Below are 106,591 nucleotides of genomic sequence, written 5' to 3'. Positions count from 1 at the left end.
AGCGTAATAGCTCACTAGTCGAGTCGGCCTGCGCGGAAGATTTAACGGGGCTCAAACCATACACCGAAGCTACGGGTATCACTTAGGTGATGCGGTAGAGGAGCGTTCTGTAAGCCTGTGAAGGTGAGTTGAGAAGCTTGCTGGAGGTATCAGAAGTGCGAATGCTGACATGAGTAACGATAATGGGTGTGAAAAACACCCACGCCGAAAGACCAAGGTTTCCTGCGCAACGTTAATCGACGCAGGGTTAGTCGGTCCCTAAGGCGAGGCTGAAAAGCGTAGTCGATGGAAAACAGGTTAATATTCCTGTACTTCTGGTTATTGCGATGGAGGGACGGAGAAGGCTAGGCCAGCTTGGCGTTGGTTGTCCAAGTTTAAGGTGGTAGGCTGGAATCTTAGGTAAATCCGGGATTCTAAGGCCGAGAGCTGATGACGAGTGTTCTTTTAGAACACGAAGTGGTTGATGCCATGCTTCCAAGAAAAGCTTCTAAGCTTCAGGTAACCAGGAACCGTACCCCAAACCGACACAGGTGGTTGGGTAGAGAATACCAAGGCGCTTGAGAGAACTCGGGTGAAGGAACTAGGCAAAATGGCACCGTAACTTCGGGAGAAGGTGCGCCGATGGAGGTGAAGCATTTACTGCGTAAGCCCCTGTCGGTCGAAGATACCAGGCCGCTGCGACTGTTTATTAAAAACACAGCACTCTGCAAACACGAAAGTGGACGTATAGGGTGTGACGCCTGCCCGGTGCCGGAAGGTTAATTGATGGGGTTAGCTAACGCGAAGCTCTTGATCGAAGCCCCGGTAAACGGCGGCCGTAACTATAACGGTCCTAAGGTAGCGAAATTCCTTGTCGGGTAAGTTCCGACCTGCACGAATGGCGTAACGATGGCGGCGCTGTCTCCACCCGAGACTCAGTGAAATTGAAATCGCTGTGAAGATGCAGTGTATCCGCGGCTAGACGGAAAGACCCCGTGAACCTTTACTATAGCTTTGCACTGGACTTTGAATTTGCTTGTGTAGGATAGGTGGGAGGCTTTGAAGCGTGAACGCCAGTTTGCGTGGAGCCAACCTTGAAATACCACCCTGGCAACTTTGAGGTTCTAACTCAGGTCCGTTATCCGGATCGAGGACAGTGTATGGTGGGTAGTTTGACTGGGGCGGTCTCCTCCTAAAGAGTAACGGAGGAGTACGAAGGTGCGCTCAGACCGGTCGGAAATCGGTCGTAGAGTATAAAGGCAAAAGCGCGCTTGACTGCGAGACAGACACGTCGAGCAGGTACGAAAGTAGGTCTTAGTGATCCGGTGGTTCTGTATGGAAGGGCCATCGCTCAACGGATAAAAGGTACTCCGGGGATAACAGGCTGATACCGCCCAAGAGTTCATATCGACGGCGGTGTTTGGCACCTCGATGTCGGCTCATCACATCCTGGGGCTGAAGCCGGTCCCAAGGGTATGGCTGTTCGCCATTTAAAGTGGTACGCGAGCTGGGTTTAGAACGTCGTGAGACAGTTCGGTCCCTATCTGCCGTGGACGTTTGAGATTTGAGAGGGGCTGCTCCTAGTACGAGAGGACCGGAGTGGACGAACCTCTGGTGTTCCGGTTGTCACGCCAGTGGCATTGCCGGGTAGCTATGTTCGGGAAAGATAACCGCTGAAAGCATCTAAGCGGGAAACTTGCCTCAAGATGAGATCTCACTGGAACCTTGAGTTCCCTAAAGGGCCGTCGAAGACTACGACGTTGATAGGTTGGGTGTGTAAGCGCTGTGAGGCGTTGAGCTAACCAATACTAATTGCCCGTGAGGCTTGACCATATAACACCCAAGCAATTTGCTTAGAAGCGAATTGCGGTGTGTGAAGACGATACAAACCGAAAGTTTGCGGTTCACAAAACACCAAATCTATTACATACCCATTCGCTGGAGCGTGCGCCGCAAGGCAAACGACCTGGCTACCGAATTTCTTGACGACCATAGAGCATTGGAACCACCTGATCCCATCCCGAACTCAGTAGTGAAACGATGCATCGCCGATGGTAGTGTGGGGTTTCCCCATGTGAGAGTAGGTCATCGTCAAGATTAAATTCCAAACCCCCTGTCTGCTCACGCAGACAGGGGGTTTGTTTTTGTGCCGAGAAAACTCATGACTGGCCTGTGCGTATCGTTCTTCAGATCGCCTGCAGCTAAAGTCCTGCAAATAGGCACAGTTATTTTGTAGCCCGCGCACTAGAATAGGCCCAGTCATTTTCTGAGCCTGAGACTCCCTATATGCCAGATCCGGTTGACCCCCGCAGGGTGTCAGAATTACCGCTGGACGAGTTGGTGGCCTGTCATGAGTGTGATCTGTTGATGCGCAAGCCGCATCTCGCTCTCGGTGAGAAAGCCCAATGCCCGCGCTGCGGTTACGAACTCTACGCCCATAGGTACAAGGTGGTTGAACGCAGCCTTGCGCTTGTGATCGCAGCGTTGCTGCTCTATATACCTGCGAACTTTTTACCCATCATGCAACTCAATCTACTGGGCCAGGCGTCGCAAGACACGGTCTGGAGTGGTGTGCTTGGCTTGTTCAATACCGGCATGCAGGGCATCGCTGTCGTGGTGTTCCTGTGCAGCATGGGCATACCGCTGCTCAAGTTGCTCTGCCAGCTTGCCGTGTTGCTGAGTATTCGCTGGAATATCGGGCGCAGCTACGGCTTGTTGATCTACCGCATTTATCACCATCTGCGTGATTGGGGCATGCTTGAGGTGTACTTCATGGGCGTGCTGGTGGCCATCGTAAAACTGTCCGATCTGGCTGAACTGAGCCTGGGTCTGGGCCTGGTCTGCTTTGTCAGTTTGTTGCTGGTACAAGTTTGGCTGGAAGTGGTGATGTCACCTCACCAGATCTGGCAGGCGCTGTCCGGGGAGGATATTCATGCGGGCGATTGATGCGGGTATCTTGATCTGTGGCGAGTGCCACGAACTGAACAGGCAAGACCCCGACACCGACGAGCAAACCTGTACCCGTTGCGGCGCAGTGGTTCATGCGCGGCGGCCCGACAGCCTGATGCGCACCTGGGCCTTGTTGCTGACGTCGGCCATTCTCTATATCCCGGCCAACCTGCTGCCGATCATGACCGTCAACTCGCTGGGCCAGGGCTCACCGAGCACGATCATGGCGGGTGTCATCGAACTGGTGCAGCACGGCATGATCCCGATTGCCGCCGTGGTGTTTGTGGCCAGTATTCTGGTGCCCACCTTCAAGCTGGTCGGTATCGCCTTGCTGTTGTTTTCGGTACAGCGCCATCAGCCTCTGTCTGCCCGGCAACGTATCATCATGTACCGCTTTATCGAGTTCATTGGCCGGTGGTCAATGTTGGATATTTTCGTCATTGCCATTTTGGTGGCCGTGGTGAATTTTGGACGCATAGCCAGCATCGAAGCCAATCTTGGCGCTGTGGCCTTTGCCAGTGTGGTGGTGATAACGATGCTTGCAGCTGTAACTTTTGATCCCCGACTGATTTGGGACAACACGGAGTCGGACGACGACCATGAGTGACTTGCCTACTGCTAAAACCCGCCCGGCTTCCAACTGGTCGGCGATCTGGATCCTCCCGCTGATTGCCCTGGTCATTGGTGGCTGGCTGGGATGGCGTGCCTACAGCGAAACCGGCATCGATATCCAGGTGCGATTCGAGAGCGGCGAAGGCATCGTCGCCAACAAGACCGAGGTGGTCTACAAGGGCATGCCCGTGGGCAAGGTGAAAACCCTGGCCCTCGACGAGTCTGGCCCCAGCAAAGGGGTGATTGCCACCGTCGAAATGGACAAGGACGTTGAGCAATACCTGAAAACCAATACCCGTTTCTGGCTGGTCAAGCCCAGCGTCACCCTGGCCGGTATCACCGGGCTCGAAACGCTGGTGTCGGGCAACTACATTGCGGTCAGCCCCGCCGATGGCGAGCCGGCGCGCAAGTTCAAGGCGCTGTCACAAGAACCGCCCCTGTCTGACACCAAACCCGGCCTGCACCTGACGCTCAAGGCTGAACGCCTGGGTTCGTTGAACCGTGGCAGCCCGGTGTTCTACAAGCAGATCCAGGTCGGGCAGATCAAAAGCTATGTGCTTTCCGAAGACCAAAGCACCGTTGAGATCAAAGTCTTTATCGAGCCGACCTATGCCAATCTGGTGCGCAAACATACGCGTTTCTGGAATGCCAGCGGCATCAGCATCGACGCCAACCTGTCGGGTGTGAAACTGCGCAGCGAATCTCTGGCCAGTATTGTGGCCGGCGGCATTGCCTTTGCCACCCCGGAGAACCGCAAGGACAGCCCGCCCACCGATTCGAACCTGCCGTTCCGTCTTTATGAAGACTTCGATGCCGCGCAGGCGGGGATCAAGGTCAAAGTCAAACTCAGCGATTTTGAAGGCCTGCAGGCTGGCCGTACGCCGGTGATGTACAAAGGTATCCAGGTCGGTAGCCTCAAGGGCCTCAAAGTCGACCCGGACCTGACCAGCGCCAGTGCCGAGCTGACCCTGGACCCGCTGGCCGAAGATTATCTGGTGCAGGGCACCCAGTTCTGGGTGGTCAAGCCATCCATCTCGCTGGCCGGCATTACCGGGCTGGAGGCGCTGGTCAAAGGCAACTACATTGCCATTCGCCCGGGTGACAAGGGCAGCACCCCCGAGCGCGAATTCGTCGCACGGCCCAAGGCGCCACCGCTGGATCTGCGCTCGCCGGGCCTGCATATGGTGCTCTTCACCGAGAACCTGGGCTCGCTGGATGTCGGCAGCCCGATTCTCTACAAGCAGGTTAAAGTCGGTTCGGTTCAGAGTTATCAGTTCTCGCGCACCAAAAAGCAGTTGGTGATCGGTGTCCATATCGAGAAGGAATACGAAAACCTGGTCAACGCCTCGACCCGTTTCTGGAATGCCAGCGGCATCACTCTGACCGGTGGCTTGACCGGCGGAATCCAGGTTAAAAGCGAATCGCTGCAAAGCTTGATGGCCGGCGGCATTGCCTTTGAAACGCCGGAAGCGAAAGCGCCGCTGCAAAAACGTATTCCGCGTTTCCGTCTGTTCACTGACCGTGATGCGGCCATGCAGCAAGGCGTACCCGTGACGATCAAGGTCGCGCGTGCCGATGGCCTGCGTGCCGGTACGCCGATTCGTTTCAAGGGCCTGGACGTTGGCAAGATCGAAAGCGTCGACCTGAGTGACGATCTGCAATCGGTGATGCTGCAGGCGCGTATTACCGAAGTCCCGGATCGCATCGCACGGGTGGGCAGCCAGTTCTGGGTGGTCAAACCAGAACTTGGTTTGATGAAAACGGCCAATCTCGAAACCCTGGTCACCGGCCAGTACCTCGAAGTGCAACCGGCGAGCAAACAACTGGGGCGCCAGACCAGCTTTGTTGCATTGGAGCAGGCACCGGATGCCGCCGTACCACAAGCCGGCTTGAGCCTGGTATTGAGTGCTGCACGTCGTGGCTCGCTCAAAGAAGGCGTGCCGGTGACCTACCGTGAAGTGACTGTGGGCAAGGTCACGGGCTACGAGTTGGGCAGCACCGCTGATCGTGTACTGGTGCATATCCTGATCGAGCCGCGTTACGCACCGCTGGTGCGCAGCGGCAGCCGCTTCTGGAACACCAGCGGTTTCGGTGTCGACTTCGGCCTGTTCAAGGGCGCGACGATTCGCACGGAATCCCTGGAAACCCTGGTTCAGGGTGGTATCGCCTTCGCCACACCGGACGGCGACAAGCTGGGTACCCAGGCCCGCCCTGAGCAAACCTTCGCGCTCTTCGACAAGTTCGAAGACGAATGGCTGCAATGGGCGCCGAAGATCCCGCTAGGTAAATAAGCTGCATAAAAAAACCGCGATCACTGATCGCGGTTTTTTTATGCCCGGGAATCAGCCTCAGGCTTCATCCAGTTCAGGTTCTTCAACAGCCGTCAGCGCATCCGGTTTCACCTCGTCATGACGACGAATGTACTTCCAGTCGTCTTCATCGATGTAAATCCCGTTGGGGCCGCTACCGCCCTCCAGGTCGATGGCCACATGGGCGCAGACCTGCGGTTTGACACTGGCCAGGATCGGCACAAAGCCCAGCTGCAAACTGGTTTCCAGCAGCGCGGTCTGGTTTTTCTCGTCGATGTCCGCGGCTTCGTCCAGGTAGTACGGCAAGCGGATCCGCCCGGCCTGATCACGGTCCATCAAGTGCAGCAACAAATACATGTTGGTCAGCGCCTTGATGGTCATGGTCGTACCGTTGGACGCGGCACCGTCGATATCGGTATGGATCACCGGCTGACCATTGAGCTTGGTGATCTCGAACGCCAGTTCGAACAGGTCCTTAAGGCCCAGCTGGTTATGGTTGGCTGCCACCAGCCGTGCCAGATATTCCTTGGCCTCTTCGTTCTTGTTGTCTTGCTCGGCGCTCTGGCTGAGGTCGAACACCGACAGGGTTTCGCCTTCTTCGTACTGGCCGGCGCTGTGGATAATCTGGTCGATATGCTTGAGCGCCTCCTTGTTCGGCGCCAATACGATACGGAAGCTCTTGAGGTTGGATACCTGGCGCTTGTTGATCTCGCGGTTGAACAGCGCCAGTTGATGCTCAAGGCTGTCGTAGTCGCTGCGGATATTGCGCAGCGTACGGGCGATATCGGTGACTGCCGCGCGGCGCGCCTTGCCCAGGGTCAGGGCTTCTTCGGTGCGGTGGGCGTAGGCGTTGATCAACAGCTGCAGGCGCCGCTCCATATCGTCTTCACTGTCGAACTTGGCCACGCCCTTGAGGCGCACCTGCGCGTACAGTGCCTCGATCTGGCCGTCGCAGCGCAACAGGCCTTGCCAGCTATCTTGATAGTCGTTGAGCAATGGCAACAGGTTGTCCATCGAGTCGTCGACCGGGTCCATAAAGGGCGTGCCAAAGGGCAGGTCGGCTGGCAGCAACTGGCGTCGGCGCAAGCTGTCATCCAGGGTGCGCTGCTTGGCTTCCATGTCGCCCAGCTGACGGGCGACCAGTTGCAACTTGGCCGACAACTGCTGGACGCGCTCGGTAAAGGCATCGCTGGAGCGCTTCAACTCGTCCTGCGCAGCTTCGGCCTGGGCCAGTTGTTCAAGTTTTTCGCCTTCTTCGGCACTGAGCGTCTGGCTACGGCGGAAATCTTCCAGGGCCTTTTGCGCATCCAGTACCTGTTGATACAGGGCCTCGGCTTCGCTCTTGCTCGCGGCGCGATCAGAGCTCACAGCTTGCTGGGTTTTCAGTTGCTTGAGTTCTTTTTCCAGACGCTCCTTCTGCTCACGCAAGGCCGCGCGGTCGGCCAGTGCCTGCAGGGCAGGGGGCTCGATATGGCTGAGGTCGATGGACAGTCCCGGCGCCTCAAAACGTTCGCCTTTAAAGCCGTCCAGGATCACTTCCAGCGATTTGACCCAGGCGTCGCTGTCATCCAGCGCAATCCCGTGCTCACCCAGCGGCAGGCTGAACAGGGCGCTGTTGAACAGGCGCATCAGGCGTTCCACATCCTGCTGCGAAAACTCTTCACGCAGGCGGGCATAGCTGTTGTTGTCGGCGTGATCGAGCTGCTGCTTGACCGACTTGAGGCGTTTTTCCAGGTCGCGCAAACGCTCGTCCAGATCCTCGGCACTGAACTGCCGCGATTGCGCCAGGGCGCCCGCCAGTTCGTCGTGGGCGTCTTTGGCGCTCAGCAATTGTTGCTCCAGCACTTTGACATCGTCGACCAGGGCGAAGCGATGCTTGAGCACCGACAACTCGCCGAGCCAGCGCTGGATACCGGAAATTTCCCGTTCCAGACGCATCAACTCCTGGGTGCTGCTGCGCTGGTCGTTTTGCAGGGCGTCCTGTTGGTTGCGGTAGTGCTCGGTCTGGACCAACAGCTCTTCCTTGCGGGCGCCGGCGTAGTCCTGCCAGGTACCGAGCAAGGAGTCGAGCAGCGGTGACAGGCGGTGCAGCTTGCCGCGCAGCAGGTCGCGCTGGCGTACTACTGCAGCCAATGCCTCGACCAACGGCCCGGCGCCGACCAGTGCGTTGTAGTCCTGCTCCATGCGTCTTACATCGCGGAAGGCTTCTTCACATGCCGCAATGTAATCCACGCTACCCGAGCGCAGGCTGTGTTCGAAGGCATCCAGGAACAGTTGCTTGAGCTTGGCCGCGGTGATTTCGCGCATATGCAGCAGGTTGATAAACAGTGCGCGGAAGGTCTTGAGGCTTTGTTCGCTGGTGGAGCGCAGCGGGATCAGGGTCAGGTCCAGCGGGATCGACGTATGCCCGCCCACCAGCAAGCGGCGCAGTTCATCAGGCTTTAGCTCGTAGGCTTTGAGACCATTGCGCTCAAGGTTGTTGAACAGTTCTTTCTGGCGCAGGCAGGTGTCGTCTTTCTGGTAGTGGGCCAGGTCCAGCTTGCCGGCGTAGGCAAAGAACTGGTGGCCGAAACCGCCGCCGGGGCCGCGGCCCACCACGCCGATGACATGGGGGCCGTGGGGCAGGGACACTTCGACCAGGATATAGCTGGTGTCCGAGGCAAAGTAGAAGCGTCGCGACTGCTCAAGGCTGTATTTGCCGAAGCTCATGTCTGACATGCGCGCCAGAATCGGGAACTGCAGGGCGTTGATCGATGCCGACTTGCCGAGGTTGTTTGCCCCGTAGACCGACAGCGGATGTTCCAGCGGAAACAGCCCCAGGCTGTAACCGGCGGTGTTCAACAGGGCAAAGCGGCGAATGCCGTAGCGTTCCTGGCTCATGCGTCCATCTCCTGTTGTTCGTCGGCAATGGCGCGGGCCAGTGCATCGTCTTCGTCATCAATGTCGTCATCGGCCAGCACCGGTGCAGGCAGCGGCAGGATGCTGTGCAGGCTGGCAGCCAGATCGCGGTCTTGCTGTACCGACAGGCATACATCAAGAAAACGGTGCATCGGTGGCAGAAAACGGTAGATACCGGGTTCTTCGCTGGCAAAGCCGAGCTGGGTCATGCGGCGCATGATTTTTTCTTCCAGCTCGTCCTGGCTGGTGACTTCAGCCTGTACAAACAGGTCGCGGTATTTTTCCAGCAGCGCGGGCAACTCGTCGCGGCCCAGGCTGCCACCGTCGAGTACGGCAATCGGGTCGCGGCCCTGATCGGCCAGGTGCTCGACGATGATGAACGTGAACAGCGCCAGGCGCTGTGCGGTCTTGTTTACCTGGGCGGTGGCAGTGTCGGGCACAAAATAATAAAAACCGCGGGTATCACACACCAGCTCAAAGCCCAGGGCTTTGAACAGGGCGCGGTATTGGTCCTGGAAATTGGACAGCTGCGCGTACAGCTCCGGGTCGCGGCGGCTGATGTGATAGCCCTTGAACAGCTCGCGAAAAATCGGTGCCAGTTGGGACAGTTCGGAAAGATCAAGATGCATGCAGAGGGCTCGCAGTAGTCTGGGTTGCATCTTCGCTGTGGGAAAGCAGAGCGAAGGAGCGCAGGCTGACCAAATGTTCGTGGGTGTGGTAATCGCGGCGCTCAAGGCGTTCGCGCACGAAGCGTTTTTCCCGGGACAGGCGCGAGAACCAATACAGCAATTCGTCGGTGCCGCCGTCGGGCTCCTGGGCCAGGAGCCAGGCCATCAAGTCCGGCATCGGCAGCGCCTCGCTGCAGCGATCGAGCATTTCCTTGACCGTGCGCGGTGCCTTGGGTGTTTCGCCCCGATGGACCTTGTGTGCTTTAGGAAATTTCGCCGGCTTGGGCTCGAAGCGGGCCAGGGCATACACATAGGCCTCAACCTGGCTGGCGCTGCCCAAAAAGGTGCTTTGCGGGCGGGTGAACATTGGCATCGAGGCTTGTGGCACGGCGTCCAGGCCTTTACGGCGGATGGCGGCCAGGGCCAGCGCCGCGCCGCGGGTCACGGCGTTGTGCCGGCGGGCTTCCTCACGCAGCGGCAGCAGTAGTTCTCGGGCATGGCGCAGGGTCATCTGGGCGCTGGTTTGCATTTCAAGGATGCGCGCATGGGTGCGCAACAGCATGTCGTCGTCCACCAGGTGGCCGAGGCGTTGCTGTTCGCTGAGCATGCGCAGCAGCACCACTTCGACCTTGCGTACGCCTTGTTCGAAAGCACCGTCGGCGTTGACCAGCTGGATCATGGGTTCGACGTATTCGTCCCACGTTGCCAATACCTCGGCGTACCGCTGGCGCAACGGAATTTGCCGGTCGCTGGTCTTGGCCCGCTCGGCCACGGCCACCAGCGCCTGTTCATCGTTGGCGAGTTTTTTCAATACATCGCGCACGCGCATGTCGAGCAAGCGCAGCTGGCGTGCCAGATCGTGGCCGTCACGGATGTCGAAGGCATCCTGGATATAACCCGCCAGCCGCTCCAGATGGCGCAGGTAGGCTTCGATTTCCAGGCACAGGCCAAGGCGGTGTTCGTGGCGCAGATAGGCGAGGAAGTCGTGGATCTGGGCGTTGAGTTCGAAACGGTTGGGGCTTTTGGCGACCGGCACCAGAATATCCAGACGAATCCAGGCATCGAGCACGGCGGTGATGTCCTGCGGCGTGCTGTCCACCTGATGGGCGGCCAGTTGCAGGCGCAATTCGTTGAGGCTCAAGGTGCCCTGGTCGAAGTGTTCACACAACGGCTCAAGGAGTGCCCAGTGCTCGGCGAGGGCACGTAATACGCGCTTGGGTTCGATCATGGGAGGGCCGGTCAATTGGCTATGAAAGGTCGCGATTGTACTGCAACGTGCGGTCGAGTCATCACTTGGCGGATCAACTGCGGGCGGGAAGGGCAGAAGGGCGGTAGAATCCCCTCTCTTTAGTTATCCACAGATGGCCGACCTTTGTTGAACGAGTCCCGCCGCCGCGCTTTCTTGACTGCCATGCAAGTGGTCAGCTGGTTGCCGCGCACTGAGTTGCCGTTTGCCGCGCCTTCGCGGCCAGAACTGCTGGTGCTCCCTGAGCCGCCCGCCGAGCCTGTGATCGCCAGGCCTGCGGTCAAGGCGGCGGTTGCGCCGGGCAAACCTGCCGAGCGACCAAAAATCGAAGTGCCCAGGCCTTCGGTCAGTCGCCCTGTCAGCAAACCGGTGGTCGCAGCGGGGCCGGCACCTGTCACGGCCAAGGCAGTACCGTTGCCACCACCGCGTTTTGCCTTGCAGTTACTGCGGGCCGGGCGTTGCCTGTTGCTGGTGGAGTTACCCACAGGTGGCGCCTTCCAGAGTCGCGATCCGGCCTATTTATTGTTAAAGGATATGTTGCGTGCTGCCGGCTTGCCCGACAGCCCGCAAATCATCGGCGAGCCGGTGCGCTGGCCGTTGTTGCGCCGTGGCAATGTTGATCAGGGGCCCGAGGCGGCGCGTGAATTTGTGCAGGGCTTTCTTATGGCCCGCCTGGAAGAGGCCGAATGTGCCTGCTTATGGCTGATCGGGCTGCCCGCCGTGCGCTTTGCCGGTGAAGCCGATGCCGAAGCGTTCAACACTGAACTGCAAATCGAAGGGCTGGGCAGCGCATGGGCGCTGCCGGGCCTGGAACTCTTGATGGATGAGCCACAGCGCAAAGCGCAGGTGTGGCAAGCCATGCGCCGGCTGATGGCGCGCTGGAAACACAATGATGAGTGATGCGGTAACTTTTCGCCCGATGACCGAGGCGGACCTTGATGCAGTCTTGAAAATTGAATACGCCGCTTTCAGCCACCCGTGGACGCGGGGGATTTTCCTCGACGGCCTGGGCAAATACCATATCTGGCTGATGTTTGAAGGCGAGCAGCAGGTGGGGCATGGTGTGGTGCAAATCATTCTCGACGAAGCGCATCTGCTCAATATCACCGTCAAACCCGAGAGCCAGGGCCGCGGCCTGGGGCTCAAGCTGCTTGAGCACCTGATGTCGATTGCTTACCAGCATGAAGCCCGTGAGTGCTTCCTGGAGCTGCGCGACAGCAACACCGCGGCGTTCAAGTTGTATGAGCGTTACGGCTTCAATGAAATCGGCCGCCGTCGCGATTATTACCCGGCTGTGGGTGGGCGTGAAGATGCGGTGGTAATGGCCTGTACGCTGGTCGACTGACGGCTATAAATGGTTGTTGTGGGAGCAGTGGTGTTTCAGTGACACACCGTGTCGATCGCTATCGCGAGCAAGCCCGCTCCCACAGGTCCTGCCTTTAGCGCTTGCGCCCCACCGGGTCGATCTCCGCCAGTTCGGCTTCATCCAGTCCCTTGCCAGCGCCGATGTCGTCTTCGTCGACCAGGCTCAGATCCCAGTCGGCCGCACCATCCGGGCTCTGGGCCGCCTCCTTGGCATCGCGGGCGCCGTCTTCGCGGATCAGCATCTCCTGTTCAAGGTCGTCATCGTTGAGGCCCAGGTCCAGTTCGTCATCCAGCGCTGCCCTGTGCTTGACGCCAACGTCGTCGACAAATAGATCACTGATAGGCTCATAGCTATCGTCTTCGTCAAAATCCAGTGGCTCAACCGAGCCCATTGCGTCTTCAATATCGTCTATGGGCGCGGGTTGCGGTGCCCCGTAGGGGCGACGTGAATCGGTCATGGCAAATCCTCTAAGTCCGGGGGTCTTGATAGGATGACTGTAGCCATTGCTGAAGATTCCACCCAACTGACCGCCGGAATGTCATGGCGCAAGTGACCCCGACCGCTGGTCGGCTGTCAAAACAGCGCATCAACTCTTGAGGCCTCACAGCATGAACGAACTACAAGATCTGATTGATAACAACGAGCGTTGGGCCGATGCGATCAAGCAGGAAGATCCCGACTTCTTCGCCAAGCTGGCCCGCCAGCAAACGCCGGAATACCTATGGATTGGTTGTTCGGATGCCCGCGTACCGGCCAATGAAATTGTCGGCATGTTGCCCGGCGATCTGTTTGTACACCGCAACGTGGCCAATGTGGTGCTGCACACGGACTTGAATTGCCTGTCGGTGATTCAGTACGCGGTGGATGTGTTGAAGGTCAAACATATCCTGGTTACCGGCCACTATGGCTGTGGCGGCGTGCGCGCCTCCATGACGGATCAGCAGATGGGCCTGATTGATGGCTGGCTGCGCTCGATCCGCGACCTGTACTACGAAAACCGCGAAGTGCTGGCGCTGCTGCCCACCGAGGAAGAGCGCGTCGACCGTTTGTGCGAGTTGAACGTGATCCAGCAGGTGGCGAACGTCGGTCACACCAATATTGTGCAAAATGCCTGGCATCGCGGGCAGAAGCTGTCGGTGCATGGCTGCATCTACGGCATCAAGGACGGCCGCTGGAAGAGCCTGAACACCACCATCAGCGGTCTTGACCAGTTGCCGCCGCAGTATCGCTTGCGGCCGGCGGGTTCGGTCTGAGTTTGCAGGCCTGACCTGTGGGAGCGGGCTTGCTCGCGATTCAGGCGGCGCGGTAATGCAGGAAAACCGCGTCGATACCATCGCGAGCAAGCCCGCTCCCACATTGGGTTATGAGTTCGCTTATGGCATCACTGGCGCCGTATACACCAGCGTTGTCCCCAATGCCCACAGCAAAAACAGCACCAGGGGCGTGTGTACCAGCAGCTGCACAAACGAGAAGCCGATCAAGTCCCGCGCCTTCAACCCCAGTACGCCCAGCAGCGGCAGCATGTAAAACGGGTTGATCAGATTGGGCAACGCCTCGGCGGCGTTGTAGATCTGCACGGCCCAGCCCAGGTGATAGCCCAGATCATTGGCCACCTGCATCACATACGGTGCTTCGATAATCCACTTGCCGCCGCCCGACGGAATAAAAAAGCCCAGAATCGCCGAATACACACCCATTAGTAACGCATAGGTGTCATGGGACGCGATCTGTACGAAAAACGTCGAAATATGATGGGCCAGGGTTTGCCCGTCAGTCCCTTTGACCACTGTCATCAGCGCTGCAATCGAGCCATACAGCGGGAACTGGATCATCACCCCGGTGGTGGTCGGCACGGCGCTGGCCACGGCATTCAGAAAGCTGCGCGGACGCCAGTGCAGCAGGGCGCCGAGCATCAGGAACAGAAAATTGTAGGTGTTGAGCCCCGAGATGGCGCTGATCGCCGGTTTGGTCGAAAACTCATGGAACAGCCAGCCCGCGGCCAGCAATACCAGTAACAGGGTCAGCAGCGGACTGTACTCCAGCCACTCGCCGGGCCGTGTACGCGGTGGCAGCTCGGGTGAGCTGAAGCTGGGATCGATACCGCAGGCCGCCGCGTCGCGGGCCGATTCAGCGCCGGGGGCGGTGGCATAAGCCACGATCAGCGATACCACCACCAGTGCCGCCAGCAACACGCCGGACTGCCAGAGAAAGATGGTTTCAGTGAAGGGAATAACCCCGGTGATCGCCAGAATCGACGGCGGCAAACTGGCAGGGTTGGCTTGCAACTGCGCCGCCGAAGACGACAACCCCAGCGCCCACACTGCGCCAAGGCCCAGATACGCAGCAGCGCCAGCGGCGCGATAGTCCATGCGCAGGTTGGTGCGCCGGGCCAGCGCCCGTACCAGCAACCCGCCAAAAACCAGCGACAGCCCCCAGTTGAGCAATGACGCGACCATTGAAATCAGCGCTACCCAGCACACGGCCTGGCGCCCGTTTTTCGGCACCCGGGCCAGTTTATCGATCAATTTGACGGCGGGTGGCGAACTGGCCACCACATAGCCGCCAATGACCACGAAGGCCATTTGCATGGTGAACGGGATCAGGCTCCAGAAGCCGTCACCAAACGCCATTGCGGCATCGGTGGGTTTGGCGCCCATCAGCATCGTGGCCAGTGCCACGGTGATCACCGCCACAGCGGCGAACACCCATGAATCAGGAAACCAGCGTTCGGCAAAGTTCGAACAGCGCAGGGCAAAGCGGGCAGAGCGGCTGTCTGTAATCTCAGCGGCCATGGGGAGTACCTCGGATTTCTTATGGTTATGGGATGGCCTGAGCACAGTAAATCAATCCGTCAGCAATTCCGATGGCCTGCTGTGGCGTGGCAATGAATTTGCAGGGTTATAGAGTGGCTTGAGTTTTGGATGAACGGTCGTTTTTGCCGCTCCAGAAAAGCCGTTCAAAGCCGATTCTGTTGCACGCATTCTTTCATTGCCCCAGGTACCTCATGTTCAACACACGCTTGAAGCAAGAGCTGTCGGCTCTTCGCGAAGAAATATCCAGTCTTCAGCAAGTCCGGGAGAGCCTTGACAGCGAAATGCTGGTGCTGTCCCTGGGCGCGGATGGACGCATCGAGACGGCCAACCCCAATTTCATCCAGCAGATGCACTACAGCAGTAGCGCGTTGCTGGGCCTGCATATTGATGAACTGGTGCCGGCCTACCTGAAAAACGACGAGCACACCCTGCGTTTCAAAACCGCCATGAACCGCAAGGAACATTACAGCGGCACCGTGCGCTTGCTGCGCGGCAACGGTCAGGAAGCGTGGTTGCGTTCGATCATGCAACCGATCCTGGACTCCGCAGGCCGCGTGTTACGCATCTCGATTTTCTCCAGCGACCTGACGCGCACCATTGAGGCCTCCCGCGATCATGAAAACCTGATGAGCGCGCTTATGCGCTCCACTGCGGTGATCGAGTTCAACCTCAAGGGTGAAGTGCTGACTGCCAATGAGCGGTTTCTCGCAGGCATGGGGTACACCCTGGCGCAGATCCAGGGCAAACATCACCGGATGTTCTGTACCCCGCAAGAACAGAACAGTGCCGAGTACCAGGCCTTTTGGCAGCGATTGAATGCGGGTGAGTTTGTCGCGGCACGTTTTCAGCGCATCGACAGCCACGGCCGTGATGTCTGGCTGGAGGCCACCTACAACCCGGTGCGGGACGCCAACAACACCCTGTACAAAGTGGTGAAATTCGCCACGGTGATCACTGACCAGATCCATCGAGAGCAAGCCGTTTCTGACGCGGCCGGCATCGCTTACAGCACTTCTCTGCAAACCGACAACAGCGCCCAGCGCGGCACCAAAGTGGTGACCGAGGCGGTGGAAGTCATGCGCGACCTGGCCCGGCATATGCAGCAGGCGGGTGATGGTATTGAAGCCCTGAGCGATCAGTCGCAAGTGATTGGCAGCATCGTCAAGACCATCAGCTCGATTGCCGACCAGACCAACCTGCTGGCGCTCAACGCCGCCATCGAGGCCGCGCGGGCCGGGGAGCAGGGCCGTGGCTTTGCCGTCGTGGCTGATGAAGTGCGGCAATTGGCCTCGCGCACCAGCAGGGCCACTGAAGAAATCATCGGTGTGGTGCGGCAAAACCAGGACATGGCCCGTGATGCCGTGGCCCTGATGGCCGATGGCAAACTCCAGGCCGAAGCAGGGCTGGCGCTGGCCGCCGAAGCGGGCACGGTGATTGTCGAGATTCAGGATGGCGCGCAGAAAGTGGTCAACGCCGTAGGGCAGTTTGCCAACCAGCTGTCGTCCTGAGCCTTGATTTGCAGGGGTTGAACTTAAGAAAAATCCGCGTGAAGTGACGGAAAAAGTACTGGTAGGAGTAAACTCGGACCTTTCCAAAGGAGTTTCTATGAGTCACTACCAGTCGAGCATTCTTGCCAAACCGATACCTTCGCAAGCGCGTTACATGTTTTTCGCCCTCAAGTCAGTAGAAGCTTTGCCGGCTGCACTGGACACCTTGTCGCAGTGGGTGGATGGCAAAAGCGTGGTGGCCGGTTTTGGTTCGCCGCTGGTACTGGCACTGGGCGCGAAAGTCCCGGGCCTGCGGGTGTTTCCTGCTATCAATGCGATGGTTGAAAACCCGTCGACCCAGCACGCCCTGTGGTTGTGGTTGCTGGGCGAAGACCGTGGCGAGCTGCTGCACCGCAGCCAGGCCATCGAGACTGCGCTGGCGCCTGCGTTCAACCTGCTGCAAGTGACCGAAGGCTTCCGTTACGGCACTGACCGTGACCTGACCGGCTACGAAGACGGCACTGAAAACCCGGTGGACGAAGCGGCTGTGGACGCCGCCCTCGTGGCCAATGCGGGCGCCGGACTGGACGGCGGCAGCTTTGTGGCCATCCAGCAGTGGCAACATGACCTGAACGGTTTTGCTGCATTGCCGTCCGAGGAGCAGGACAACATCATGGGCCGTCGCAAGAGCGACAACGAAGAGCTGGACGATGCGCCAGAGTCGGCCCACGTCAAACGCACCGCCCAGGAGAGCTTCACGCCGGAAGCCTTTATCGTGCGCCGCTCGATGCCGTGGACAGAAAACGGCAAGTCCGGGCTGATGTTTGTTGCCTTTGGCCGCACGCTGAATGCCTTTGAAGTGCAACTGCGGCGCATGAGCGGCCTGGAAGACGGCATTATTGATGGCCTGTATCGCTACAGTCGCCCGCTTAATGGTGGCTACTACTGGTGCCCGCCGATGAAAGACGGGCGCATGGATTTGAGTGCGGTGCGGCCGTAACAAGCTTCACTTCCCCCCGTAGCAGCTGACGAGCGGAGCGAGGCTGCGATCGGCTGCAAAGCAGTCGCAAACCCAGACGACCGGGTTTAACTGATACACCGCAGTCACAGGATTGGCGACTGCTACGCAGCCGATCGCAGCCTCGCTCCGCTCGTCAGCTGCTACGCAGAGCGTAGTCAGCGACGACTGGTTTCAGGAATTGTCTGATTATTTTTTTCCTGCCGCGGCCTCAGGCTTGCGGCATGAAATCGACCCCTCAAGCCGCCCGAAAACTTCTGCACTTATTTGCCAGCGGTTTGATCGTCGCGGCCATCGCCAGTTCGTTCATTTATTTGCGCTCGGTCTTTAACCAGGAAGTGTCCCTGCGCCGCAGTTTTATGAACGAGGCGGTATTCAATGCCCAGGATTTTTTCGTCAGTCGCCAGACGCTGCTCAAGAGCCTGGTGCTGGCGACTGTGCCTGACAAGAAAGGTAATGAAGCATTTGTCAGCGTTGATCCAGAAGAAGAGCTCAACATCAATCTGGGCAGCGAAGCCGGCCACTGGAGCCTGTGGCTGACCCGGCGGATGACGGACTATCTGCACGAAAGCAAAGTCAATCTGCTGTACGTGCCACAAACAGACAAGCCCAAGGTGGTGCGTTTGTTTGACGCTTCAGGCAGCCTGGAACCGTTGCCCCAGGTAGTGCTGCAACGTCTGGTCGATGAGGGCGCCAAGGCCTATTCATTTGGTGATGATCTGTGGCTCACGGATAACCGGGTCCTGGATTCGCCCTTTTATTTATTCTCCCGTCTCGATAACCGTAACCTGTCTTCCGGCTGGCTGGGCATTGAGGTCGAAGTGCCGGATCTGGTGGAGGCCTTGCGCAGTGAAAGTGCCGGTGACTTCATGCTGCTCAACGGTCAAGGCCAGATTCTGTTCACCAACGCCGCACAATCCACGCTGGTCGGTTCATTGCAGACGCTGGAGCCCAAGAACTCGTTTGGCTTTATCGGGAGTGGCTGGTTGCCCGACAGCCTGGCAATCAGGAAGAAGCTGGGCTATTCGGGCTGGCAAATTGTGTATGCCGTAGATATCAAATCGTTATTGCCTGTATTGGCCGGGCCTTTGCTGGGCTGTGTGTTGTTGTTTATTGCTATTTGCATCGGCTTGCGATTACTGATTGTGCGCATTGATCGGCGCCTGATCACCCCGGGTGAGAAACGCATTCAGGCGCTGGTTGAAAGTGAGGCGTTCAGTCGTGCCGTCTTGCAAGTCGCACCGATGGCCCTGTGTGTGATTCGGCGCACAGACGGCACGGTGGTGCTGGAAAACTCCTTGTCACAACAGTGGTTGGGTAACGGCACTGAGCGCAGCAAGTTATGTCATGGCTGGATTTCACGCGCGTTCGATGAATATGACCTGCGCAACAGCGATGAGATCGAAATGGAGGATGGCCGCCTTCTGTACCTGGCGTTTGCGCCCACGCGCTACAAAGGTCAGGACGTACTGATTTGCGCGTTCAGTGATATCAGCGCACGCAAACAGATTGAAGTCACCCTCGAACGTGCCCGGCAGCTGGCGGACCGGGCCAATGAGGCCAAGACCCTGTTTCTGGCAACCATGAGCCATGAAATCCGTACGCCCCTGTACGGTGTGCTGGGCACCCTGGAACTGCTGGCGCGTACCGATCTCAACGATCAGCAGAACAACTATCTCAAGGCCATCGAACGCTCATCCGGCAACTTGTTGCAGCTGATTTGCGACGTGCTGGATGTGTCACGGATCGAGGCGGGTCAACTGCAACTGGAACTCAATACCTTCAGCCCTCTGGAGCTGATAGAAGAGGTGGTCCAGGGCTACAGTGGCGCGGCTCAGGCCAAGGGCCTGCAGTTGTTTGCATTGATTGATTCGACGGTGCCCGAATGGCTCAGCGGCGATGTCACCCGCATCCGCCAGATCCTGAACAACCTGCTCAACAACGCCCTGAAATTCACCGACTACGGGAAAATCGTCCTGCGCCTGAAAATGGACAGCCGTGACGATGAGCGCGTCATGCTGCATTGGCAGGTCTCCGATACTGGCAAAGGTATTGCCCATGAAGAGCAGGCCCATCTGTTCGAGCCTTTTTATCAAGTGGAATCGGCCAAAAACGTGGTCGCCGGCACCGGGCTGGGCCTGTCCATCTGCAAGCGTCTTATGCACTTGATGAACGGCACCATGCGCCTGGTCAGCGAGCCGGGGCTGGGCAGCAGTTTTACCCTGCACCTGCCCCTGGTGCAGGTTAACGAACCGGCGCGTTTGAGCCCTTTCGGCGAATTGGCTGCCAGCGTTGTTTATGTGGTTTCACCCGTGCGCGAGCTGGCCGAGTGTTATTGCGCCTGGTTGCGCCGTTGGGGCGCGCGGGCTCATCTGGGCGCGCCGAAACCAGGGGATGCACCCGATGCTGCTGTTTTACTGGAGCTGCATCCTGGTGCTGCCCGGCAATTGCTTGAACCTGGGTGGACGGGACCGCTGGTGGTAGCCGCCAGTGACATATCGGTATCGCCCGCCGTTGACAACCCTTGCTGGCAAGCGGACCTGAGCAGTTTGCAGGACGTCTATCGCGCCCTGTGCAAGGCTCAGGGCATGGGAATGGGGGCCGATCTTGAGCCGGGTACGGCGAAGACGGAACTCAAACTGGATTTGCGCATTCTGGTTGCCGAAGACAACGTGATCAATCAACTGATTCTGCGCGATCAGCTTGAAGAGTTGGGTTGCACTGTGACATTGGTCAGCGATGGCCTGGAAGCACTGGAGCGTTGGCGGGATGAGGATTTTGATCTGCTGCTGACCGACGTCAACATGCCGAAAATGAATGGCTATGAGCTGGCGGCCCGGTTGCGGGCCATGAACATCACGCTGCCGATCATTGGGGCAACGGCCAATGCCATGCGCGAGGAGAGCGAGCGCTGCCTGAACGCCGGGATGAATCATTGCCTGATCAAGCCTTTTACGCTGCACACCCTATACAACTGTCTTCAGCACTTCTAAAGGAGGATCCAGTGAAGCCCTATCGTGTACTGGTCGTTGAGGATCACCCTTTTCAGCATGAGTATTTGCTCAACGTTTTTAATGAGGTGGGTGGCTTTACAGTTGACACCGTTTGGGATGGCGATGGCGCGCTGGAGTGTCTGGCGCGCAATGACTATGACCTGCTGCTCAGTGATTTACTGATGCCGGTCATGGATGGCGTGCAACTGATTCAGAAAGTTGCCGCCCTGAGAAGAAAACCGGCGTTGGCACTGATGAGTGCCTCGTCGCGGCGCATGTTGATCAGTGCGGGGCTGGCAGCCAAGAACCTGGGTATTTCAGTGATTGGCCTGATCTCCAAACCAGTCGAGTTCAATTCTGTCATGCGCTTGAAAGAGCGGCTGGAGCTTTTTCGCCTTAACGGCGAGACGGACCCCGCCCTGGCCATTGAGGTTGACCCGCTGAGTATCGAATGGGCGATGGGCAACGGGCAGATTCAAGCGTGGTTCCAGCCCAAAAAGTCCCTGAGCAATGGCAATATTCTCAGTGCAGAAGCGCTGGTGCGCTGGGTACACCCTGAGGCCGGCTTGTTATTGCCCAAGGACTTTCTGAGTGTGCTGATCAGCCACGGCCTGGAAGAGCGACTGTTGTGGCTGATGCTGCAACAAACCCTGCAGGCGCAAAGACAATGGCGTGAGCAGGGCTGGGACATTCCGGTGTCGATCAACCTGCCCACGCATCTGCTGGATAACCATGCGCTTGCCGACCGCCTGCGCGACGCTGTGATTGCCGATGGTGGCGAGCCGCGCAGCATCGTGTTTGAACTGATGGAAAGCTCCACCACCGAGGAACTCAGCAATTACTACGCGGGTGCCTGTCGCCTGCGCATGATGGGTTTCGGTTTGGCCCAGGATGATTTTGGCAAGGGGTTCAGCTCTTACTTCAATCTGGTTTCTACCCCGTTCAGTGAGCTGAAGATCGATCGTTCGCTGGTACATGGCTGTGTTGAAAACGAGAATCTGGCCTCAGCCTTGCGCAGCCTTGTTGAGCTGAGCCGCAAGCTGGGCCTGACCGTTGTCGCTGAAGGGGTCGAGACTCAGGCCGAGCTCGAATTTCTGCGCAGCATCAAGTGTGATCAAGTGCAAGGTTTCCTGATTTGCGGCGCTATATCGTGCGCCGATTTTGAAACTCTTTTACTGGACGATAGCTCTAAGCCATCACCGGGGTAGCTGAGTGCGGCGCCACGGGTCTTGTTCTGCGCTCGATCTGTAGAAACCCGGGGGCGCCGGACTTGCCATGTCATCAAAGTGGAGCCAGGCAATGCGCGAATTAAAGGTAGTGATTGCCGACGATCATCCGGTGGTATTGCTGGGGCTTCGGGAGATGATCCAGCGTGATGAGTATTTCACCCTGGCAGGCGAGGCGCTGAGTTCGTCGCAGTTGGTCGAGCAATTGCAGTTGCATCAACCTGAACTGCTGATTACTGATTTCAATATGCCCGGCGATGACATCTATGGCGACGGGCTGCAACTGATCGAGTACATCATTGAGCATTTTCCCGGGGTCAAGATCCTGGTGCTGACCGTCATGAGCAATCATCTGATCATCTCGCGCTTGCTGGAGTTGGGCGTGGCAGGCGTGATTGCCAAAAGCCATATTCGCGAAGAAATAGGCAAGGCCCTGAGTGCGCTGGCCAACGATCGGGGCTATGCGCCGCCGGCTGCTGCAGCCATTTCGGTGGTGACCAACCCCAAGGTCATTGATGAACGTTTCTCCACGCTGTCACCTCGTGAAGTCGAAGTGCTCAGGCTGTTTGTGGCCGGCAACAGTGTGGGCGACATTGCCCGTCAATTGAACCGCAGCGTCAAAACCGTGAGCACCCAAAAAGTAGCCGCCATGCAGAAGCTGGAAGTGCTTAACGACCACGCCTTGCTGACCTATTGCATCAAAGCGGACCCCTTCGAATAGTTGTAGCGCTCTTCCCGTGCAGGAGTCATGTTTGCCATGCCGCAAATGAAAGTCTTATTGGCCGACGACCATCCGATTGTGTTGATGGGCGTGCGTGAAATCATTGAGCGTGACCCACGCTTCAAGGTTGTGGGCGAAGCAATGAGTTCGTCCGAGTTGATCGACAAGATTTCGTTGCTCAAGCCTGACGTGATTATTACCGACTACAACATGCCAGGTGACGATCAATACGGTGATGGCACCCGCCTGGTGGAATACCTGCGCCGGCATTTTCCCGAACCCAAGGTGTTGATCCTGACCGTTATAACCAATGCCCAAGTGCTGACCTGGCTGTATGAGCTGGGTATCAGCGGTGTCATTTCAAAGAGCGCTGGGCTTGAGCAGATCCTGGTGGCGCTGGACGCGTTCTATCGTCAGGGGCACTACCCGCAGGACAAGCTGCAAGGAGGGGTGAGTGACGACGCCGATGACCTTTCGCAAAGGCTCAGCCAGTTGACGGTCAAGGAATTTGAGGTCCTGCGCCTGTTCTCTACGGGGGTGAGTGTGGGCGATGTGGCGCAGAGCCTGAACCGCAGCATTAAAACCATCAGCACCCTGAAGGTTTCGGCGATGCGCAAACTCAATGTCGACAATGATCAGGCGCTGCTGATCTTGTGCGTCAAGGCCAATCTGTTTGCCTGACGCAGCGGTTTACAGATAGATCATTTCCATCAACAGCGTCGAGCTGTAGCTGCCGATTGCGGGCAGTTCTTCCCCGGTCTTGACCGGTCGCACAGAGAGCTGGAGCTTGAGCCGCGTTTCTTCAACCGGGAAGATCAATTGCTCGCCCAGCTTCAAGTCAATCACTTTCAACGTACTGGTCATGTCGCTCAGACGGGTTCTCAGCCCCAGCCTGTCGAGTGTGGTGCGCAGTGTGCTGCTGTCAACAGCGCCATTGCCGGCGCTGAAGCGCAGGTGTACCTGGCTGCCCTTGATGCATTGGAAGTCCAGGCTGACATCGGTCCAGCCAGTGATGTCCGAGTTCAGCGAATTGAGGTTTGTCTTGGGGATATCCACGCTTTGCGAGGCCGGGAAATTAGCCGTGCAGGGCGGTTTTATCAGGGTGCCGACCACCTCTATCTGGGCCGCCTCCTCTGCGCAGCTAGCCGGGCTGAGCAGCAGTGCGGCGGTGGACAGCAGCGCCACCCATAGGCTCACTCTGGCGAGCATGGACACCTCACAGGTACTCGATACTGATAACGGCCGAGGTGCTGAATGCACCCTCGGTCAGTGCGCCCTGGGCAATCAACTTTGCTTTCATGCTCAGGTCGACCGTACCGCTCTGGTTGGTCAGGTTGCGTTTGACTCCGGTGACGTTGGCGGCCGTGCTGTCGCTGTTCCACAGCAATGAATAACCCAGATTGGCTTTGCCCGTTGAGGCCTGTGTGGTTGAGCCCTGAATCGTGCGGGCTGCCAGAATGCTCACCGCCAGCACCGAGTTGGCCGGGCAGGTCATGGTGAGGGGGATGTCGATCAACGGGGCATCGGCCACTTGGTCGTAGCGCAGGCTGCCGAAGTTGGCGGTCAGCGTCTTGCTGCTGGTCAGGGTGCAGGGCGGTCGGGTCAGGGTTCCGCTCAGGTTGATGGTCACGGTGTCTGTTGCGGCGTTGGCGGTTGCGCTGAGCAGGCCTGCGAACAGTGTTGCGGCCAGCGTTACGGATAATTTCATGGTCGAGTTCCTGTGCCTGATCAGAGATAGGTGATGTTGAGGGTGTACTGACTGGAAAAATTTCCGGTCGGCGAAACGCTGGTATTCAGGCGCGGGCGAAAACCAAGGCGGATGTTGTTGCTGCCATTGGTCAGCGCCAGCGTGCGTGGACTGTTGAAGGTCACTGCCGTGTTGGTGTCAGCCCAGGTGGCGGCCATCGACAGACCGGCCAGGGTTGTGGCTGAAACCCCCGGGCTGCCGCTGATGGCCGCCTGGGTGGGTACCAGCGTGGCGGTCGCTTGCGTACCGCGGGTGCAATTCATGGTGATATTGGCAATTTGCTGCGAACTGGCGAAGTCATTGCTGCTGAGTGTGCCAAAAGGCAGGTTGAGGGTTTTTGCCGAGCCCATCGAGCAGGCGGGCTGGATGACCCGGAAGCTGAGAATGACGGTCTGCAAGTAGTCGCCGTAAGCCTCATAACCTCGAATAGAGGTGTCTGTGAGCGAAACACTGACCATGTAGTTGCCGGGCGTGACGGGCGCCGTTCCATAAAGCAGAACGTTGTAGGAAAAGGTATTGCCCACGAACAGCTGCACACAGCTTGAGGGCATGCATGTACTGCTCGCCGTCCCGATGGGCAGCTCGGGAACCATCAGCCCGGAGTTGGTGTGAAACACCTGGACCTTGCTGCCTGTGCCCTGGTTGTAGAACTGGCTGTGCTGCAGTGACGAGCCATAGGGATACCAGCGGGTCACCCGGCAGTTGGCTGTCATGTTGGCGGTGTAGCTGGTGGATGGCGCAAGGTCGCCCAGCTGAATGATGCCGGTGGTGCCCGTAGCGGTGCATGCGAGGTTGTTTTGAATCAGGGCAAACGCTTGCTGACTGACAAGACCCAGCAACAGGCAAAGCAGCAGCATGCTGACTTTGCCCCGGCCCGAACGAGATGATTTGACGGTTGATTCATGCATCGGGAGTACCTTGAGTGTCTGGCGATAGGGCATCGCAACGAATGTGCAGTTGCCCGATGCCGGTCTCTGACAGGTTGTAGGTGTTCAGGTCCAGGTCCTTGGCGCACCAAGGCTGGCCGTTGACGTTGATCAGCAGCCGCGCCTTGTCCGGCACGCCAGTCATAAATACCCGGCCCTTGTCGGCTACCATCGCGCTGCTCAGCAGCGTGCCCTTGAGGTCATACAGCTGCGCTTCGGCGGCGAAAGGGGCGGGCTTGCCAGTGCTTGAGCTGACGCTGACCAGCAGGCGGCGGCCGTTATGGGTTTCGAAGTTGGCCAGGACAAAGGCACCGCGATTGGGGGTGACTTCCTGTACCAGGTTGGCAATGTCGGTGGTGTCCGACAGTGAGTCGGTGTTGAGCGATACCTTGTTTTTGCGGTACGGCTGCGCCGAGGGAATGATCGTGTAGCCACTGCCGTTGGTCTTGATCCCGCTTTTGGTCAGCACGCCCACATCGGCGGCGCCGGGGGTGGCGACAATGATGTTGGTCTCGCCCAATGGTTGGGTGAACATCACGGTATTGCGGATGGCAACCACACCGCCTTCCACGCCATAGTCCATCTGCCGGGTGTTCTGATCCTTGTTATAGGAACCGTGCCAAATGGCATTGGCCGCGTTGTAGCGGGCCGCCACCGAGCCACCGAGCACGCGGTCATCGTCACTGATCTGCTGATTGATGCCCAGGTTGTACGACAGGGCATCGTCCTGCAGTTGCGAGCCGCTGAAGGTGGCATTGCGGCTGGCATTGCCGGCGGAGTCCTGGTTGGTGCTCAGGCCGATCCGGCTGCTGCTGCCCGGGCTGCCCAGCGGCAGGCTGACGCTCAGCGACACGCTGCGGATGTCGTCGCCCATGCCGCTGTTCTGTGACAGCCCCAGGTTGTAGGAGGCGCTGGCGACACTGAAGCTGTAGCCCAATTGAATGGAGGTATTGCTCTTGGCCCGGTTCCAGTAATCGGTTTTGGTCAGGTTGGCGTACATGCCGCCCCAGGTACCGAATTGTTGCGATACGTTGGCGGTAAAGCTGCTTTTCATATGGCCGGTCAAATAGGGTGAAAACGCCGCACTGTTGCTCAGGGTTTCATCGACATAGGGCACGAGCGAGTTGTTGGAGCGTGCGTTGATCGCCTCGTTGAAGCTGTAGTAGCCGCTGGTGGAGTAGCGGTAGCCAATCAGGCTGAAGCTGGTATCGGTCAGGTCGATGGATTTGGAGTACCGGAAGCGATATGACTGGCCCGACAGCGTTTTGGCGTCTGTGCCCATGTCTTCGCTGATGGCATGGGTCACGTCCAGGGAAATGGCACCAAAACCGGCAAAGTCGTGGGCAAAGCCCAGCAGCGCCGATGTGTATTGTTCGCTGACGATGCTGCCGCCGAACAGCGTGGTGCCCTCGGTCAGGCCGCGACGATAGGTGCCTTGTACAAAACTGGGCTTGGGCGAATTCTGCGCGCCTTCTGCCGGGCGATACTGGCCTGCGGTCACGGCGTAGCTTTGCTGGCCTTCACGCAACATGTAAGGCACAGAGGCAAATGACTGGATGTAGACCTGGCGCTCGCCATTGGGGCCTTCGATGGTGACTTCGATATCGCCGTTGCCTGCGGTCGAGTACAGGTTCTTGAGGGCGAACGGGCCTGATGGCACCCATTGTTCACTGATGACATAACCGCGCTGGCGTAATGTCACCAGCGAGCGGCCGTTGGCAACCCCGCGCACCACGGGGGCAAAGTTGCGCGCGTCATCGGGCAGCATGTCCAGATCGGACGCGATCCCCACGCCGCGGTAAGAGATGGTGTCGAACAGATCGCTGTCGGTGGCGCTTTCACCCACCGTGGCAATGGCCATCAGGTTGCCCAGGTCGCGCTGGACATAGGTGTCCACCGATTTCCAGCTGCCGTCGACGTTAGTGCCTTTTTGCCAGGTCGAGAAATTGCGAAAGCGCCAGGCACCGCTATTGAACCCGCTATGAACACTGCCGAACTGGGATTGGCGGCTGCCGAACGGGTTCTCGTAGTTGCTGCCGGAAAAGCTGTAGTTGGCGAAGGCCACCTGTTCGCCATCGCTCCAGGTCTTGCGCCGGGTTTCAAACGGCACGCTGCCGATATACGCCTGGGGAACCTGCAGGCTCAAATGCTGCTTGTTGAAGTCGTAATCGTAGGTGACGCCAGTAAGGTCACGGTTGAAGTACACGCAGTTGTCAGTGCTGATGTCGGCGTTTTTCAGGCGTGTGGGGTCAACCCCCAAATCCGTCAGGGCCTGAAGACTGAAGCAGGGGAACAGACCATTGGGAGTCGAGACCTGGCTCGCGGTTTCTCGCACAAAGTGCAGGTCGCGCTGCTCCACAAGCCGGTCGTCCACTGACAGGTCAACCCGGTAGATCCCCGGCAGTTGACCCTGGCTCATGGCTTTTACCTGCTCGGCCACTTCGCTCGAAGCGTTGCCGCCGCCAATTTCCAGAAAGGAAGAATCGAAGCTGTAGTCAGCATGCACGGCGGTGGTTGCAAGGCCCGCAGCAGCAGCGGTGAACGTGCTCCAGCACTTTATTCGGCGCGCGAAGGCGCACATGCGCAATCGCAGCATGAGTGAGTCCTTCCAGTCGACTGATCGGCAGTGTTCAGTGAGGGGTAACGGGTTTTGCCTTGACCGTACTGCCGTACTCGTTGATGTAGCTGAGTTCGAGGCTGTCGCTGTTTTTCAGCGCAATCGGGGTGGTGACGGTGCTGGCGGGCTTGATGACCTCAGGCATGCCTTTGCTGGCGCTGTTGTTGATCAGCAATTCGCTGACCACCACGTTGTAACCCGACGGGTTATGCACCGTGAGTTTTCCGCCTTCTGCCCGCCACTGCAGTTTCTCCACCGCTTCGGGCAAAGTGCCCTTGAGGTTGGCGGGGCGATAAAACAGTTTGATCGTGGTCTTGAGTGCTATTTGCAGCACGTTCTGGTTGCGCTGTTCCTCACTCTTGGCCGGGATAGCTTTGACGTTAAGCAAAAACAGGCTTTCTTTGTCGTCGGGCAGGTTCTGTGCGTTGGTGGCGATGATCCGCAGAATGTTCTGGCTCTTGGCATCCAGGCGGAACAGGGGCGGCGTGACAATAAACTCATCGGCACTCGCGTCGCGGTCATCGAACGGGCTGACCCACGACTGCACCAGATATGGCACACCGTCATCACCCGAGTTTGAAAGTGCCAGGTTGGCTTCCTTCTCCTTGCTTTGATACACAACGCGCGTGGAACCCACGTTGACGCCTGCCTGAACCTGGGGCAGCCAGAAGCTTGCTGCCAGTGCCAAAAAGGCTGCAACTTTTAAACGCATCAAGGTGTCCTCTTGTTAACGCCAGAGCTCGCGATAGACCGCGAGCTCCCTCGTCAAGCTCATGAATTACTTGTAGGTAACGTCGAAGCTGGCCAGTGCATTGACTTTACCGGTGCCGATACCACGTACACCCGGGGTGTCGCCCGAGGCTTCGGTGTCGGCAACCAGGCGTACATAGGACGCGGTGAAGTCAAACGTGTTGGACTGCGGGCGCAGAACGTAGTCGTTGCTGGCCGTGTTGAGCGGCAACTTGTTACCAGTGCGGGCATCGTTGATCTGGATACCGACGCCGGAAACCTGGTTGTCACCGGTCATGCCCAGCACGGTGGCATCAGTGCCGGACTGCTGGCCGCTGAATTTGATGGAAGCGTTTTTCAGGGTCGAGCCGCTGCAGTTTTCCAGCGAGATCGAGAAAGGGGTGGCGCCAGCAGTGGCAACAGCCCCAACGGTGTTAGGGAAGTCGGCAATGCGAACCTGGCCCATATCGACTGCTTTCTTCACGCTTTCGCTGTTGATGGTGCATGCGTTGTCGTTGATAGTGCCGGTGAATTCAACCTGGCCATCAGCCGCTTGAGCGGTAGCAGCAGCCATCACGATCAGCAGCGAAGAACCACAGAGCGCGGTGTATTTGCCCATTTTTTGAAACATGAGAGAAGCCCTCTACAAACAAGTGATGTGTGATTTCCATTTTTTAATGCCCCCCCTGTCAACGGCTCGCCGCGGCAGGTGATGCACAGGATGCAATTGCCAGCGGACAATCCCCATCAGACGATTCCTGTTCGTCTTGCTCAGAGCGTTTAGGGGGCGTGGAGACGGGGCCGGCGTTCGGCTGGTTGCGACCGCTGACGGGGTGCTGGCGCATGGAGCAATGTGTAACCCTTTGGCTGGCAACAGGCTTGCCAATCTCCTCCCAGGTAAACAACGGCGCTAAATCATGAAGCAAGCTAAGGTACGTCTCGGTGCGCTGGCACTGAGCTCACTCAGACTGAACAAGCTGTTGCTGCTGCTGACAGGGCTTGCCCTGCTGCTGGTGAGCATGAGTTATTGGGCGGTTAACCGGGTGCTGAAGGAGGAGGGCGAGAAGACGGACTTTCATTTCGCGCGGCTGATGGAAAGCATCCATGAGCATGAGGCCTTTTTGCGCATTGCCGTTCAGAGCTACAGCCAGGCCAACGACAACCTGCTGATAGATAACCAGCCGCACTCGCATCAGGCGCTGATTCGTCAGGGGGATGAGCGTTTGTTCCAGAACCGTGACACGGCCAAGTCATTGCCTTTTACGGTGAGCCAGCGGGACAAGTTCAGCCATGCTGACATGCAGGGGGTTTACTCGTTCGGTGTGCAGCTGACTGACCTGTTCACGGCTTACTGGTCCGATTCCCACTATGTGGCGCCGCAGGTGTTTGTTTTTTCCCCCAGCGATCAATTCACCATTGCGGTCCCCGGGATTGATGGCACGCGGCAGTTTCCCCTGCTGCTCAAGAGCAACTTTTTCGATGTGACCAAGCGTTTGTACGATGAGCTGGTGGCGCGCCAACATGCCCTTGGCGCAGATCAGTTGATCTGGTTAAAAGCCCCGCAGGGCCTGATTCAAAAGCGCAAGTACATTATCGGTGCCATCGGGCTGAACCTGTCGCGCAACTTCTTGCCGCCGGGGGCAGAAGCCAATGACCTGGTGATCCTCAGCGCGTTGCTGGACGTCAGCGATATCAGTGATCTGGAACGTTTGTTGATGCACCCCACCAACAGTCGCCTGACCTTGATCTCGCCTGCGGGCGATGTGTTGCTGGGGGACGTTCAGGATGTCGAGGAACTGCCCCTGGGATTGAGCATTACCCGTGATGGTTTGCGTTTCAAGTTGAGCTCAGGCGGGGCCGCGCCCTGGATCGGGCTGTACGCGATCAGTTATCAGAACTTTTTTGGCTATGCCAAGTGGCCCCTGGCGGGCGCGGTGGGCCTGCTTGTGGTGTTTGTGTTGATCGGCTGGCGGGTCAATCGCTGGTATCGCAAGCAAATCATCGAACCTGCCCAACGGGCCAGCCAGTCCCTGGCCGAGAGCGAAGAATTCAACCGGGCCATGCTCGACAGCGCACCCGTGGGACTGTGCGTGGTCGAGCGCGGCACCGGTGTGGTGTTGCTGGAAAACCAGCGGGCACACGAATGGCAGGGCACGCCAGAGCTGATAGCCCTGTTGAAACGCGATTATGGCGAGCACGAGCTGGGTGAGGTCCAGCTGGAAGTCGCGGGGCGCTATCTGCAGGCCTGTTTTGCCTTTACCCGTTACAAGGGCAAGAACGTGGTGCTCTGCGGTTTCAACGACATCACCCGGCATGTAGACGACGCCAACCTGATGGAGCAGGCCCGGCGTTCGGCCGATGAGGCGAGCAAGGCCAAGACCCTGTTCCTGGCGACCATGAGCCATGAAATCCGCACGCCCCTGTACGGGGTGCTCGGCAATCTTGAACTGTTGGGCCTTACACCACTGAGTGAGCGTCAGCGTGAATACCTGCAGACCATTCAGCGTTCATCGACGGTGTTGTTCCAGTTGATCAGCGACGTGCTGGACGTGTCAAAAATCGAGTCCGGGCAAATGGCTGTCGAGGCCAAGACATTCTGCCCGCTGGACTTGTTCGAGGATTGCGTGCGCAGTTATAGCGCCGCGGCGGGTAACAAGGGCCTGAAGATCTTTGCCTGTGCCGACGCGCAGTTACCGCCATTGTTGCGTGGCGATGCGGTGCGTATACGGCAAATCATCAATAACCTGCTGAGCAACGCGATCAAGTTCACCGACACCGGCTGGGTGGTCTTCAGGCTCAAGGTCATCGGCATCGAACAAGGGCAGGCAACGTTGCAGTGGCAGGTCTCCGATACCGGCGTGGGCATCAGCGAGGAGCAACTGACGCGCCTGTTCAAGCCATTCTCCCAGGTGGGCGGCAGTGAGCGGGCGGGCGGTGCCGGGCTGGGCCTGTCCATTTGCGCGCGCTTGAGCGAGATGATGGGCGCCAACCTGCGGGTGGTCAGTGAACCGGGGTTGGGCAGCAGCTTTTCATTGCACATGAGCCTTCCGGTTATCGCTGGCGCACTGGACAACTGTGCCGATATTGACCTTCAGGGGGTCAGTGTTTATGTGCGTGCTGCGCGCAATGATATCGGGCAGATTGTGGCGGACTGGCTAAACCGCTGGGGCGCTCGCGCCCAGGTACTGCCGGCAGCGATCCCCCCTGATAACTCCGCCATCCTCCTCGATCTGGACCCTGACCAGCCGCTGACCGTGCCCTGGGCAGGCGAGCGGGTGCTGGCAACCGAGTCGGGGCGCAGCCAGCCGCAAAGAACGGGCCGCGGCTGGGAGGTCAACGCGTACGATATTCGCGCCATTGGCAGAACGCTGATGCAAATCGCCCACGGGACTGTGCCCCAGACGCCTGCCAGTGTGGTGCCTTATGCCGCCAGCCTGGAGTTGAGCGTGCTGGTCGCTGAAGACAACCCCGTCAACCAGGAGATCCTCAGGGAGCAACTGGAGGCCCTGGGGGTACGGGTCACGCTGGCGGACGATGGCGAGCAAGCCCTGGCCCGCTGGAAGGAGGCGTCGTTCGATCTGGTGATCACCGACGTCAATATGCCCAAGCTCGATGGCTATCAGCTGACCCGTCGTTTGCGTGAGCTTGACCCGCAAGTGCCGATCATTGGTGTCACCGCCAATGCCTTGCGTGAAGAGGGTGAGCGCTGCCTGGAAGCAGGGATGAATGTGTGGCTGGTCAAGCCCCTGAGCCTGACAACCCTGCGCCAGACCTTGTCGGTCTGGTGCCCGCCGCCTGCAGAGGTACCTTTGGGTGCCCTTGAAGCACCCGCAGCACTGCCGCAGGCGGATGACCTGCACGACTGGATTACCCTTTCGCCTGCCATGCACCGGCTGTTTATCGCCACCATGCAGGATGATCTGGTGCAGGCGCAGTTGGCCTTGCAGGAGGCCAATACCTCGAAATTGATCAGTTATGTACACCGCATGCACGGCTCATTTGCCACGGTCGGCGCTGTCAATTTGGCTGAGGCCTGCAATCAGTGCGAAATGGCCTTGCTGCGTGAGCCCTTGAACCCGGCTTCGGTCGAGGCCAACCAGGTGTTGCTCGAACGCTTGCGCAAGGTTGTCGCAAGGCTGGTTGACGGAGCGTTGTACCCCCAGGGCCAGTGATGTGCGGCCTGATTTCACGGGTTGGTTGATCTGGCGGTGATCGTTGTGGCGGTTTGTTGTACCTTGGATTCGTCCCTCCCAACAATAATATGGACGTTTTCATGGCCTCTAACCCAGCGTTTCAAGCGTATTCCATGCCCACCCTGCTCGATGACCTGCGCGAGCTGCTCGGTGAGCGCCTGAGCACTAGCCGTGTCGAGTGCGAGCAACACGGCCGAGGTGAGTCATACCACCCGAGCCTGCCGCCGGACGCGGTGTGTTATGCCGAATCCACGGCCGAGGTCGCGGCCATCGTCAAGCTCTGCGCAGCCCAGCGAGTGCCGATCATTGCCTTCGGTGGCGGCACTTCGCTGGAAGGGCATGTGGGCGCCACCCGCGGCGGTATCTGCATCGACCTGAGCCGTATGCAGCGCATCATCGCCGTGCGCCCGGATGACCTGGATGTCACGGTGGAGGCCGGGGTTACCCGCATGCAGCTGAATGCCGAACTGCGCACCACCGGGCTGTTCTTTCCGGTCGACCCGGGGGGTGAAAGTACCCTGGGAGGCATGGCGGCAACCCGCGCCTCAGGAACCAACGCAGTGCGTTACGGGACCATGCGTGAAAACGTATTGAACCTGACTGTGGTGCTGGCTGACGGTCAGGTGATCAAGACCGGCGGGCGGGCGCGAAAATCTTCCGCAGGCTATGACCTCACGCGCCTGTTTGTCGGCTCGGAAGGCACCCTGGGGATCATCACCGAAGTCACCCTGCGCCTGTACGGTATACCGGAAACCACCTGCGCGGCGGTGTGTACCTTCCCGACGATTGCGGCGGCGGTGAGCTCGGTGGTGTCGATCATTCAGTACGGCATTCCCGTGTCGCGGGTCGAGTTACTCGATGCGCGCACGGTGCAGGCGGTCAACCGTTTCTCGCACATGGGCCTGGTTGAAACGCCGACGCTGTTTTTCGAATTCGCCGGTTCCCCGGCCAGTGTGGCCGAGCAGGTTGAACTGACCCGGGACATCGTTGAAAGCAATGCTGCATTGGGTTTTCAGGCGGCTGAGGATGCCGATGCGCGCAATGCCTTGTGGCGTGCCCGGCACAGTGTTCACTATGCAATGCAGGCCATGCGCCCGAATGGGCGGATCTGGAGTACGGATGTCTGCGTACCCATTTCAGCGCTGACCCAATGCATTGCCGAAACCGCAGAAGATGTGGCCAGGGTTTCATTTTTCGTGGGCATGGTCGGGCATGTGGGCGATGGCAACTTTCATTTGGGGCTGGTGGTCGACCCGGATAACGCAGCAGAGATGGCCGAGGCTGAAGCGCTCAATGAGCGGGTGGTCGAGCGCGCCATTGCCCTGGAGGGCACTTGCACCGGCGAGCATGGGATTGGCTCGGGAAAGATAAAGTTCATGCCCCTGGAGCATGGTGCGGCGCTGGGGGTGATGCACCTGGTCAAGCAGGCGCTCGACCCTCTAGGGCTGATGAACCCGGGCAAAATCCTGCCCCAAGGGTGATGTCGGGCCTGGGCGGGGACGTAAGCGCAGGTAATCATTGGTCTTTTTTTATTTCGTGCTTGACGCCCCGGCGGTAAAACACGTTTAATTGCTGCCTTGCCCAGATAGCTCAGTCGGTAGAGCAGGGGATTGAAAATCCCCGTGTCGGCGGTTCGATTCCGTCTCTGGGCACCACAACACCAAAACCCCTGATGCCTCATGGCGTCGGGGGTTTTTTGTTTTCGGGTGGAACAGGTCTGTTCTGCCTATCCCTTTGTCGCCTCGTCACTCGTTACGCCTTTGAGGGTGTTTACTTCCAATAAGGCTTTGTCTTTTGAAGAGGTGGGCGCGATGAGCAATGAACAGGCAGTGCCCGAGACGAAAGGCGTTACGGTTACGTTGCTGGCCACCATCGACCTTGGCCCCGAGATCGAGGGAATGGCAGGGCGCCAGCTTCGCATGCGCAGGGTGACGATTGAGCCGGGGGGTGTTTTCGGGCCGGTTCATAACCCTATAGACAGGCCCGGTACCGTCTACATTTTGCACGGAGTCATCACTGACCATCGAAATGGTATTGCCACGGAGTATGGTCCGGGAGCGGGCTGGCCTGAAGACAGGCACACCACGCACTGGCTGGAAAACAGGGGCGTGATTGAGGCGGTGGAGATATCGGTGGACATTGTCAGGTTGGGATAAGCGCCCTTGCGCGTGGTGTCGCGCTTGCCAGCAGCAGGCTCGCGCCCACAGAGTCATCGCTGCGCTGTTTTAGCGACAGGGCGTGATCGGCTCAAACTGCGTTGAGTCGATCAACCATATCCGGGAAGCGTTCAACCAATTTGATCAGCAGCGCCGCCTGGGCGTTTGGCTTCGATTTTGATTGCTCCCAGTTTTTCAGGGTATCCGGGCTGGTTCTGATCTGCCGGGCAAACACTGGCTGGGACATATGCAGTTTTTTGCGGATGGAAACGATTTCGGCAGCAGTTACTTCAGGAGCTGGTAACGCCTCCATTTCGTACTGGCGAAGGGTGATCTTTCCTTCACGCTGCTCGCCCATCTCGTTTACGCCTTGCATTAGTTCGGCAAACAGATCGCGCTTTTTCATTTCCCACCTCGTTGTTTCAATTCTGCGCCGATGGCTGTTTTTAGCGCTTTCTCCTGATCGGCGGTCAGGTTCTCCAGCTCATCTTTGTCGTAGATTGCAAACATCCAAAACTGACCATCATCCAACAGCCAGTACTAGATCACTCTCAACCCACCTCTCTTGCCTTTCCCTCTGCGGGTATCTTGCCAGCGTAGCTTTCTGAATCCTCCTGTGCGCGGCATCACATCGCCCGCAAGCGGGTTCGCCTGCATTTCTACCTGAAGCTGCCGATATTCATCGTCGTTAAGGTAGTCGCCTACCGTGGCGGTGAAGCTTGTAGTTTCAAAGAAAACTGTTCTCATTGATTTAAAGTGTACGCAACTTGCCTATAGGTTGGCAAATTATGGCAGGTTGTACTGATTCAGTTGGGGAGTCGGGGAGACCGATGTGTCACAAGGTATTGATCCAACAAAGGTGCGCGCCTAGAGATCAGCAACATGTCTGCAGGACTATCTGAGGTATTGGTTTTCCCTTTGTAGCTTTTTTGGCCAGGGATACACAGGAGGGGATACACGCAGGGAAGGTATAGGGGGAGACAAGGAGAAACCCCCAGACACAAGAAGGCCCGCACTAGGCGGGCTTCTTGTACTGTCTGCAGACTCATGGAGACTTCTGTAAACAAGCGTTTGGTGGCTACACAGGGACTTGAACCCCGGACCCCAGCATTATGAATGCTATGCTCTAACCAACTGAGCTATGTAGCCGATGGCGCGCATTATTCCCTCGTACGGGGGGTGTGTCAAGCAAATATCTAAAAAAAATCTTCGTTCTATCAATTGCTTAAGGTTTTACGGCGTTTGAATGGCAATATCTTGCAAAAGAATGGCACATTGACCCACCTGCAAGCGCGCATTCACCAGTCGTACGGAAACCCCAATGGCTCTTAGCAACGCACAAACAACTACAACAGCGTCCTCTCCTGCCCCACAGACCAGCCCCTTAGTCATGCGTATTATCGGCGCCGTGGCCCTGGCGCATCTGATCAATGATCTGATCCAGGCTGTACTGCCGTCGATCTATCCGATGCTCAAGGCCAAATATGACCTGACCTTTACTCAGATCGGGCTGATTACCCTGACGTTTCAGATGACCGCTTCTCTATTGCAGCCGTGGGTGGGTTACTACACCGACCGTCATCCCAACCCGCTTTTGTTGCCAGCCGGGATGGTTTGCACCCTGATCGGGATTTTGATGTTGTCTCAGGTCGGCAGTTTTGAACTGATTTTGCTGGCCGCCGCCCTGGTGGGTATCGGCTCTTCTACGTTTCACCCCGAAGCTTCCCGTGTCGCAAGGCTGGCTTCAGGCGGGCGCTACGGGCTGGCGCAGTCGACCTTTCAGGTCGGTGGCAATGCCGGCTCGGCCTTTGGGCCGTTGCTGGCTGCGGCAATCATCATTCCCTTTGGTCAGGGTAACGTGGCCTGGTTCGGCCTGTTTGCGCTGTTCGCCGTCGGGCTGCTGTATGTCATCAGCCGCTGGTACCGCAACCATTTGAATCTGTTCAAGCTCAAGGCCGGACAACAGGCGACTCATGGGTTGTCGAAGCAGCGGGTGCTCGGTGCCCTGGTGGTGCTCGGCTTGCTGGTGTTCTCCAAGTACTTCTACATGGCGAGCCTGACCAGCTACTACACCTTCTTCCTGATCGAAAAGTTCGACGTGTCAGTGGCCACCTCGCAGTTGTACCTGTTCCTGTTTTTGGGGGCTGTTGCGGCGGGCACGTTCTTTGGCGGCCCCATCGGTGACCGGATCGGCCGCAAGGCGGTGATCTGGTTTTCAATTCTCGGGGTGGCGCCGTTTACCTTGCTACTGCCTTATGCCGACCTGTTCTGGACCAGTGTGCTCAGTGTGGTTATCGGTTTTATCCTGGCTTCGGCATTCTCGGCCATCGTGGTGTATGCCCAGGAGCTGGTGCCGGGCAATGTGGGGATGATTGCCGGTATTTTCTTTGGTCTGATGTTTGGTTTTGGCGGGATTGGTGCTGCCTTGCTCGGGCATCTGGCGGACATTCATGGCATCGAGTATGTGTACACCCTGTGTTCATACCTGCCGTTGTTCGGAGTGTTGGCGATTTTGCTGCCGCGAACGAAAAAAGCCTGAATCGTCAGTGGGGGCCACTCCCTGGCCTTGTTGCAGGCGTACCCTCACGCATGGCGCTTGGCGAGCATCCGTGCAGGGTACTAGCCGTGGGTCGCCAGCTTCAGTTGTTCGCGCGCTCGTGAGATGCGTGAGCGAACGGTTCCTATGGGAATTTCCAGAACGCTGGCCGTGTCGCGATAACTACCGCCGCTGTGCACGGAGGCATACAACGTGTCGCGCATTTCGCTGGGCAGCCGGTTGATGGCTACGAGCGTGCGTTCAAGCCGGCGATGGGTCTCGAACTGGCCGTACAGGTCGCGGCTGCAGTCCTGCTCATGGCACAGCATCTCGTCGAACTCGCAATGCACCGGCCGAGCGTACAAGCGACGAAAATGATTGCGAATCAGGTTCTGGGCAATGCCGCACATCCATGTGCTGAGGGTTGCCTGGCCGTTGAAGCGTGTTTGGCTGCGCCACGCCTCCAGGCAGGTCAACTGGAAAATATCCTCTGCATCTTCAGGGTTCAGCACGCGCTTGTGGATAAACGCTTTGAGCTTTTTTTGCAGGTCAGCCGACAAGTCCAGGCTGTCGGGGGCAGGGGGGGAAGCATCATCAAGGTGAGCCATTGTTTGTCCTCAGAGTAGGTGCGATCGAAATGATTTCGAGCACACCCTCCTAAGCATCGCCTGTGCCAATCTTTTGATTTAATTCAAGCTATTGATTTATAAGTATTTTTATTGTTTTTAGATGCCGCTTCCGTGCCGGATCTTGCGCAGCAGGCCTTGAGCTTGCGCCAGTTTTTTCACAAGCATTTCAATGCCGTTGCCAGGGAACCATTTGCCTGTGGTCAGCCACACAGGTCATCGAAACCTCCTGACTGGGCACTGCCATGAAAGTTGACGGGCGAAACGACACCGCGCAGATCCTGCTCTCCTCCAGGGGCGTTGGGGGGGCGACAGCGCAGTCATCAGCGCAAAGTGCTGCCGAAGAAGTCGGCATGCTGTTCAGCCAGAAAACCGAGGGCAGCAGCAAGGCGTTGGCTCAACGCGAACTGCGCACGGTGGATACCCGGGTGCAAAGGGTTCAGGGGATCCAGCAGTTGAACGCGCTCTATGAGCAACTGGGGCATCCCGCTCAACTCAGCCTGGGGCTGCTGGCCCGGCAGGTTCGTCAGGAGCTGGCGGCCAATGCGGGGGTTGAGACCTTGCTGGGGCTGACCGGCGACGACCCGGCCCGTACCAGCGTTGTCTTGCACTATGTGACCGCCCAGGCCCGGGCTCAAGGGCGTGAACGCGACACCGTACTGGCGCAGACTGTGCAGGAGCAGCTGCATGCCCGTTATGCCCGGCAAATCCAGGCGGGCCTCAATATTGCGCTGGCGCTGAAAACAACCGAAGGCGATGCCGCGCTGCGCCAGGCTGTGCGCACGCTGTACTACACCAGTGTGGTGCTCAAGCAATCTCTGGCGAGCATCACCCAGGCCTTGCTGGAGTTATTCGGGGAGGAGGGTGTGAGTGACGGGGTGCGCATGATGGCGCGTGCCCTGGCGGATGATCTTGCTGCCCACCGCCCTTCGCTGCCGACCATCAAGCTGCGTACCTTGCTGAGCGGGCTTAATGGCTGCACCCAGTTGAGCAGCCTCTTGTACAGTTGCCGGTTGCTCGTCGAGCGAGTGTCATGCGCTGACGAGCAGGCCGGGCTGTCACCTGTCTCCCTGTTGCAGCGCCTGTTGGGGTACGCGAGCACAGGTATCGCTGACGATGAGGTACACAGCCTGAGTCGGGAGCTGGCTGGGCACAGCCTTTCCCGCCAATTGGTTTCGCTCAATCAGCTTTACCCGTTGATTCAGCGGCTCCCGCTGGCAGTCTGGAATGACCCGGCAAGCCGTCAGGACACATTGCAGGCTATTTTGCGCCGGATGGGGGAGCACACCCAGAGTGAAGGCCGGGTCCCGCTGTCGCCCGGGTTGTCGAGACAGATTCGATGAGGCTGGTGCAATGGTTCAACAAGGGCCTTTGCACTGTGGCAAGCCCGGGCGAAGTGCTCGGGGCTGCGGTGGTGCTGGGCATTGTATTTATCTTTATCGTGCCGTTGCCCACCTGGCTGGTGGATGTGCTGATCGCGCTCAATATCTGCATCGCCAGCCTGTTGCTCGTGCTGGCGTTTTATCTGCCCAGCCCTTTGGCATTTTCTTCGTTTCCGGCACTGTTGCTGCTGACCACGATGTTTCGTCTGGCGTTGTCGATTGCCACTACCCGCCTGATCCTGCTGGAGCAGGATGCGGGGGATATTGTCGAGGCCTTTGGCAACTTTGTGGTGGGGGGCAATCTGGCGGTGGGGCTGGTGGTGTTTCTGATCATCACCATCGTCAATTTTCTGGTGATTACCAAGGGCTCGGAGCGGGTCGCCGAAGTGGCGGCGCGCTTTAGCCTGGATGCGCTGCCGGGCAAGCAGATGTCTATCGACAGTGACCTGCGCGGTGGCTTGATCGATGGTGCGCAGGCCCGGCACAAGCGTGATCAGTTGTCCCGGGAAAGCCAGCTGTTCGGGGCGATGGACGGCGCCATGAAGTTTGTCAAAGGCGACGCCATCGCCGGCCTGGTGATAGTGGCGATCAATATTCTGGGCGGTTTTTCCACGGGCATGTTGCAGCAGGGGATGAGTGCTGGCGAGGCCATAACGCTGTATTCGGTATTGACCATTGGCGATGGTCTGATCGCGCAAATTCCGGCGCTGTTGATTGCCTTGACTGCGGGGATGATCATCACCCGTGTCGCCCCCGACGACCAGTCGCCAAGCAGCCATATCGGCGCGCAGATCGGCCAGCAAATAACCCGTGAACCCAGGAGCTGGATGATCGCAGCGGCAGGCATGCTGGCCTTCGCCGCATTGCCGGGAATGCCCGCTGCGGTGTTTGGCGGTATTGCCTTGTGTACCTTTGCGCTAGGGTTCTACCTGTGGTCGCGCAGCCGCAAGGGCGGGGAGGCGGAACCGGTGCAGGCAGCCCAGGTGGCCCCCGAGCACAATGGTGACGAAGACCTCAGGTCCTTTGAGCCGACACGCCCTTACCTGTTGCAGTTCGCCAGTGCCCAGCAACATCTGGAGCGCACCACCCGGCTGGTTCACGGGATTCGTCAGGTGCGCAACAGTATCGTCACGCGCATCGGCCTGACATTGCCCAGCTTTGAAATCGAATACAGCGATGCGTTGCTTGAAGATGAGTTTCGCTTTTGCATTCACGAAGTCCCCATGCTCAAGGCCACCCTGGCTGAGCGTGTGGCCGTGGCCCGGGACAGTGTCATCGAGGCGCCCCCGGATGCGCTCAGAGGCAGCGAGCAGCGCGACGAACTGGGCTGGCTATGGCTGCAACCCGATGACCCGCTGCTGGCCCGGGAAGGTGTCGAGTCGTTCAGCGCCCATACCCTGATTATTGAGCGCATGCGCCAGGCCATGATGATCAGCGGGCCGCAGTTTTTGGGGCTACAGGAGAGCAAGTTGATCCTCGGCTGGCTCGAGCAAAGCCAGCCGGAGCTGGCTCAAGAGCTGCAGCGCATTATGCCGGTCTCTCGATTCTCTGCCGTGCTGCAGCGCCTGGCCAGTGAAGGGGTGCCTTTGCGTGCGGTCCGCCTGATTGTCGAAGTGCTGACCGAACATGGCCAGCACGAACGCGAAGTGACAGCGCTGGCGGACTATGTGCGCATTGCCCTGAAGGCGCAGATCTATCATCTGTACAGTCAGGCTGATGGTCTGCATGCCTGGCTGCTGTCTGCCCATAGCGAAAATATCTTTCGCGAGGCATTGCGCCAAACCCAGTCGGGCGTGTTCTTTGCTCTGGACAATGAGCACAGCGCCCAGCTTGTTGAGTTGCTCAAGGAGGCCTTTGCCCCCCGCCAGCACGACGCCAGCGTACTGCTGGTGGCGCAGGATCTGCGTAGCCCGTTGCGCACCTTGTTGTTCGATGAGTTCAACCATGTGCCGGTGATGTCCTTCTCCGAGTTGATGGGCTCGGCCAAGGTCAGGGTGCTCGGGCGTCTTGATCTGCAATTCGACGGTGTACAGCACGAGGCCGTGTCTTGAGTTCGGGGGCGGTGGTGCCCGATTCGCCGCAGCCCGATGTGCTGTTCGAGTTGCGAGTGTTGAGCGGTTTGCATGAGGGGGCTGCACTGCCTTTGTTTGGTGAGTGCTGGAGCATCGGCGCCCATCAAGACGCTGACCTGGAGTTGTACGACCCGGGCGTTGCAGCCCGACATGCGCGGTTGCACGGCATGGCCGGGCGCTGGACCGTGCAGGCGCAGGAAGGTCTGCTGCAAGATGACGCCGGTACTGTGCGGGCGCAGATTGCCGATCTGGCGCCTGGCAGGGCTTTTGCCATTGGCGGGATTCGCTTGTGTGTGGCTGATACGCAAAGTGCCTGGCTGGATAAGCCGGCAGACGCCGTGGCACAGCCGGGTGCGCCAATACCTGCTGGCAGCAAGAGCAAGTGGCTGGCACCGGGGATTCTGGTGCTCGTACCTATACTGATGGCACTGGCCTGGCAGCCTATGGGCTCGGTACCGGCCCTTGCCCCGCAACCATCGCCAGCCAGCAACAAGCGTCAGCTGGAGACAGCGGCCCAGGTCCATCAGCAATTGCTCAAGATGCTGATCGAGCGTGATCTGGGCAACACTGTGCGCCTGCAAGTAGCCGCTGATCGAATCACTCTGGGCGGTGATGTCGGTCAGGATTCGCTGGCGCTGGTCACGCGGATGCTCGAGCGTTTCGAGGTGCAGTTTGAAACCCCGGTTACGATCGTCAACCAGGTTCAGCAGACCAGCACGGTGCTGCCCTTCAGGATCGTTCAGATCATCGGCGGCCAAAAGGCCCATGTTGTGTTGGCTGACGGGCGCCGCCTGTTTTTCGGTGACGAAGTGCAGGGGTTGCGTCTGACGGCGATCGACAACCGCCGCGTACTGTTTGAAGGCAGGCAGCGCCATGAGGTGAACTGGTGAGCCGCGCCATTGCACAGCGTCTTGAACGCTGGCAGCAAGACCAGTTTGCGCATCTGGCGGGCTTTTGCGCGGTGACCCGTTACGGTCGGGTGCTGCGGATCAATGGTCTGTTGCTGCACTGTCGTCTGCCCCAGGCCCGCATGGGTGATCTGTGTCGGGTTCAGGCGGCGGGCAACACCTGGATACTGGCGGAGATCATCGGCTGTGATCAGCAAGACGCCACGCTCAGTGCGCTGGCGACCCTTGAAGGTATAAGCGCAGGGGCGGCAGTTGAGTCCCTGGCGGCCGTGCATCAGGTTCGTGTCGGCAATGACCTGCTGGGGCAAGTGCTCGACGGCTTTGGTCGGGCGCTTGTCGAGGGGGGCGCGGACGCTTTTGCCAGGGTGCCTTGCGAGGGCGCGCGTGCAGTCGTCTGCGATGCGCCCCTGGCCACGCAGAGGCCGCGCATTGTACGCGCCTTGCCAACCGGGGTACGGGCCATCGACGGACTGTTGACCCTGGGTGAGGGGCAGCGCGCCGGGCTGTTTGCCGGTGCCGGGTGTGGCAAGACCACCCTGCTGGCCGAAATCGCGCGCAACGTGGATTGCGATGTCATTGTCTTTGGCCTGATTGGCGAGCGCGGTCGCGAGCTGCGTGAATTTCTCGACCATGAGCTGGATGCCGGGCTGCGGGCCAAAACCGTGCTGGTGTGCGCGACCTCTGATCGTTCCAGCATGGAGCGTGCGCGGGCAGCCTTTACGGCAACCGCCCTGGCCGAAGGTTTCCGGCGCCAGGGGCAGCGGGTGTTACTGCTGATCGACTCGCTGACCCGCTTTGCCCGCGCGCAGCGGGAAATCGGCCTGGCCGCGGGCGAACCCTTGGGGCGCGGCGGGTTGCCGCCCTCGGTCTACAGCATGCTGCCGCGCCTGGTGGAGCGTGCCGGCCTGACTCAAGAAGGGGCTATCACCGCGATCTATACCGTACTGATCGAGCAGGATTCGATGGGCGATCCGCTTGCCGATGAAGTCCGCTCCTTGCTGGACGGGCACATTGTGTTGTCCCGAAAACTGGCCGAGCGCGGTCATTACCCGGCGATTGATGTGCTGGGCAGCCTGTCGCGGATCCTGGGCAATGTCACAGCACCCCGGCATGTGCAGGACACCACGGCGTTAAGGCGCCTGTTGAGTGCGCATCAGCAGATCGAATTGATGCTCAAGCTGGGTGAGTACCAGCCAGGCAATGATCCCTTGACCGATAGGGCCGTGGACAGCCGCCAGCAGGTTGAGGCCTTTTTGCGTCAGGACTTGCGCAACCCTGCGGCATTTGACGTGACGCTTGAGCAACTGCGTGAGTTGACGGCCCATGTGCCCTTCTGAGAACAGCCCGCAGGCCACCGCCCCCTTGCGGCTTTTGCGCCAGCACCGGGCCGATCGGGCCGATCGGGCCGAACGCGTGTTGCAGCTCAAACGCCGCGAGCAGCAAGCCCTGAGCCTGAGCATCGAACAGACCCGCGCGGCGGTGGAACTGGCCAGGCAACACGAAAGCCGGCAGCAAGCGGCACTGGCCGCGCGGTATCAGGGGCAACTGCTATCGCCCAGGATGTTATCGGGCTGGCACGCGTCACAGCGCCAGCTGGCGGCGCAAACAACGCAGCAGGCCAGTGCCCTGCAGGGGCTGCTGGAACAGCAGCGCCAGGCTGTGCTCGACCTCGAGAGTGCCCGCCAGTACGCGGTTGATTGTTTGCGAAATGTCGAAAAGCTTGAGCAATTGTCGGCGCTGCTGGCTGAGGAGGCGGGGTGGCCGAGTTATCAGGAATAAGCCCGTTGGCATGGCCCAGGCCCCTGGCTGACGCACCTGCGCGTGCAGCCGACAGCAGACTGTTTGCAGACAGCCTGGCAGGCGCGGACATGGGCTTGGCGCAGGCACTGGGTGAGGCGCTGATGCCGCGGATAGCCGGGCGTGGGCCGTGGCCAGTGCAGTTTGTGCTGCACCTGGCGCATCGCGGGCAAGTCAATGTCAGCGCCGGTTATGCCGCTCAAGGCTGGCACATCACATTGGGGGCGCAGCAAGCCGGTACCCGGCAATGGCTCGCCCGGCAGCGACAAGCGTGCCAGCGACGACTGGGCCGGGCATTGGGGCAGCCGGTCAGCCTCCAGTTAATGGCGCAGTACCTGTGATGAGCCTGGCCCCGATCAGTTGGCCGCGGCTGGACGCAACCACGGTGGCGGCCAGCCGACGCCTGGGCCGTGGCCTGCGCTATGCGTTCCAGGTTGCAGGCGAGTGCGGTGAGCTTTTGCTCGAACCGGGGCGTGCGCCAGAGGGCGGGGCGGCCCTGTCGTTCGAGAGCCGTTGCGGGGTGATTACCCTGAGCGAGGCCGGCCCCTTGCTTAGCCTGTTCGGCGAATGCCCGGTGGTGCTGGCCGATACCGGCAATGACCCGCAGTCATGGTTTTGGGCATATTTCGAGCAGCGCATGAGTGCGCAATTGACGGCGCTTTTTGGTTATTTGCGGCCCTTGGCCGAGCGGCAGGCGGGGGCATTTGAGTGCTGTCTCAGCGTGATGCTGGGCCCCTCGCGAACGATCGGCCGACTGATGATTTCGCCACACAGCCTGTTGGCGCTGTGCGAGGCGGGGCCGTGGCAGGCAGTCAAGGCGCCGTTGCCGGATGACTTTGCAGTGCCAGCACCCGTCGTGCTCGGCTGCCTCAGGTTGACGCTTGAACAGCTGCGCACCCTGCGCCCCGGCGATGTACTGGTGCCGGAGCGTGCGCTGTTCAACGCCGCCGGCGAGGGGCAATTGCGGCTGGGGCGGTGGCGGATCGCATCGCAGATTGATGATGACGGCGGGCACCGGTGCCTGACCATTTGTGCTGTCGAGGAGTTGGTTGTGGACGAAGTGATGTTTGCCGGTACGGGTGTTGAACTGCAAATCGGTGATGAACCGTTTGAAACCTTGCAGGTGGAACTGAGCGTGCGCTGTGGCGCCCTCAGGGTGAGCCTGGGTGAGCTACGCCGGTTGGCCCCCGGCATGGTGTTGAGCCTCGAAGGTTATGACCCGGGCATGGCCGGGTTGTATTACGGCGACCGCGCGATCGGTCACGGGCAGTTGGTGGAGGTCGAGGGCCGCCTTGGCCTGCAACTGTCGCGCATCAGCTTTTCGCAATGACCGTTCAAGGGGTCGATCCTTTTCTGCTGGCGCTGTTTCTGGGCGCCTTGTCACTGCTGCCCATGCTGATGGTGGTGTGTACCGCGTTCCTGAAAATCTGCATCGTGCTGATGATCACCCGCAACGCCATCGGCGTGCAGCAGGTGCCGCCGAGCATGGCCCTCTACGGTATTGCCCTGGCGGCGACGCTGTTTGTCATGGCGCCGGTGGGCTATGACACCGCGCAAATCCTCAAGCAGACGCCGCTGGACATGAGCAGCGTGCAAGCCTTGCAGGGCAGCGGGCTGCAGGCAATAAGGCCGTTGCAGGGCTTTATGCTGCGCAACACCGACCCGGATGTGTTGACCCATCTGCAGGAAAGCACCGTACGCCTGTGGCCCGCCGACATGGCCCGACAGGTCAGTCGCGATGACCTGATACTGCTGGTCCCCGCCTTTGTTCTTTCGCAGTTGCAGGCAGGGTTCGAGATCGGTTTTCTGATCTATATCCCGTTTATCGTGATCGACCTGATCGTCTCGAACCTGCTGTTGGCCCTGGGCATGCAAATGGTCTCGCCGATGACCATTTCCCTGCCGCTCAAGTTGCTGCTGTTTGTGCTGGTTTCGGGTTGGACGCGCCTGCTGGACAGCCTGTTTTTGTCCTTTCTGTGAGGCGCCAATGGACCCGGTACTGTTATTCAAGCAAGGCATGTTGCTGGTGGTGGTGCTGTCTGCACCGCCGCTGATCGTGGCCGTTGTGGTGGGGGTGTTGACCTCGCTGGTGCAGGCGCTGATGCAGGTCCAGGACCAGACACTGCCGTTCGGCATCAAGCTGGTCGCGGTGGGCGTCACACTGGCCCTGACGGGGCGCTGGATCGGGGTGGAGTTGATTCAGTTGGTCAACCTCACCTTCGACATGGCCGCCCGCTCGGCGTCGTAAAAGGAAAGCGCGATGGCCCCACAAATCCCGTTTCTCGAATACCTGCCCAGCCTCGCCATTGCGATGGCGCGTTTATATCCCTGTTGTTTCCTCATTCCGGCATTGTGCTTTGAACATGTGCGCGGCATGCCCCGGCATGTCATCGTTTTTGCCCTGGCACTGATGCCTGCGCCGGGCATTCATCACGCGTTGGCGGGCATGGACTACAGCCTGCTGGCACTCAGCGGTCTGTTGCTCAAAGAGGCGGTGCTGGGCGTGTTGCTGGGTATTCTGCTGGCCATGCCTTTCTGGTTGTTCGAGTCGGTCGGGGCGTTGCTCGACAACCAGCGTGGCGCGTTGATCGGCGGCCAGCTCAACCCTTCACTGGGGCCGGACGCCACGCCTGTCGGGCATTTGTTCAAGCAACTGAGCATCTTCTTGCTAATGGTCACCCTGGGGTTGGGAAGCCTGACCCAGGTGATCTGGGACAGCTACCTGATCTGGCCCGCTGCGCTCTGGTTTCCGGCCCCGGCTGCGGACGGGCCTGGGGTGTTCCTGGCGCTGCTGGGCGATACCTTTACGCACATGGTGCTATACGCCGCGCCTTTTATCGCCTTGCTGTTGATGATCGAATTCGCCGTTGCCTTGTTGAGCCTTTACAGCCCGCAGTTGCAGGTATTTGTGTTGTCGATGCCGGCCAAGAGCCTGGCCGGGCTGTGTTTCCTGCTGCTCTATCTGCCGCAGTTGCAGGTGCTGATTGTGGCGCGCATGAGCATTCTGGGGGATCTTGAACATGCACTGGCCCTGCTGTTCAAGGTGCCGTCGCCTTGAGTGAAGACAGCGGCGAAAAGAAATACGCCGCAAGCCAAAAAAAACTGCAGGACCAGCGCAAAAAAGGCCAGGTCGCGCAAAGCCAGGACATCGGCAAATTGCTGGTGCTGGCGGTCATCAGTGAAATTGCCTTGCTCATGGCCCAGAACAGCCTGGAGCAATTCGGGCAATTGTTGATGCTGCCCGTGTCGCTGGTCGGGCAGCCGTTCAGCCGTTCGCTGCAGGTTGTGGTTGCCGAGGCCGGTCAGGTTTTTTTCGGGTTTGCCTTGCTGATGACGGGGGCTGCCATTGCGATGAAGCTGGCCAGCAGCTGGCTGCAGTTCGGTTTTTTGTTTGCCCCCGAGGTCCTGACCCCGGACTTCAACCGGCTCAACCCCTTTAATCAAGCCAAACAGATGTTTTCGCCCCAGTCGCTGATGACCCTGCTCACCGGTCTGGTCAAGGCGCTGCTGATCTGTGGGGTGCTGTACCAGGTGATCGGGCCGTCCCTTGGGGCATTGGTGGGGTTGGTCAACGCTGACCTGCCGGGCTATATCACCGCGCATGTCGTCCTGTTCCGGTATTTGCTGCATGTGTGCCTTGGCCTGCTGCTGGTGCTGGCGGCGGTGGATTTCGGGTTGCAACGGTATTTTTTTGCCCGGCGCATGCGCATGACCCATGTCGAAGTGGTCAAGGAATACAAGGGCATGGAGGGTGACCCGCATATCAAGATGCTGCGCCGGGCCCTGGCCCAGGAGCTGGCCCATGAGGCGCCTGCGACCAGGGCTCCAGCGCTGGAAGAAGCCGATGTCCTGCTGATCAACCCCACGCATTTTGCCGTGGCGCTGTACTACCGGCCGCCACAAAATCCCTTGCCGACACTGATCGCCAAGGGGGCCGATGCCCAGGCACGACGAATGATCGACAGGGCACGGGCTGCGGATGTTCCGGTGGTCCAGTGTGTGTGGCTGGCGCGTACGCTCTACGGCATCGAGACCGGGCACTGCATCAGCCGTGACACCCTGCAGGCGGTGGCGCTGGTCTACCGTGCCCTGCGGGAGCTGGAGGATGATGACCGGGGCGGCATCATCGAGCTGGCTGAGCTTGAGCAACGCTGAGCGGGGCAGGAACTGCATGCTGCTTCAAGGTCACTCACTCTGCATCAGCCCATCAGAGTTGAGCCTTTATGACCGTAAAGTCGTTTGATCTCGCCAAGCCCGCCCCGGCAGAAACCCCCGTCACTATTTGCCCGCACACGGCTCGCCCCGCTACAGGAGCTGTACAACTGACCGGCTTTCGCCACTATGAGCAGCCTTCCCTGGAGTTCAGCGCCAGCCTGGTTGCAGGCAAAGTCGTGACCCAGGGCTCGCATGTGGGGCAAGACATGGCCGAGCAACTCAATCAGTTGCCCAGGCAGTTTATTCAGGACGCCACCTACGCAGGTCATCGCCAGGACCTGCGCTTGCTGGACAATGAGCGCAATGTGTTTCATCTGCAGTCCACGCCTGCTGCTGCGGCCGTGCTCAAAAGCAGTTGCCCCACGGGTTTTTTGTGCCTGGCGCCGAACAATCCCGGCCGTGCCCACCTGGGGCAGATCAGTGGGGTGTACACCACCCTGGCAGGCGAGCAGTTTCGCCTGGATCAAGGGCGCCTGTTGCGCTTCGAGCCACAGACCCATTGCTGGCTGCCCGACAAGGATGACGCCCGCTACAACCGCCTGGGCCTGAGCAGCGATGGGCGGCTGATAAAAGTGCCGGTGGGTGTTACCGATATGAGTGTCGAGGGGCAGGCGCAGGTGTGCCTGCAACCTGACCCTGGTGGTTGTGCCCTGCGCATCAGGCACAGTGCAGAGGGCCCCGTGATACATCTGCTGCCAGTCAGTGAAACGGGCGAGCGCGTACCGTTGCACCGCATAGGGATGGCCGGCGATACGCTGTACGCCTCAACGGCGCAGGGCGAACTGTTGCGTGCCAGCCTGAGCACGGCTCAAGACGGTCGGGTGGTCATGCGGCCTGAGCCGGTCGAGGCGTTGGAACATCTGCACCAGGGTGCGGTCAGCTTCAAGGGCTTTATGCATGACGACAATGGCCAGCTCAATGCGCTGTTACTCAACCGCTGCAAGCAATTGCACAGCACCCCCCTGATTAATACGTCGCTACCGGCCACGGGCTGGAACCTCAGTGACGTGCTGCTCAAGGTCAACGATAAAGGTTTGCCCGAGCCCGGCCTGCGCGCGCTGGCCTGCGCGATTGACCTCGGCGCGCGGGGCAAGGTCGCGCTTGAGGGCAGCACCCTGCTCAGTTGGGATGAGCACGCCTGCCAATGGGAGAAAACCGCGCATCGGGATGTGGACCTCCTGGCCCCGGGCCTGGATGGTCGCGCCTATGTATTACAAGGTTCAGAACTCAAGGCGCTGGCCAGTCATAAAACGCGAGCCCCAGCGTTCAGCGGCGCAAGTTACGACCTGGCCCCGATCAATGATGCTCGCAACCACGTCACACTCGACGTCACGTTGACGGGAAACACCGGGCGCAAAATTGCGGCGTTTGCGGTCGATAACGCCAGGCGCTTCGTTACCCTTGATGAACACAACCAGCTGGTTGCCCATATCGACAATAAAGAGATCGCGTTGACGTTTGCCCCGCCCAGGCAAATCCAGGCGTTGGCCCTTGACCGTCTTGGCGACCTCTATGCCCGGACCCGGGCCGGAGAGTTGCTCAAGCTCGACAAAGCCCGGTGGCAAACGCCCCCCGCATCAGCGCTGGCCTGGACAACACTGGCGTTGCCGGGCAATGCGCGCTTGCAGTCGCTACGCATGGATGCCAGCCAGCGGTTGGTCGCCAGTTGGGAGGTGAATGGGCCCAAACACAAAGCCTTTGCTGAACACTACTGGCAGCTGTCTGCGGCAGCAGATGGCAGCCAGCAGTGGCAGCCGTTTTATTCCCAGGCCAGCAAACGTGCGCCGTCACTGGCGTCGATGTTGAGCCGCGGTGAAATGAAAGGCCAGAACAATGGGACTGCCTGGGCAGTGAATTCTGCGGTCATGGGCAGCAGGACCGAAGGCCTGCCGCTCGAACGAGGTTTTTTTAGCGGCGCCCGCGCTCATCTGGAGCCACTGCAGGGCATCAAGAATATCGGCCTCGACATTCAGCACCGGGCCAATGGCCGTCGTGGCATGGCAGCCCTGTACGCACAGGAGCGGGAATTGCACGGGCAACTGCAGGCGCTGGCCAATACGCGGCCCCATGCACTGGACATGACGACCCGCCTTGATCGCCTGAGCGAGAAGGCATCGACACAGATCTTGGCTGGCGAGCTCAAGGCTGCTTTGCAGCAGGTCGAAGCCTGCAGCCAACAATTGGCCATGCGCCTGGGGGATTTGAAGGGCGCGCAGTTGGTGCCGCAGATGCAAGCGTGCGCTGAACCATCGACGGGCAGGCTGCGCACGATGTGCAGTGCCTTCGAAAACCTGGCGCCGTCAAAAACCAATACCACGGCTGCGCTGTTGCGCAGTTATCAGAGTCAGGGAGTGGTTTTGTCGCCGCGCAATGCCGGCGACAAGCGTGACCTGAGCAACCCGACGGGCCTGCTTGAGAGTGACTTGATTCTGCATGCCCGGACCCTGTCCGGGCTCGCCGACCTGATTGGGCGCCTGGAGCGTATTGGCCCGGATCAGAGCGCTATCGATGCCGGATTGAAGGCGGTGATGCAGGACTATCAAAACAGCCAGGTACACCAGAAAACATCACAGAACATCAACGGCTTGGCGCAAGCAGAAACCCTTTATAACAACTTCAAATTGTTGGCCAGGGACCTTGGCACCCCAGGGTCTGCGCTCAATTTTCATATAGCCCGCACTCTGGGGCTTGGCGAGCAGCAGACAGTCAAACAGGCCCTGCTGCACGCCATCCAGGCCTCGGATAGCGGGCAGTCGATTACCGCGAGCCGGACTAAAACCAAGTCCATGTCGGTCTTTGTTTTGCCCGCTCCTTTGCTTGAAATCATTGCGGGGGCTTCAAGGAGCAAGACCAACGGCATAACAATGAGCCGAACCAATCAGGGGGTCAGTTTTGACATCAGTATGAGCACTTCTCATACCGCAGCTGCTTCTGTGGGGGTCGGTAAGGTGTTGCCCATTGCTAATGAATTACTCGAACAGTGGCTCAGGCTGGGGGCGGAGACAACCCTGATGCTGGCACATGATAAAAAGCAGGGGGTTAGTTTTGAGGTGAAGGAAGCAGACTTTCCCGCCATGATGGATATTTTGACGGGGGTAAAAGGGGACGTTTTCGACTTGCTGGACCTGGGGAATCATCACAACAGCCATCAGCGCTCGCAAGATTCGCTGGACTGGAGCGTTTCAGCCCATGTGCAGCCCCGGGCTCAAGTGGTCTCGCCGCAAAGCCTGGATGCAGTGAGCGGGCTGGCGCGGGCAATGGCCAACACAGGTGCCAGTCTTCATTTGCTTCATCTTGATAAAAGTAACGCCGTGACCCTGGAGGAATCCGGGATCACCCGGATCGATGGCCTGAATGCCCAGTTTTTGCCCAAGGGCGGCGCCTCTTTAGGGGGGGCGCCTGTCAATGCGGCGGCGTCAATCGAGCTCAATGACAGCGGCTCGAGCTGGGTGGCGTATACCGCGGCCGATGCTTCATTTTCGCTGAATTTTGATGGCAGCAAGGCTCGGGCCATGCGCTTTACGGTCAAGCTACCGCAGGTGATCGAGCAGGCGCAGATCGATACCTTGCGCACAGAGATGTCCCGGCACTCCCCACAATTGAAGCAGCAACTGGCCTCTTTGGCGGCACAAGGTACGCCGGTGGAGCAACTGCGGTCTCTGCAGCAGTTGTTCGGGCTGTTGCCGCCACCCCCTGCGCGGTCTGAGGAGCACCACAGTCTCCAGACAAGGCTGCAGGATCACCTGCATCAGCAGACGCTGGCGGCACAAGGCTTGCGCGACCTGCAATCGATTGAGCGCACGGTGTCATATGTGGGGTTCAAAGGTAGCCCGCAGCATGAGTGGCTGAATGAAGCTGCGCCGGCGAACAAGGACGCGATCATGCGCCTGTTTGCGCAGCAGCCGCAGTTTGCTCGGCTGCTCAAGGATCTCGAAAGCAGCCAGGGCACTTCGGTGGTTATGGAACTGGAGGTCAAGCCGCAAGTGCTGCGCATGATCGCGCAGCGGTTCGAGGATGGGCCAGGCGCTAAAGGCGAGATGCAAAAGGCCCTGGAGAACAGCGACAACCTGCGGGTCAAAAACCTGAGGGTGAGCTACACGGCAAGTCGGACCCACAGCCTGACGACCCCTGTTCCTTTACTGGCCTATACCAGCAGTGCCATGTTGGGTCATACCGGCAAACTGCTCAACATCGAGTTGAAATACGGCCAGGACCCGGATGCGCCGCTACGCCTGGAGTTCAAGGACATTTTGCCCCTGGCCCCGGCCCGGGAGCGGCACCCAGAACAGCAGGATCAGAACATCCGCGATGCGCGCCATCCCGTGATCTGAGGCCCGCGCCTGCCTGAGCTTCAGGCAGGCGGGTTTATCGTTCCAGGGGCACGATTTGATGGTCTGAACGCTCAGCGTTCGGGCCTGTTTCACTGCGCATCTGCGGTGGCCACCAGATCACCAGCGCGCTGGCACTGGAGGCCGGGCGCTCGCACAGGTCGCCCCGGCAATGGGGGGTACAGCCTTGCAGCAGCGCCAACAGGGTGGCGATCACGGCCAACGTGTCCAGGCGGCTCATGGCGTGGCCCCCAGCAATGACGGTCGAGGCTCGGTGGCGTGGGCATCGATATCCGGCGCCCGGGTGGCGATAAACACTTCGGCGCGCTCGCCGGGCGCCAGCCACGGGCTCGGCCAGACACTGACCGCCAGGGTGCTGGCCGAACTGCAGTCACGTTCATCGATGCGCACGCGGTGCTCGCTGCGGTTGTGCATAACCAGCACGGCCACGTTGTAATCCGCGCTTTCGTACCATTGATGACGTTCGCCATCGACCCTTGTAGACCCCGGTGTTTTGCACAGGTTGCGCGCAGGCGCAGGCATCGGCAGGGCGCGCAAGTGAGCGGGAACATGGCCTCTGACCAACTGGCTGAAGACCTGGGCAATCTCGGCGCGCTGGATCACCGGTTGCCTGGCTGTACGCCGCGCCAAGGGGCTCAGTGCCGCCTCCAGTTGCGTCTGATCCGCTTGCGGTAAATAGCGTGCGGGATGGGTCTGATCGCCGATCAGGCGTGGCGTCAGAATAAACAGTCGTTCACGGCGATTTTGAGTGTTGTGCGAGGACGAAAACAGCCACTTGCCCAGCCAGGGAATCTGCCCCAGCAGAGGGACGCGATCGAGGCTGTCGACAGCTTCGGAAACATGAAAGCCGCCGATGACCAGGGATTGCTGTTCCTGGATTACCGCCTGGGTACTGACATTGCCCTTGCGCACATCCGGTGTGGATTGCGGCCCTGGTTGATTGGCAAAGGTACCGTCCTCAATGTCGATGATCAGGTGAATTTGCCTGGCGCCATTGGCCTCTATCACCCGGGGGATCACCTGAAAGCTGGTGCCAGTGGTCACCGGCTGGATAGTGGCCACCCCCTCGCCGATGGCCTGGATATAGTGCGTGCGATTGAAGTCGATCACCGCGGGCTGGTTTTCCAGGGTCATGATCGAGGGGTTGGACACCACCGTGGCCAGGCCGCGCGCCTCAAGGGCCTTGATCTGGGCAGCAAAGCGATCAATCTGGATCGTCGACACGGTGGTCGAGGCGCTGCCCGACACGCCTGTGGCGGCCCCGAAACGGCCGTTCTGCAAGCCCCAGTTCATCCCCAACTGGTTGAGTTGGGTGCGGTTGATATCGACAATCACCGCGTCTATTTCCACCAGTTTGCGCGACACATCCAGCTCGGCGATCAGTGCTTGATACAGCGGCCGGCGTTCGCTGGCGTCGTAGATCAGCACGCTGTTATTGCGCACATCGGCCTCCACGCGAATGGCGTTCTGGCCTGAGGACTTCAGCTCGGGGGCCTGCGCGAGTAAGGGGGGCATGTCTGGATAAGGTATGTTGGCGGCAATACCGGGTATCGGTGCGGTGCGCGGGGAGAGAACATTGAACGGGGCAGATGGCTTGGCATCAACCAGCCCGCGCAGCAGGCTGGCGATGCCCGGAATATTGAGTTTTTCACCGCGATAGTCGATCTGCCGATCGGCAGCGTTGGCGAACTGCAGCGGGAAATTCAATACAGCCTGTTGATTGGCCGGCTGCGCACGTTTGCGGCTGAACTGCCTGATCTGCTCTATATAGCGTTTAGGCCCGGACACCAGCACCACCCCGATATCGGGCAGCTCGCCCCAGCCGAAACGTTTATCCAGCAGGCCTATCTGGCTCAGGGCCTGTTTCAGATCGGCAATGGTATCGTCCGCCACTTCAAGGCGGGCCGAGGTTTGTTGGTCCAGGGTGCTGATGTAGAGCGTGTGGTTATGCACGAACCACTGGAAGCGGTGTTCGAGTGCGAGCCTGTCCAGCAGCTTGATCAGGGTGTCGGCCCGCAGCTTGCCGTTTACGACACCCTGCAGCGGCCCGTCAATTTGCAGTTGCAGGCCCACGGTATGGGCGAAGTCCTGCAAAAAACCACGCAGTGCCCGGTGATTGGCCTCATGGGCATAGGGCGTGTTTTTCCACTCTTCGGGAACAGCGGCCAGCGTCTCGTCGGCCAGCAGAAAAGCCCAGGGCAACAGTGCCTGCCAGCAGGTGCGCAGGTTCCAGTTCATCATTGGACCGCATCAATAATGCTTTTGGTCAGGCTGTGCTTGAATCGGGTTTGCTCGTTGATCGAAAAAGTGGCAGTGGCCACTTTGCGCGCGGCGTCCAGGAAGCGGGCCATGTCTTCAGGGCCGCCCTGGTTGTTCAGGGCAATCTCATGCAGATTTTTTTGCGCCTGGACAAAGCGGGCATCAATGCGGCGCTGGATACTTTCGAACGAAGCCATACATCCTCCATCGGTCAATGTTCACGACTCAGTGGCGGTGCCTGGCGGATCGGTTCCATCGCCGGGCGTGGGGGCCAGCAGTGCCTTCAGCGTGCGGCTCCAGTCAATGCGCAGGTCGTGTTGCGCGGTGACCAGCACCAGCGCCTGTGGGTCGAGACGCTCATCGGTGTGCAGTTGCCATGCGCCGCCCGGGTTGGCATTCAGCCACTGGCGCACAGGCGCAAGCATCTGTGGGTGGCAGCGCAGGGTGGCATTCACAGGCGGGCATTGGGCTGCCAGCAGTTGCCTCAGCAAGGCGTTGATGCGGGCAGGCGGCGGCACCTCATCAAGCAAGTGCGTCAGGGCCAGCCTGACCACTTGCGAGGCGTGGGTTTCAATGGCCTGACACAAGGCGCCATGTTCCAGTTGCCAGTGCGCCAGTTGCGCATTGGCCTGTTGCCAGAATTCATCGTGGGCCTTTTGCAGCAGGGTCCGGGCCGCTTGTTGCGCATTGGCCAGCAGTTCATCAGCCTGAGCGCGTGCCCGGGCCAGCAGGGCATTGGCCTGGCCGCAGTCGCGCAGGGTCTGGCTGGCGATCAGGGTCTGGGGCAGCCCGCGGGTGCCGGGCCGCAGTTCAAGGGTGCGACGTGACAGCATGGTTGCTTCCCTCGACAGTGAGCCGTGTGTGCCAGAGCACGATTTGCCAAAGCGTTTGCAGTTTGGTCGCCGAAAGGGCCAGCAGCGGTTTTTGTTCCAGTGTCTGGATCCGTGCAGGGGCAAAGCGCAGTCGCAAGCGTTGCCATACCGCAGGCTCGACCCATGCCCTGAGCAATTGCAAAACATCATCGCCCGGTTCAAGCCAGCCTTGAGGGCGCAATGCCTTGCCAAGGCGCTGGCACCACAGGCGCTCAGTGGCGTCCAGTGCCGTGGGGCGTGTGGGGCGGCAGATATGCCCGATTCGTTGCAACCACGCGTCATGCTGCGCAAGTGGCGCCAGCGCCAGTTGCCTCAGGCTGGCGGCAGGCGGGCAGGGCAGGCAGGGCGTGATGCCAAAACGGCTGCTGGCACCTGCATGCAGGCTGCGCAGTTCGGCGGGCGTGGCAACAAGCGCGGGCCAGTGCGGGTGAGCGTGGTGCCAGGCACACGCCCACCACTGTAGCCATAGGTCGGCATCGTTCATGCCGACCCCTTGTTGCGCAAGGTTAGCCAGGCAAGTGGGGCAATGATGGCCAGCAGGCAGCCGAACACCGCTGCGGCGAAGGCTTTTTTCCAGAAGCCCAGGCGCTGTTCGGGCAGCAGAAATGGCCCGAAAAACACCAACTGCTGCTTGTCTTGAAAGGCCGTGGCGGGCACAAACACCGTGGTTATCTTGTAGGGATTGTCGATTGCCGTGGCCATGCCCGGAATACTGCTGGCCACCATTCGCCGTACCCGCGACTGGATGCTGTCGGGGTCCAGTCTGGCGTCATGTTTGATAAACACCGAGGCCGAGGCAGGTTGCACGGCCTCGCCCGGCGCGATCCGCTCCGCCAGCACCACATGCACTCGCGCCACGATAACCCCGTCAATCCTGGACAGCGTGGCTTCAAGCTCCTGTGACAGGGCGTAGATATAGCGGGCACGTTCTTCCAGTGGCGTGGAGATGACGCCTTCTTTGCGAAAAATATCGCCCAGGGTCGAACGTGCGGTTCTGGGCAGCCCGGCGGCCGTCAGCGAATTGATGGCACGGCTGATATCTTGCGCGGCCACGCGCACGGACACACCGTTTTTAGAGGTGCTTTTTTCGGCGCTGATCTGTTTGTCTGCCAGTTCAGCGATCACTTCATTGGCTTCCTGTTCAGAAAGCCGGCCATGCAGCTCCACGCTTTCGCCACAACCGGCGATACACAACACGTACATCAGGAATACGCTCTTGATCGGGCGCGATGCCATAAGGTTACCTAGGACAAATTGGTGAGCTTTTCTATGGCTTGTGAGGTTTTACTGATCATCTTGGCGCTCAGCACGGTTTCAAGGTGAAATGCCGACATGGCCCGGGTTGAGGTGAGCATGTCGACAGGGTCGGTGCTGGTACTGACTTTTTGCAGGGCGCGGGCGGCAGTTTTAGAGAGTTCCTGCAAGAGTACCGAGCGCTGACTGAGTGGGTTGGCTATCAAGTGATCGGATTTAACGGTGTCAGGTTTTATAGCTGCCGTAGGAAGTATTGAGGCGTTGAACCAGTTGATATCGACCATTGCGGGTGTGTGCGAGGGGATTTCAGAAGTGATCGAGGCTGTCTGTCGGGTATCCGAAAAAAAGTGGGTTTTCATTTGAAACCTCAAGCTGTGGATTGTGCTTGCATATTTCAGTTGCGGGACTCACCAAGCGGTTAATGGCCCCATTCGAGATGGGGCCTTGCAGAAGATTAGAACGAAATAGCTTTGGCACCTTGCATGAGTGAAGTGATTGACTTGTTAGCTGAGTCAGTAATGCCAGCAGCTATACCGTTTTTAGTATCTTGTTCTGCTTTAGCCATTGCGGCCTTTGCCGCTTTCCATTCTTGTTGGAGCTGGAACTTTTTTTGTTCCTCTAATGGATCATCTTTTTTCTTGAGTCCAATTCCCAGTGCAGCTCCCAAAAGCGGTAGGAAACCAAGCATAAATATATCCTCAAGTGTATTTGCAGGTCAGAAATAAATATTTTTTTGAATGATTGCAGGCGTCGGTAAAGTATCCTTGGTGTTTGCCTGGTTCGCTGCGCCATTTATCGCGCCTTTCATTATGTCGCCCAGTGTATCAATAACTTTATTGGCTGCAGGCGCCAGCATAGACAGTAGCGGGAACATGTTTAAACCTCTTTAGGGTGTTATGGGGTTGCACTGTTGGTGCAGTACTTAAGTGTAAATAGACAGCTAATGAGTTCCAGCGTAGCCCCCTCAAGAAATATCCAGTTGTTTCATCCGGTGATACAGCGTGCGCTTGGCAATGCCCAGTTCAAGCACCACCGCATCGATACAATGCAGGTGGCGACGCAAGGCGTCCGTAATCAGCAGTTTTTCAATTTGCTGCAAGCGCACTTTCAACTTGAGGCGTGTGTCGTCAGGTTCACGCGCAGCCTTGCACTGCAGCGGCAGGCCAAGCACCAAGCGCTTGGCAACTGAGCGCAACTCCCGGACATTGCCGGGCCAGTCATGGCACAGCAGGTGCTGAAGCAGTGCAGTCTCAAGTACCGGTATAGACACGTTGAAGTAGTGCGCTTCTCGCTGAAGCAGAGTCTGGAACAATGGAACAATCTGTTCGCGCCGCTCGCGCAAGGGCGGCAAGTGCAGGTTCAACACATTGAGGCGGTAATACAAGTCACGTCTGAATTGCCCTTGTTCGACCCGTTGCGCCAGGCAGGTTTGAGCCGACGCAATCACGCGCATGTCGACCGCTATGAATGCTGTCGAGCCCAAGCGTTCAACACCTCGGGTTTCCAGTGCGCGTAACAACTTGGCCTGTAAAGACAGCGGCATGCTGTCTATTTCATCAAGGTACAGCGTGCCTTTATCAGAGGCTTCTATAAAACCCGGTCGCGACTGCACGGCACCGGTAAATGCACCTTGGGTCACACCAAACAACTGGCTTTCCGCCAGGCTCTCGGGAATGGCCGCGCAATTAAGTGCAATATAATGACCGCTGCGCCCGGATAAAGTATGCAATTGCTCGGCTAGCGTATCTTTGCCAGTGCCTGTTTCGCCATGAAGCAAAATGTCGATATTTTGCACCGCCGCGTTATGGACGGTTGTGTCAAATTCACTGTCGTCGAAAAGATATGTTTTTAAAGGTTCTTTTTCTGGGCGAAAATCTCCCATCTAATGTGCTCCCGCGTTATATTTTTTGTGGGGTATATTCGCTACGCCAAGTCGGGATAAACAGTGTTGGTCCAGTTACAGCTTGGTGGCATTGGCGGTTTAAACCAAGTCCTAAACTGGCTGAATGTCGTGAGTTAAAATATATAGATGTAGTAGGTGCTGGTATTTACTGGCGTAGGGATATTGCACCTTACCTGCGTAGAACACACTCCACGGAGGTAAGGATAACTAGATGTTTATACGAGGTTTTTATCAGGGTTTTTTCTGCTATCGCCCTGGGTGGTAAAACCGAAGGTCAGCAAAGCGCTTTCAACGGTGCTCAAGTGCTGCATGCACAGCTGCCACGGCCCTGACACGACATCGGCGAGTTCATCGCTGGCCACGGGTATAAGTACCGGGTGTTCGTCGTCGTTGGCGATCGAGGCGCAGCCTGAGGCCACGTTTGCCAGGCGTTGGTGCAAGGAGGAGGGGGCCGGGCCCTGTTCCTTGCGCAAGGCATCGGCAAAGGCTTCGGCAAACAACAGGGAGCTGGCGTATAAGCGCACGGCGTGGCGTTCGTAACGGTTGGCAATATCCTTGACTTCGCGTGACACAAAACGCCCGCGTAAGGTCCAGCGTGCGGTATTGCGGGCCATGCCGATGCCGTTTTCCAGGGCGATCAGGCTGTCGTGGGCCCGGGAGAATATTTGCACCGCGTGTTGAGCTTTGGCAGCGTCTTGCCCTTCAAGCGCCTGCAGGCTTTTGCCAAAACCGGACGCGAGCTTTTCGAGCAGTTCCTTGGCTGAGCTGTCGATAATGCCTATAGGGTTGGGGGTGAGCAGTATCTGGCTGAAAATAAGGCCGACGCATGAGCCCACCACCACATCAAGCATGCGTACCACCCCCGCGCTTTCCGGGCCTACGGCCAGCATCAGCACCGCCGATACACCGGCCTGGATCGGCACCACGGCCCCCAGGCCATAGAGGGCTGCGATGGCGATGGCCGAGAAGGTAGCAAAGCCGATGCGCAACAACGGGTAGGCATCCGGCAGCCACAAGGCCGCTTCGCCGACGATGATCCCCGTGGCGACCCCCACCATCAGGCCAACGGCTTGCTTGCCGTGGCTGGGCAGGCCGGGAGCCAGGCACACCACCGCACTGATCGCGGCAAACACCGGATGAATATGACCAAAGAAATGCCGGGCAATAATCCACGCCAGTGCGGCGGCGATGGCTGAGGCGAGGGCGTCTCGCCAGCCCAGGGACCAGCGGGCCTTGATTTTTTCGACAAGGGGGTCGGTATAGCGACTGAGGAAGTTGGCGCGGGGAATCATTGAGGCTCCCGATCGTGAGGTGAGATGGCGTTAACCATAGACCCTAGTTGCGCCCGGGAGTGCGTCACAAACGCCAGGCCAAAAAAAACCGCGCCTGGGCGCGGTTTTTTATACGTGCGGTTTATTTACACGTTGAAGCGGAAGTGCAGGACGTCACCGTCTTTAACGATGTATTCCTTGCCTTCCAGACGCCATTTACCGGCTTCTTTCGCGCCGGCTTCGCCGTTGTACTTGATGAAATCGTCGTAGGCGATCACTTCAGCACGGATAAAGCCTTTTTCGAAGTCGGTGTGGATCACACCGGCGGCTTGTGGGGCGGTAGCGCCTACTTTGACAGTCCAGGCGCGAACTTCCTGAACGCCGGCAGTGAAGTAGGTTTGCAGGTTGAGCATTTCGTAACCGGCGCGGATCACGCGGTTCAGGCCTGGCTCTTCAAGGCCCAGGGCCTCGAGGAACATGTCCTTTTCTTCGCCGTCGTCGAGTTCGGCAATTTCAGCTTCGATCTTGTTGCAGACCGGCACCACCGTTGCGCCTTCTTCTTCGGCGATGGCCATAACCACGTCCAGGAACGGGTTGTTCTCGAAACCGTCTTCAGCCACGTTGGCGATGTACATCACCGGCTTGGTGGTCAGCAGGTGGAAGCCCTTGATGATGGCTTTTTCATCGGCGTCCATGTTCTTGATCAGGCTGCGTGCCGGCTTGCCCAGGGTGAAGTGGGCAATCAACTGCTCCAGCAGTGCCTTTTGGGCCACGGCTTCCTTGTCACCGCCCTTGGCGTTGCGCGCAACTTTCTGCAGTTGCTTTTCGCAGCTGTCGAGGTCGGCGAAGATCAGCTCAAGGTCGATGATTTCGATGTCGCGTTTCGGGTCAACGCTGTTGGAAACGTGAATCACGTTTTCGTCTTCAAAGCAGCGGACCACGTGAGCGATGGCATCGGTTTCACGGATGTTGGCCAAAAACTTGTTGCCCAGGCCTTCGCCTTTCGATGCGCCAGCCACCAGGCCTGCGATATCGACGAATTCCATGGTGGTCGGCAGGATGCGCTGCGGCTTTACGATGGCAGCCAGCGCGTCCAGACGTGGGTCGGGCATCGGCACGATACCGGTGTTCGGCTCGATCGTGCAGAAGGGGAAGTTCTCGGCCGCGATACCGGATTTGGTAAGGGCGTTGAACAGGGTGGACTTGCCGACGTTAGGCAGGCCGACGATGCCGCAGTTGAATCCCATGGTGTTTCCCCTCGGAAAAAGAGTCAGGCCTTCTGGCTGTGCAGGTTTTTCATCGCACGGTTCCATTCCCCGGCGAGGATATCCGGCAGCACGCCGAGGGCAAAATCGATGCTGGCATCCAGTTTTTCCTGTTCGGCGCGTGGCGCACGACCGAGGACAAAGTTGGACACCATGCTGGCGACGCCCGGGTGGCCAATGCCAAGCCGCAGACGGTAGAAATCTTTGTTGTTCCCCAGTTGCGCAATGATGTCGCGCAATCCGTTGTGACCTCCGTGGCCGCCGCCCAGCTTGAGCTTGGCAACGCCTGGCGGGAGATCGAGTTCGTCGTGGGCCACCAATATGGATTCCGGCGCAATGCGGTAGAAACCGGCAAGCGCCGCAACGGCCTGGCCGCTTCGGTTCATATAGGTGGTGGGAATCAACAGACGAACATCCTGACCCTGGTGGCTGAAACGCCCGGTCAGGCCAAAATATTTGCGATCAGCAACCAGGTTGACCCCGTTTGCCGCCGCGAGACGCTCAACAAAAAGGGCCCCTGCGTTATGCCGGGTCTGTTCGTATTCGGTGCCTGGATTTCCCAGGCCAACGATCAGTTTTATGGCGGTCACGACAAGGGCCCTTCTATGGAGTTGTGGATAACATCGCCGCTAACGGTTAGCGGCGAAAACGGACAAAAAAGCGGGTTTACATGAGTAAACTTCGCGATCTTGTCCGCTTTACTCGCTGCGTGTTAGCTCGCGATGTTTCTCAAGACTCCAACGACAGAGTAATGAATTACTCTGCTGCTTCTGGTGCAACACGTGGAGCGTGAACGTTGGCTACTGCCAGGTCGTTACCGTGTGCCAGAGCTACGAACTCAACGCCTTTAGGAGCGGTGATGTCCGACAGGTGAATGATCGAGCCAACTTCGGCGTTAGCCAGGTCAACTTCGATGAATTCAGGCAGGTCTTTTGGCAGGCAGGAAACTTCGATTTCCGCAACAACGTGGGAGATCTCGCCGCCTTTCTTGATCGGAGCCGCTTCACCAACGAAGTGAACCGGTACGATTGCAGTCAGTTTTTGACCAGCAACAACGCGTACGAAGTCAGCGTGCATCACGTGGCCTTTAGCCGGGTGACGTTGCAGAGCTTTGATGATCACGTTTTGCTTAACGCCGCCAACGGTCAGTTCGATAACGTGGCTGTAAGCAGCTTCGTTTTCGAGCAGTTTGGCAACTTCTTTAGCCAGCATGCTGATGGATTCAGGGGCTTTGTCGCCACCGTAAACTACAGCTGGAACCAGGCTTGCGAGACGACGCAGGCGGCGGCTCGCACCTTTCCCCAGGTCGGAACGCACTTCAGCATTCAGAGTAAAATCGTTCATGTTGTATCTCCAAAATAACCACATCCGCCCTGACGTTTGCGACCAGCGCCATGGACGGTATGGGCAAAAAAGCCCCGCCCCAACGGATTGCTGGGGCGGGGCGCTTTTCGTCAGCAGAAGTCCTGAAAGGGCAGGGCCCTTAGCGGAACATCGCGCTGATCGATTCTTCGTTGCTGATGCGGCGAACCGCTTCAGCCACAACCGGTGCGATATCCAGTTGACGGATACGCGAACAGGCTTGTGCGGCAGCGGACAGCGGGATGGTGTTAGTCACCACCAGCTCATCCAGCATGGAATTTTCGATATTCTCAATTGCCCGACCCGACAGCACAGGGTGTGTGCAGTAGGCGAACACTTTGGAAGCGCCATGCTCTTTCAAGGCTTTAGCTGCGTGGCACAGGGTGCCGGCAGTATCGACCATGTCATCAACCAGAATACAGGTACGCCCTTCGACATCACCGATGATATGCATCACTTCCGAGTGATTGGCTTTCTCACGGCGTTTGTCGATGATACCCAGATCGACGCCCAAGGACTTGGCAACAGCACGTGCACGCACGACGCCACCGATATCCGGGGACACAATCATAAGGTTCTCAAAGCGCTGATCTTCGATGTCATCCACCAAAACTGGGGAGCCATAGATGTTATCTACAGGAATATCGAAGAAACCCTGGATTTGGTCAGCATGCAAATCAACCGTGAGAACACGATCGATGCCGACTACGGTAAGCATGTCAGCAACAACTTTTGCGCTGATAGCCACACGTGCGGAACGCGGACGGCGATCCTGACGGGCATAACCAAAGTAAGGAATAACAGCAGTAATACGAGTCGCTGAGGAGCGGCGGAAGGCATCAGCCATCACGACGAGTTCCATCAGGTTATCGTTGGTCGGAGCACAAGTCGGCTGTATGATGAAAACGTCTTTACCGCGGACATTTTCATTAATCTCAGCGGTAATTTCGCCGTCGGAAAACTTGCCGACAGAGATGTCACCGAGTGGGATATGCAGCTGACGTACGACACGCCGAGCCAGATCGGGGTTAGCGTTCCCCGTAAAGACCATCATCTTGGACACGCGCAGTACCTGAAGGCTGAGGGTAACCTGGATGAGTATAAGAAATGGCAGGGGCGGCTGGATTCGAACCAACGCATGGCAGGATCAAAACCTGCTGCCTTACCGCTTGGCGACGCCCCTGTATCTGTTGCTACGAGTACCGTGTACCCGTTTCCTTTTACAAATTTTGCAGCTTGCGATGCAATATCGAGACGTTGCTTCCTTTTGCTACAAACCCTGTAAGGGTCTCTGTAAGAAGGTGCAGCACTTTATCAGCATCTGCTTCGTTTGGGAAGGCCCCAAATATACAACTTCCAGTTCCAGTTAATTTTGCTTCGGTATATTTACCTAACAAATTCAAAGCGTTACGTACTTCTGGATAACGCTCCTTCACTACTGCTTCGCAGTCGTTTCGGCTGTTTCCCTTGGGAACGGGGCGCACTTTAATGGGCAAAGAGTCGCGTGTCAACAAAGGATCTGAAAATATTTCTGCAGTACTTACAGATACTTGCGGGACAAGCACGACATACCAGGGTTCTTCTGGCTCTGCAGGTGTGAGAATTTCCCCGACACCCTCAGCAAATGCGGCGTGCCCGCGGACAAAAACCGGCACGTCCGCTCCCAGGCTCAGGCCCAGTGCTGCCAGCCGGTCTTCATCCCAGGCCAGCTGCCAAAGATGGTTGAGTGCCAGCAGGGTGGTCGCGGCATTGGAGCTGCCGCCACCGATGCCGCCGCCCATTGGCAGGATTTTCTTGATCCAGATATCGATGCCCAGGGTGCAAGCGGATTGCGCCTGGAGTTTTTTTGCCGCCTTGACGATCAGGTTGTCGTCGTGGGCAACGCCGGGGAAGTCGGTGTGCAGGCAAATAATCCCGTCGTCACGCACGGCAAAGGTCATTTCATCGCCGTAGTCGAGAAATTGAAACAGCGTTTGCAGTTCGTGATAGCCATCTGCACGACGGCCCAGGATGTGCAGCATCAAGTTCAGCTTTGCCGGTGAGGGCAAAACCAGCGTGTTTCGATCCAGACGGTCTTGCATCTTATTGACCCAACAAACGAGGTTGCCAATCTTTAACGACGAGCGTGACGTCCAGATCCGGGCCGTGCAGTTTGACCCGCTCCGGCAGCCAGAAGCCGTTTTGCTCGACATAGCTCAAATATTCGATTTTCCAGCCGTCCTGTTCCAGGTTGGCCAGGCGACTATCGCCATTGAGTGTCACCCGGCTTTTGCTGCCGGGGGCAGGCAAGCCGCGCACCCACCAGACCAGATGTGACACCGGCAGGCTCCAGCCCAATTGTTCACCCAGCAACTCCTCGGGAGTCGGCGCTTCATAGCGGCCCTGATTGGCCACTTCCAGAAGCACGCTGCCCGGACGCCCGGTCAGGCGGGCGGCACCCCGGCCCAGTGGCCCGGAAAGACGAATATCGTAGTAGTCCTGGCGCTGCAGCCAGAACAGCGTGGCGCTGCCTGAGTCTTTAGGGGCGCGAATGCCGACTTTGCCGTTGATTTGCCAGCCGTCGAGCCGGGTCAATTGCTGTTTGTGTGCCGACCACAGGGCAGGGCTGCCGTGGCCTTCTACGGATTCGCGGGCGCCGAAGCCCGCGCAACCGGCGAGCACGGCAACCAGGCTGAAAACGACGAGATGGCGCAAGTGACGATAAAACATGAGTTAAAGAGTCTCTGATCCGGTCAGGCGCAAAATGGTTTTGCGCAGAATAGGGCTGTCAGGATTTTCTTTGAGAAAAGTGCCCCAGATTTTTTTCGCTTCACGCTGTTTACCGTTTGCCCACAGCACTTCACCCAGGTGGGCGGCGACTTCCTGGTCCGGGAAGCGTTCCAGCGCCTGGCGCAGCAAGCGTTCGGCCTCATCCAGATTGCCCAGGCGGAAATTCACCCAGCCCAGGCTGTCGAGCACTGCCGGGTCATCCGGGCTCAAGTCGTAGGCTTGCTGGATCAGGGCCTTGGCTTCGGCGTAGCGGGTGGTTCGATCCGAAAGCGTGTAGCCCAGCGCGTTCAATGCCATCGCATTGTCAGGCTCGCGCTGGATGATGGTGCGCAAATCTCGCTCCATCTGCTCAAGATCGTTGCGTTTCTCGGCCAGCATGGCGCGTGAATACAGCAGGTTGAGATCGTCCGGGTATTGCTTGAGAGCTTGTTGCAGCGTGTTCCAGGCGCGATCGCTCTGGTTGTTCGCTGCCAGGGTCTCGGCTTCGATCAAGTACAGCTGAATGGCGTAGTCGGGTTGTGCGTCGCGTGCCAAGGCCAGTTTTTTCGATGCCTCACCACCGCGACCATGACTGATCAGGATGTCCGCCTGGCGCAGTTGTGCGGGCAGGTATTCGTTGCCCGGGCCTACCAGCGCGTACTCGGCCAGTGCGCCCTCGGGATCATTGCGTTCTTCGGCGATGCGGCCCAGGTTCAAATGCGCCGAGTCGACATGGCTGTCGCGCTCGATCAACTCTTGCAGATAACCTTCGGCTTCGTCCCAGGACTTGCCTTCCAGGCAGACCAGTGCCAGCGAGAATCGCAGCTCATCGTCTTCGGGGTACTGCTCCACGAGGCTGGCAAATTGCACTTTTGCCTCGGCCATGCGGTTCTGCTCGACCAGGGTGCGCGCATAGGTCAGGCCCAGGCGTTTGTCGTCGGGGTACTGGCTGACGCTTTTTTTCAGCAGCGGCAACGCTTCATCACCACGGTTGAGGCTTTGCAGCAAGCGTGCGCGCAGCAGAATCGGAGCGACCTCACCGTCTTGCGGCGGGTTTTTCTCCAGCAGTTTCAGCGCGCCCTGGGCATCACCGTCCTGTTGCATCAACAAGGCCTTGCCGAAAATCAGCTGGCCGTTGTCCGGGTGCCTGACCAGCAGGCTGTCAAAGCTCTTTTGCAGGCCTGCGCGGGTCTCGGCATCGGTTTCTATGGCCGCCAGGGCCAGGAAATCGAAGTGAGAGTCACCCTTGGCCTGCAGGACTTTCTCCATGTACACCAGGGACTCGTCATAGCGGCCGTTACGCGCCAACTGAATGGCTGCAGCACGTTGTGCCTCGATATCCTGCGGGGCGTTCTTGACCCAGATCAGCGAGGTGTCCAGTGCCGCCTGGTCGGCGCCCAGGTACTCGGCGATACGAAACGCCCGCTCGGAGATGCCAGGGTCCTGGGTATTGATCGCCTGCGTCACATAGTTATCGAGGGCGATATCCAGGCGATTGCGTTGGCCGGCCAGCTCGGCGCTCAGCAGGCTGTACAGCGTTTCTTCGCTGAACGAGCTGTAGACCGTGGGTTTTTCCGGGGCGGAGGAAACGTCTTCAGTCGCGGATGAATCATCCGGGGACGTGGGGGCCAAGGCCTGGCAGCCACTGAGAAGGACGAGAGCGAGGAGCAACGCGGAGGATCTATTCATATAAGAGATGGGCGACTTACCTGCGGTCTGGGCATCATGACACATGCAATGGTGCAAACCATAACAGGTGCGACTATCGATATCCGGGGCTGATGATGGGTTCAACAGACGTTAACTATAGAGACAATAGTCAGCAATGGTTGTTCTGAATCTGGCGAAGTAGGACAATTGTCGGCTTCTCGTCATCATCAGCGATCTTGAATGGCCTTCCTCGCACTCGGTATTAACCACAAGACTGCTTCAGTAGACGTCCGCGAGCGCGTGGCTTTTACTCCAGAGCAGTTGGTTGAGGCCTTGCAGCAGCTCTGCCGCCTAACCGACAGTCGCGAAGCTGCGATCCTCTCCACCTGCAATCGCAGTGAGCTCTATATAGAGCAGGACCACCTTTCGGCAGACAGCGTGCTGAAATGGCTGGCGGACTACCACGACCTGAGCCTCGATGAGTTGCGTGCCTGCGCTTATGTCCATGAAGACGATGCTGCCGTTCGTCACATGATGCGCGTGGCCTCGGGGCTGGACTCGCTGGTGCTGGGCGAGCCGCAAATTCTCGGCCAGATGAAATCGGCCTACGCCGTCGCGCGTGAAGCGGGAACGGTCGGGCCGTTGTTGGGGCGCTTGTTCCAGGCCACCTTCAACTCGGCCAAGCAGGTACGCACCGACACTGCCATCGGCGAAAACCCGGTGTCTGTCGCTTTTGCGGCCGTGAGTTTGGCCAAGCAGATCTTCAGCGACCTGCAGCGCAGCCAGGCCTTGCTGATCGGCGCGGGCGAGACCATTACCCTGGTCGCCCGCCACCTGCATGACCTGGGAGTAAAGCGTATCGTGGTGGCCAACCGTACCCTGGAGCGTGCCAGCACGCTGGCTGAGCAGTTTGGTGCCCACGCGGTGTTGCTGTCGGATATTCCCCAGGAACTGGTACACAGCGATATCGTGATCAGTTCCACGGCCAGCCAGTTGCCGATTCTGGGCAAGGGTGCGGTCGAAAGCGCCCTGAAGCTGCGCAAGCACAAGCCGATCTTTATGGTCGATATTGCCGTTCCCCGCGATATCGAGCCTGAAGTCGGCGAGTTGGACGACGTTTACCTCTATACCGTCGACGATTTGCACGAAGTGGTCGCCGAAAACCTCAAGAGCCGTCAGGGCGCGGCCCAGGCAGCAGAAGAGCTGGTCAGCATTGGCGCTGACGATTTCATGGTGCGCCTGCGTGAACTGGCGGCGGTGGATGTGCTCAAGGCCTACCGCCAGCAAAGCGAACGCCTGCGCGACGAAGAGCTGCAGAAGGCCCAGCGCATGCTGGCCAACGGCAGCAATCCGGAAGAGGTGCTGGTACAACTGGCGCGGGGCCTGACCAACAAACTGCTGCACGCCCCCAGCGTACAGCTGAAAAAACTTTCCGCCGAAGGCCGCCTCGATGCGCTGGCCATGGCCCAAGAACTTTTTGCCCTCGGTGAGGGCTCATCGCATAGCTCTGCGGATAAAAAATAGTAATGAAAGCGTCACTGCTTAATAAACTGGACATCCTCCAGGACCGTTTTGAAGAACTGACCGCATTGCTTGGCGATGGCGAAGTCATTTCCGATCAAACTAAATTCCGCGCCTATTCCAAGGAATACTCGGAAGTTGAGCCCATTGTTGCCGCTTACGGGCAGTGGCTCAAAGTGCAGGCCGACCTTGAAGGCGCCCAGGCGTTGCTCAAGGACAACGACCCGGACATGCGTGAAATGGCGGTCGAAGAGGTTCGTGAAGCCAAAGAGCGATTGATCGAACTGGAAAAAGACCTGCAACGCATGCTGCTGCCCAAGGACCCGAATGACGGGCGCAACGTGTTCCTGGAAATTCGCGCCGGTACCGGTGGCGATGAAGCGGCGATTTTTGCCGGCGACCTGTTTCGCATGTATTCGCGCTACGCCGAGCGGCGCGGCTGGCGGGTTGAAATCCTCTCCGAAAGCATCGGTGAGCATGGCGGCTATAAAGAAGTCATTGCCCGTGTCGAAGGCGAGAATGTCTACGCCAAGCTGAAGTTCGAGTCCGGTGTACACCGCGTGCAGCGTGTACCGGCGACCGAATCCCAGGGGCGTATCCATACTTCGGCCTGTACCGTGGCGGTGTTGCCAGAGCCCGATGAGCAGGAAGCCATCGAGATCAACCCGGCGGATTTGCGTGTGGATACCTACCGTTCCTCCGGGGCCGGTGGTCAGCACGTCAACAAGACCGACTCGGCGATCCGTATCACGCACTTGCCTTCGGGCATTGTGGTGGAGTGTCAGGAAGAGCGTTCCCAGCATAAAAACCGGGCGCGGGCGATGTCCTGGCTGTCGGCCAAGTTGAATGACCAGCAAACCAGCGCTGCGGCCAATGCCATTGCCAGCGAGCGCAAGTCGCTGGTGGGCTCGGGGGATCGTTCCGAGCGCATCCGCACTTACAATTTCGCGCAGGGGCGAGTGACCGACCATCGTGTCAACCTGACCCTGTATTCCCTTGATGACGTACTGGCTGGCGGCGTTGACGCCGTTATCGAGCCATTATTGGCGGAGTTTCAGGCTGATCAACTGACAGCCCTGGGTGAATAAATGACTATTATTGCCAGCTTGTTGCGTGCTGCTGAACTGCCTGATTCGCCTACGGCCCGTCTTGATGCGGAGCTGCTGCTGGCCGCTGCCCTGGGCAAGTCGCGCAGCTATCTGCACACATGGCCCGAAAAAATTGTCAGCAGCGAAGCGGCATTGACCTTCGCTGAATACCTGCTGCGCCGCCGTGCCGGTGAGCCGGTGGCCTACATCCTGGGCCAGCAGGGTTTTTGGAACCTCGACCTGGAAGTGGCACCGCATACGCTGATCCCGCGCCCGGACACCGAACTGCTGGTCGAAACCGCGCTGGCCCTGCTGCCCGCAAGCCCGGCCAGGGTGCTGGACCTGGGCACAGGCAGCGGCGCCATTGCCCTGGCAATGGCCAGCGAGCGCCCCGCCTGGCACGTCACTGCGGTCGACCGGGTACTGGAGGCCGTCGCGCTGGCCGAGCGCAATCGCCAGCGTTTGCAGCTCGACAACGTCAATGTGTTTACCAGCCACTGGTTCAGCGCACTGGCCGATCAGCGCTTTGATCTGATCATCAGCAACCCGCCATATATTGCTGCCGGTGATGTACACCTGGCTGAAGGCGATGTGCGCTTCGAGCCCGAGAGCGCCCTGGTCGCCGGTGCCGACGGCCTGGACGATATCCGTGAAATCATCACCGCCTCGGTACAGCACCTCAATGCTGGCGGCTGGTTGATGCTGGAACATGGTTACGATCAGGCAGCGTCCGTGCGCCAACTGTTGCAGGACGCCGGTTTTGCAGCGGTTGAAAGCCGCAAGGACCTGGGCGGCCACGAACGCATCACGTTGGGTCGCCTGCCGTGCTGACCGACGAGGAGCTGTTGCGCTATAGCCGACAGATCCTGTTGCAGCAGGTCGATATCGACGGCCAGTTGAAGCTGAAAAACAGTCGTGTGCTGATTGTCGGCCTGGGCGGGCTTGGCTCGCCTGTCGCGCTGTACCTGGCTGCTGCCGGTGTCGGCGAACTGCACCTGGCCGACTTTGACAGCGTTGACCTGACCAACCTGCAGCGCCAGATCATTCATGACAGCGCCACTGTTGGCGAGAGTAAGGTCGATTCGGCCTCGCACCGGTTGCGCCTGATCAACCCGCATATCACGCTGGTCGCCCACCGCTCGGCACTGGATGCCGACTCGCTGGCCGACGTCGTTGGCGCAGTGGATCTGGTGCTCGATTGCTCAGACAACTTTGCCACCCGTGAAGCGGTGAACAGGGCCTGTGTTGCGACGCGCAAGCCACTGGTCAGCGGTGCGGCGATCCGCCTTGAAGGGCAGTTGTCGGTGTTTGATTCGCGTCAGAGCGCCAGCCCCTGCTACCACTGCTTGTACGGGCATGGCAGCGAAGAGGAACTGACCTGCAGCGAAGCCGGCGTGATTGGCCCCTTGGTGGGGGTGATCGGCAGCTTGCAAGCTCTTGAAGCGCTCAAGGTCCTGGCCGGTTTTGGCGAGCCGCTGGTGGGCCGGTTGTTGTTGGTTGATGCATTGAGCACGCGCTTTCGCGAGCTGCGGGTCAAGCGTGACCCGGCGTGCAGCGTGTGTGGTACAGGCCATGCGTGAAGCGCCGGTTGGCGTTTTCGACTCCGGGGTCGGTGGCCTGTCGGTGCTCAAGGAAATCCACGCCCTGTTGCCCAACGAATCGCTGCTCTATGTGGCGGATTGCGGGCACATCCCCTATGGCGAAAAAAGCCCCGAGTTTATTCGCCAGCGCTGCGCGGTAATGGCTGATTTTTTCCAGCGCCAGGGCGCCAAGGCGCTGGTACTGGCCTGTAATACGGCCACGGTGGCAGCCGTGGCGGATTTGCGGCAGCGTTACCCGCAATGGCCCCTCGTTGGCATGGAGCCTGCGGTCAAGCCTGCGGCTGCGGCCACTCGCAGCGGTACAGTGGGCGTACTTGCCACCACCGGGACGTTGCAAAGCGCCAAATTTGCCGCTTTGCTTGACCGTTTCGCCAGCGATATCCGGGTGATCACCCAACCCTGTCCGGGGCTGGTGGAACTGATCGAAACCGGTGACCTGCATAGCGATGCCCTGCGCGCCTTGCTGCGCGGTTATGTTGAGCCATTGCTGGTCGCTGGCTGCGACACCATTATTCTGGGTTGCACCCATTACCCTTTTCTCAAGCCTCTGCTGGCGCAGATGCTCCCGCCATCGATCACCCTGATCGATACCGGCGCCGCCGTGGCGCGCCAACTCCAGCGTCTGCTCGCTGAACAAAACCTGCTGGCCGCCGGGCCGCCTCGCGAAACACAGTTCTGGACCAGTGCTTCACCTGAACACATGGGAAATATCCTGCCAGTGTTGTGGAATAAATCTGGCGTTGTGCGAAGCTTCGGTCTGTAAAAAAATAGAACTAATGCTTCATGACACCTGCCTGATGAAGCGCATAACAACTGACATGTGCATATGAAAATAGGATTTTTCTTATGAAGCGACTGTTTTGTCTGGCTGCGCTTGCAGCCGCTGCACTGGGGCCAAGTCTTGCTGCACAGGCTGCCGGGCTTGAATTTGCGGTGGGGCACACCAGCGAATCGACCATGACCTATCGTCTGGGGTTGAAGTCTGACTGGGACAAAAGCTGGCTGCAAAGTGATGTGGGGCGTCTGACTGGATATTGGGATGGGGCTTACACCTACTGGGAAGGTGACAAGTCATCCGCGAGCAACAGCCTGTCGTTCTCGCCCGTGCTGGTGTACGAATTTGCCGGAGAAAGCGTAAAGCCTTATCTCGAAGCCGGGATCGGGGTGGCGTTGTTCTCCCATACCGAAGTTGAAGGCAACCGGCTGGGCAGTGCTTTCCAGTTTGAAGACCGGCTGGGGTTTGGGCTGCGTTTTGCGGGGGGGCATGAAGTCGGGATACGTGCGACCCATTACTCCAATGCCGGGATCTCCAGCAACAATGACGGCGTAGAAAGCTATGCGCTGCATTACACAATGCCGCTGTAGAACCGCACACAGTGGAAGCAGAATCACCGCATAGTGCCTGACAGACCACGCCGTATGCATCGCAGGCAAGCCAGCTCCCACCGGTCATGGGGTGCTCCGCTATTTGGGGGCATCACTGTGGGAGCGGGCTTGCTCGCGATGGCATCAGCGCGAAATACCTGACAGACCGTGCCGTATGCATCGCAGGCAAGCCAGCTCCCACTGATCATGGGGTGCTTCCGCTATTTGGGGGCATCACTGTGGGAGCGGGCTTGCTCGCGATGGTATCAGCGCGAAACACCTGACAGACCGCGCCGCTTGCATCGCAGGCAAGCCAGCTCCCACCGGTCATGGGGTGCTCCGCTATTTGGGGGCATCACTGTGGGAGCGGGCTTGCTCGCGATGGTATCAGCGCGAAACACCTGACAGACCGCGCCGCTTGCATCGCAGGCAAGCCAGCTCCCACCGGTCATGGGGTGCTCCGCTATTTGGGGGCATCACTGTGGGAGCGGGCTTGCTCGCGATGGCATCGGCGTGAAATACCTGACAGACCGCGTCGAATGCATCGCAGGCAAGCCAGCTCCTACAGGTCATGGGGTGCTTCCGCTATTTGGGGGCATCACTGTGGGAGCGGGCTTGCTCGCGATGGTATCAGCGCGAAATACCTGACACACCGCGCCGTAAGCATCGCAGGCAAGCCAGCTCCCACCGGTCATGGGGTGCTTCCGCTATTTGGGGGCATCACTGTGGGAGCGGGCTTGCTCGCGATGGTATCAGCGCGAAACACCTGACAGACCGCGCCGTAAGCATCGCAGGCAAGCCAGCTCCCACCGGTCATGGGGTGCTTCCGCTATTTGGGGGCATCACTGTGGGAGCGGGCTTGCTCGCGATGGTATCAGCGCGAAACACCTGACAGACCGCGCCGTAAGCATCGCAGGCAAGCCAGCTCCTACCGGTCATGGGGTGCTTCCGCTATTTGGGGGCATCACTGTGGGAGCGGGCTTGCTCGCGATGGCATCAGCGCGAAATACCTGACAGACCGCGCCGTAAGCATCGCAGGCAAGCCAGCTCCCACCGGTCATGGGGTGCTTCCGCTATTTGGGGGCATCACTGTGGGAGCGGGCTTGCTCGCGATGGCATCGGCGTGAAATACCTGACAGACCGCGCCGTAAGCATCGCAGGCAAGCCAGCTCCCACAAGGCGTTCAGTGTTTAGCGGTACGCCGTCGAAATCCCCTGGCGTTCATTGAGGCATTCGACTTCGCCCATTTCAAACTCGCGACAGATCAGTGGGCGCTTCTCATAGATGGTGCACATCATGGTGTTACGGTCCAGGGCCGCGCACCAGCCATCATCCAGGCGCAACATCACTTCGCCGCCCCAGTCATCCTCTGCAATAAAGCGCTCGGGCACGCCGGTGTCGGTGATCAGCATCACTTCCAGTTGGCAGCAGCATGCCGCGCACGTCGAACAAGTGACGGCGGGTTCGGTAATTTCGGTCAGGGGGATGTTGGTCATAGGCGCGCAGTGTAAGGCAGTGCCGCCGTCAGGTGTGAATGTGCTGATGAACGCAGGTTTTTTGTAGTCGCTGCCGCAGGCTGCGATGGAGCGCGTAGCGGACCCGGTCATTTGAAGCCCCTGCGGGCCTTATCGCAGCCTTCGGCAGCGACTACAGGTGATTAGCAATGCAAACAACCCCGCCCACAACAGGCTCAACCCGGCCAGCGTCGGCCACAGGCCCAGAGGGAATTGCACCGCCCCCAGACGTTGCCCGGCGTAATACGACAGCGGCCCACCGATGGCGCCCAGCAAAACAGAACGCCACCAGGGCTTGGCGGTCCACGCCAGGCAATGGTTCAGGGTGATGGCCAGTAGGGCCCACAACAGCATCAGCCAGTACGGAATCAACACCCCGGGCTGCGCGAAGGCGAAAACCCCGGCATTGAGCAGCAGGCTGTCCACCGCCGTGCCAAGCAAACAGACCACAACCACTAACCGCACTTCTGCCAACGAACGACTGATAAACAGCAGATGCACCAGCAGGGCGCCCGCGGCCAGCAGCAACCACAGGCTATTGCCGCCCAACACACAGGCAAACCAGCCGAGCTGGAACAGCCCGGCATTGGCCAGGTTTTTAAGCATTGAACCGACCCAGCAATGGCGCGGGCATGGCCGCCGGTTTGGCCAGCAACAGTTGTGCAGTGCCGATGCTGCGCTCAAGAAAGCCACCTTCGCAGTAGCACAGGTAAAACTCCCACAGGCGCAGAAAGTAGTCGTCGTAGCCCAATTCCGTTAAACGGCCGTGTGCCCGGCGAAAGTTCTCATGCCACAAACGCAGGGTTTTGGCGTAGTGCAGGCCAAAATCCTCCATGTGCATCAGGTTCATATCGGTGTCCTTGCCAACGATTTCGAGCATTTTCTGTACGCTGGGCAATGCGCCACCGGGGAAAATATAACGCTGGATAAAGTCCACGCTGCTTTTTGCTTGCTCGTAACGCTGCTCGCGAATGGTGATGGCTTGCAGCAGCATCAGCCCGTGGGGCTTGAGCAACTGGGAGCATTGCTTGAAATAGCTGGGCAAGAAATGATGGCCGACGGCTTCGATCATCTCGATAGACACCAGCTTGTCGTATTGCCCGGTCAGGTCGCGGTAATCCTCCAGCAGTAACGTTACTTGCTCTTGTAAGCCCAGCGCCTCGATGCGGGCTTGGGTGTAGTCGAACTGTTCTTTGGACAATGTAGTTGTCGTCACCTTGCAACCGTAATGTTGCGCCGCATACAGCGCCATGCTGCCCCAGCCGGTACCGATTTCCAGCAAATGGTCTGTGGGCTTGAGGTCGAGCTTCTGGCAGATGCGCTGCAGCTTGTTGAGCTGGGCTTGTTCGAGGGTGTCATCAGCCGTTAAAAACTGCGCGGCGGAATACATCATGGTCGGGTCGAGGAATTGCTCGAACATGTCATTGCCCAGGTCGTAATGCGCAGCAATGTTTTTTTGCGAACCCTTGCGGGTGTTGCGATTGATCCAGTGCAAGCCGCGTATCAACGGGCGACCCAGGCGGGCCAGGCCACCTTCCATTGCATCGAGTACGTCCATGTTGCTGACCAGCACGCGGATCACTTTGGTGAGGTCGGGCGAGCTCCAGTAACCATGAATAAAGGCTTCGCCGGCACCAATCGAGCCGTTGCTGGCGATCATGCCCCACACACTTGCGTCGTGAATCTGTACCTCGCCGACCAGGCCCGCGCCGCTGTCACCGAACACCAGGCGTTCACCGTTTTCGATGACCACCAGATGCCCGCTTTTCAATTGACTGAGTTGGCGCAGCACCCCGCGTCGCAGTAGTGCGCTGGTCAGGTTATGGGTAGTCGACAGTGAGGTTTTGCTCACCAGGCTAGGGCTCTTCATGGCGTTGATCCTTGGGTTGCAGGGCGGCAATGCGAAAGGCGCCGTCGGCGGCCTGGTGGGAAAAAATCGGGGTGCGCTTGAGAAACAGACGCAAGGCTTGCCAGTAGATGGCCAGACAAGTTTTGGCGGTCATCCACGGAAACTGCCGCAAGTAGCGATGCAGGCCTGGGCGGTCCAGCACTGTGCGCTGCAGGTTGAGGGTGGCGTCGAACAGTTTGAGGTCGCCCTGCCAGTCCGCCATATGCACCCCGAGCCGGGCCTGGGGCGGGCTGAAACTCATGCGATATTCCAGGTCCCGTGGCAGAAATGGCGACACATGGAAGGCCTTGGCCACCGCAACGTGGGCGAAACCGTCTCCCTTGGCGGGGAGCACATAGTGATAACGTTCGCGCCAAGGCGTATTGGTGACTTCGCACAGGACGGCGGCCAGTTTTCCGTCAGCTTCGTAGCAATAGAAGAAACTCACCGGGTTGAAGGACAGCCCCCAACTGCGGGCTTGTGTCAGCAAGCAGATCGGGCCTTGGGGCGTATGGCCCAAGGCGTTGGCAACTTGCTGGCGTACCGCATCAATCAGGCGCATGCCGGTTGCGGTGAAGGTCTTCAGGTAATCGGTTTCACGAAACGAGAAGGGCGCAAAGCGGCTTTTTCCTGCCAGCGGTGAAAGCCCCAGTACAGCGTCTTGCTCATCCAGATCCAGATATAACAGGCCGATCTGATAGCGAAAGGCATGGGGCTTTGGGGCAAAGCGTCGATGGCCGATCCAGCCGCTGTACAGGGCGCTGTTCATAATGGCTGGCCAAAGGCCTGGGCCACGCGCAAGGCGCTGACCACGCCGTCTTCATGAAAACCGTTGGCCCAATAGGCGCCACAAAAATAGCTGTGCTGCGCGCCCAGCAGTTCTTGCCAGCGCGCTTGTGCGGCAATGGCGGCCAAGCTGTATTGCGGGTGGGCATAGGTATAGCTGGCCAGCACCTTGAGTGGATCAATGGCTGCGGTTTGGTTGAGGCTGACGCAGAATGTGGTCTCGCTCTGAATCCCTTGCAGGATGTTCATATCGTAGGTCACAGCCGCCCGTTTTTGCCCTTCGCCACCGAGGCGATAATTCCAGCTGGCCCAGGCCAGTTTTCGGTCGGGCAGCAAGCGGGTATCGGTATGCAGCACCACATCATTGTCGGCGTAGGGCATGGCCCCCAGGATCTGTTGTTCTGCGGCTGTAGGTTTTGCCAGCAACCTGAGGGCCTGGTCGCTGTGGCAGGCAAAGATCACCTTGTCGAAGGATTCAGTGCCGCCCACGCTATGCACCAGAACGCCTTCGGCATTGCGCGCGACCTGGATCACCGGGCAGTTGAGACGAATCCTGTCGGCAAAACCTGCGCTCAAGGGTTTGATGTAAGCACTGGAGCCACCCTCAATCACACGCCATTGCGGGCGATTGCTGACGCTGAGCAAGCCGTGGTTCTTGAAAAAACGGACAAAGAATTGCAGCGGGAAAGCGAGCATGTCGGCCAGGGACATGGACCAGATCGCCGCCCCCATCGGCACAATGTAGTGCTCGATAAAGCGCGAGCCATAGCCGCGTTGCTGCAGGTAGTCGCCCAGCCGGGTATCGCTGGCAATGCGCTGTTCGTCCAGGTCGCGGATGGCTTCGCGATTGAAGCGCAGGATATCGCGCAACATGCCCCAGAACTTCGGCGACAACAGGTTGCTGCGCTGGGCAAACAGGCTGTTGAGGGTGTTGCCGTTGTATTCGAGGTTGCTGTCGGTGTCGTGGACGGAAAAGCTCATTTCAGTGGCTTTGGAGCGCACCCCCAATTGATCCATCAGCTTGATGAAGTTGGGGTAAGTCCAGTCGTTGAATACGATAAAGCCGGTGTCCACGGCATAAGCCTGGCCTTTGACGCTTACATTGACGGTATGGGTATGGCCGCCGACCCAGTCGCTGGCCTCGAACACGCTGATATCGTGTTCTTTATGCAGCAAGTAGCCGCAGGTCAGCCCTGAAATCCCGCTGCCAATGATCGCGATTTTCATGATGGCTTACCGTCGGATGTGCGCGCCAGACGCTTGCCGAGCGCCACTTGCAGACGTTTTGGCAGGTTGGCCAGCAGCCGCAGGATGGCAATGAATGGTGTGGGAAAGGCGATTTCCAGCGGGCGTTTTTCCAGTCGCTGGCAAATATGCTGCGCCGCTTTTTGCGCTGGCCAGCGCATGGGCATCGGGAAGTCGTTGTGTTCGGTCAAGGGCGTGTCAACAAACCCCGGGCTGACGAGGGTCACGTCAATGTTCTCCTGGGCCAGATCGATACGCAGCGATTCAAGCAAGTAGCGCAGGCCCGCTTTCGATGCTCCATAAGCCCCGGCCCGGGGCAGTGGCCAATAGGTGACCGAACTGACCACACCCACCAGATGCGGCTGTGAACCTGCGCGCAATAGTGGCAGTGCGCTCTCAAGGCAATAGCTGCTGGCCAGCAGATTGGTGCGCACCACGCGTTCGACCAGTGCCGCGTCGAACTGGCGGGCGTCGACATACTCACAGGTGCCGGCATTGAGGATTACCGTATCCAGCGCGCCCCAGGCCTGGGCGATGCGTTTGCCAATCTCGCGAACCTGTAGGCTGTCGGTCAGGTCGCCGGGCACCAGCAAGACTTGTCCGGGGTAACGTTCGGACAAGGCTTTCAACGGCTCCAGGGTGCGGGCAGTCAAGGCCAGCCGGGCGCCGCCGCTGAGCAATACCTCGGCCATCTGCGCGCCAATGCCGCTGCTGGCGCCCGTAAGCCAGATCCGCCGCCGATCAACCATGGCTGGCCTCCAGCATTTGCCGTGACGGCAGGTTTTTGAATGCACTCAAGGCCCGGTCGCGGCTTTGGCTCAGGTTGACGATAGGCGCCGGGTAATTGGCCACGCCAAACAGACCACCCAGCGAGGCAGGGTTGTGGACCTGTTTTTTGTTCAGGTCGGTCAGCTCGGGTAACCAGTGCTTGATGAATTTGCCCTCGGGATCGAAGCGCTCTGACTGGGTGACCGGGTTGAAAATACGGAAATACGGCACGGAATCGGTACCCGTCGATGAGCTCCACTGCCAGCCGCCGTTGTTGGCGGCCAGATCGCCGTCGATCAGGTGCTGCATAAAGAAGCGTTCGCCTTCGCGCCAGTCGATCAACAGGTTCTTGGTCAGGAACATCGCCACCACCATGCGCAGGCGATTGTGCATCCAGCCGGTTTCCAGCAGTTGCCTGATGGCCGCGTCAATAATCGGGAAGCCGGTGCGCCCCTGTTTCCAGGCGCTCAGTTCATCCGGCGCGTTGCGCCAAGGCAGGTATTCGGTTTCCGGGCGAAAGGCGCGATGACGCGAGACCCGTGGGTAGCCCACCAGGATATGTTTATAAAACTCGCGCCACAGCAGCTCGGTGATCCAGGTAAACACCCCCGGGCTGCCGCTTTCAAACTCGCCGTTGTTGCTGTTCAATGCTGCGTGCAGGCACTGGCGGGGGGAGAGCACGCCTGCTGCAAGGTAGGGCGAAAGCTGGCTGGTGCCGGGTTTGGCGGGCAGGTCGCGTTCGTCCTGGTAATAGTGGATTTGCTCGTCGGCAAACTGCGCCAGGCGCTGATGAGCCTGATCTTCGCCTGCCGGCCACAGTGCTCGCAGTGATTCACTGGGCACTGCGAAACCGCTGACAGACTCGGGTATGGCGTCGCTCTCAATATTCAGCAAAGACTGCTTGTCAGGCTTGGCAACCTGCTTGGGCAAGGCCATATGCAGGCGGTTATAGCAGATCCGGCGAAACTGGCTGAAGACCTGGAAGTACGAACCCGACTGCGTGAGGATGCTGCCCGGCTGGAACAGCAACTGGTCGAGGTAGCTGTGAAACTCGATGCCCTGGGCTTCAAGCGCCCGGGCCACCGCCTGGTCGCGGCGGGTTTCGTGGATGCCGTATTCCTGATTGGTGTGAACCGCCTCGACACTGTGTTGCCGGCACAGCTCAAGAAGCACCGCAGGGGCCTGGTCCCAGGTGGGCGCGGTACGAATCAGCAAAGGAATATTGAGCTGTTGCAGGCTGTCGCTCAGGGTGCGCAGGTTGCGCAGCCAGAAATCGACCTTGCTCGGCGCATCGTCATGGGCCAGCCATTGCTCGGGGCTGATCAGGTACACGGCCAGGGTGGGGCCGCGTTTGGCGGCGGCGCTCAGGGCGGTGTTGTCGTCGTGGCGCAAGTCGGTGCGCAGCCAGATCAGTTGCATGTCATTTCCTAGCGATAAAGGCCGAGTTGGCTGAGGCGTTGATGGGCCTCTACCGGGTCGTGGGCCAGATACAATCCTGCGATCTCGGTTGTAGTTACGGACAACTGGTCGAAGTGGATGCATACCGTTGGTCCGGCGATCAGGGTCGGGCAGTCGATACCCTGCAACAGCCGGGGCAATTGCTGGGTATTAAGGGTTTTGCTGGAGTACAGCACCACGGCGCGGGGCTGCAAATGCTCGACAGCCAGGCCCAGTTCGCCGCCGGGTACAGGGGCGTCGAAGACTTCGACCGGGCAGTGGCTGCTGCTGACCAACAGGGCGGTCAGCCACAGTTGTGGCTCGAAGGGCAGGTCCGAATGATTGATCAGCAGCACCGGCGCGCCCTTGAGCGAGCGGTTGTTGTGATAAATCCGCGCGCCCAGTTTGCTGCGCAACCAGGAGTGGAAAAACACCCGCTCCAATTGCGCACCGAACTGCCCTTGCCAGCGTTGTTCCAGCTCGTTCAAAAGGGGCTGCAGCAGTTGCTCGCAGAGCGGGCGGGCAGGGTAGAGCGACATTGCCTGGTTGAAACAGTCATCGAGGCGGCGTTCGGCCAGCTCACTGATGGCTTCAATCATGGTTTGCCGCCACGCCTGCCAGTCGCTGTCAGGGGCCGGGGCCAGTGCAGCTGGCGCGTTGAGCAGCGGCTTGATCTGGCTGACCGACACGCCACGGTTGAGCCACAACAAAATCTGCTGGATGCGCTGGATATGTTCGGTCGAAAACAGGCGATGGCCCTTGGCCGTGCGGTGCGGCACGATCAGGCCGTAGCGGCGTTCCCAGGCACGCAGGGTCACGGCATTCACGCCGGTGATGCGCGACACCTCGCGGATCGGCAACCAGCCTTCGGCCAGCGCCTGGCTGTAGTCCGTATCAGGGGTGTTGGACATGATCAGGTCATCATTCATGGTCAGATGGCATTACGCAGGCTGAGGTCTTCCGGGTGCGGCTGCAGGTAAACCTGGCGCGAGATATAAGCGTGCGGGTGCAGGCGAAAGTGATGCTTGAGCAGGGTCAGCGGCACGACCAGTGGCACGATGCCGTGCAGGTACTGGCCAATCAGTTGCTGGACTTCCTGCTTGTCTTGCGCGCTGATGGATTGCTTGAGGTAGCCACTGATATGTTGCAGCACGTTGGTGTGGGTGCGGCGGGTGGCGCATTTTTTCAGGGCTTTCATCAGCTCGCTGAAGTAGTGCGGGGCAATGGCTCGCGGGTCTTGCTTGCCGAGGTTGCCGAGCAGAGCGCCGAGGGTTTTGTATTGCACCGGGTGATGGGCCATCAGCTGGTACTTGTAGCGGGCATGGAACTCGGTCAGTGAGCGGCGGGTGATGCCCTGTTTGAGCAATGCCTGCCAGGCGCTGTAGGCGTAAACCCGGGTCATGAAGTTTTCGCGCAGCACCGGGTCGTTCAAACGGCCGTCTTCTTCCACCGGCAAGTCGGGGTTGGCGTCGCAGAAGGCCCGGGCGTAGATACCACGCCCGGCAAGCTCGGCAGGGCGGCCACCGTCCTGATACACCTTGACCCGCTCCAGGCCGCAGGACGGTGACTTCTGCATAAAAATGTAGCCACAGATGTCAGTGTGCACGGCGGCCATTTCCATACCGTAGTCGTGCAACGGGCGGGTTACGTTCAAGGTGCTGTCGACAGTGCCTACCGCCTGGGGCGCTGCTGGGTCGCCAACCAGGCGCACTGGCTGGCGTGGAATGCCAAGGCCGATGGCAACCTCGGGGCACAGCGGGACAAACTCGAAGTGCTGGCTTAACGCCTGGCTGCACAACCGCGATTCTTTATGCCCGCCGTTGAAGCGCACCTCAGCCCCCAGCAAGCAGGCGCTGATGGCGATTTTCGGTTTGTGTTGAGCGGATGCGGTGCTGGCCATGTGACGAACCTCCAAGAAATACTTGTACATCTTTTTGTTGATGTACAACTTGAGTTCATCATATGCCGGATGTTGTACAAGTCAAATTTCTTGTACAGGTATTTGCAGGATTATTAATTCCCCGTAGCAGCTGCCGAAGGAACGAGGCTGCGTTCGGCGGCGCAGCCGTCGTAAAGTCCGGTTGTGCAGTGTGTCAGACAGATATCGTTTTCAGCTTTCGCGACGGCTTCGCCGCCGAACGCAGCCTCGTTCCTTCGGCAGCTGCTACGGCAAGTTTTGTGTCAATCCAGATGCTCGATCAGCCGCCGCGCGGCTTCCTGGCCGCTTAGCCAGGCGCCTTCGACGCGGCCTGACAGGCACCAGTCGCCGCAGGCATACAGGCCCAGGTCGGAATCCGCCAGTGCGCCCCATTCATGGGCCGCCGCAGGTCGGGCGTAAAGCCAGCGGTGGGCCAGGCTGAAAATCGGTGCAGGGGTCGGGAAGTGCATCAGTTCGGCAAAGGCACCGTGCAAATGCTCGATAACCGATTCCTTGGTGCGGTCGAGGTTCTGTTTGCTCCAAGCGCTGGTCGCATGCAACACCCAGGTGTCAGGCTGGCTGTCACGCCCGGGTTTGCTGCGGTTGCGGGCCAGCCAGTCGAGCGGGCTGCCTTGTACAAAACAACCTTCCATCGGCGTATCGAGGGGGGACTCGAAGGCCAGGGCAACAGCCCACGCTGGCTCCATTTTTACTCCCGCAGCGGTACTGGCCAGTTTGGGCGCGCTGGACAGCAGCGAGGTGGCCTGTGGCGCCGGTGTGGCGATGATGACGTGGCTGAAGGGGCCGTGCTCTTCGCCTTCGGCATCGAGCAGGTGCCAGTGTTTTTCACCCCGGATCAGGTCGGTGATCTGGCAGGTAAAGCTGATCGGCAACTGGCCCAGCAAGCCGCGGGTAATGGCGCTCATGCGCGGCGTGCCCACCCAGCGGGTCTGTTCGTCGGGGGAGGGGGTCAGCTGGCCATTTTTATAGTGGTACAGATGAGGTTCCCACTCGACGGCCCAGCCCTGGGCCTGCCATTGCTGGACTTCATCGACAAAGCGGCGGTCGCGTGCGGTGAAATACTGAGCCCCCAGGTCCAGTACCCCGACATCACTGCGCTTGCTCGACATGCGTCCGCCGCTGCCACGGCTTTTATCGAAAAGATGAATCGCATGCCCTGCCTTGTGCAGGAAATTTGCTGCTGCCAGCCCGGCTATGCCGGCACCGATAATTGCGATGGGTACAGTCATTAGGGCCCCCGATCTCTGTTTGCACAGACTACGCCGTCGGCAATACCTGTACAATTCTGGTTTTTAGTATAAGTTTTAGCGTTTCTTCCAGATCCATGTGGCCTATTCTTAAGTTAGCTCAACGACTGGTTAAAGGTCTTTCTATAAAAATAGACCAGTGCTACCGATAAAACTCCTTGCGAGGATCAACTCATGCACATTTTGCTGACCGGCGGTACAGGCTTGATCGGGCGTCAGCTCTGTCGTCACTGGCTGGCGCAGGGCCATCGCCTCAGTGTGTGGAGTCGGCGCCCTGAGCAAGTGGCCCGATTGTGCGGTGCCCAGGTGAAGGGAGTCGCACTGCTTGAGGAGCTTGGCGAGGAGCCGATCGATGCCGTGGTCAACCTCGCGGGTGCGCCCATTGCTGACCGGCCCTGGACGCGCAGCCGCAAGGCGTTGTTGTGGAGCAGCCGCATTACCTTGACCGAGACCCTCGTGGGCTGGCTGCAAAGCCGCGAGCAAAAGCCTGCTGTGCTGGTGTCCGGTTCGGCCGTGGGCTGGTATGGCGACGGCGGCGAGCGTGAGCTGACAGAAGAATCGCCACCCGTGAGTGAAGATTTCGCCAGTCACTTGTGTATCGCCTGGGAAGAAACCGCACAGCGTGTTGAGGCCTTGGGCATGCGTGTGGTGCTGGTGCGCACGGGGCTGGTGCTGGCAGCCGAAGGCGGCTTTTTGTCGCGCCTGTTGTTGCCGTTCAAGCTGGCGTTGGGCGGGCCGATAGGCAATGGTCGGCAATGGATGCCGTGGATTCATATCAAGGATCAAATCGCCCTGATTGATTTTCTTGTGCATGAGAATGCCGCCAGCGGTCCTTATAATGCCTGCGCGCCGCAGCCGGTACGCAATGCCGAGTTTGCCCGGACCCTGGGCCAGGTGTTGCACCGTCCGGCGTTTATGCCCATGCCCGCCTTTGTATTGCGCGTGCTGCTGGGCGAAATGTCCGGTTTGTTGTTGGGTGGCCAGCGAGCGATGCCTGCAAGGTTGCTGGCAGCCGGTTTTACTTTTCAGTTCACCGATTTGCGTGCGGCGCTCGATGATGTGGCCCGCCCGCCCCTGAAATAGGAAGTTGCATGACCGACCACGCGCTGTTGCTGGTTAACCTGGGTTCGCCGGCATCTACTTCGGTAGCGGATGTACGCAGTTACTTGAACCAGTTTTTGATGGACCCGTATGTAATCGACCTGCCGTGGCCGGTGCGACGCTTGCTGGTGTCGCTGATCCTGATCAAGCGGCCCGAGCAGTCAGCCCATGCCTATGCCTCGATCTGGTGGAAGGAGGGGTCGCCACTGGTAGAGCTCAGCCGGCGCTTGCAGCAGGCCATGACCCAGGAGTGGACCCAGGGACCGGTGGAGTTGGCCATGCGCTATGGCGAGCCATCGATCGAAACCGTGCTCACCCGCCTGGCTGCGCAGGGGATTAAAAAGGTCACGCTGGCGCCGCTTTATCCGCAGTTTGCCGACAGCACCGTAACCACGGTGATTGAAGAGGCCAAGCGGGTGGTAAAGGCCAAAAAACTGCCGGTTCAGTTCTCCATCCTGCAGCCGTTCTACGACCAGCCCGAGTACCTCGATGCGCTGGTGGCCAGTGCCAAACCGCATCTGGAGCAGGATTACGATCACTTGCTGCTGAGCTTTCACGGCTTGCCCGAGCGGCATTTGCACAAGCTGGACCCCACCGGTAACCACTGCTTCAAGAATGAAGATTGTTGCCAGAACGCTTCGCCTGCGGTGCTTGCCACCTGTTATCGGGCACAGTGCCTGCGCACGGCCCAGGCCTTTGCCGAGCGCATGGGCCTGCCGGAGGGCAAGTGGTCGGTGGCGTTCCAGTCTCGTCTGGGCCGGGCCAAGTGGATCGAACCCTACACCGAGGCGCGGCTGGATGCGTTGGCCAAGCAAGGGGTGAAGAAGATTCTGGTGATGTGCCCGGCGTTTGTGGCCGATTGCATCGAAACCCTGGAAGAGATCGGCGATCGCGGACGCGAGCAGTTTATCGAGGCGGGGGGCGAGGAGTTGGTGCTGGTGCCGTGTCTTAATGACCACCCGCAATGGGCGCAGGCGTTGAACACGTTGTGTGAGAGGGCGCCGCTGGCGCTGTAGGGCTAAACCTGAAACCCACTTGTGGGAGCGGGCTTGCTCGCGATGCAGACAACGCGGTCTATCTATTGGATAGAGGTGATGCCATCGCGAGCAAGCCCGCTCCCACGGGGATTACAGGTGGTTCATGGGCTCAGATAACCGGCCCGTCACCTTTTTTCTTGTGCTTCCAGCTGTCATTGCCCGGCAGGATCAGGTTCAGCGCAATCGCCACAATGGCGCACAGCGCGATGCCTTTGAGACCGAAGTCCTCAGGCCCCATCCCCGTACCGATCAGTACGCCGCCAATCCCGAATACCAGGGTCACCGAGACGATCACCAGGTTGCGTGCTTCGCTCAGATCGACTTGATGACGGATCAGGGTATTCATACCCACCGCTGCAATCGAACCGAACAGCAGGCACAGAATCCCGCCCATCACCGGTACCGGAATGCTTTGCAGCAGTGCGCCGAACTTGCCGATAAACGCCAGGCTGATGGCAAAGATTGCCGCCCAGGTCATGATCTTCGGGTTGTAGTTCTTGGTCAGCATCACTGCGCCCGTCACTTCGGCGTAGGTGGTATTAGGGGGGCCGCCCAGCATGCCGGCAGCCGTGGTGGCGATACCGTCACCGAACAGCGTGCGGTGCAGGCCCGGGTTTTTCAGGTAGTCACGACCGGTCACGCTGCCTACGGCAATCACGCCGCCGATATGTTCAATGGCCGGGGCCAGTGCCACGGGGACGATAAACAGAATCGCCTGCCAGTTGAACTCGGGCGCGGTGAAGTGCGGCAGGGCAAACCACGGCGCGGCAGCGATCTTGGCAGTGTCGACAACACCGAAGTAGAACGCCATGCCAAAACCTACCAGCACACCGGCAATGATCGGCACCAGTCGGAAAATCCCTTTGCCGAATACGGCCACGATCAGGGTGGTCAGCAGTGCTGGCATCGAGATCAGCATGGCCGTCTGATAGTGAATCAGCTCGGTGCCATCTTCAGCGCGGCCCATAGCCATATGCGCCGCAATCGGCGCCATCGCCAGGCCGATCGAGATAATCACCGGGCCAATCACCACGGGTGGCAGCAGGCGGTCAATAAAACCGGTGCCCTTGAGCTTTACCGCGAAACCGAGAAAGGTGTACACGAAACCGGCTGCCATCACGCCGCCCATAGTCGCAGCCAGGCCGAACTGGCCTTTGGCGAGAATGATCGGGGTAATGAAAGCGAAACTCGAAGCCAGAAAGACCGGCACCTGGCGCCGGGTCACGATCTGGAACAGCAGAGTCCCGAGACCCGCCGTGAACAGCGCAACGTTAGGGTCCAGGCCTGTAATCAAAGGCATCAACACCAACGCGCCAAAGGCCACGAAGAGCATCTGCGCGCCAGAGATGATCTGGCGCCAGAGCGGGTCGTTGAACTCGTCCTGCATGTTAAATGTCCTTTTGCTTGGTGCCGAAGATCTTGTCGCCGGCATCGCCCAGGCCCGGAATGATGTAGCCGTGCTCGTTCAAACGCTCATCAATGGAAGCGGTGTAGATGGTCACGTCCGGGTGAGCGGCTTCAACCGCAGCAATCCCTTCTGGCGCGGCAACCAGCACCATCGCGCGGATTTCCTTGCAGCCGGCTTTTTTCAGCAGATCAATGGTGGCAACCATCGACGAGCCGGTGGCCAGCATCGGGTCGATAATCATCGCCAGACGTTCGTTGATTTCCGGAACCAGTTTTTCCAGGTAGGTGTGGGCCTGGAGGGTTTCTTCGTTGCGGGCAATGCCCACAGCGCTGACTTTGGCGCCCGGGATCAGGCTCAGGACACCTTCAAGCATGCCGATACCGGCGCGCAGGATCGGTACGACGGTAATTTTCTTACCGGCGATTTTTTCAACTTGAACAGTGCCGCACCAACCGTCGATATTGTAGGTTTCGAGGGTCAGGTCACTGGTGGCTTCATAGGTCAGCAACGCGCCGACTTCCTGAGCGAGCTCGCGGAAATTCTTCGTGCTAATGTCAGCACGGCGCATCAGGCCGAGTTTGTGACGGATCAGCGGGTGGCGTATCTCACGGATAGGCATAGGGAAAAAACTCCGGGGGCAGGCAAAAAAACCGGCCTAGATTAATCTAATCCGGGGTGATGTCCTACAGACATTACTGCACGTTAGTCCATAAATGCTTGATCTGAGCCAAGCGGATGCGTACCTTTGCCCGCTTTTCTTGCACAACCCCCCCTGGAGAGCGTCATGTCTGCTGATCTCGAGCATATCCGTCAAATCATGCGAGAGGCTGACTGCCTGTACACCGAAGCTGAAGTCGAGGCGGCCATTGCCCGCGTTGGCGCGCAAATCACGGCTGAAATGGCCGAGACCAATCCAGTGGTATTTTGTGTGATGAACGGCGGCCTGATTTTCTCCGGCAAGCTGCTGACCCATCTGCAATTTCCGCTTGAAGCGTCGTATTTGCACGCGACGCGCTATCGCAATGAAACCACGGGCGGCGACCTGTTCTGGAAAGCCAAGCCGGAAGTGTCATTTATCGACCGTCATGTGCTGATCATCGATGACATCCTCGATGAAGGTCACACCCTGAGCGCAATTGTTGATTTCTGCAAACACGCCGGTGCTCGTCAGGTGCATACCGCGGTGTTGATCGACAAGGAACATGACCGCAAGGCGCGTCCTGACCTGAAGGCCGACTACATGGGCTTGCCGTGCGTTGACCGCTACGTGTTTGGCTATGGCATGGACTACAAAGGCTACTGGCGTAATGCTGCCGGTATTTATGCCGTCAAAGGTATGTAAAAAAGAGCGTTGAAGCTTTCTTTTAGAGTGCTTCAACCCGCTGTTCCCCCACGAGTGGGCTGACATGCTGGCTATTTTCCTTCAGACGCTCACGATTACCGCCCCGGTGTTTGCCATGCTGTTTTTAGGCGTGGTGCTCAAGCGTGTGGGCTGGATCAACGACAACTTTATCCATACTGCGTCGGCACTGGTGTTTAACGTCACCATGCCGGCGTTGTTGTTTCTGGGTATTTTGCACGCCGACCTCAGGGCGGCCTTGCAGCCCAAGGTACTGGCGTATTTTGTCGTGGCGACCTTGCTCAGCTTTGCGCTGGCGTGGGGCTGGTCGATCTGGCGCTGCCCCGGGAAGATCGCGGCATCTACACCCAGGGCGCCTTTCGCGGCAATAACGGGGTGGTCGGCCTGGCCCTGGCGGCCAGCATGTACGGCGACTACGGGATTTCGCTGGGGGCGGTGCTCGCCGGCCTGGTGATTTTGCTCTACAACACCCTGTCGACCATTGTGCTGGCGGTGTACAGCCCGGTGATCAAGTCCGATCCGTGGAGCATCTGCAAAAGCGTGGTCAAGAACCCGCTGATCATCAGCGTGCTGGCGGCGGTGCCGTTCGCGGTGTTCAAGATCGGCTTGCCCGGCTGGTTGCAGGCATCGGGCGAGTACCTGGCAGCGATGACCCTGCCCCTGGCACTGATTTGCATCGGCGGCACGCTGTCATTGGCCAGCCTGCGCAAAAGTGGCGATATGGCACTGAGCGCCAGCCTGGTCAAAATGGTCAGCATGCCGTTGCTGGCGACCCTCGGCGCCTGGCTATGCGGTTTTCGCGGGCCGGAGTTGGGGATTCTGTTCCTGTACTTCGCCAGCCCCACGGCGGCGGCCAGTTATGTCATGGCCCGGGCGGCCAATGGCAATCACGAGTTGGCAGCAGCAATCATCGTGATCACCACCTTGATGGCGGCGCTCACCACCAATCTCGGCATCTTTGTGTTGCAGTGGGGTGGCTGGATCTAGTGCTGCCGACGCCACGCACGCAAGGTGCTGAGCAGCAGGAACAGCAGCAGCGCCGGCAGTACGAAGAACAGCATCAAATGCTCAAGCTTGCCCGCTAGCGGCATCCCGGTGGTAAACGACACCACATGCAGGCCATAGGCCAGGTACAGGCCCAGGAAGAGCAGCCCTTCGCCCCGGGTGACACGGTAACCGGTGTAGAACACCGGCAGGCACAGTGCCGCGACCGCCAGCATCACCGGCAGATCGAACGCCAGGGCATTAGGTGATACCGACAGGGGCGCAGGCGCTACCAGGGCGGTCACCCCGAGCACGCCCAAGAGGTTGAATACATTGCTGCCGATCACATTGCCCACGGCAATCTCGCGCTGGCCGCGGAAAGCGGCGATCAGCGAGGTGGCCAACTGCGGCAGCGACGTGCTGACTGCAATGATGGTCAGGCCGATGATCCGCTCCGACAGCCCCAGCTCGGTGGCGAGTGTGACTGCGGCGCCGAGCAACAGGTGCCCGGCTAGCCCGAGCAGCAGCAGGGCGGCCAGCATCAGCACGAGGTTGTGTAGCCAGGAGGTGCGCGGCAGGTCGTGGTGGGAGTGATGATGGCCGCTGTGGCGCGACTGGCGCAGCAGCAGGGCCAGATAGATCAGCAGGCCGCCCAGCAGGACGGCGCCGTCCAGGCGGTCGAGCTGCTTGTTCAGGGCCAGGGCAAACACCAGGCCGCTGGCGAGGATCATCAGCGGGATGTCCAGGCGCACCAGTTGGCGGGACACCCGCAAAGGGATGATCAGTGCCGAAAGGCCCAGGGTCACCAGGATATTGAAGATATTGCTGCCGATCACGCTGCCCACGGCAATGTCTGCCGTGTCATTGAGGGCGGCCTGCAGGCTGACGGTCAGTTGCGGTGCGCTGCTGCCCACGGCCACGAGGGTCAAGCCGATCAATAGCGGGCGCACCTTCAGGTTGGCAGCCATGCGCACGGCGCAACGCACCAGCAGTTCGGCCCCGGCGACCAGCAGCGCGAGGCCGCAGAGCAGTTGCAGCAGGTTCCACGGTGACAGCGTGCTCAAAGCCAAGATGGCGACCACTCCCTCAATTAATCATTCATGCCCTGGACCCGCACTTTGGCCGTGCCGCTGCGCAGCATGCCCAGTTGCTCGGCGGCCTGGCGGGAAAGGTCGATCAGGCGGCCACGGGTGTGCGGCCCGCGATCATTGATGCGCACCACGACGGATTGGTTGTTGCTCAGGTTGGTGACCAGGACGCGCGTGCCGAAGGGTAGCTGACGATGGGCGGCCGTGAGGCCGTGCTGGTCGAAAGGCTCGCCACTGGCGGTACGTTTACCGTGGTGGCGGGCGCCGTAATAAGAGGCGGTGCCGGTTTGATCATAGCCGCGGGGGTCTATGTCATGGCTGGCGCAGCCGGCGAGCAAGCTGAGCAGGGCGCAGGCGCCGAGTAGCCGCTTCATGGGGGGATCCTTTTGTTGCGGGAAAAAACCACAAAAACCTGTGGGAGCGGGCTTGCTCGCGATGCGGGCGGCGCGGTGTTTGAGTAAGGTCCGCATCGATCCCATCGCGAGCAAGCCCGCTCCTACAGTTGAGTGGCTTAGCCTTCGAGCTTGCTCTTGAGCAATTCGTTGACCTGTTGCGGGTTGGCTTTGCCTTTGGAGGCTTTCATCGCCTGGCCCACGAAGAAGCCGAACATCTTGCCGCGCTTGGCTTCGTCTGCCGCACGGTATTGCTCGACCTGCTCGGCGTTGGCCGCCAGCATTTCATCCAGCACCTTTTCAATGGCGCCGCTGTCGGTCACTTGCTTGAGGCCGCGTTTTTCAATGACTTCGTCGGCAGTGCCTTCGCCATTGGCCATCGCTTCAAGTACCACTTTGGCGATTTTGCCGGAGATGGTGTTGTCCTTGATGCGTTGCAACATGCCGCCCAATTGCTCGGCGCTGACCGGCGACTGGTCGATGTCCAGGCCTTGCTTGTTAAGCAGGCTGCCCAGCTCAACCATGACCCAGTTGGCCGCCAGCTTGGCGTCGCCGCTGATGCTCACGACTTTTTCGAAGTAGTCCGCCTGTTCGCGGCTCGAAGCCAGAACGCTGGCGTCGTAGGCCGACAGGCCGAACTGCGACTGGAAACGCTCGCGCTTTTGCGGTGGCAGTTCCGGCAGGGTGGCGCGCACGTCTTCGATGAACGAATCCTCGATCACCACCGGCAGCAGGTCAGGGTCGGGGAAGTAACGGTAGTCGTTGGCTTCCTCCTTGCTGCGCATGGCGCGGGTTTCGTCCTTGTTCGGGTCGTACAGGCGAGTTTGCTGGATGACCTTGCCGCCGTCTTCGATCAGCTCGATCTGGCGCTGGACTTCGCTGTTGATCGCCTTCTCGATAAAACGGAACGAGTTGACGTTCTTGATCTCGCAGCGGGTGCCGAATTCGGCCTGACCCACCGGGCGTACCGACACGTTGCAGTCGCAACGCAGCGAGCCTTCGGCCATGTTGCCGTCACAGATGCCCAGGTAGCGCACCAGGGCGTGCATGGCCTTGACGTAGGCCACGGCCTCCTTGGCGCTGCGCATGTCCGGCTCGGAAACGATTTCCAGCAGCGGGGTGCCCGCGCGGTTCAGGTCGATGCCGGTGGAGCCGCTGAAGTCTTCGTGCAGGCTTTTGCCGGCGTCTTCTTCAAGGTGCGCACGGGTAATGCCGACGCGTTTGACCGTGCCGTCTTCCAGGGTGATGTCCAGGTGGCCCTTGCCGACAATCGGCAGCTCCATCTGGCTGATCTGGTAGCCCTTGGGCAGGTCGGGGTAGAAGTAGTTCTTGCGGGCGAACACGTTGTGCTGGCCGATTTCGGCGTCAACGGCCACGCCGAACATGACGGCCATGCGCACGGCTTCCTGGTTCAGCACCGGCAGTACGCCGGGCATGCCCAGGTCTACCAGGCTGGCCTGGGTGTTCGGTTCAGCGCCAAACGTGGTGGCACTACCGGAGAAAATCTTCGATTGGGTGGCGAGCTGGGAGTGAATTTCCAGCCCGATCACAACTTCCCATTGCATGTGTTTCTCCTCAGAAGCCGGCAGGTGAGCGCGTGTGCCAGTCAGTGTGCAACTGATACTGGTGAGCGACGTTGAGCAAGCGACCTTCCTGGAAGTAAGGCGCAAGCAGCTGCACGCCTACTGGCAAGCCATCGACAAAACCGGCTGGCATCGACAGGCCCGGCAGGCCCGCGAGGTTGGCGGTAATGGTGTAGACGTCTTCCAGGTAGGCCGAAACCGGGTCGCTGTTTTTAGCGCCGATTTTCCAGGCCGGGTTAGGCGTGGTTGGGCCGAGGATGATGTCGACTTCGTTGAACGCAGTCATGAAGTCGTTTTTGATCAGGCGACGGATTTTTTGTGCTTGCAGGTAGTAAGCGTCGTAGTAACCGGCTGACAGGGCGTAGGCACCGACCAGAATCCGGCGCTGTACTTCCGGGCCAAAGCCTTCGGCGCGCGAGCGCTTGTACAGGTCGGTGAGGTCTTTCGGGTTTTCGCAGCGGTGGCCGAAGCGCACGCCGTCGAAACGCGACAGGTTGGACGAGGCCTCGGCAGGTGCGATGACATAGTACGCAGGGATCGCGTGCTGCATGTTCGGCAGGCTGATCGGCTTGATCACGGCACCGAGCTTCTCCAGCTCCTTGATGCTGTTGTGGATCAGCTCGGCGATGCGTGCGTCGAGGCCTTCGCTGAAGAACTCCGCAGGCACGCCGATACGCAGGCCTTGCAGCGAACCGTTGAGGTTGGCGCTGAAGTCCGGTACGGGCTCGTCAATGCTGGTGGAGTCTTGCGGGTCGAAACCGGCCATGCCCTGCAGCAGGATGGCGCAATCTTCGGCAGTACGCGCCAACGGGCCAGCCTGGTCGAGGCTGGACGCGTAGGCGATCATGCCCCAGCGCGAAACGCGACCGTACGTCGGTTTCAGGCCGGTGAGGTTGGTCAGGGCTGCCGGCTGTCGGATAGATCCGCCAGTGTCGGTGCCCGTTGCCGCAGGCAACAGACGGGCGGCAACGGCCGCGGCCGAGCCACCCGATGAACCGCCGGGTACGTGCTCAAGGTTCCACGGGTTTTTGACCGCGCCGTAGTAGCTCGATTCGTTGGCCGAGCCCATCGCGAACTCGTCCATGTTGGTCTTGCCCAGGCTTACGGCGCCGGCTGCGGCCAGCTTGGCAACCACGGTGGCGTCGTAAGGTGCCTTGAAGTTGTCGAGCATCTTCGAGGCACAGCTGGTGCGCACGCCCAAGGTGCAGAACAAGTCCTTGTGAGCGATCGGCGCGCCCAGCAGGGCCCCGGTTTCACCGTTGGCGCGACGTGCGTCAGCGGCCCTGGCCTGCTCTAGCGCAAGGTCTTCGGTGAGGGTGATGAAGCTGTTGAGCTGAGGATCGAGCTGGGCGATACGCGCCAGCAGGGTCTTGGTCAGCTCTTCGGAAGAAAACTTTTTATCGGCGAGTCCGCGGGCGATCTCGGCCAGAGTCAATTGATGCATGCAGGCTCTTTCCCTTTACTCGATGACTTTCGGAACCAGATAGAGGCCGTTTTCGACCGCTGGTGCGATGGACTGGTAGGCCTCGCGATGATTGCTCTCAGTCACGACGTCTGCACGCAGGCGCTGGCTGGCTTCCAGTGGGTGGGCCAGAGGCTCGATACCGGTAGTGTCGACGGCCTGCATCTGATCAATCAGCCCCAAAATGCTGTTAAGGGCTTCGGTGGTGCGTGGAATATCGGCATCATTGAGGCCAAGACGGGCCAAATGTGCGATTTTTTCCACGTCGGAGCGGTCTAGCGCCATGGGATTCTCCAGTGGAAAACAGGACGGATGCTATCCGTGTGTTAGATTGTCGGAACACTACCGCATTTCTACGGTCATATGGCCGCGATTATGGGAGTTGGTGCTCAGAAAAGCGCCCAATTTAACATATTGGCGCCTTGCCCAAAATCCCTGTCGTTGTTAGAGTTTGCCGCACTTTTTTACCCACGCGTTGCCTAGGGTCCCTTTCCCATGTTCAAGAAACTGCGTGGCATGTTTTCCAGCGATCTTTCCATCGACCTGGGCACTGCCAACACCCTTATTTACGTGCGTGAGCGCGGTATTGTCCTGAATGAACCATCGGTTGTGGCCATTCGGACACACGGTAACCAGAAAAGTGTCGTTGCCGTCGGCACCGAGGCCAAGCGCATGCTCGGCCGTACACCGGGCAACATTGCTGCCATTCGTCCGATGAAGGACGGCGTTATTGCCGATTTCAGCGTTTGCGAAAAAATGCTGCAGTACTTCATCAACAAGGTGCATGAAAACAGCTTCCTGCAGCCAAGCCCGCGAGTGCTGATTTGCGTGCCTTGCAAATCGACTCAGGTAGAGCGTCGCGCCATCCGTGAATCGGCACTCGGTGCCGGTGCGCGTGAAGTGTTCCTGATCGAAGAGCCAATGGCTGCGGCCATCGGTGCGGGCCTGCCGGTTGAAGAAGCCCGCGGTTCGATGGTGGTCGATATCGGTGGCGGTACCACTGAAATCGCGCTGATCTCCCTCAACGGTGTGGTTTACGCTGAATCCGTTCGGGTTGGCGGCGACCGTTTCGACGAGGCAATCATCACTTATGTGCGTCGCAACTACGGCAGCCTGATCGGCGAGTCGACGGCTGAGCGCATCAAGCAGGAAATCGGCACGGCCTACCCGGGCGGTGAAGTGCGTGAAGTCGACGTGCGCGGCCGTAACCTGGCAGAAGGCGTGCCGCGTGCCTTCACCCTGAACTCCAATGAAGTGCTCGAGGCTCTGCAAGAGTCCCTGGCAACCATCGTTCAGGCCGTGAAAAGTGCGCTGGAGCAGTCCCCGCCAGAGCTGGCTTCGGATATCGCCGAGCGTGGCCTGGTACTGACCGGTGGTGGCGCCTTGCTGCGTGACCTCGACAAGCTGCTGGCCCAGGAAACCGGCCTGCCGGTGATTGTTGCCGAAGACCCGCTGACCTGCGTTGCGCGTGGCGGTGGCCGTGCGCTGGAAATGATGGATAAACACACGATGGATCTGCTCTCCAGCGAATAAGATCGCCGGGTGCAGTCCTTTGGTTATCATCAAAAGGTAGCACTTTGCAGTGCTGCCTTTTGGCGTTTATCTTTTGTCAATCTTCATCCAGGCCGCTTGAAGCCGCATGAATAAATTGAACACTTGCCCCGGAGGAGCGGCTTATTAAACCGCTCTTTTCCAAAGGCCCCTCATTGGGCGTGCGCTTTCTGGTGCTGGTCGTGCTATCGGTCACGCTGATGGTAGTGGACGCTCGCTTCACGTTGCTCAAGCCCGTGCGCAGTCAAATGTCGCTGGTGCTGATGCAGTCCTACTGGATCACCGATTTGCCGCAGCGCTTGTGGCAGGGCGTGGCCAGTCAGTTCGGCAGCCGTACCGAACTGGTGGCCGAGAACGAAAAACTCAAGACCGAAAACCTTCTGCTTCAAGGCCGCATGCAAAAGCTGGCCGCCTTGACCGAGCAGAACGTGCGCCTGCGCGAGTTGCTCAACTCTTCTGCGCTGGTCAACGAAAAGGTTGAAGTGGCCGAGCTGATCGGCATGGACCCCAACCCCTTTACCCATCGCATCATCATCAACAAGGGTGAGCGCGATGGCGTTGTATTGGGGCAGCCGGTGCTTGATGCACGCGGGCTGATGGGCCAGGTGGTCGAGTTGATGCCCTACACCTCACGTGTGTTGTTGCTGACCGATACCACCCACAGTATTCCGGTACAGGTGAACCGTAATGGCTTGCGGGCGATTGCCAGCGGTACCGGCAACCCTGAAAGCCTTGAATTGCGTCATGTCGCCGACACGGCCGATATCAAGGTGGGCGACCTGCTGGTCAGCTCGGGCCTGGGGCAGCGCTTCCCGGCCGGTTACCCGGTGGCAACGGTCAAGGAGGTGATTCACGACTCCGGCCAGCCTTTTGCCATTGTGCGCGCCGTGCCGACCGCAGCCCTGAACCGCAGCCGCTACCTGTTGCTGGTATTCAGTGACAGCCGCACCCCTGAAGAGCGGGCCAACGACGCGGCCAAGGCGCAGCAAGCCGAGCAGAACGGTGAACCGGCGCCGATCATTCCGGCCACCGTGCCCAAGCCGGCGCCAACGGTTGCCCCGGCGGCCGTCCCTGCCGTTCCTGCACCTGCGGTGACCGAACCCAAGGCCGTTAAAAAGCCTGTGCCAGCTGCAACTCCTGCCGCCAAGCCGCCAGCCGCCGTGCCGGCCACTACCCGGGAGAGGCAATAAATGGCGAGTACCCGTTCGCGTAACGGCTGGATGATCTGGCTGACGTTTGCCATCGGCCTGTTGCTCAGCATTTCACCGATGCCACAGTTCATGGAAATCCTGCGCCCGCTCTGGCTGGCCTTGCTGCTGGCCTTCTGGGCCTTGTACATGCCGCATAAAGTGGGCATGGTCACCGCGTTTTGCTTGGGCCTGGCCGAAGATGTGCTGTATGGCACGCTGCTGGGGCAGAATGCCCTGACGCTGACCCTGATCACTTTCCTGGTCTTGTCCCTTCAGCAACGCTTGCGGGTGTTCCCGATGTGGCAGCAATGCCTGGTGTTGCTGGTGATCTTCGGTCTGGCCCAGCTTGCCCAGTTGTGGCTCAGTGCCTTGACTGGCAATCGCCAGCCGACCCTGGCGCTGGTATTGCCGGGCGTGGTCAGTGCCTTGCTGTGGCCGTGGATCAGCTACGGGCTGCGCGGGCTGTGCCGACGTTTCAAAATCAATTAACTGGATACGAGCCATTTCCTGGTTTGTTCACCTCGACAGGGAGATGTCTTGATGACTTCACTTTATCTGGCTTCCGGCTCACCGCGGCGGCGTGAGCTGCTGACGCAAATCGGCGTGCCGTTTGAAACGGTCACTGCCGCCATTGACGAAACGCCCCTGCCGAATGAATCCCCGGTGGCCTATGTCGAGCGTCTGGCGCTCGAAAAGGCCCGGGCCGGGCACCAACACGTGTCAAACACTCCACCCAACGGTGCGTTCTGCGTGCTGGGTGCCGACACGGCCGTGGTGCAGGATGAACGCATTCTGGGCAAACCGGTCGACGAGGCCGATGCCTTGGCTATGCTCATGGCGCTGTCCGGGCGCGAGCATGAGGTGTTGACCGCCATCGCGATCATGGACGCCGGGCGCTGCGAAACCCGCGTGGTGCGCAGCCAGGTGCGCTTTCGTAACATCAGTACACAAGAAGCCCGCCTGTACTGGGCCAGCGGTGAACCCCAGGACAAGGCCGGTGGCTACGCTATCCAGGGCCTGGCCGCGGTGTTTGTCGCGGGGCTCAATGGCAGCTATTCCGCTGTAGTGGGCCTGCCCGTGTGCGAAACCGCAGAACTGCTCGGGCATTTCGGCATACCCTGTTGGCAAAACCTTACCGTGCGCTGAATACGGCACCTACGAGACGTGGCACTACTGTGATGACGCCTGAACGAGACCCAGCCATGAGTGAAGAGATCCTGATCAACATCACGCCGATGGAATCGCGCGTGGCGGTGGTAGAGAACGGTGTTCTGCAAGAGGTGCATGTCGAGCGTACCCAGCGCCGGGGCATTGTCGGCAATATCTACAAAGGCAAGATTGTCAGGGTTTTGCCCGGTATGCAGGCTGCCTTTGTCGATATTGGCCTGGATCGCGCGGCTTTTATCCATGCCTCCGAAATTTCCCTGCGTGAAGGCCAGGCCGTTGAGAGCATCGGTACCCTGGTGCATGAAGGCCAGAGCCTGGTGGTACAGGTCACCAAAGACCCGATTGGTTCCAAGGGCGCACGCCTGACCACGCAACTGTCGATTCCTTCGCGCTACCTGGTGTATATGCCGCGCACCGCTCATGTCGGCATCTCCCTGAAGATCGAAGACGAAGCCGAGCGTGAACGCCTCAAGCAGGTGGTCAGCGATTGCGTGGCCCAGGAAGGTATCAAGGAAGCCGGCGGGTTTATCCTGCGCACGGCGGCCGAAGGGGCCGGCGCGGATGAGATCCTCATGGACATTCGCTACCTGCGCCGCTTGTGGGACCAGATCGGCGCCCAGATCAAGACTGTTGGTGCGCCGACGGTGATCTACGAAGACCTGGGCCTGGCGCTGCGCACCTTGCGCGACCTGGTCAGCCCCAAGATCGAAAAAATCCGTATCGATTCGCGGGAAACCTTCCAGCGGACCACGCAGTTTGTGGCCGAACTGATGCCGGAAATCGCCGACCGCCTTGAGCACTACCCGGGCGAGCGGCCGATTTTCGATTTGTACGGCGTTGAAGACGAAATCCAGAAAGCCCTGGACCGCAAGGTGCCGCTCAAGTCCGGCGGTTATCTGGTGGTGGACCCGGCCGAAGCCATGACCACCATCGACGTCAACACGGGCGCGTTTGTGGGTCATCGCAACCTTGAAGAAACCATCTTCAAGACCAACCTCGAAGCCGCCACCGCCATTGCCCGGCAACTGCGCCTGCGCAACCTGGGCGGCATCATCATCATCGACTTCATCGACATGGAAGATGAAGAGCACCAGCGCCAGGTGATTCGCACCCTGGAAAAACAGCTGGAGCGCGACCACGCCAAGACCAACATCATCGGCATCACCGAGCTGGGCCTGGTGCAGATGACCCGCAAGCGTACCCGCGAGAGCCTGGAGCAGGTCTTGTGCGAGCCGTGCGTGTGCTGCCAGGGCCGGGGCAAGCTGAAAACCCCGGAAACCATCTGCTACGAGATTTTCCGCGAAATCCTGCGTGAGGCCCGTGCCTATCAAGCCACCGGTTATCGGGTCCTGGCCAACCAGCGGGTGGTCGACCGCCTGCTGGACGAAGAGTCGGGCAATGTCGCGGAACTCGAAGGCTTTATCGGGCGCACGATTCGCTTTCAGGTTGAAACCATGTATTCCCAGGAACAATACGACGTGGTGCTGCTCTGAAGTATCAAGCATCGTATAGCGTTACAAAGGGGCTGAACCCGGCTCCTTCGATCATTACTGAAGGGGCCACCTGACATGGAGCGTCTGACACGCTTTTTTGCCGCGCTGACCCGTTGGGGGTTGGGCGCGTGCGCTCTGGTTTTGGTGCTGACGGCGTTGTACGTCAGCATCGGCCGTGAATTGACCCCGCTGATTGCCGAATACCGCATAGAGGTTCAGAACAAAGCCCGAGACGCCCTGGGCATGCCATTGACCATTGGCAGCCTTGAAGGAAGCTGGAGCGGCATGGCGCCGGTACTGAAGGCCCACGATGTGATGGTCGGCGAGGGTAACAGCGCCCTTCGCCTGGACGAAGTGCAGGTGGTGCCCGATGTGTTGGCCAGCCTGTTGAACCGCGATATCCGTATTGCCCGCGTGCAGCTTAATGGCCTGCAACTGAGCCTGCGTCAGGATGAGCACGGCCACTGGACCCTCGAGGGGCTGCCAGTGCAGGACGACCAGCCGCTGGACCCTGAGCAGTTGCTCACCCAGTTGCAGCATGTGGCGCGATTGTCGGTGCTCGACAGCCAGGTGACCCTGGAACCCTACAAACAAGCCCCGCTGACCCTGACGTATGTAGGGCTGACCCTGGATGTCGGCGCCTCGGACCAGCGCCTCGATGCGCGCCTGACCCTGCCCGATGGCCAGCCTGTCGCGCTGAGTGTCTCGACCCAGGTCCAGGCCAGCCGCTGGCGTGACGGTGCGGCCCAGGCCTATGTGAGCCTGCCGCAAAGCGACTGGGCCAAGTGGCTGCCGGCCTCGCTGATTGCGCCGTGGAAAGTCTCTGAACTCAAGGCGGGTGGTGAACTCTGGTTCAACTGGAGCCAGGGCTCGGTGCAGAGCGCCGTGGCGCGCCTGAATGCGCCCAAACTGAGCGGCGCCTATGCCGGGCGCAAACCCGAGACCATCGAAAACCTGGCCCTGCATGCCTGGGCCGAGCGCGGCAAGCAGGGCTTCAAGGTGGTGCTCGATTCATTGGCCATGAACCTGGGCAAGACCCGTTGGGAAACCCGTCTGCAATTGCAGCAGTTCGCGGCCACGGACAAGGAGCAGGAGCGCTGGCACCTGCAGGCCGACCGCCTCGACCTGACGCCGATCACGCCGCTGATGGACTCGCTGGCCCCGGTGCCTGAAGCCGTCGCCACCGTTATCGACCAACTGAGCGTGACGGGCACATTGCGCAATGTACTGGCCGACTATCGTCCGGCCGCCACGGACGATCAAAAAATCAGTTTCGCGGCCAATCTGGAGCAGGTCGGCTTCAATGCCACCCACGGTGCTCCGGCGGCGCGCAACGTCAGTGGCCTGATCAGCGGTGACCTGGGCAAGGGCGAACTGCGCCTGGACAGCAAGGACTTCATGCTGCACCTGGACCCGATCTTCGCCAAGCCCTGGCAGTACCTGCAAGCCAATGCCCTGCTGACCTGGACCCTGAACAAGGACAGCTTCACCCTGGTTGCCCCCTACATCAAAGTGCTGGGAGAAGAGGGCAAGATCGCGGCCGACTTCTTGATCCGTATTCACCTCGACCATTCTCAAGAAGACTACATGGACCTGCGGGTTGGTCTTACGGATGGCGACGGCCGTTTTACCCCCAAGTACCTGCCTGAAGTGCTGAGCCCGGCCCTCACCGAATGGCTGAGCACGGCGATAATCAAGGGTGCGGTCGAAGAAGGGTTTTTCCAGTACCAGGGCTCCCTGAGCCACGACGCCGTCGCGGCGGCGCGCAATATCAGCCTGTTTTTCAAGGTGCATGGCGCCGAACTGGCGTTCCAGCCTGGCTGGCCCCATGTGCGTGATGTCTCGGGCGACGTGTTTATCGAAGACAGCGGCGTGCGGATCATGGCCAGTAAAGGCCAGTTGCTCGACACCCAGGTGCGCAACGTGGCCGTCAACATCCCGCATGTGCCAGCAGGCAAGGTCAGCCATCTGTTTCTGGACGGGAATTTTGATGGCGGGCTGGGCGACGGCCTGAAAATCCTTCAGGAAGCCCCCATTGGCACCGCCGAAACCTTCGCGGGCTGGCAGGGCGAAGGTTCGCTCAAGGGCCGCGTTGACCTGGATATCCCGCTGGAAAAAAGCGTGGAGCCGAAAATCCTGGTGGACTTCAGCACTGACAAGGCCCGCCTGAAAATCAGTGAGCCCGAGCTTGAGCTGACCCAGCTCAAGGGCGATTTTCGCTTCGACAGTGCCAAGGGCCTGAGCGGCAAGGGCATCAGTGCGCGGGCATTCGATCGCTCGATCACCGCGCAGATTTTTGCCGACGGCAAGCCCGGTCGTATCAGCACCCGGGTAGTGGCCAGCGGTCAGGTGGGGGTGAAAAAACTCACGGACTGGCTCAAGTTCAATCAACCGATCCCGGTGAGCGGCGATTTGCCGTACCAGCTGCAACTGACCCTGGACGGGGCCGACAGCCAGTTGCGGGTCAGCTCCAGCCTCAAGGGGGCGGTGGTTGATTTGCCTGCGCCCTTTGGCCTGGCGGCCAATGAAAGCCGCAGCAGCGTGTTCCGCATGACCCTGCAAGGAGCCGAGCGGCGTTACTGGTTTGACTACGGCGACCTGGCCAACCTGACCTTCGCTGCCCCCAAGGACAAATTTGACGAGGGGCGCGGCGAGCTGTTTTTGGGCAGTGGCGCCCCGGTATTGCCGACGACCAAGGGCCTGCGTATTCGCGGTGTGCTGTCGGAACTCGACGTTGCCCCCTGGCAGGCGCTAGTGGAGCGTTATGCCGGCAATGACCCGGGTGGCAGTGCCAAGCAACTGCTCAGCAGTGCGGACTTTAAAGTCGGCAAGTTGATTGCTTTCGGCACCCAATTGGATCAGGTGCGACTGGTCATGAAGCGCGTCGCTGCCTCCTGGGCGCTGCAAATCGACAGCAAGCAGGCCACGGGTGCAGTGACCCTGCCGGATGCGAAAAACGCGCCGATTGTGGTCAATATGCAGACCATTCGCCTGCCGGCCCCCGACCCCAAGGTGGTGGCGGATGACAACGCCCCCGATCCGCTGGCGGCGGTCGACCCGCGCAAAATACCGGCGCTGGACATCATTATTCGCCAGCTTTACCAGGGCTCTGAGCTGCTGGGTGCCTGGTCGCTCAACATTCGGCCCAACAGCCGCGGCATCAGCCTGACCAGCCTCAACCTGGGGCTCAAGGGCATGCTGCTTGAAGGTTCGGGCGGTTGGGAAGGCGTGGCGGGTAACAGCAAGAGCTGGTATCAGGGGCGCCTGGGTGGCGGCAATCTGGCCACGGTGCTGAAGAACTGGGGTTTTGCCCCCAGCGTCACCAGCGACAACTTTCATGTGGACATCGATGGCAACTGGCCGGGTTCACCGGCGTGGATTGGCCTCAAGCGTTTCTCCGGCACACTGGACGCCTCGCTCAACAAGGGGCAGTTTGTGGAAGTCGACGGCAGCGCCCAGGTGCTGCGCATTTTTGGCTTGCTCAACTTCAACGCCATTGGCCGTCGCCTGCGCCTGGACTTCTCCGACCTGTTCGGCAAGGGCCTGAGCTATGACCGGGTCAAGGGCGTGCTCAATGCCCGCAGCGGCGTGTACAGCACAGGCAAGCCGATCCTGATGACCGGGCCGTCCACCAATCTGGAACTTAACGGTACATTGAACATGGTCACCGACCGGGTCGACGCCAAGCTGCTGGTGACCTTGCCCGTGACCAACAACCTGCCTCTTGCCGCCTTGCTGGTGGGCGGGCCGGCAGCGGGCGGGGCGATGTTCCTGCTCAACAAGCTGATCGGTGACCAGGTGTCGCGCTTCGCCAGCGTGCAATACAGCATCCAGGGCCCGTGGAACGATCCGAAAATCACCTTCGACAAGCCTTTTGAAAAAAACTAGGCGTAGCATTGTCCTCAGATCCGGCTCCCACAAAACCAGTGGGGGCTGGCTTGCCTGCGATGCGGGCGCCGAGATATGTCAGGTAAATCGCGGCGATGCCCTCGCGGGCAAGCCCGACTCCCACAAATGGGTTTTTTCGATCAGGAATACGTCATGTCGCTAGCAGTGATTCAAATGGTCAGCCAAAGCGATGTCCTGGCCAACCTGGCCCAGGCCCGTCGCCTGCTGGAGGAGGCTGCCCAAGGCGGTGCGCAACTGGCCGTGTTGCCCGAGAACTTTGCCGCAATGGGCCGTCGCGATACAGCCGCCATCGGCCGCGCCGAGGCCTTGGGTGAAGGCCCGATCCTGCCCTGGTTGAAACAGACCGCCCGCGACCTCAAGTTATGGATAGTGGCTGGTACTTTGCCTCTGCCGCCAGAGGGTCAACCTCAAGCCAAGGTCAATGCCTGTTCACTGCTGATCAATGCCGAGGGTGAATGCGCTGCCCGATACGACAAACTGCACTTGTTCGACGTGGATGTGTCCGACAACCGTGGCCGCTACCGTGAGTCTGATGACTATGCTCATGGGGGGCGTGTGGTCGTGGCGGATACCCCGGTCGGCAAGCTGGGCCTGAGCGTATGTTATGACCTGCGCTTCCCGGAGCTGTACAGTGAGCTACGCGCCGCTGGCGCTGAACTGATCACCGCGCCCTCGGCCTTTACTGCGGTCACGGGCGAGGCCCATTGGGAGGTACTCATTCGCGCCCGCGCCATTGAAACCCAGTGCTACATCCTCGCAGCGGCCCAGGGCGGCATCCACCCCGGCCCGCGGGAAACCTGGGGGCATGCAGCCATTATCGACCCCTGGGGGCGGGTGCTGGCCGAGCAGGCGCAAGGCGAGGGCGTATTACTGGCCCGCCGCGATGCCGTTGAGCAAGCGGATATCCGGGCACGCATGCCGGTGGTGAGCCATCGGCGGTTTAACGCCCAGCTAATTTAGGTGGGAGCGGGCTTGCTCGCGATGCAGACGACGCGGTGTCACCGTTGCACCGCATTGATGCCATCGCGAGCAAGCCCGCTCCCACACAACTGATTTTTCAGGCCCGTGGGTTCAGCACTCAAAGATGCTGAAGCAGGGGCCAAGACGGAGTGAATATGAGCGAGTTGTTGACCTCAGTCAGCGAACACCTGTTGGCACCGGGCGGTGTCACCATCGAAAGCCTGCAAAGCGTATTGGGCGACCTGGCCGGGCCGGGCATCGACGCCGCAGACCTGTACTTCCAGGGCCAGATCTCCGAATCCTGGGCGCTGGAAGACGGTATCGTCAAAGAAGGCAGTTTTAACCTCGACCAGGGTGTAGGCGTTCGTGCCCAGTCTGGCGAGAAGACCGGCTTTGCCTACAGCAATGCCATCACCCTGGACGCATTGGGTCAGGCCGCCCGCGCCGCCCGCTCGATTTCCCGCGCCGGGCAAAACGGCACGGTGCAGGCGTTCACCACTCAGGACGTGGCTCAGCTGTATGGCCCGGACAACCCGCTGGAAGTCATCAGCCGCGCTGAAAAAGTCGAACTGCTCAAGCGTGTCGACGCCGCTACCCGCGCCCTCGACCCGCGTATCCAGCAAGTGACCGTGAGCATGGCCGGGGTCTGGGAGCGCATTCTGGTGGCCTCCACCGACGGTGGTCTGGCTGCCGATATCCGCCCGCTGGTGCGCTTCAATGTCAGCGTCATCGTCGAGCAGAATGGCCGTCGCGAGCGCGGCGGGCATGGCGGCGGCGGGCGTACCGACTACCGTTATTTCCTCACCGACGATCGTGCAATGGGTTATGCCCGTGAAGCGTTGCGCCAGGCACTGGTCAACCTTGAAGCCGTACCGGCCCCGGCGGGCACCATGCCGGTGGTGCTGGGCTCGGGCTGGTCCGGGGTGCTGTTGCACGAAGCCGTGGGCCACGGCCTGGAAGGCGACTTCAACCGCAAGGGCAGCTCTGCCTACAGCGGGCGCATGGGTGAAATGGTCGCCTCGAAGCTGTGCACCATCGTCGATGACGGCACCCTGGCCGGCCGCCGTGGCTCGCTGAGCGTGGATGACGAAGGTACCCCGACCGAGTGCACCACCCTGATTGAAAACGGCGTGCTCAAGGGCTACATGCAGGACAAGCTCAATGCCCGCCTGATGGGCGTGGCCCGCACCGGCAACGGCCGTCGCGAATCCTATGCGCACTTGCCGATGCCGCGCATGACCAACACCTACATGCTGGGTGGCGAGAGCGATCCGGCCGAGATCATCGCCTCGGTGAAAAAGGGCATCTACTGCGCCAACCTGGGCGGTGGTCAGGTCGATATCACCAGCGGCAAGTTTGTGTTCTCCACCAGCGAAGCCTATTTGATTGAAGACGGCAAAATCACTCGCCCAGTCAAAGGCGCGACCCTGATTGGCAACGGGCCGGAAGCAATGAGCAAGGTGTCGATGGTCGGCAACGACCTGTCGCTGGACAGCGGCGTGGGAACGTGTGGCAAGGACGGGCAGTCGGTGCCGGTAGGTGTCGGCCAGCCAACCCTGAAGATTGACGCGATCACTGTAGGCGGTACGGGCGGTTGAGGGGAGGTCCCGTGAAGGTTGCCAGGCAACCTTCACGGGTACGAGGCTTAACGCAGACCGCGTTGAGTCTCGTCCAACCCACGGATGTACTTGAACAATTTGCGGCTTGAAGCCGGTGCCTTGTTATGAGCCAGCTCGTGTTTGGCCTGACGTATCACCGAACGCATTTGCTGGCGGTCGGCTTCAGGGAACTCGGCAACAAACTTTTCCAGTACAGCGTCATCACCTTCGATCAGGCGATCACGCCAGCGCTCGAGGTTGTGAAAACGTTCGTTGTACTGGCGAGAAGAGGCATCGACTTGATCGATCAAGGCAAGAATTTCGTCAAGCGGTTGATCGCGCATCAGTTTGCCGATGAACATCATATGGCGCTTGCGCGCAATATGAGCCGTGTGTTTTGGAGCATCTGCCAAAGCCTTACGCATAGCGTCAGTCAGGGGCATTTTGTTCAGCAAGTCAGGCTTGAGTGTCGTGAGACGCTCGCCCAGATCAACCAGAGCATGAAGCTCGCGTTTGACCTGCGATTTGCTTTTTTCGCCGTCGAAGGCGTCGTCGTAAGAATCAACCATGGTGGCAGTCCGCAAAGAAACGCCGCCATGATAACCAGTCGGGGGCCGCTTGTCCGGCCCGGTCGCTCGGCGGCCCTGCCGAAAACAGAATTTGAGTGGAGAAAACCATGAGTGCAGTTCAAAGCGTCGGCCCGCAGGCCTTGCCGGCACTGCAGGAACAGGTCGAGCAAATCATTGCCGAAGCCAGGCGCCAGGGCGCCAGCGCCTGTGAAGTCGCC

The 106,591-nt window shown here is 59.4% G+C and carries 95 protein-coding genes, 3 tRNA genes, 2 rRNA genes and 3 pseudogenes (2 of these 103 running past the window's edge); 51 read left to right on the top strand and 52 right to left on the bottom strand.

What is annotated here, in order from left to right:
• From BFC21_RS14450 to BFC21_RS14430, 5 genes are all read left to right on the top strand, one after another.
• Positions 1–1,812: ribosomal RNA gene (locus tag BFC21_RS14450) — 23S ribosomal RNA — on the top strand; it begins 1,080 nt to the left of the window's first position.
• A 148-nt stretch (positions 1,813–1,960) separates the two neighbouring features.
• Positions 1,961–2,076, top strand: a 5S ribosomal RNA gene (rrf, locus tag BFC21_RS14445).
• A gap of 189 nt (positions 2,077–2,265) precedes the next feature.
• Positions 2,266–2,925 carry a paraquat-inducible protein A gene (locus tag BFC21_RS14440; RefSeq protein WP_016781693.1) on the top strand — a complete coding sequence of 220 codons (660 nt, stop codon included), beginning with the start codon at positions 2,266–2,268 and terminating at the stop codon, positions 2,923–2,925.
• A complete protein-coding gene (locus tag BFC21_RS14435) occupies positions 2,912–3,535 on the top strand; it encodes a paraquat-inducible protein A (protein ID WP_086798750.1) in 624 nt (207 codons plus the stop codon). Before BFC21_RS14440 ends, BFC21_RS14435 begins: the two co-directional genes overlap by 14 nt.
• Positions 3,528–5,831: a PqiB family protein gene (locus BFC21_RS14430; protein WP_088378176.1), complete on the top strand. Its 2,304-nt coding sequence runs from the start codon at positions 3,528–3,530 to the stop codon at positions 5,829–5,831. The genes BFC21_RS14435 and BFC21_RS14430 overlap by 8 nt, the downstream gene beginning before the upstream one ends.
• A 57-nt stretch (positions 5,832–5,888) precedes the next feature.
• On the opposite strand, the gene mksF is transcribed toward BFC21_RS14430, so the two are convergent.
• From mksF to mksB, 3 genes are read right to left on the bottom strand one after another with little or no spacing between them, the layout of a single operon-like run.
• Complete coding sequence (gene mksF, locus BFC21_RS14425) at positions 5,889–8,729, bottom strand: Mks condensin complex protein MksF (RefSeq protein WP_120266284.1); 2,841 nt, start codon at positions 8,727–8,729, stop codon at positions 5,889–5,891.
• The gene (mksE, locus tag BFC21_RS14420; RefSeq protein WP_120266283.1) at positions 8,726–9,376 is read right to left on the bottom strand and encodes an Mks condensin complex protein MksE; all 651 of its coding nucleotides are present in this window, start codon (positions 9,374–9,376) and stop codon (positions 8,726–8,728) included. Before mksE ends, mksF begins: the two co-directional genes overlap by 4 nt.
• Positions 9,366–10,643 (bottom strand): Mks condensin complex protein MksB, encoded by a 1,278-nt coding sequence (mksB, locus tag BFC21_RS14415; protein WP_120266282.1) that lies wholly within the window; start codon positions 10,641–10,643, stop codon positions 9,366–9,368. Before mksB ends, mksE begins: the two co-directional genes overlap by 11 nt.
• A gap of 144 nt (positions 10,644–10,787) precedes the next feature.
• Between mksB and BFC21_RS14410 the strand changes: the two genes are divergently transcribed.
• Positions 10,788–11,561, top strand: coding sequence for an SPOR domain-containing protein (locus BFC21_RS14410; RefSeq protein ID WP_120266281.1), 774 nt, complete (start codon positions 10,788–10,790; stop codon positions 11,559–11,561).
• The gene (gene rimI / locus BFC21_RS14405) at positions 11,554–12,006 is read left to right on the top strand and encodes a ribosomal protein S18-alanine N-acetyltransferase (protein WP_016781701.1); all 453 of its coding nucleotides are present in this window, start codon (positions 11,554–11,556) and stop codon (positions 12,004–12,006) included. Before BFC21_RS14410 ends, rimI begins: the two co-directional genes overlap by 8 nt.
• Positions 12,007–12,100: 94 nt before the next feature.
• On the opposite strand, the gene BFC21_RS14400 is transcribed toward rimI, so the two are convergent.
• A complete protein-coding gene (locus BFC21_RS14400; protein WP_029611519.1) occupies positions 12,101–12,484 on the bottom strand; it encodes a hypothetical protein in 384 nt (127 codons plus the stop codon).
• Positions 12,485–12,635: 151 nt separating this feature from the next.
• On the opposite strand from BFC21_RS14400, the gene can reads away from it, so the two are divergent.
• On the top strand, positions 12,636–13,280 hold the full coding sequence (can, locus tag BFC21_RS14395) for a carbonate dehydratase (protein ID WP_016781703.1): 645 nt from the start codon (positions 12,636–12,638) through the stop codon (positions 13,278–13,280).
• A gap of 120 nt (positions 13,281–13,400) precedes the next feature.
• Here the strand turns inward: can and BFC21_RS14390 are convergent, their stop codons facing one another.
• On the bottom strand, positions 13,401–14,819 hold the full coding sequence (locus tag BFC21_RS14390; protein ID WP_083369636.1) for a short-chain fatty acid transporter: 1,419 nt from the start codon (positions 14,817–14,819) through the stop codon (positions 13,401–13,403).
• Between the two features lie 212 nt (positions 14,820–15,031).
• Between BFC21_RS14390 and BFC21_RS27825 the strand changes: the two are divergent.
• From BFC21_RS27825 to BFC21_RS14360, 7 genes and pseudogenes are all read left to right on the top strand, one after another.
• Positions 15,032–15,808: pseudogene (locus tag BFC21_RS27825) on the top strand (PAS domain-containing protein); the annotation flags it as partial.
• A gap of 108 nt (positions 15,809–15,916) precedes the next feature.
• On the top strand, positions 15,917–16,348 hold the full coding sequence (locus BFC21_RS27820; RefSeq protein ID WP_369782767.1) for a methyl-accepting chemotaxis protein: 432 nt from the start codon (positions 15,917–15,919) through the stop codon (positions 16,346–16,348).
• A 97-nt stretch (positions 16,349–16,445) separates the two neighbouring features.
• Positions 16,446–17,327 carry a Dyp-type peroxidase gene (locus BFC21_RS14380; RefSeq protein WP_088378171.1) on the top strand — a complete coding sequence of 294 codons (882 nt, stop codon included), beginning with the start codon at positions 16,446–16,448 and terminating at the stop codon, positions 17,325–17,327.
• A 242-nt stretch (positions 17,328–17,569) separates the two neighbouring features.
• On the top strand, positions 17,570–20,338 hold the full coding sequence (locus BFC21_RS14375) for an ATP-binding protein (RefSeq protein ID WP_088378170.1): 2,769 nt from the start codon (positions 17,570–17,572) through the stop codon (positions 20,336–20,338).
• 11 nt (positions 20,339–20,349) lie between these two features.
• Complete coding sequence (locus tag BFC21_RS14370) at positions 20,350–21,546, top strand: EAL domain-containing protein (RefSeq protein WP_016781708.1); 1,197 nt, start codon at positions 20,350–20,352, stop codon at positions 21,544–21,546.
• A 91-nt stretch (positions 21,547–21,637) separates the two neighbouring features.
• On the top strand, positions 21,638–22,285 hold the full coding sequence (locus tag BFC21_RS14365) for a response regulator (protein ID WP_016781709.1): 648 nt from the start codon (positions 21,638–21,640) through the stop codon (positions 22,283–22,285).
• A 36-nt stretch (positions 22,286–22,321) separates the two neighbouring features.
• Complete coding sequence (locus BFC21_RS14360) at positions 22,322–22,966, top strand: response regulator (RefSeq protein ID WP_088379532.1); 645 nt, start codon at positions 22,322–22,324, stop codon at positions 22,964–22,966.
• A gap of 9 nt (positions 22,967–22,975) precedes the next feature.
• Here BFC21_RS14360 and BFC21_RS14355 read toward each other — a convergent pair whose 3' ends face one another.
• The 6 genes from BFC21_RS14355 to BFC21_RS14330 all read right to left on the bottom strand — a co-directional run bounded on the left by BFC21_RS14355 (position 22,976) and on the right by BFC21_RS14330 (position 28,935).
• A complete protein-coding gene (locus tag BFC21_RS14355; protein WP_177342588.1) occupies positions 22,976–23,494 on the bottom strand; it encodes a fimbrial protein in 519 nt (172 codons plus the stop codon).
• A gap of 7 nt (positions 23,495–23,501) precedes the next feature.
• A complete protein-coding gene (locus tag BFC21_RS14350; RefSeq protein ID WP_016781712.1) occupies positions 23,502–23,993 on the bottom strand; it encodes a fimbrial protein in 492 nt (163 codons plus the stop codon).
• A 20-nt stretch (positions 23,994–24,013) separates the two neighbouring features.
• Complete coding sequence (locus tag BFC21_RS14345; RefSeq protein WP_088378168.1) at positions 24,014–24,940, bottom strand: fimbrial protein; 927 nt, start codon at positions 24,938–24,940, stop codon at positions 24,014–24,016.
• Positions 24,933–27,554, bottom strand: coding sequence for a fimbria/pilus outer membrane usher protein (locus BFC21_RS14340; RefSeq protein WP_088378167.1), 2,622 nt, complete (start codon positions 27,552–27,554; stop codon positions 24,933–24,935). The genes BFC21_RS14345 and BFC21_RS14340 overlap by 8 nt, the downstream gene beginning before the upstream one ends.
• Before the next feature lie 34 nt (positions 27,555–27,588).
• Positions 27,589–28,287 carry a molecular chaperone gene (locus BFC21_RS14335; RefSeq protein WP_088378166.1) on the bottom strand — a complete coding sequence of 233 codons (699 nt, stop codon included), beginning with the start codon at positions 28,285–28,287 and terminating at the stop codon, positions 27,589–27,591.
• A gap of 66 nt (positions 28,288–28,353) precedes the next feature.
• The gene (locus BFC21_RS14330) at positions 28,354–28,935 is read right to left on the bottom strand and encodes a fimbrial protein (RefSeq protein ID WP_088378165.1); all 582 of its coding nucleotides are present in this window, start codon (positions 28,933–28,935) and stop codon (positions 28,354–28,356) included.
• A gap of 286 nt (positions 28,936–29,221) precedes the next feature.
• On the opposite strand from BFC21_RS14330, the gene BFC21_RS14325 reads away from it, so the two are divergent.
• The 4 genes from BFC21_RS14325 (at position 29,222) to BFC21_RS14310 (ending at position 34,653) form a co-directional block, all read left to right on the top strand.
• Positions 29,222–32,476: a hybrid sensor histidine kinase/response regulator gene (locus tag BFC21_RS14325; RefSeq protein ID WP_120266280.1), complete on the top strand. Its 3,255-nt coding sequence runs from the start codon at positions 29,222–29,224 to the stop codon at positions 32,474–32,476.
• 101 nt (positions 32,477–32,577) lie between these two features.
• On the top strand, positions 32,578–33,978 hold the full coding sequence (locus BFC21_RS14320) for an FAD-binding oxidoreductase (protein WP_088378163.1): 1,401 nt from the start codon (positions 32,578–32,580) through the stop codon (positions 33,976–33,978).
• A 98-nt stretch (positions 33,979–34,076) separates the two neighbouring features.
• A tRNA-Phe gene (locus BFC21_RS14315) sits at positions 34,077–34,152 on the top strand.
• 156 nt (positions 34,153–34,308) lie between these two features.
• On the top strand, positions 34,309–34,653 hold the full coding sequence (locus BFC21_RS14310; RefSeq protein ID WP_120266726.1) for a cupin: 345 nt from the start codon (positions 34,309–34,311) through the stop codon (positions 34,651–34,653).
• Positions 34,654–34,744: 91 nt separating this feature from the next.
• Here the strand turns inward: BFC21_RS14310 and BFC21_RS14305 are convergent, their stop codons facing one another.
• From BFC21_RS14305 to BFC21_RS14295, 3 genes and pseudogenes are all read right to left on the bottom strand, one after another.
• Positions 34,745–35,059 (bottom strand): DNA-binding transcriptional regulator, encoded by a 315-nt coding sequence (locus BFC21_RS14305; protein WP_016781720.1) that lies wholly within the window; start codon positions 35,057–35,059, stop codon positions 34,745–34,747.
• A pseudogene (locus BFC21_RS14300) lies at positions 35,056–35,400 on the bottom strand (toxin). Before BFC21_RS14300 ends, BFC21_RS14305 begins: the two are co-directional and overlap by 4 nt.
• A gap of 325 nt (positions 35,401–35,725) precedes the next feature.
• Positions 35,726–35,802, bottom strand: a tRNA-Met gene (locus tag BFC21_RS14295).
• Between the two features lie 172 nt (positions 35,803–35,974).
• On the opposite strand from BFC21_RS14295, the gene BFC21_RS14290 reads away from it, so the two are divergent.
• Positions 35,975–37,192, top strand: a complete 1,218-nt coding sequence (locus BFC21_RS14290) for an MFS transporter (RefSeq protein WP_088378161.1) — start codon at positions 35,975–35,977, stop codon at positions 37,190–37,192.
• Between the two features lie 80 nt (positions 37,193–37,272).
• Here BFC21_RS14290 and BFC21_RS14285 read toward each other — a convergent pair whose 3' ends face one another.
• A complete protein-coding gene (locus tag BFC21_RS14285; RefSeq protein ID WP_088378160.1) occupies positions 37,273–37,797 on the bottom strand; it encodes an RNA polymerase sigma factor in 525 nt (174 codons plus the stop codon).
• A 263-nt stretch (positions 37,798–38,060) separates the two neighbouring features.
• On the opposite strand from BFC21_RS14285, the gene sctW reads away from it, so the two are divergent.
• The 12 genes from sctW (at position 38,061) to BFC21_RS14225 (ending at position 52,520) form a co-directional block, all read left to right on the top strand.
• Positions 38,061–39,158, top strand: coding sequence for a type III secretion system gatekeeper subunit SctW (gene sctW, locus BFC21_RS14280; RefSeq protein ID WP_244904351.1), 1,098 nt, complete (start codon positions 38,061–38,063; stop codon positions 39,156–39,158).
• Positions 39,155–41,248: a type III secretion system export apparatus subunit SctV gene (gene sctV / locus BFC21_RS14275; protein WP_088378159.1), complete on the top strand. Its 2,094-nt coding sequence runs from the start codon at positions 39,155–39,157 to the stop codon at positions 41,246–41,248. The genes sctW and sctV overlap by 4 nt, the downstream gene beginning before the upstream one ends.
• Complete coding sequence (locus BFC21_RS14270; RefSeq protein ID WP_256557584.1) at positions 41,245–42,159, top strand: FHA domain-containing protein; 915 nt, start codon at positions 41,245–41,247, stop codon at positions 42,157–42,159. Before sctV ends, BFC21_RS14270 begins: the two co-directional genes overlap by 4 nt.
• Positions 42,156–43,514 carry a FliI/YscN family ATPase gene (locus tag BFC21_RS14265; protein WP_120266279.1) on the top strand — a complete coding sequence of 453 codons (1,359 nt, stop codon included), beginning with the start codon at positions 42,156–42,158 and terminating at the stop codon, positions 43,512–43,514. Before BFC21_RS14270 ends, BFC21_RS14265 begins: the two co-directional genes overlap by 4 nt.
• Complete coding sequence (locus tag BFC21_RS14260; RefSeq protein ID WP_120266278.1) at positions 43,501–43,956, top strand: hypothetical protein; 456 nt, start codon at positions 43,501–43,503, stop codon at positions 43,954–43,956. Before BFC21_RS14265 ends, BFC21_RS14260 begins: the two co-directional genes overlap by 14 nt.
• A gap of 5 nt (positions 43,957–43,961) precedes the next feature.
• On the top strand, positions 43,962–44,315 hold the full coding sequence (locus BFC21_RS14255) for a type III secretion system HrpP C-terminal domain-containing protein (protein ID WP_088378156.1): 354 nt from the start codon (positions 43,962–43,964) through the stop codon (positions 44,313–44,315).
• On the top strand, positions 44,315–45,304 hold the full coding sequence (locus BFC21_RS14250; RefSeq protein ID WP_088378155.1) for a FliM/FliN family flagellar motor switch protein: 990 nt from the start codon (positions 44,315–44,317) through the stop codon (positions 45,302–45,304). The genes BFC21_RS14255 and BFC21_RS14250 overlap by 1 nt, the downstream gene beginning before the upstream one ends.
• Positions 45,301–45,954, top strand: a complete 654-nt coding sequence (gene sctR, locus BFC21_RS14245; RefSeq protein WP_088378154.1) for a type III secretion system export apparatus subunit SctR — start codon at positions 45,301–45,303, stop codon at positions 45,952–45,954. Before BFC21_RS14250 ends, sctR begins: the two co-directional genes overlap by 4 nt.
• 7 nt (positions 45,955–45,961) lie before the next feature.
• Positions 45,962–46,222: a type III secretion system export apparatus subunit SctS gene (gene sctS / locus BFC21_RS14240; RefSeq protein WP_095004730.1), complete on the top strand. Its 261-nt coding sequence runs from the start codon at positions 45,962–45,964 to the stop codon at positions 46,220–46,222.
• 12 nt (positions 46,223–46,234) lie between these two features.
• Entirely contained in the window at positions 46,235–47,032 is a 798-nt protein-coding gene (gene sctT, locus BFC21_RS14235; protein ID WP_088378153.1) for a type III secretion system export apparatus subunit SctT, read from the top strand.
• Complete coding sequence (gene sctU, locus BFC21_RS14230) at positions 47,029–48,129, top strand: type III secretion system export apparatus subunit SctU (protein WP_088378152.1); 1,101 nt, start codon at positions 47,029–47,031, stop codon at positions 48,127–48,129. Before sctT ends, sctU begins: the two co-directional genes overlap by 4 nt.
• A 68-nt stretch (positions 48,130–48,197) precedes the next feature.
• Complete coding sequence (locus BFC21_RS14225) at positions 48,198–52,520, top strand: AvrE-family type 3 secretion system effector (RefSeq protein WP_256557583.1); 4,323 nt, start codon at positions 48,198–48,200, stop codon at positions 52,518–52,520.
• A 34-nt stretch (positions 52,521–52,554) separates the two neighbouring features.
• On the opposite strand, the gene hrpT is transcribed toward BFC21_RS14225, so the two are convergent.
• The 19 genes from hrpT to BFC21_RS14135 all read right to left on the bottom strand — a co-directional run bounded on the left by hrpT (position 52,555) and on the right by BFC21_RS14135 (position 67,161).
• Positions 52,555–52,758: an HrpT family type III secretion system protein gene (gene hrpT / locus BFC21_RS14220; protein WP_120266277.1), complete on the bottom strand. Its 204-nt coding sequence runs from the start codon at positions 52,756–52,758 to the stop codon at positions 52,555–52,557.
• Positions 52,755–54,779, bottom strand: coding sequence for a type III secretion system outer membrane ring subunit SctC (sctC, locus tag BFC21_RS14215; RefSeq protein ID WP_120266276.1), 2,025 nt, complete (start codon positions 54,777–54,779; stop codon positions 52,755–52,757). Before sctC ends, hrpT begins: the two co-directional genes overlap by 4 nt.
• Positions 54,776–54,994 carry a type III secretion protein HrpF gene (locus tag BFC21_RS14210; RefSeq protein ID WP_088378149.1) on the bottom strand — a complete coding sequence of 73 codons (219 nt, stop codon included), beginning with the start codon at positions 54,992–54,994 and terminating at the stop codon, positions 54,776–54,778. Before BFC21_RS14210 ends, sctC begins: the two co-directional genes overlap by 4 nt.
• Before the next feature lie 21 nt (positions 54,995–55,015).
• Positions 55,016–55,630 carry a type III secretion system stator protein SctL gene (gene sctL, locus BFC21_RS14205; protein WP_120266275.1) on the bottom strand — a complete coding sequence of 205 codons (615 nt, stop codon included), beginning with the start codon at positions 55,628–55,630 and terminating at the stop codon, positions 55,016–55,018.
• The gene (locus tag BFC21_RS27580) at positions 55,608–56,153 is read right to left on the bottom strand and encodes a type III secretion protein (protein WP_088378147.1); all 546 of its coding nucleotides are present in this window, start codon (positions 56,151–56,153) and stop codon (positions 55,608–55,610) included. The genes sctL and BFC21_RS27580 overlap by 23 nt, the downstream gene beginning before the upstream one ends.
• Positions 56,150–56,905, bottom strand: coding sequence for a type III secretion system inner membrane ring lipoprotein SctJ (gene sctJ, locus BFC21_RS14195; protein ID WP_088378146.1), 756 nt, complete (start codon positions 56,903–56,905; stop codon positions 56,150–56,152). The genes BFC21_RS27580 and sctJ overlap by 4 nt, the downstream gene beginning before the upstream one ends.
• Positions 56,906–56,913: 8 nt before the next feature.
• Positions 56,914–57,282 (bottom strand): EscI/YscI/HrpB family type III secretion system inner rod protein, encoded by a 369-nt coding sequence (locus BFC21_RS14190; protein WP_120266274.1) that lies wholly within the window; start codon positions 57,280–57,282, stop codon positions 56,914–56,916.
• Positions 57,283–57,377: 95 nt separating this feature from the next.
• Positions 57,378–57,611, bottom strand: a complete 234-nt coding sequence (locus BFC21_RS14185; protein WP_095004722.1) for a hypothetical protein — start codon at positions 57,609–57,611, stop codon at positions 57,378–57,380.
• 27 nt (positions 57,612–57,638) lie between these two features.
• On the bottom strand, positions 57,639–57,797 hold the full coding sequence (locus BFC21_RS27300) for a hypothetical protein (RefSeq protein ID WP_162939351.1): 159 nt from the start codon (positions 57,795–57,797) through the stop codon (positions 57,639–57,641).
• Between the two features lie 90 nt (positions 57,798–57,887).
• Positions 57,888–58,805, bottom strand: coding sequence for a sigma 54-interacting transcriptional regulator (locus BFC21_RS14180; protein ID WP_120266273.1), 918 nt, complete (start codon positions 58,803–58,805; stop codon positions 57,888–57,890).
• Between the two features lie 236 nt (positions 58,806–59,041).
• Positions 59,042–60,118: an aromatic acid exporter family protein gene (locus tag BFC21_RS14175; protein WP_095004720.1), complete on the bottom strand. Its 1,077-nt coding sequence runs from the start codon at positions 60,116–60,118 to the stop codon at positions 59,042–59,044.
• 125 nt (positions 60,119–60,243) lie between these two features.
• Positions 60,244–61,344, bottom strand: coding sequence for a redox-regulated ATPase YchF (gene ychF, locus BFC21_RS14170; protein WP_095004719.1), 1,101 nt, complete (start codon positions 61,342–61,344; stop codon positions 60,244–60,246).
• A gap of 23 nt (positions 61,345–61,367) precedes the next feature.
• A complete protein-coding gene (pth, locus tag BFC21_RS14165; protein WP_016781749.1) occupies positions 61,368–61,952 on the bottom strand; it encodes an aminoacyl-tRNA hydrolase in 585 nt (194 codons plus the stop codon).
• Positions 61,953–62,118: 166 nt separating this feature from the next.
• The gene (locus BFC21_RS14160) at positions 62,119–62,706 is read right to left on the bottom strand and encodes a 50S ribosomal protein L25/general stress protein Ctc (protein WP_016781750.1); all 588 of its coding nucleotides are present in this window, start codon (positions 62,704–62,706) and stop codon (positions 62,119–62,121) included.
• Between the two features lie 139 nt (positions 62,707–62,845).
• The gene (locus BFC21_RS14155) at positions 62,846–63,787 is read right to left on the bottom strand and encodes a ribose-phosphate pyrophosphokinase (RefSeq protein WP_019825119.1); all 942 of its coding nucleotides are present in this window, start codon (positions 63,785–63,787) and stop codon (positions 62,846–62,848) included.
• 45 nt (positions 63,788–63,832) lie between these two features.
• A tRNA-Gln gene (locus BFC21_RS14150) sits at positions 63,833–63,907 on the bottom strand.
• A 37-nt stretch (positions 63,908–63,944) separates the two neighbouring features.
• Positions 63,945–64,805 (bottom strand): 4-(cytidine 5'-diphospho)-2-C-methyl-D-erythritol kinase, encoded by an 861-nt coding sequence (gene ispE / locus BFC21_RS14145; protein ID WP_371914917.1) that lies wholly within the window; start codon positions 64,803–64,805, stop codon positions 63,945–63,947.
• 1 nt (position 64,806) lies between these two features.
• Positions 64,807–65,433, bottom strand: a complete 627-nt coding sequence (gene lolB, locus BFC21_RS14140) for a lipoprotein insertase outer membrane protein LolB (RefSeq protein ID WP_016781752.1) — start codon at positions 65,431–65,433, stop codon at positions 64,807–64,809.
• A gap of 3 nt (positions 65,434–65,436) precedes the next feature.
• A complete protein-coding gene (locus BFC21_RS14135; RefSeq protein WP_088378142.1) occupies positions 65,437–67,161 on the bottom strand; it encodes a tetratricopeptide repeat protein in 1,725 nt (574 codons plus the stop codon).
• Between the two features lie 201 nt (positions 67,162–67,362).
• Here BFC21_RS14135 and hemA point away from each other — a divergent pair, with 201 nt between their 5' ends.
• The 6 genes from hemA (at position 67,363) to BFC21_RS14105 (ending at position 72,697) form a co-directional block, all read left to right on the top strand.
• Positions 67,363–68,646: a glutamyl-tRNA reductase gene (hemA, locus tag BFC21_RS14130; protein WP_016781754.1), complete on the top strand. Its 1,284-nt coding sequence runs from the start codon at positions 67,363–67,365 to the stop codon at positions 68,644–68,646.
• A gap of 2 nt (positions 68,647–68,648) precedes the next feature.
• Entirely contained in the window at positions 68,649–69,731 is a 1,083-nt protein-coding gene (gene prfA / locus BFC21_RS14125; RefSeq protein ID WP_086798689.1) for a peptide chain release factor 1, read from the top strand.
• Positions 69,732–70,562 carry a peptide chain release factor N(5)-glutamine methyltransferase gene (prmC, locus tag BFC21_RS14120; protein ID WP_088378141.1) on the top strand — a complete coding sequence of 277 codons (831 nt, stop codon included), beginning with the start codon at positions 69,732–69,734 and terminating at the stop codon, positions 70,560–70,562. It begins immediately after the preceding gene.
• Positions 70,556–71,311: a molybdopterin-synthase adenylyltransferase MoeB gene (locus BFC21_RS14115; RefSeq protein WP_088378140.1), complete on the top strand. Its 756-nt coding sequence runs from the start codon at positions 70,556–70,558 to the stop codon at positions 71,309–71,311. Before prmC ends, BFC21_RS14115 begins: the two co-directional genes overlap by 7 nt.
• Positions 71,304–72,095: a glutamate racemase gene (murI, locus tag BFC21_RS14110; protein WP_088378139.1), complete on the top strand. Its 792-nt coding sequence runs from the start codon at positions 71,304–71,306 to the stop codon at positions 72,093–72,095. Before BFC21_RS14115 ends, murI begins: the two co-directional genes overlap by 8 nt.
• 83 nt (positions 72,096–72,178) lie before the next feature.
• A complete protein-coding gene (locus BFC21_RS14105) occupies positions 72,179–72,697 on the top strand; it encodes an acyloxyacyl hydrolase (RefSeq protein WP_088378138.1) in 519 nt (172 codons plus the stop codon).
• A 1,190-nt stretch (positions 72,698–73,887) separates the two neighbouring features.
• On the opposite strand, the gene BFC21_RS14100 is transcribed toward BFC21_RS14105, so the two are convergent.
• From BFC21_RS14100 to BFC21_RS14055, 10 genes are all read right to left on the bottom strand, one after another.
• Positions 73,888–74,193 (bottom strand): YkgJ family cysteine cluster protein, encoded by a 306-nt coding sequence (locus tag BFC21_RS14100; RefSeq protein WP_016781759.1) that lies wholly within the window; start codon positions 74,191–74,193, stop codon positions 73,888–73,890.
• Positions 74,194–74,322: 129 nt separating this feature from the next.
• Entirely contained in the window at positions 74,323–74,817 is a 495-nt protein-coding gene (locus BFC21_RS14095; RefSeq protein WP_120266272.1) for a DUF2878 domain-containing protein, read from the bottom strand.
• Positions 74,810–76,081, bottom strand: a complete 1,272-nt coding sequence (locus BFC21_RS14090) for a cyclopropane-fatty-acyl-phospholipid synthase family protein (RefSeq protein ID WP_088378136.1) — start codon at positions 76,079–76,081, stop codon at positions 74,810–74,812. The genes BFC21_RS14095 and BFC21_RS14090 overlap by 8 nt, the downstream gene beginning before the upstream one ends.
• A complete protein-coding gene (locus BFC21_RS14085; protein WP_088378135.1) occupies positions 76,068–76,868 on the bottom strand; it encodes a DUF1365 domain-containing protein in 801 nt (266 codons plus the stop codon). The genes BFC21_RS14090 and BFC21_RS14085 overlap by 14 nt, the downstream gene beginning before the upstream one ends.
• Positions 76,865–78,112 carry an NAD(P)/FAD-dependent oxidoreductase gene (locus BFC21_RS14080; protein ID WP_088378134.1) on the bottom strand — a complete coding sequence of 416 codons (1,248 nt, stop codon included), beginning with the start codon at positions 78,110–78,112 and terminating at the stop codon, positions 76,865–76,867. The genes BFC21_RS14085 and BFC21_RS14080 overlap by 4 nt, the downstream gene beginning before the upstream one ends.
• Complete coding sequence (locus BFC21_RS14075) at positions 78,109–78,879, bottom strand: SDR family oxidoreductase (RefSeq protein WP_120266271.1); 771 nt, start codon at positions 78,877–78,879, stop codon at positions 78,109–78,111. Before BFC21_RS14075 ends, BFC21_RS14080 begins: the two co-directional genes overlap by 4 nt.
• Positions 78,872–80,317 carry a deoxyribodipyrimidine photo-lyase gene (phrB, locus tag BFC21_RS14070; RefSeq protein ID WP_088378132.1) on the bottom strand — a complete coding sequence of 482 codons (1,446 nt, stop codon included), beginning with the start codon at positions 80,315–80,317 and terminating at the stop codon, positions 78,872–78,874. The genes BFC21_RS14075 and phrB overlap by 8 nt, the downstream gene beginning before the upstream one ends.
• Positions 80,318–80,325: 8 nt before the next feature.
• Positions 80,326–81,264: a MerR family transcriptional regulator gene (locus BFC21_RS14065; RefSeq protein WP_088378131.1), complete on the bottom strand. Its 939-nt coding sequence runs from the start codon at positions 81,262–81,264 to the stop codon at positions 80,326–80,328.
• Positions 81,265–81,266: 2 nt separating this feature from the next.
• Positions 81,267–82,235: a DUF523 and DUF1722 domain-containing protein gene (locus tag BFC21_RS14060; RefSeq protein ID WP_088379526.1), complete on the bottom strand. Its 969-nt coding sequence runs from the start codon at positions 82,233–82,235 to the stop codon at positions 81,267–81,269.
• Between the two features lie 281 nt (positions 82,236–82,516).
• Positions 82,517–83,503, bottom strand: a complete 987-nt coding sequence (locus BFC21_RS14055; RefSeq protein ID WP_088378130.1) for an NAD(P)/FAD-dependent oxidoreductase — start codon at positions 83,501–83,503, stop codon at positions 82,517–82,519.
• 192 nt (positions 83,504–83,695) lie between these two features.
• Here BFC21_RS14055 and BFC21_RS14050 point away from each other — a divergent pair, with 192 nt between their 5' ends.
• Both BFC21_RS14050 and hemH read left to right on the top strand, forming a co-directional pair.
• Positions 83,696–84,604, top strand: a complete 909-nt coding sequence (locus BFC21_RS14050) for a TIGR01777 family oxidoreductase (protein ID WP_120266270.1) — start codon at positions 83,696–83,698, stop codon at positions 84,602–84,604.
• A gap of 8 nt (positions 84,605–84,612) precedes the next feature.
• A complete protein-coding gene (hemH, locus tag BFC21_RS14045; RefSeq protein WP_086798676.1) occupies positions 84,613–85,638 on the top strand; it encodes a ferrochelatase in 1,026 nt (341 codons plus the stop codon).
• Between the two features lie 130 nt (positions 85,639–85,768).
• On the opposite strand, the gene BFC21_RS14040 is transcribed toward hemH, so the two are convergent.
• Both BFC21_RS14040 and upp read right to left on the bottom strand, forming a co-directional pair.
• The gene (locus BFC21_RS14040; RefSeq protein WP_016781771.1) at positions 85,769–87,046 is read right to left on the bottom strand and encodes a uracil-xanthine permease family protein; all 1,278 of its coding nucleotides are present in this window, start codon (positions 87,044–87,046) and stop codon (positions 85,769–85,771) included.
• 1 nt (position 87,047) lies between these two features.
• Entirely contained in the window at positions 87,048–87,686 is a 639-nt protein-coding gene (gene upp, locus BFC21_RS14035; RefSeq protein ID WP_016781772.1) for a uracil phosphoribosyltransferase, read from the bottom strand.
• A gap of 165 nt (positions 87,687–87,851) precedes the next feature.
• On the opposite strand from upp, the gene BFC21_RS14030 reads away from it, so the two are divergent.
• Together BFC21_RS14030 and BFC21_RS14025 are read left to right on the top strand one after the other, a co-directional pair.
• Complete coding sequence (locus BFC21_RS14030; protein ID WP_088378128.1) at positions 87,852–88,409, top strand: hypoxanthine-guanine phosphoribosyltransferase; 558 nt, start codon at positions 87,852–87,854, stop codon at positions 88,407–88,409.
• Positions 88,410–88,473: 64 nt separating this feature from the next.
• Positions 88,474–89,414: pseudogene (locus BFC21_RS14025) on the top strand (AEC family transporter).
• Here the strand turns inward: BFC21_RS14025 and BFC21_RS14020 are convergent.
• The 5 genes from BFC21_RS14020 to gatC form a co-directional block, all read right to left on the bottom strand.
• Entirely contained in the window at positions 89,411–90,451 is a 1,041-nt protein-coding gene (locus BFC21_RS14020; RefSeq protein ID WP_120266722.1) for a calcium/sodium antiporter, read from the bottom strand. The pseudogene BFC21_RS14025 and the gene BFC21_RS14020 overlap by 4 nt on opposite strands.
• 50 nt (positions 90,452–90,501) lie before the next feature.
• Positions 90,502–90,873, bottom strand: a complete 372-nt coding sequence (locus BFC21_RS14015) for a septal ring lytic transglycosylase RlpA family protein (RefSeq protein WP_088378127.1) — start codon at positions 90,871–90,873, stop codon at positions 90,502–90,504.
• A gap of 137 nt (positions 90,874–91,010) precedes the next feature.
• The gene (gatB, locus tag BFC21_RS14010; protein WP_088378126.1) at positions 91,011–92,456 is read right to left on the bottom strand and encodes an Asp-tRNA(Asn)/Glu-tRNA(Gln) amidotransferase subunit GatB; all 1,446 of its coding nucleotides are present in this window, start codon (positions 92,454–92,456) and stop codon (positions 91,011–91,013) included.
• 10 nt (positions 92,457–92,466) lie between these two features.
• Positions 92,467–93,918 (bottom strand): Asp-tRNA(Asn)/Glu-tRNA(Gln) amidotransferase subunit GatA, encoded by a 1,452-nt coding sequence (gene gatA, locus BFC21_RS14005; RefSeq protein WP_083369631.1) that lies wholly within the window; start codon positions 93,916–93,918, stop codon positions 92,467–92,469.
• Between the two features lie 15 nt (positions 93,919–93,933).
• On the bottom strand, positions 93,934–94,221 hold the full coding sequence (gene gatC, locus BFC21_RS14000) for an Asp-tRNA(Asn)/Glu-tRNA(Gln) amidotransferase subunit GatC (RefSeq protein WP_016781778.1): 288 nt from the start codon (positions 94,219–94,221) through the stop codon (positions 93,934–93,936).
• Between the two features lie 210 nt (positions 94,222–94,431).
• On the opposite strand from gatC, the gene mreB reads away from it, so the two are divergent.
• The 8 genes from mreB to tldD all read left to right on the top strand — a co-directional run bounded on the left by mreB (position 94,432) and on the right by tldD (position 105,804).
• On the top strand, positions 94,432–95,469 hold the full coding sequence (mreB, locus tag BFC21_RS13995; protein WP_002555108.1) for a rod shape-determining protein MreB: 1,038 nt from the start codon (positions 94,432–94,434) through the stop codon (positions 95,467–95,469).
• Between the two features lie 143 nt (positions 95,470–95,612).
• Positions 95,613–96,677, top strand: coding sequence for a rod shape-determining protein MreC (gene mreC, locus BFC21_RS13990; protein WP_086798672.1), 1,065 nt, complete (start codon positions 95,613–95,615; stop codon positions 96,675–96,677).
• Positions 96,678–97,166, top strand: coding sequence for a rod shape-determining protein MreD (mreD, locus tag BFC21_RS13985; protein WP_016781780.1), 489 nt, complete (start codon positions 96,678–96,680; stop codon positions 97,164–97,166).
• A gap of 51 nt (positions 97,167–97,217) precedes the next feature.
• Positions 97,218–97,823 (top strand): nucleoside triphosphate pyrophosphatase, encoded by a 606-nt coding sequence (locus BFC21_RS13980; protein WP_088378125.1) that lies wholly within the window; start codon positions 97,218–97,220, stop codon positions 97,821–97,823.
• A 56-nt stretch (positions 97,824–97,879) separates the two neighbouring features.
• Positions 97,880–99,337, top strand: coding sequence for a ribonuclease G (rng, locus tag BFC21_RS13975; protein WP_016781782.1), 1,458 nt, complete (start codon positions 97,880–97,882; stop codon positions 99,335–99,337).
• 75 nt (positions 99,338–99,412) lie between these two features.
• Complete coding sequence (locus BFC21_RS13970; protein WP_120266269.1) at positions 99,413–103,225, top strand: YhdP family protein; 3,813 nt, start codon at positions 99,413–99,415, stop codon at positions 103,223–103,225.
• 153 nt (positions 103,226–103,378) lie between these two features.
• Complete coding sequence (locus BFC21_RS13965) at positions 103,379–104,206, top strand: carbon-nitrogen hydrolase family protein (protein WP_088378123.1); 828 nt, start codon at positions 103,379–103,381, stop codon at positions 104,204–104,206.
• 155 nt (positions 104,207–104,361) lie between these two features.
• Positions 104,362–105,804: a metalloprotease TldD gene (gene tldD / locus BFC21_RS13960; protein ID WP_016781785.1), complete on the top strand. Its 1,443-nt coding sequence runs from the start codon at positions 104,362–104,364 to the stop codon at positions 105,802–105,804.
• Between the two features lie 47 nt (positions 105,805–105,851).
• On the opposite strand, the gene yjgA is transcribed toward tldD, so the two are convergent.
• Positions 105,852–106,373, bottom strand: a complete 522-nt coding sequence (gene yjgA / locus BFC21_RS13955; protein ID WP_016781786.1) for a ribosome biogenesis factor YjgA — start codon at positions 106,371–106,373, stop codon at positions 105,852–105,854.
• A gap of 107 nt (positions 106,374–106,480) precedes the next feature.
• Between yjgA and pmbA the strand changes: the two genes are divergently transcribed.
• Positions 106,481–106,591 carry the start of a metalloprotease PmbA gene (gene pmbA / locus BFC21_RS13950; protein WP_120266268.1) on the top strand. 1,236 nt of this gene lie beyond the right edge of the window, so only the first 111 of its 1,347 coding nucleotides appear in the window; the start codon lies at positions 106,481–106,483; its stop codon lies off the right edge, out of view.

Source organism: Pseudomonas sp. TMW 2.1634 (genome assembly GCF_001703595.1).
Taxonomy (GTDB): domain Bacteria; phylum Pseudomonadota; class Gammaproteobacteria; order Pseudomonadales; family Pseudomonadaceae; genus Aquipseudomonas; species Aquipseudomonas fragi.
The sequence above is the reverse complement of the archived record's forward strand: the minus strand, read 5'-3'. Positions and strand labels throughout refer to the sequence as shown.

Excerpts from the sequence above, each read along its gene's own strand:
- BFC21_RS14440 (WP_016781693.1), top strand. The coding sequence starts at position 2,266 with ATGCCAGATCCGGTTGACCCCCGCAGGGTGTCAGAATTACCGCTGGAC.
- BFC21_RS14435 (WP_086798750.1), top strand. The coding sequence starts at position 2,912 with ATGCGGGCGATTGATGCGGGTATCTTGATCTGTGGCGAGTGCCACGAA.
- BFC21_RS14430 (WP_088378176.1), top strand. The coding sequence starts at position 3,528 with ATGAGTGACTTGCCTACTGCTAAAACCCGCCCGGCTTCCAACTGGTCG.
- mksF (WP_120266284.1), bottom strand. The coding sequence starts at position 8,729 with ATGAGCCAGGAACGCTACGGCATTCGCCGCTTTGCCCTGTTGAACACC.
- mksE (WP_120266283.1), bottom strand. The coding sequence starts at position 9,376 with ATGCATCTTGATCTTTCCGAACTGTCCCAACTGGCACCGATTTTTCGC.
- mksB (WP_120266282.1), bottom strand. The coding sequence starts at position 10,643 with ATGATCGAACCCAAGCGCGTATTACGTGCCCTCGCCGAGCACTGGGCA.
- rimI (WP_016781701.1), top strand. The coding sequence starts at position 11,554 with ATGAGTGATGCGGTAACTTTTCGCCCGATGACCGAGGCGGACCTTGAT.
- BFC21_RS14400 (WP_029611519.1), bottom strand. The coding sequence starts at position 12,484 with ATGACCGATTCACGTCGCCCCTACGGGGCACCGCAACCCGCGCCCATA.
- can (WP_016781703.1), top strand. The coding sequence starts at position 12,636 with ATGAACGAACTACAAGATCTGATTGATAACAACGAGCGTTGGGCCGAT.
- BFC21_RS14390 (WP_083369636.1), bottom strand. The coding sequence starts at position 14,819 with ATGGCCGCTGAGATTACAGACAGCCGCTCTGCCCGCTTTGCCCTGCGC.
- BFC21_RS27820 (WP_369782767.1), top strand. The coding sequence starts at position 15,917 with ATGCGCGACCTGGCCCGGCATATGCAGCAGGCGGGTGATGGTATTGAA.
- BFC21_RS14380 (WP_088378171.1), top strand. The coding sequence starts at position 16,446 with ATGAGTCACTACCAGTCGAGCATTCTTGCCAAACCGATACCTTCGCAA.
- BFC21_RS14375 (WP_088378170.1), top strand. The coding sequence starts at position 17,570 with ATGAAATCGACCCCTCAAGCCGCCCGAAAACTTCTGCACTTATTTGCC.
- BFC21_RS14365 (WP_016781709.1), top strand. The coding sequence starts at position 21,638 with ATGCGCGAATTAAAGGTAGTGATTGCCGACGATCATCCGGTGGTATTG.
- BFC21_RS14360 (WP_088379532.1), top strand. The coding sequence starts at position 22,322 with ATGCCGCAAATGAAAGTCTTATTGGCCGACGACCATCCGATTGTGTTG.
- BFC21_RS14355 (WP_177342588.1), bottom strand. The coding sequence starts at position 23,494 with ATGCTCGCCAGAGTGAGCCTATGGGTGGCGCTGCTGTCCACCGCCGCA.
- BFC21_RS14350 (WP_016781712.1), bottom strand. The coding sequence starts at position 23,993 with ATGAAATTATCCGTAACGCTGGCCGCAACACTGTTCGCAGGCCTGCTC.
- BFC21_RS14345 (WP_088378168.1), bottom strand. The coding sequence starts at position 24,940 with ATGCATGAATCAACCGTCAAATCATCTCGTTCGGGCCGGGGCAAAGTC.
- BFC21_RS14340 (WP_088378167.1), bottom strand. The coding sequence starts at position 27,554 with ATGCTGCGATTGCGCATGTGCGCCTTCGCGCGCCGAATAAAGTGCTGG.
- BFC21_RS14335 (WP_088378166.1), bottom strand. The coding sequence starts at position 28,287 with ATGCGTTTAAAAGTTGCAGCCTTTTTGGCACTGGCAGCAAGCTTCTGG.
- BFC21_RS14330 (WP_088378165.1), bottom strand. The coding sequence starts at position 28,935 with ATGTTTCAAAAAATGGGCAAATACACCGCGCTCTGTGGTTCTTCGCTG.
- BFC21_RS14325 (WP_120266280.1), top strand. The coding sequence starts at position 29,222 with ATGAAGCAAGCTAAGGTACGTCTCGGTGCGCTGGCACTGAGCTCACTC.
- BFC21_RS14320 (WP_088378163.1), top strand. The coding sequence starts at position 32,578 with ATGGCCTCTAACCCAGCGTTTCAAGCGTATTCCATGCCCACCCTGCTC.
- BFC21_RS14310 (WP_120266726.1), top strand. The coding sequence starts at position 34,309 with ATGAGCAATGAACAGGCAGTGCCCGAGACGAAAGGCGTTACGGTTACG.
- BFC21_RS14305 (WP_016781720.1), bottom strand. The coding sequence starts at position 35,059 with ATGAAAAAGCGCGATCTGTTTGCCGAACTAATGCAAGGCGTAAACGAG.
- BFC21_RS14290 (WP_088378161.1), top strand. The coding sequence starts at position 35,975 with ATGGCTCTTAGCAACGCACAAACAACTACAACAGCGTCCTCTCCTGCC.
- BFC21_RS14285 (WP_088378160.1), bottom strand. The coding sequence starts at position 37,797 with ATGGCTCACCTTGATGATGCTTCCCCCCCTGCCCCCGACAGCCTGGAC.
- sctW (WP_244904351.1), top strand. The coding sequence starts at position 38,061 with ATGAAAGTTGACGGGCGAAACGACACCGCGCAGATCCTGCTCTCCTCC.
- sctV (WP_088378159.1), top strand. The coding sequence starts at position 39,155 with ATGAGGCTGGTGCAATGGTTCAACAAGGGCCTTTGCACTGTGGCAAGC.
- BFC21_RS14260 (WP_120266278.1), top strand. The coding sequence starts at position 43,501 with ATGTGCCCTTCTGAGAACAGCCCGCAGGCCACCGCCCCCTTGCGGCTT.
- BFC21_RS14250 (WP_088378155.1), top strand. The coding sequence starts at position 44,315 with ATGAGCCTGGCCCCGATCAGTTGGCCGCGGCTGGACGCAACCACGGTG.
- sctR (WP_088378154.1), top strand. The coding sequence starts at position 45,301 with ATGACCGTTCAAGGGGTCGATCCTTTTCTGCTGGCGCTGTTTCTGGGC.
- sctS (WP_095004730.1), top strand. The coding sequence starts at position 45,962 with ATGGACCCGGTACTGTTATTCAAGCAAGGCATGTTGCTGGTGGTGGTG.
- sctT (WP_088378153.1), top strand. The coding sequence starts at position 46,235 with ATGGCCCCACAAATCCCGTTTCTCGAATACCTGCCCAGCCTCGCCATT.
- BFC21_RS14225 (WP_256557583.1), top strand. The coding sequence starts at position 48,198 with ATGACCGTAAAGTCGTTTGATCTCGCCAAGCCCGCCCCGGCAGAAACC.
- hrpT (WP_120266277.1), bottom strand. The coding sequence starts at position 52,758 with ATGAGCCGCCTGGACACGTTGGCCGTGATCGCCACCCTGTTGGCGCTG.
- sctC (WP_120266276.1), bottom strand. The coding sequence starts at position 54,779 with ATGATGAACTGGAACCTGCGCACCTGCTGGCAGGCACTGTTGCCCTGG.
- BFC21_RS14210 (WP_088378149.1), bottom strand. The coding sequence starts at position 54,994 with ATGGCTTCGTTCGAAAGTATCCAGCGCCGCATTGATGCCCGCTTTGTC.
- sctL (WP_120266275.1), bottom strand. The coding sequence starts at position 55,630 with ATGCTGTCACGTCGCACCCTTGAACTGCGGCCCGGCACCCGCGGGCTG.
- BFC21_RS27580 (WP_088378147.1), bottom strand. The coding sequence starts at position 56,153 with ATGAACGATGCCGACCTATGGCTACAGTGGTGGGCGTGTGCCTGGCAC.
- sctJ (WP_088378146.1), bottom strand. The coding sequence starts at position 56,905 with ATGGCATCGCGCCCGATCAAGAGCGTATTCCTGATGTACGTGTTGTGT.
- BFC21_RS14190 (WP_120266274.1), bottom strand. The coding sequence starts at position 57,282 with ATGAAAACCCACTTTTTTTCGGATACCCGACAGACAGCCTCGATCACT.
- BFC21_RS14185 (WP_095004722.1), bottom strand. The coding sequence starts at position 57,611 with ATGCTTGGTTTCCTACCGCTTTTGGGAGCTGCACTGGGAATTGGACTC.
- BFC21_RS27300 (WP_162939351.1), bottom strand. The coding sequence starts at position 57,797 with ATGTTCCCGCTACTGTCTATGCTGGCGCCTGCAGCCAATAAAGTTATT.
- BFC21_RS14180 (WP_120266273.1), bottom strand. The coding sequence starts at position 58,805 with ATGGGAGATTTTCGCCCAGAAAAAGAACCTTTAAAAACATATCTTTTC.
- BFC21_RS14175 (WP_095004720.1), bottom strand. The coding sequence starts at position 60,118 with ATGATTCCCCGCGCCAACTTCCTCAGTCGCTATACCGACCCCCTTGTC.
- ychF (WP_095004719.1), bottom strand. The coding sequence starts at position 61,344 with ATGGGATTCAACTGCGGCATCGTCGGCCTGCCTAACGTCGGCAAGTCC.
- BFC21_RS14160 (WP_016781750.1), bottom strand. The coding sequence starts at position 62,706 with ATGAACGATTTTACTCTGAATGCTGAAGTGCGTTCCGACCTGGGGAAA.
- ispE (WP_371914917.1), bottom strand. The coding sequence starts at position 64,805 with ATGCAAGACCGTCTGGATCGAAACACGCTGGTTTTGCCCTCACCGGCA.
- lolB (WP_016781752.1), bottom strand. The coding sequence starts at position 65,433 with ATGTTTTATCGTCACTTGCGCCATCTCGTCGTTTTCAGCCTGGTTGCC.
- BFC21_RS14135 (WP_088378142.1), bottom strand. The coding sequence starts at position 67,161 with ATGAATAGATCCTCCGCGTTGCTCCTCGCTCTCGTCCTTCTCAGTGGC.
- hemA (WP_016781754.1), top strand. The coding sequence starts at position 67,363 with ATGGCCTTCCTCGCACTCGGTATTAACCACAAGACTGCTTCAGTAGAC.
- prfA (WP_086798689.1), top strand. The coding sequence starts at position 68,649 with ATGAAAGCGTCACTGCTTAATAAACTGGACATCCTCCAGGACCGTTTT.
- prmC (WP_088378141.1), top strand. The coding sequence starts at position 69,732 with ATGACTATTATTGCCAGCTTGTTGCGTGCTGCTGAACTGCCTGATTCG.
- murI (WP_088378139.1), top strand. The coding sequence starts at position 71,304 with ATGCGTGAAGCGCCGGTTGGCGTTTTCGACTCCGGGGTCGGTGGCCTG.
- BFC21_RS14105 (WP_088378138.1), top strand. The coding sequence starts at position 72,179 with ATGAAGCGACTGTTTTGTCTGGCTGCGCTTGCAGCCGCTGCACTGGGG.
- BFC21_RS14100 (WP_016781759.1), bottom strand. The coding sequence starts at position 74,193 with ATGACCAACATCCCCCTGACCGAAATTACCGAACCCGCCGTCACTTGT.
- BFC21_RS14095 (WP_120266272.1), bottom strand. The coding sequence starts at position 74,817 with ATGCTTAAAAACCTGGCCAATGCCGGGCTGTTCCAGCTCGGCTGGTTT.
- BFC21_RS14090 (WP_088378136.1), bottom strand. The coding sequence starts at position 76,081 with ATGAAGAGCCCTAGCCTGGTGAGCAAAACCTCACTGTCGACTACCCAT.
- BFC21_RS14085 (WP_088378135.1), bottom strand. The coding sequence starts at position 76,868 with ATGAACAGCGCCCTGTACAGCGGCTGGATCGGCCATCGACGCTTTGCC.
- BFC21_RS14080 (WP_088378134.1), bottom strand. The coding sequence starts at position 78,112 with ATGAAAATCGCGATCATTGGCAGCGGGATTTCAGGGCTGACCTGCGGC.
- BFC21_RS14075 (WP_120266271.1), bottom strand. The coding sequence starts at position 78,879 with ATGGTTGATCGGCGGCGGATCTGGCTTACGGGCGCCAGCAGCGGCATT.
- phrB (WP_088378132.1), bottom strand. The coding sequence starts at position 80,317 with ATGCAACTGATCTGGCTGCGCACCGACTTGCGCCACGACGACAACACC.
- BFC21_RS14065 (WP_088378131.1), bottom strand. The coding sequence starts at position 81,264 with ATGAATGATGACCTGATCATGTCCAACACCCCTGATACGGACTACAGC.
- BFC21_RS14060 (WP_088379526.1), bottom strand. The coding sequence starts at position 82,235 with ATGGCCAGCACCGCATCCGCTCAACACAAACCGAAAATCGCCATCAGC.
- BFC21_RS14055 (WP_088378130.1), bottom strand. The coding sequence starts at position 83,503 with ATGACTGTACCCATCGCAATTATCGGTGCCGGCATAGCCGGGCTGGCA.
- BFC21_RS14050 (WP_120266270.1), top strand. The coding sequence starts at position 83,696 with ATGCACATTTTGCTGACCGGCGGTACAGGCTTGATCGGGCGTCAGCTC.
- hemH (WP_086798676.1), top strand. The coding sequence starts at position 84,613 with ATGACCGACCACGCGCTGTTGCTGGTTAACCTGGGTTCGCCGGCATCT.
- BFC21_RS14040 (WP_016781771.1), bottom strand. The coding sequence starts at position 87,046 with ATGCAGGACGAGTTCAACGACCCGCTCTGGCGCCAGATCATCTCTGGC.
- upp (WP_016781772.1), bottom strand. The coding sequence starts at position 87,686 with ATGCCTATCCGTGAGATACGCCACCCGCTGATCCGTCACAAACTCGGC.
- BFC21_RS14030 (WP_088378128.1), top strand. The coding sequence starts at position 87,852 with ATGTCTGCTGATCTCGAGCATATCCGTCAAATCATGCGAGAGGCTGAC.
- BFC21_RS14015 (WP_088378127.1), bottom strand. The coding sequence starts at position 90,873 with ATGAAGCGGCTACTCGGCGCCTGCGCCCTGCTCAGCTTGCTCGCCGGC.
- gatB (WP_088378126.1), bottom strand. The coding sequence starts at position 92,456 with ATGCAATGGGAAGTTGTGATCGGGCTGGAAATTCACTCCCAGCTCGCC.
- gatA (WP_083369631.1), bottom strand. The coding sequence starts at position 93,918 with ATGCATCAATTGACTCTGGCCGAGATCGCCCGCGGACTCGCCGATAAA.
- gatC (WP_016781778.1), bottom strand. The coding sequence starts at position 94,221 with ATGGCGCTAGACCGCTCCGACGTGGAAAAAATCGCACATTTGGCCCGT.
- mreB (WP_002555108.1), top strand. The coding sequence starts at position 94,432 with ATGTTCAAGAAACTGCGTGGCATGTTTTCCAGCGATCTTTCCATCGAC.
- mreD (WP_016781780.1), top strand. The coding sequence starts at position 96,678 with ATGGCGAGTACCCGTTCGCGTAACGGCTGGATGATCTGGCTGACGTTT.
- BFC21_RS13980 (WP_088378125.1), top strand. The coding sequence starts at position 97,218 with ATGACTTCACTTTATCTGGCTTCCGGCTCACCGCGGCGGCGTGAGCTG.
- rng (WP_016781782.1), top strand. The coding sequence starts at position 97,880 with ATGAGTGAAGAGATCCTGATCAACATCACGCCGATGGAATCGCGCGTG.
- BFC21_RS13970 (WP_120266269.1), top strand. The coding sequence starts at position 99,413 with ATGGAGCGTCTGACACGCTTTTTTGCCGCGCTGACCCGTTGGGGGTTG.
- BFC21_RS13965 (WP_088378123.1), top strand. The coding sequence starts at position 103,379 with ATGTCGCTAGCAGTGATTCAAATGGTCAGCCAAAGCGATGTCCTGGCC.
- tldD (WP_016781785.1), top strand. The coding sequence starts at position 104,362 with ATGAGCGAGTTGTTGACCTCAGTCAGCGAACACCTGTTGGCACCGGGC.
- yjgA (WP_016781786.1), bottom strand. The coding sequence starts at position 106,373 with ATGGTTGATTCTTACGACGACGCCTTCGACGGCGAAAAAAGCAAATCG.